This window comes from Streptomyces sp. CB02959, assembly GCF_002803155.1.
Lineage (GTDB): Bacteria > Actinomycetota > Actinomycetes > Streptomycetales > Streptomycetaceae > Streptomyces.
On the sequence record NZ_NNBP01000017.1, the window covers coordinates 113,737 to 225,774 of the forward strand.

Below are 112,038 nucleotides of genomic sequence, written 5' to 3' on the forward strand. Positions count from 1 at the left end.
GAACGTGCGGAACCGGGACAGCGCGTCCTGCCGCTCCTGTTCGGTGATCCGCGTGCGCTGCACGGCGCGGGCGGTGGAGGCTTCGAGGGCGGCGCGGGCCCGCCGCGCCGCCGCCTCGTCGGTGTCGATGCCGATGACCTCGCGGCCGGCCCGGGTCAGCACCTCGGCGATACCGGTGCCCATGGTGCCCAGGCCGACGACGGCGATGGTGGAGAGGGCCCCGGAGGCGGGTGCGGGGGAGGAGGGAGTGGAGAGATCAGGGGTGGACTGACGGCCCATCGCGAGACTCCTGAAGGTGTTCCCCTGGAGCAGGGGAGGACGTGACGACTGAGGGGTTGAGCGCACGGGCGGGGCTGCGGCAGCGTGCGGCCGACCGGCGGCAGAAGAGCCGCGGGAAGCCACGGCACTGCGAGCAGCGCCTGTGGTGGAGGGGCGCGGCGGGCCCTGTCCCGGGGCCGTACCGCTTCCCCTCGTGAGGGGCGTGCTGTGAGGGTGTGCGTGGCGCGGGGCTGCTGTGCCCGCGTACGCGTGGTGCTGTGTGGTGTGCCGAACCGACGTCACACTCCGGCGGCTGCGTCACCAGGCCGCCCGAGCAGGGGTACTGCTCGTTCCAGCAGGTTAACCGGTGGGTAACCGAAGCGCCAGGGGTAATGCGGGTCATTAGGTTGTGGTGCCGGCCACGCCCTGCGAACCAGAGCGGCCGGCAGGGAGGGGAGCGACAAATGGAAGACGAATTCCACGAGTTGACGGACCGGGTGCGGGCCGAACTCCGTTCCCCGGAGGATCTGGTCGCCTACGAGCGGCTGCTCGGACTGGCCCGCAAGAACACCCCGGCCGGCCGCGAGGAACTGGCCCGGATGCTGATCGCCGTGGAACGCCCCCTGTGGGCCCGGGAGATCGCCGCCTTCATCCTCGGCTGCGCCGGCGACAAACGCGCCTTCGAGACCCTGGTCCTGCTGCTGAACTACCGCGAACCGGTCCGCTGCGCCACGGCCGCGCACGCCCTCGGCAGGCTGGGCGACCCGCGCACCGCCCGCGCCGCGGCCGCCCTCGCCACCAACCCGCTGCGCACCGCCTACGCCCTGCACCCCGTCCGGCTGCTCGCCGAACTCCGCGCCCCGCAGTCCGTCCCCGCCCTGGTCGCGACCCTGGAACGGCTGCTGACCCCGCACAACCCCTACTGGCGGGTGGCGCTGGCCTGTGTGGAGGGGCTGGGCGCACTCGGCGACAAGCGGGCGGTGCCGGCACTGCGGGCGGCGGCCGGCCACCCCCGGCTCGCCGCGGCCGCCGCCGCGTCGCTGGCCCGGCTGGGTGTCCACGAGGACCCGCCCGGGGTGGGCACCGCGGGTCCGTCCGCCGGAGGCGCGCAGGGGCAGGGGAACGGTGCCGGCCCGCCGCCCTGACGTGCCGGTCGCCGGCCTACGGGAGCGTCCGCCGGTAGCGCAGCTCCGGGACGCGCCACCCGCCCACGTCGTACGCCTCCTGTGCTCCGTCCGGTGCGAAACCGGCCCGTTCGTAGAACCGCCGGGCACGGGCGTTGCCGTGGACCACCCACAGGTACAGCGCGCCGTATCCACGGGCCCGCGCCCGGGCCGTGCCGGTGTCGAGCAGGGCCCGGCCGATGCCCGTCCCCAGGAGGGCGGGCTCCACGTAGAGGGCCATCAGTTCGGCCGCCGGCCGCCGGTCGGCCGTCGACTCGCGCTCCTCCGCAGGGAGTTCGGCGTCCCCGGTGGGAACGGCCTCCCGTGTGAGGTCGGCGTCCCGGGCGGGGCCGGCGGCCAACCAGCCGATGACCTCGCCGGCCCGCTCCGCCACCAGCTCCCACGCCTCGGGCCGGCGGCGCGCGAACCACTCCCGTCGCTTCCGGGCGTCCTCCGCCACACTCATCGCGTCCAGATACGCCTGCGGCATCAGCCCCCGGTACGCCGCCTGCCAGCCGCGCACCCGCACCGCCGAGACCGCGTCGACATCGGCCTCCGCCATCTCGCGTATCCGCACTCCGCGCGGCGGCTGCCCCGCCGTCCCCTCGCAAGCCCCGCCCGCGCCCCGTACGTCGGCCCGTGCCATGTCCGCCTCCCCGGTCCGGTCCCTGCCGCAGAGCGTCGGATCCGCGGTGGACGCAGGTCAATCGGATTTCGGGCCGGACGGCCGTCCCCCGCATACCGCGTTTGACCTTGTCCCTGGGGGCAGGGTCCGAGACTCCCGACATGGCGCACACACCCCTTACACCCCTTGAGAACACACCCGCACCGCACGCCCCGCACATCGCGGCGGAACAGCCCGACACCCCGCACCGGGTCGTCGTCATCACCGGGGCCGGCACCGGTATCGGCCGGGCCGCGGCCCGCGCGTTCGCGGCGGAGGGGGCGCAGGTGGTGGCCGTGGGGCGCCGCCCCGGACCCCTGGCCGAGACCGCCGCCCCGGCGGCCGGCATCGACGGCGCGATCGCCCCGTACCCCGCCGACATCACCGAGGACGGCGCGCCCGAGGCCGTCGTCCGGCACGCCGTCGAGACCTACGGCCGGCTGGACGTCCTGGTCAACAACGCCGCGGTGGTCGGCAGCGGTGCGCTCGGCACCCACACCAAGGAGTCCATGGCACCCCAGCTGGCCACCAACCTGGTCGCGCCGGTACTGCTCACCCAGGAAGCGGTGCCCCACCTGGAGCGCGCCCGCGGAGTGGTGGTGAACATCAGCACCTCGGTCGGCCAGCGCGGCTGGCCGGGCAACTCCGTCTACGCCGCCACCAAGACCGGCCTGGAACTCCTCACCCGCAGCTGGGCGGTGGAGCTGGCGCCGCGCGGCGTCCGGGTGGTGGGCGTGGCGCCCGGCGCGATCGACACCCCGATCGCGGACCACCAGGGCTGGTCCCCGGAACACCGGGCGGCCCTGCGCGCCTGGCAGATCGAGCACACCCCGATGGGCCGCATCGGCCGCCCGGAGGAGGTGGCCTGGGCCATCACCCGGCTCGCCGCCCCGGACGCGGCCTTCGTCACCGGGGTGATCCTGCCGGTGGACGGGGGCGCGGTGGTCGGCTGACCGGGGCCGGTAGCGTATGCGCGGGCCGGACCGCGCCGCCGGACCGGCCCGTACGAGGGGAGGCGGTCCGGTGCGGATCGGGGAACTGGCGGACCTCACCGGGGTGTCGCCGCGGGCGCTGCGCAAGTACGAGAGCGAGGGCCTGATCGACTCGGAGCGGGCGGCCAACGCCTACCGGGTCTACGACGACCGCGCCGTCGTCCGGGTCCGCAACATCCGGCACCTCCTGGACGCCGGCCTCACCCTCGCCGACGTCGCCTGCTTCCGGTCCTGCCTGGACGGCGACCTGAGCACCGCGCCGCCCTCACCGGAGGGCCTGCGGATCGCCCGCGACCGGCTGGCCGTCATCGACCGGCGGATCGCCGCCCAGTCGGCCGCCCGGGACCGCCTGGCGCGCGCCCTGGAATCCGTCCCGCCCGGCGCCCGGCCCTGAGCCGCGGACGGGCCCGTTCGGTACCCCGCCGCACCCTCAGAGCAGCGTCAACTGCGTGGCCGCCGGGCCGCGTTCGGGAGCCGCGGCGGGCTCCGGCGGGATCCTGCGCGCCCGGCCCGGCCCGAGGCCGTACTCGGCCGCCAGCTCGTGGACCTGCCGGGTGATCCGGCGCTGGTACCAGGTGGGTGCGTACGAGCCGCCGGCGTACAGCGCCTCGTAGCGGCGCACCAGGTGCGGGTGGTGGCGGCCCAGCCAGGCCAGGAACCACTCGCGGGCGCCGGGCCGCAGATGGAGCACCAGCGGGGTGACCGAGCCGGCGCCCGCCTCGGCGACGGCCCGGACCGTGTCCCGCAGCTGGTCCGGGGTGTCGGACAGGAACGGGACCACCGGGGCCATCAGCACCCCGCAGGCGAGGCCGTGGGCGGTGAGGGTCCGCACCACGTCGAGCCGCCGCGCGGGCGCGGGCGTGCCGGGTTCGAGGGTCCGCCACAGCGTGCCGTCCAGGAACCCGACGGAGACCGAGACGCCGACGTCGGTGACCTCGGCAGCCTGCCGCAGCAGCTCCAGGTCGCGCAGGATCAGGGTGCCCTTGGTGAGGATCGAGAACGGGTTGGCGTGGTCGCGCAGGGCCGCGAGGATCCCGGGCATCAACGCGTACCTCCCCTCGGCCCTCTGGTAGCAGTCGACGTTGGTGCCCATCGCGATGTGGTCGCCGCGCCAGCGGGGCGCGGCCAGCTCCCGGCGCAGCAGCTCCGGGGCGTTGACCTTGACCACGATCTGGGAGTCGAAGCCGAGGCCGGTGTCCAGGTCGAGGTAGGCGTGCGTCTTGCGTGCGAAGCAGTAGACGCAGGCGTGGCTGCACCCGCGGTACGGGTTCACGGTCCATTCGAACGGCATCCGGGAGGCGCCCGGCACGCGGTTGACGATCGAGCGGGCGCGCACCTCGTGGAAGGTGATGCCGCGGAATTCGGGGGTGTCCACCGTTCGAGTGACGACGTCCGCGTCGAACAGCGCCGTCGGGCTTTCTCCCAGATTGTCCCAGCGCATCGGGCCTCCTGTCGCGATCCTGCCGAGCCCCCACCTCGATAATAGAACACCTGTTCGCTTCATGGCTGTCAACCCGGATTTGGGTGCGCTGCCCAGTGGTGGTTGGCTTGGCCGCGCACCGCAGGTTGGCGGCGCACCCGGTCCGGCAGCCGACTACTGGAGGAAGACACACATGGGGCAGGTAGAGGCCACCACGCAGGGCGAGATCGCGGCGGACCCGGAGGACGTGTTCGACGCGCTCGCCGACTACAGCGGCACGCGCCGGCAGCTGCTGCCCGAGCAGTTCAGCGAGTACGAGGTCCGCGAGGGCGGCGACGGCAAGGGCACCCTCGTCCACTGGAAGCTCCAGGCCACCAGCAAGCGGGTGCGCGACTGCCTGCTGGAGGTCGACGAGCCGACCGACGGCCAGTTGGTGGAGAAGGACCGCAACTCCTCGATGGTGACCACCTGGGTCGTGACCCCGGCCGGGGAGAGCCGCGCCAAGGTCGTCGTCACCACCACCTGGCAGGGCGCCGGCGGCATCGGCGGCTTCTTCGAGCGGACCTTCGCCCCCAAGGGACTCGGCCGTATCTACGACGCGGTCCTCGCCAACCTCGCGGCCCATATGGAGAAGTGAGGGAGCGTCGCCCCGTAACCCGTTCGGGGTGCCGGCACACTCACCGGTTCGGGTGGTTTCCCCCGCGCGGTGCCGTCCGGCCTCCCGGGCGGCGCGTCGGCGGAAACCCCTGATCGGAGCCCAAGAGGCGCCCCCGACATGGCACTTGACGTCCGTTCCCGCCCGCCCTGTACCGAATCTCCTCGCTTGATCGCCGTTGTCGCCCGGTGCGAGAAATGGGCGCCCGCAGCAGCGTGACGAGGGGAGCAGGACGTGGGCGGGAGCACCCTGGGCGAACGGGACCGGCCGGCCGGACCGCCCGCCGCCGAAGCCACCGCGGACCCGGCACCGCGGCCGACCGCACCGGCCCTCCGCGACCACCCGCCGGCCCCGCCCGGCCCCCGGCCGGTGCGGACCGCCACCCCCGTACTCCTCGCGGCGCTGCTGCCCGCGGCCCTCGGCCAGACGGCCGTCGTCCCCGCCCTCCCGGCGATCGCCGCGGAACTGCCCGGCCGCCCCGCGGCCTCCTGGGTCGTGACCGCCTACCTCCTGGCGTCGGCCCTCGGGCTCCCGCTCAACGGCAAGCTGGGCGACCGCTTCGGCCGCAAGACCGGCCTCCTCCTCGCGCTCCTGCTCTTCACCGCCGGCGCGGCACTGGCAGGCACGGCGCACACGCGGTCCGCACTGGTCGCGTTCCGCGCCGTCCAGGGCTTCGGCGCCGGCGGTCTGATCGCCGGCGTCCACGCGCTCCTCGCCGAGTCCGCGCCACCGGGGGCGCGCGGCCGCCGCACGGCCGCGGCCGGCGTCGCCTACGCCGGGGCCCTCCTGGCCGGCCCGCCGCTGGGCGGCTACTGCGCCGATCACGGCGCCTGGCGCTGGTGCCTCACCCTCACCGTCCCGTACGGCGTCCTGGTCCTCTTCGCCGCCGCCGTCACCCTCCGGCCGCCCCGGCCCGCCGCCCGCCCCCGACCGGACCTCTTCGGGGCGCTGCTGCTCACCGCGTTCGCCGGCTGCCTCGTGCTGCTGGCCGGTTGGGGCGGCACCCGCTACTCCTGGGGCGCGCCGGAGATCCTCGGGCCGGCCGCCGCAGCCCTGGCCGCCGCGGCGCTCTTCCCGTTCGCCGAACACCGCGCCGCCGCACCGCTGATCCCGCCGCGGCTGCTCCGCGACACCTTCTTCGGGCGCACCGGCCTCGTAGGCGCCGGCCTCGGCCTCGCCCTCTACGGGGCGGTGCGCCACCTCCCGGCCTTCCTCCACGCGGTCGGCGGCACCACGGCCACCGCGGCCGGACTGCTGATGCTGCCCCTGCCGGGCGCGCTGGTCCTGGCCGCGCTCGCCACCGGCCGGCTGATCCGCCGCACCGGCCACCGCACGGTCTTCCCGATCCTGGGCTGCGTGCTGGCTGCGGGGGGCATGTGGCTCCTGCACCACCTGCGGCCGGACGCCTCCCGCCCGGTCCTCGGCCTCGGGGCCGGCGCCCTCGGACTGGGCGTCGGGCTGGTGCTGCCGGCGCTGGTGGCGGCCGTCCGCGACGCCGTGCCGGACCCGGGCCCGGCCGGTGCCACCGCCTGCCTCCGACGGCTCGCCGGCAGCGTCGGCGCGGCCCTCGCCGGCGCGCTGCTCGCCGACCGCCTCGCCGCCCGGCTACCGGACCCCGGTCCGCTCGCCCCGCAGCTGGCCCGGGCCCTGCCCGGCGCGCTGCGGGACGGCTACGCCGCCTACGCACCGGCCGTGCCGGGGAGCCTCCCCTACCTCGCGCCGGTCCTCGTCCTGGGCTTCCTGCTCGCCATCTCCTGGAAAGAGAACCCCCTGGTGTCCCACGCTCCACAAGCCCCGCAGACCCCGCTCCCGCCGTACGGTGCCCCCGCGGACCCCGCCGCCGTACCGGCGGCCCGCCCCGCGGCCGACGCCACACCCAACTCCACCGCACACGAAGGGAGCTACCCCACGGGCCGCACGTTCCACGCGGGGGCGCCCGCGCCCGCGCCGGCCGGCGTCCCGGTGTGCGGCACCGTCCAGCACCACGACGGCAGCGTCGTGCCGCGCGCCGCGCTCACCCTCATCGACGTCTCCGGGCGGCAGATCGGCCGCGGCGCCACCGGAGCGGACGGCCGGTACGCGCTGAGCACCCCGGGGCCCGGGGCGTACGTCCTGATCGCCGCGGCCGGCGGGCATCAGCCCCAGGCCGTCACGGTGACCGTCGGGGAGCGCCCGGTGGAGCTGGACGTGGTGCTCGGCGGTGCCGGGCGCCTCGCCGGCACGGTCACCACCGCCGACGGCACGCCGGTCCGCGATGCCATGGTCACCCTCACCGACGTGCGCGGCGAGGTGGTCGCGACGGCCCGCAGCGGACGCGAAGGCGGCTATGCCATCGGGGAGTTGGTGGCGGGGGAGTACACCCTCGCCTCCAGCGCCCCGGCGTTCCGGCCGGCCGCTCTCCCGGTGACCGTCCAGGCGTCCCGCGAAACCCGCCAGGACGTCGAACTCGCCGGCGGCGCGGTGCTGCGCGGCACCGTACGGGCCGGCGGCGGGCGCCCCGTCGAGGACGCCCGGGTCACCCTCCTGGACGCGGCGGGCAACGTCGTCGACACCGCGACCACCGGCTCCGACGGGCTGTTCCGCTTCGTGGACCTCTCGGCCGGCGAGTACACCGTGGTCGCCGCCGGATACCCACCGGTCGCCACCGTCCTGAGGGTTGCGGGCGGCGGGCGCACCGAACGGGACCTGCAACTGGGGCACGAGGACTGACCCGTGGCGATGCCCTCTCCTGCACGGGTGCCCCAGGTGCCCGCGCCGCGGGCCGCGCGCCGCGCCGAGCGGAACGGCGCGGCCGCTCGGCGGTCCGGCCCCCGGCACTCCGTCGGATGAAGAGGGCCCGGCCCCTCTTGCCGGTGATCGCCGGGAGGCGTAGCAAGGGGCCATGAACGCTACGAGCCGCAATCTTCAGGCATGGGAAGGCTTCTGGCGCGATGCGCCGGCCGGCGCGGGACAGGTCATCTGGGATGCCGACCCGTCGGTGACCGCCGCGCTCCACCTCCCGCTGCTCGCCGGGCACGCCGACGCCGCCCTGCCGCTGGTCGACCTGGGCTGCGGCAACGGCACCCAGACCCGCTATCTGGCCGGCCACTTCGGGCGCGCCGTCGGCATCGACGCCTCCGCCGCGGCCGTTGCGCGGGCCCGGGCCGAGGACGCCGACGGGGTGGCGGAATTCCGTCAGGTGGACGCCGTCGACGGGGCGGCCATCGGGGCGCTCCACGCCGAACTGGGCGACAGCAACGTCTATGTGCGCGGCGTACTGCACCAGTGCGCCCCCGACGAACGGGCCCGGATCGTGGCGAACATCGTCCCGCTGCTGGGCACCCGCGGCTGGCTCTTCGTCTTCGAACCGGCCGCGGCCGCCAAGGAACTCCTGCGGGCCCTGGCGCAGGGCCCGGCCGGACCGCCCGCCAAGCTGCGCCCGGTCTTCTCCCACGGGCTCACCCCCGGGGAGATGCCCGACGTCGAGGTGCCCGGACTGCTGCGCGGCCACGGGCTGCGGATCGCCGCCTCCGGTCAACTTCCGCTGGTGACAACGGAATACGGGCCGGACGGGGCGCGCATCGAACTGCCCTCGCGCTGGGTGCTGGCGGGCCCGGAAGCGGGGGACGGCTGAGGGGCGGGGCCGGTCGGGGGCCGCTGCGCCCGGCCCCCGACCGGCCCCGCCCGTAGGGCCGTCCTGTTACTCCTGCTCCTGCTCCTGCCGGGCGGCGAGGATCGCGGCCACCGCCTCGCCGATGAACGCCTCGGCGGCCGCCTTCTCGATGCCGAGGCCGGTGAGCGGACCGGAACCGTTCTCCTGCTCCAGCAGGGCCAGCAGGAGGTGTTCGGTGCCGATGTAGTTGTGACCCAGCCGCAGGGCCTCGCGGTAGGTGAGCTCCAGCGCCTTGCGGGACTGGGCGTCGAACGGGGTGAGGGCGGGCAGTGCATCGACCGCGGGCGGCAGCGCCGCGGTCAGGGCCTCGCGGAGGGCCTCCGGCGTCACGCCCTGGGCGGCGATGGCCCGGACGGCGAGCGCCTCCGGTTCGCACAGCAGGCCGAGGGCGAGGTGCTCGGGGCGGATCTCGTCGTTCCGGGCCGCGTGGGCCTCGTTCTGCGCCCCTACCACCACGTTCCGGGCGCGCTCGGTGAAGCGGCTGAAGCCCTGGGAGGGGTTGAGGTCCGAGCCCGCGCCCGGTGCCTTGGGTACGAAGCGCTTCTGCGCGGCCTGCTTGGTGACCCCCATGCTCTTGCCGATGTCGGTCCAGGACGCGCCGGAGCGCCGGGCCTGGTCCACGAAGTGCCCGATGAGGTGGTCGGCCACCTCGCCGAGGTGGTCTGCGGCGATCACGGCGTCGGAGAGCTGCTCCAGCACGTCCGAGCGGTTGTTCTTGATGACCTCGATCAGATCGTCGAGGCGGACGGGATGCGTCATGCGGACGGAATCTGTCATGCGTCAACTATAGGTTGACGATCTTCTCGTCGTCAACCCTTAGTTGACGCTGCGGATGCGCCCTTGTCCGCGCGGTGGTGAGGTGTCATCCCGCCCCGTGCAGTGCGGCGCAACTGCCGCCGAGATGCCGGCGTCTAAGGTGGCATAGATCGTCTACAAGGCTGTAGACGGTCGCTGTCGCGAACGGAGGACGACGCCCCGGTGACGACCGCAGCACCACACCCCGACAGGGGACGACACCTGCTCGCCCGCGCCCAACGCCACCTCACCTGGGCCATGCCGCTCGCCTACGTCGCCGCGGCGGTGGTGCCCGGCGCCGGCCAGTGGGTCCGCAACCTCCCCTGCGGCACCCTGCCGCTGCCGGTCGGCCCGACGACCCTGACGCCACAGACCCTGCTGCTGGGCTACGTGCTCTTCACCGCGGCCCTCCAAGTGCGCACCCGGGAACTGACGGTCCTGCTGCGCCGCCCCGGCCTGCTGGCCGCCGGAACCGCCGCCAACACCGCCCTTCCGCTGCTCGTCCTGACCCTGCTCGCCGGGACCTTCCTGCTCCTCCCCGACGCCGACGGCGGCAGCGGCCTGCTCACCGGGCTCGCGCTGATCGCCGCGATGCCGGTCGCCGGCGGCGCCACCGTCTGGGGAACCCGGGCCGGCGGCAACCACACCCTGGTCGTCGGGCTGGTGATGTCCTCCACCCTGCTCAGCCCGCTCACCATCCCGCTCACCCTGGCCGGCGCCTCCGCCGTGACCAGCGGCGACTACTCCGCGGCGCTCGCCAGGATGGCCCAGGTCTCGGGCGGCGCACTGGCCGCCACCGGGGTGGTGGCGCCCTGCCTCGCCGGGCTGGCCGTCCGTGCCGCACTGCCCGAACGCCGGGCCGCCGCGGCCCTGCCCTGGCTGAAACTCCTCGCCCTGGCCGCCGCCCTCACGCTCACCTACCTCAACGCCTGCGGCGCCTTCGCCGACCTCATCGCCCGCCCCCGGCCCGCGCTGCTCACCCTCGCCACACTCGCCGCGGCGGTCATGTGCGTGGCGTCCTTCCTCCTCGGCTGGTGCCTGGCCCGCGCCCTGAAGGCCGCTCACGCCGACGCCGTCGCCCTGACGTTCACCTCGGGCATGAACAACAGCAGCGCCGGCGCGGTCCTGGCCACCACCCGCTTCCCCGACCACCCGCACGTCCTGCTGCCGATCCTGGCGTACAGCCTGTTGCAGAAGGTGCTCGCCGGCTACGCGGACTCCACCCTGGCCCGGCGCGGGCGGCGCACCGGCCCGCCGACGCGGCCGACCGGCCCGGAAGCCGCCGCTCCGTGCCCCGGAACCGGTCAGGAAGCGTTCAGGTGACCCCTGGCACCGTGCCCGACCGTGACCACCGAAGCGCGCACCTCCAGGACCGGACCGGGCACCCGGAGGCCCACGTCTCCTGCTGAACAAAGTCCCCCAGATCACCGTCCACTTCTGGGTGATCAAGGTCCTGTGCACCACCGTGGGCGAGACCGCGGCCGACCTGCTCAACGGCAACCTCGGCATGGGCCTGACCCGCACCTCCTACGTGATGGGCGCACTGCTGATCGCCGCCCTGGCCCTCCAGTTCCGGGCCCGCTCCTACAGCCCGGCCCGGTACTGGCTCGCCGTCGTCCTGATCAGCGTCGTCGGCACGCTGATCAGCGACAACCTCACCGACAACCTCGGCGTCCCGCTGGAGGTCAGCACCGCGGTCTTCGCCGTGGCGCTGGCACTGACCTTCGGCACCTGGTACCTGAGCGAACGCACCCTGTCGATCCACTCCATCCGCACCACCCGCCGCGAAGCCTTCTACTGGCTGGCGATCCTGTTCACCTTCGCGCTGGGCACCTCGGCCGGCGACCTGACCGCCGAGCGGCTGAGCCTGGGCTACTGGTTCTCCACGGTCGTCTTCGCCGTCCTCATCGGCGTGGTGGCACTGGCCCGCTTCGCCCTGGACCTCAACGCCGTCTGGGCGTTCTGGACCGCCTACGTCCTGACCCGACCGCTCGGCGCCTCGCTCGGCGACTACCTCTCCCAGCCGCCCGGCGACGGCGGGCTGGGCCTGGGCACCGTCGGCACCAGCGCCCTCTTCCTGGCCGTCATCCTCGCCCTGGTGGTGTACCTGACCCGGTCGAAGCGGGACGTCCTGCCGACCGGCCCGGAAACCGAGGTCAGCCCGTCGGCAGCGTGACCGCGAACCGCGCGCCCGGGCCGGCGCCGTCCAGCGCGATGTCGCCACCGGCCGCGCGGGCCAGCCGCCGGGCGAGCGCCAGCCCCAGGCCCGCGCCGTCGTGCCCGTCCTCCGGGCAGGCCCGCCGCCCGGGCTCGAAGAGCGCACCGGTGAACTCCGGCGGCACCCCCGGCCCGTCGTCGGTGACATGGAGGACGACGCCACCGGGCCGCACGGTGCACGTGAGGCCGATGGTGTGCCCCGAGTACCGGCGGGCGTTGTCCAGCAGCGGCATCAGGGTCCGCTCCACGACCGCCGCCGGAACACCCACGGCCGCCGCGTCGCCCGCCACCGCCACCGCGGGCGCACCGGGATGGTCCGCCGCGATCCGCCCCGCCAACTGGTGCGCGAAATCCGGGAAGTGACACCTGCCCGGCACCCCCGCGCCACGGGTCCGGACCTCGGACAGCAGCGACGCGCAGATCTGCCGCATGGTCGCCGCGGCACTCGCGATCGCCTCGTGCGAGGCGGCCCGCTCCGCGGCGCTCCGCGGCCGGCTGGTCAGCCATTCGGTCTCCGCGGTGATCCGCGCCAGGGGGGTGCGCAGCTCGTGGGAGAGCTCCGCGGCCTGCTGCTGCTCATGGCGCAGCACCGCGGCGAGCCGGTCCAGCAGACCGTCGAGGCTGGTGGCGAACGAGGCGAGTTCGGTGGGCCGCCCGGCCGCCCCGAACCGCTCCGCCGCCCCGGCCTCGCTCCACCGGGTGGCCTGGGCGCTCATCGAGGCCACCGGCCGGCCAGTTGGGCCGCGCGCTTCCCCAGGGCGCTGGGCGCCTCGGCCGGCCGCTCCCCGCACCCGGCCGCCCTCGAAGATCCACACACTGCTGTCCAGCGCCCCGTCCCGGGCCGGCTCGTGGACCGCCAGCCGCCCGTCCGGCCGGGCCTCCACGGTGGCGGCCACCGCCTCCGCCCGGGTCCGCAGGGTGTCGTCCGCCTCCTCGTGCAGCCGCTTCTCCAGGGCCAGGTTGAACGCCACCGTCAGCACCGCGACCCACAGCGCACTGGTGGCGAGCGCCACGAGGGCGAGCCGCCCCCGCAGCGTCCGCACCGCGAAGGGACGCGCCGCGCCCCGCAGCCACCGCACCACCCGCGCCCGCAGCCCCGGACGCCCCGGCCACCTCATGCGAAGCGGTACCCGACGCCGCGGACCGTGCCGATCCGGTGCGGGGTGCCGGCCTCGCGCAGCTTGCGGCGGAGCCGGGCCAGGTACTGGTCCAGGGTGTTGTCGCTGACCTGCGCGCCCTCCGGCCAGCCGGCCCGCAGCAGCGCCCGCCGGCGGACCACCGCCCCCGGCTCCGCCATCAGGCACGCCAGCAGCCGGAACTCGGTCGGCGTCAACGGGACCGTCCGGCCGGGCGCGGTCAGCGCGTGCCGTACCGGGTCCAACCGCAGCCCGTCGGCACGGTCGGCGGGCCCGGCGGTGTCGCCCCGGCGGCGCAGTACTGCCCGGATCCGGGCCGCCAGTTCGCTCAGTGGAACGGCTTGGCCAGGTAGTCGTCCCCGCCGGACGCGAAGCCGGACAGCCGGTCGGTGAGGTTGCCGCGGGCGGTCAGGAAGATCACCGGGGCGGTGATCCCCGCTCCGCGCAGGGCCTGGCACGCGTCCCGGCCGTCCGCGTCGGGCAGCCCGATGTCCAGCACCACCGCGTCCACCGCCGCATCGGCGGTGCGCAGCGCCGTGGCGCCGTCGGCGGCGGTGACGACGTCGAACTCCTCGTCGCGCAGTCCGCGGACGAGCACATCGCGCAGGCGGTGATCGTCCTCGACGACCAGAATGCGGGCAGCGGTCACCCGGCCAGTATTACCGGCGCCCACCCCGGTATCCGGGGCGGAGCCCGCAGACCGGACGGGACGTACAGGTTCCGTTCAGGTTCCGGACGCCGCCGCGGGCGCCGGCCCGGGGACCTGCCCGGTGTCCTGGCCACCCGCAGCACCCGCCAGGTCCCGGTGGATGACCTTGGCGGCCGCCTCCACGGTGGCCACCCCGTAGCCCATGGTGTCGCTGCCGGTGGAGAGGAGGGCCATCGCGTAGTCGTTGCCGCTGCCGCTGAACGAACCGACGCTGTTCACCCGCCAGCCCTGGTGGGCGCGCGGCAGCCAGCCGTTCTTGAGGTGGGCGGTCGTCGACAACGGTGCCCCCGCCGGCACGCCCCACCGCTGTTCGGGGACGACCTTCCGCATCAGGTCGAGGGCGTAGTCCCGGGACGCCGCGCCGAGCACCGTGTTGTCGGTGGTCAGCAGCCGCATCAGGGTGAGCTGGTCGGCGGCGGTGATCTGGGTGAGGCCCCAGGAGACGCCGGGGCCGGGCACGGTGTGCCGCATACCGGCCAGGTCCAGGAAGTGCTGGATGCCGGTCCGGCCGACCTGGCGCCACAGGGCATCGGTCGAGGCGTTGTCCGACTTGGTGATCATGGCGGTGGTCAGCGTGACCTCGTGCGGTGTCAGCACGCGGTGCGCCTCCTCGGCCTGCCGCAGCAGCGCCCCCAGGACCGTGACCTTGACCACGCTCGCGGAGTCGAACGACGTGCCCGCCTGGAACTCGCAGCTGGTCCCGGAGGGGCGGTCGTAGAGGGCGACCGCGGAAGTGCCCTGGCGCCCCTGGAGGGCGCCGGCGATGTCGTGGGACAGAGTGGAGGCCAGACCCGGCCGGTCGGAGGTGCAGACGACCTCGGCGTCGCCCACGCTGTCGCTGCCGGAGCTCGCCGAAGCGGGGGCCGCCGCGCTCCATACCGTGAGCGCGGCTCCGGCGGCCACCAGGGCGGCCAGTCCGCGACGGGTGCGGCGTGCAGTACTCCGGGGTGCCTTGCGTGATCCGTACATGAGGGTGGTGTGTCCTGTCCCACTGTGCGCGCCGCCCGCCTGGCATCCCCTGGGGAGCCCACCCGGTATCCCACCGGCTACGGCGATCAAGCGACGACCCGTGCCCTGGTAGCGGGCACCCCGTAAGAATGCGGGCCGATCGGCCGATGGGAAAAGAGCGAACGGGTGTGATATATGCCAAAGGGGCATTCGGGTCGACTAACGGGACATCGTGGTCATCGGGCGCGGCGCCCCCCCCGTATGGCGCCCGCTCCCGCCTGTCCCTGTCCGCCCCCGTGGTGGCCCGGTCGTCCCCCCCCAGCGACCCGCCATCGGGGCGCCGACCGACGCCACCGCCCCGACATCCACCGTTCCGACGTCCGGCGCCCGGATTCGACGCGACGCCCCGACGTCCGACGCCCCAGCACCGCGCCGAGCTGCCGTCCGCCGTCCGCCTACGGCAGCAGCGGCTGGGCCGGGTCCATCCACCACGCGGCGGTGGCCCCCGGAAGCGTCCCGGCCGGACAGGCGCCGCTGGCCAGCAGCGGCACACCGGCCACCGGCGCCGGTACCGGCTCGGTGCCGAAGTTCACCGCACAGACCAGCCCGTCGCCGCGGACGAACGCCAGCACCTGTGGCGGCGACTCCAGCCAGCGCAGCGGGCCGTCGCCGAGCTGCGGAAGGCCCCGGCGCAACTGGAGTGCCTCGCGGTAGAGGTGCCAGAACGACCCGGTGTCGGCCATCGCCCGGTCCGCGGTGTGCCCCGCGAACGACGCGGGCTGCGGGAGCCAGGTCGGCGCCGACCCGGCCGCGCTGAAGCCGTACGGGGCGGCCTCCCCCGACCAGGGCAGCGGCACCCGGCAGCCGTCCCGGATGTGCTGCCGGCTGCCCGTGCGGTGGAAGATCGGGTCGGTGAGCACCTCGTCCGGCAGGTCGTCGACCTCGGGCAGGCCCAACTCCTCGCCCTGGTAGACGTATGCGGCACCGGGCAGGGCCAGCATCAGCAGCGCCGCGGCGCGCGCCCGGGCCGGTCCCGACGCGCCCTCCGGGGTGTCCGGTTCGCCCGCGTAACGGGTCACGGTCCGGACCTGGTCGTGGTTGTTGAGCACCCAGGTGACGGTGGACCCGGTGTCCGCGATGTCGGTCAGCGCCTCGGAGATCACCTTGCGGAAGAGGTCGACGTCCCAGCGCGCGGTCAACAGGTGGAAGAAGAACGCCTGGTGCAGCTCGTCGGGTCGCACATACGCGGCCTGCTCGCCCGGGGTGCGCACCGACACCTCGCCCACCAGCAGCCGGTCGTGGCCGTCCCGGGCGGTGTACTCCTCGCACAGCGCCCGCCAGTCGCGCCACACCTGGTGCACCTCGGGCTGGTTCCAGGCCAGCGGGTTGACCGAGTCGCGGGTGCGCTCGTCGGCCGCCGGGTCGGGGGAGTCGGGGAGCTCGGGGTGCTTGAAGAGCCCCGCGGCCACGTCGATGCGGAAGCCGTCCACCCCGCGGTCCAGCCAGAACCGGAGCACCTTGTCGAAGTCGGCCGCCACGTCCGGGTTGCGCCAGTTCAGGTCGGGCTGCTCGGGCGTGAACATGTGGAGGTACCACTGCCCAGGGGTCCCGTCCTCTTCGGTGACGCGGGACCAGGCGGGCCCCCCGAACATCGCCCGCCAGTTGTTGGGCGGCAGCTCACCGTGCTCCCCGCGCCCCTCCGCGAAGTGGAAGAGCCTCCGCGCCGGACCGCCCGGACCCTCCTCCAACGCCGCCCGGAACCACGGGTGTTCGCTGGAGCAGTGGTTGGGAACGATGTCCAGCACCACCTTGAGGCCGAGCCGGTGGGCGTCGGCCATCAGCCGGTCGAACTCGTTGAGGTCGCCGTAGGCGGGATCCACGTCGCGGTAGTCCGCCACGTCGTAGCCGTGGTCGTGCTGCGGGGACGGGAAGAACGGACTGAGCCAAATCCCGTCCACACCAAGCTTCTTGAGGTACGGAAGTCCGCCGCGGACCCCGGCCAGGTCTCCCGTACCGTCTCCGGTGGAGTCGCGGAAGCTCCGGACGTAGACCTGGTAGATGACCGCGTCGCGCCACCAGCGCTGGGCCGTGTCCTGGGCGGGGGTCGGATGGCCGCGATCTGCGGTGGCTGTGAACATCTGCCGGATCCACTTCTTACGGTGCAAGTCGGCGTGGCGGCTTGCGAGTTGCTGTTATGCATGCATGTTAGGTAGCCCCGTCTTTTCGGTGTCAACTGAAAGACGGAAGTCGAACGGTACGTGCCCGGATTTGTGGGGTATGGCGTCCGGATCCTGTACGGAATGTCGCCCTCGGGTGTTCGACTGTATTTCAACTCCCCTATGAGATAAGGGAGTAGTGGAGCGGTGCATTGGTGGGGGATCGGCCGGTCGGGGAGGCGGGGAGGCGGGCAGCCGGGTGGTCGCGAGGTCGGGTGACCGATTGGCGGGTCCGGCCGTCGAGATGATGCGGGTGGTGCGGCATCCCTCCTGCGGAACGCGAGACGGGTCTGCCCCGACGTCCGCCCCGTTGCCGCGCTCCTGTATACCTGTTAGTCATTCCGGAGAGGGCTCGTCGGCAAGCCGCAGGAAGAGCTTCCGGACGAGGTCTTGAAGGCAAGGCTTCCCGGCGAAATCCTCCATCACGGGACAGTGACCGGCCGAACCCGCTCCGGGCCGGACGGCCACCGCGATGACCGCCACCGTGGAAACCGGACATCGAACAACAGGCATCGAGCAACACGCATCGAGCAACAGACAACGGCAACACGCATCGAGCACCGGGCGTCGCACCACGGGCGTCGAAGGCTCGGGGAGAGGGAGAGCGTGCGGCTGCCACTCCTGGCACTGCTGGTCAGCGGACCCGCGCACGGCTATGAACTCAAACAGGCCCTGGAGGCACTCCTGGGCGCGGCCTACCCCCGACCGAACGTCGGTCAGATATACGTGACCCTCGGCCGGCTGGAGAAGACGGGACTCATCGAGGGTGAGGAGGTCGAACAGCCGGACCGCCCGAACAAGCGGATCTACCGGATCACCACGGCCGGTCGCGAGGCGGTGGACGCGTGGTTCGAAGACGCCACCGTCGAACCGCGGGTCCGCGACGAGTTCTTCGTGAAACTGGCGCTCGTCTCGCGGTCCGGGACCGCCGACCAGGGCACCTTGATCAACAAGCAGCGCCGGCACTACCTCAAGCGCCTGCGGGAACTGTCCCGTCTGGCCGCCTCCGAAGACCGCGACAACCGGGTCGCGCACCTGCTGATAGAGGGCGCGATGCTGCACATCCAGGCGGACCTGGAGTGGCTGGAACGCTGCCAGGAGGAACTCGACTGAGGGCCTGGGCACGCGTGAGGGCATGAGGGCATGAGGGCGTGAGGGCGTGAGGGCGTGAGGGCGTGAGGGCGTGAGGGCGTGCAGTCGTGTGTAGGTGATGGGGCCCGCTTTCCCTCTCTGCCTTGCCCTCAACCTCCCTTGCCCTTACCCCCTCCTGCCCTTAACTCCCCCTGCCCTCCAGCCTTCTTGCCCTCAACCCCTTCTGGTTTTTCCCCGCCGCCCACCCCCTTCGGGGGGGTGGGCGGGTCTGGAGGGGAGGGTGGGCGGACTGGCCTAGGCATGTGAACGCGCACGGCGGGTGGCGTGTGTCGGCGGCGTAGATGATCTTCAGTGGTCTGGACCTCCGGAGTTATCCACAGCCCTGGTCGGTGTGTTCACGTCCGCGTAACGTGATCGGTCAAGGGCTGCGCATGTGCCCTCTCACCTGCGATGGGACTGATAGATGTGAAGATCCTGATCTCCGCGGACATGGAGGGTGCCACGGGCGTGACATGGCCCGCCGATGTGCTGCCGGGTACCCCGCAGTGGGAGCGCTGCCGCCATATGTTCACGTCCGATGTGAACGCGGCCATCGCCGGGTTCTTCGACGGCGGGGCGGACGAGGTGCTCGTCAACGAGGCCCATTGGACGATGCGCAACCTGCTGTTGGAGCAGCTCGACGAGCGCGCCGAGATGCTGACGGGCCGACACAAGGCCCTGAGCATGGTCGAGGGCGTGCAGCGCGGTGACGTCGACGGCATCGCGTTCATCGGCTACCACACCGGTGCCGGGACGGAGGGTGTGCTGGCGCACACATATCTCGCCAATACGCTCACCGGCGTCTGGGTCAACGGCACACGCGCCAGCGAGGGGTATCTCAACTCCCTCGTCGTGGCGGAGTACGGGGTGCCCGTGGTGCTGGTGACGGGCGACGACCGGACCTGCGAGGACGCGCAGGGATATGCCCCGCAGGCGCCCGGCGTGGCGGTGAAGGACTATGTCTCGCGCTATGCGGCGGTGTGCCGGCCGCCGACCCGCACGGCGGCCGAGATCCAGGCCGCGGCGCGCAAGGGCGCGGCGCTCGCGGTGCGTCACGAGCCGGTCCGTGGCGGCCCGTTCCGGTTCGAGTTGGAGTTCGATGCCGAGCATCTGGTGGGAGCGGCGACATGCGTGCCCGGCGTGGAGCGCTGCGGTGAGCGCCGCGTCGCGTATACCAGTCAGGACATGTACGAAGCCATCCGGTGTTTCAAGGCGGTCACCACGGTCGTCTCGTCCGCCGTGGAGGAACAATATGGCTGAGATCAAGCTGGCGGAACACACGTCCGACCTGAATGTCGAGACGGTCGATCAGCAGGCGCTCGACGAGGTGGTGCGGTTCACCTCGGAGCTGATCCGCATCGACACGAGCAATGCCGGAGACGGCAGTTGCCGGGAGCGCCCGGCCGCGGAGTACGTCGCGGAGCGGCTGGCAGAGGTGGGCATCGAGCCCGTCCTGCTGGAGCGCAGCCCGGGGCGCACCAATGTCGTCGCCCGCATCGAAGGCAGCGACCCGTCCGCCGACGCACTCCTGGTGCACGGGCACCTGGACGTGGTCCCGGCCGAGCCCGCCGACTGGCAGGTCCACCCCTTTTCGGGGGAGGTCCGCGACGGCGTGGTCTGGGGCCGGGGCGCCATCGACATGAAGAACATGGACGCGATGATGCTCGCCGTCGTCCGCCAGTGGGCGCGCAGCGGAGTGCGGCCCAGGCGCGACGTCGTGCTGGCGTTCACCGCCGATGAGGAGGCGAGCGCCGAGGACGGCTCGGGATTCCTCGCCGACCATCACGCCGAGCTCTTCGAGGGGTGCACCGAGGGCATCAGCGAATCGGGGGCCTTCACGTTCCACGCCGCTGGCGGGATGCGGATCTACCCGATCGCGGCGGGGGAGCGCGGCACCGCCTGGTTGAAGCTGACGGCCCGGGGCCGGGCCGGGCACGGCTCGAAGGTGAACCGCGACAACGCGGTCAGCCGGCTGGCCGACGCGGTGTCCCGGATCGGTGCGCACGAGTGGCCGGTGCGGCTCACCCCGACCGTCCGGGCGGCGCTGCGCGAGCTCGCCGCGCTGCACGCCATCGACGTCGATCCCGAGCGGCCCGACTTCGACGTCGACGCCCTGCTGGACCAGCTCGGTCCGGCCGCCAAGCTGGTCGAGCCGACGGTCCGCAACAGCGCCAACCCGACGATGCTGACGGCCGGTTACAAGGTCAACGTGATCCCTGGATCCGCCGTCGCCTATGTGGACGGCAGAGTCGTCCCGGGCGGCGAGGCGGAGTTCCGCGCGACGTTGGACGAGCTCACCGGACCCGATGTCACCTGGGACTACCACCACGGTGAGGTCGCGCTGCAGGCCCCCGTCGACTCCCCGTCGTTCGCCGCGATGCGGGCCGCGATCGAGCGGTTCGACCCGGACGGCCACGCCGTGCCGTACTGCATGTCCGGGGGCACGGACGCCAAGCAGTTCTCCCGACTGGGCATCGTCGGCTACGGCTTCTCCCCGCTGAAGCTGCCCGAGGGGTTCGACTACCAGGCGCTCTTCCACGGCGTGGACGAACGGGTCCCCGTGGAGGGCCTGCACTTCGGCGTCCGGGTCCTCGACCACTTCCTGCGCGGCGTGCCGGGGCATCGACGACCGGCCGTCCGACGAAGCGGTGCCGTACCCGGCCGACGGGGCACGGCCGGGTAGGGCCGGATACGGCAGGAACGAGCTCCGTGGAGGGGGAGGCGACAGCGTGGTGCGGCTGTGGACCGGAGGTATATGAGGCCGGTGGGTCGCCGAGTCGTGCCGGCGGTGGCGGTGGCGGTGGCGGTGGCGGTGGCGGTGTGCGGCGGTTCGCGGCGCGGCCGTCCACCCGGTCGGCGGTCCACGGCCCGCCGATCCGGTGATGTTGCACCGGGAAAGCGCTCGCGTCGGATGCCGCGTCCGTGCCCGTCGCCGTGGCCGTAACGGCGTTCTTCTCGCCGCTTGCGTGGCAGGTCATCGCTCCATTTCCCGGTCGGTTGCGATGAACTGACGTCCTATCACCGACTCGTGTCACGGGCGTTGACATGTCCGTTACCCGTGTCACAACATGAGCGCGCCGTTACCGACTGGTTGGTACGACGTGTCCTGTGGAGGTCCTGCGTGCCCAGCGTGTCCCGAGTCGTGTCCCGCCCCGTGCTCCGCATGTCCCTGGCCCTGCTGACCGGCACCGTCCTCACCGCACCCCTCGTCCTGAGCGCCCCCGCCACCGCCGCGGGATCCGCTGCCACGCAGTACACGGTCACCCCGTTGAAGGTGACCGTGCGGGCCGGCGGTCACCGCTGCGCGGTGGACGCGGACCTCTACCGCCCGTGGGGCGTCAACGCCGCGCATCCGGCGCCGGCCGTGCTGACCACCAACGGCTTCGGCGGCAGCAAGACGGACGGCTCGACCGACGCCACCGCCCAGTCGTTCGCCTCCCGCGGCTATGTGGCGCTCGCCTACTCCGGCCTCGGTTTCGGTAAGACCGGCTGTGCGATCTCCCTCGACGACCCCGAGATCGACGGCAGGGCGGCGAGCCGGCTGATCGACCTGCTGGCCGGGGTGCGCACCGCCGACGACGGCACCCGCGTCGACTTCGTCACCAAGGACCGCCCGGGCGATCCCCGGGTCGGCATGATCGGCGGATCGTACGGCGGGGCGATCCAGATGGCCACCGCCGCGGTCGACCACCGCGTCGACGCGCTGGTTCCGCTGATCACCTGGAACGACCTCTCCTACTCCCTCGACCCGAACAACACCGGTCGCACGGACGGCGTCAGCGGTCCGGTCCCCGGGGTGTACAAGTACCAGTGGACGAACGGGTTCTTCCTGATCGGTGAGGCGCAGGGCCTGCTCCACCCGGGGCTGGACTCGTCGCGGGCCGGCGGCGCGGGCTGCCTGCACTTCGTGGCAGCGGCCTGCCGCACCAAGCGACTGCTGGATTTCCGCGCGTACCCGGCCGACGAGACCCGGACGATGCTTCGGTACGCACGCAGCGTCTCCCCGGTCTCGTACCTGAAGTCCGTGAAGGCGCCCACTCTGCTCGTCCAGGGGCAGGCCGACACGCTCTTCAACCTCAACGAGGCCGCGGCCACCTACCGCACCCTCGCCGCCCAGGGCACGCCGGTCAAGATGATCTGGCAGTCCTGGGGCCACAGCGGAGGGATGAAGGACCCGGCGGAAGGCGAACTCGACCTGGGTAAGGGCAACTTGGATACGAGCTATGTGGGGAAGCGGATCCTCGCCTGGTTCGACCGCTATCTACGGCACCGGACGGGCACCGGTACCGGACCGGCCTTCGCGTACTACCGGGACTGGGTGACCAGCGGTCCCACCTACGCCACCGCGCCCTCCTTCCCGGCGGGCGGCAGTCGCCGGCTGTACCTGTCCGGGGACGGCAAGCTCGTCGACAACCGTGCCGAGGTGGCCCGCGGCAGCCGCGAATACCGCAATCTGCGGGTGCCCACCAGTCACTCCGAGAGTTCGCTGGCCGGCATGCTGGGGCTCCCCGATCCGCAGCCGTACGACATCAAGGGCACCTACCTGGACTGGACCTCGGCACCGGTGGCGGGCGGGCCGCTGGACGTGGTGGGCGCGCCCAAGGTGACGCTGCAGGTCGTCTCGCCGCGGGCCGAGCGGGTGCAGGACTCCTCGGACGCGGCCGACAAGCTGGTGCTCTTCGCCAAGCTCTACGACGTCGGCCCGGACGGCCGGAAGACGTTGGTGCACCGGTTGGTGGCCCCGGCCAGGGTGCCCGATGTGACGGGGAAGTTCACCGTGGAACTTCCGGGCATCGTGCATCGCTACCAGCCGGGGCACCGGCTGCGGCTGGTGATCGCCGCGAGCGACTCCGCCTATGTGGGCAATCGCGGCGTGAAGCGGGTGACGGTCACCAGCGCGCCCGAGGACACCGGGGTTCTCGAACTCCCGGTCACCCAGGGGGTCGTGCCGTAGCGGACGGGGTGGATGCCGTAGGGGGGAGAGCCCGGGGCGGTACGTGTCGTGCGTGCCGCGGTCGCCCGGTGCCGGTGGCCGGCCGGGGGCGGGCGTCGTCCGAGCCGTCCGCGGTGGGCCCGGCCGCCGTCAGTCCTCCGAGGCCTCGATGGCCTGTACGGGGCAGGCGCGGACGGCTTCCCGCACCAGCGGGTCGCCTCCGCCGTCCTCGCGGCCCGGCAGCAGCGCGCTGAACCCGTCGTCGTCCTGGGTGAAGACGGACGGCGCCGTCAGTGCGCACTGCCCGGAGCCGATACAGCGATTCGCGTCAATGGTGATCCGCATGTCCGGACCCCTTTCGTTGGCGTGCCGCCTCCGGTGGTGCCGATCGGCGCTACCAGGCCAGCGGCAGTTCGATCATTCCTTGGAGAGTGTCCCCCGGCTTGAACGGAATCGTGGCAGCCGGCACGGCGAGTCGTAGATCGGGGATGCGGCGGAACAGCGAGCGCAGCGCGATCTCCAACTCGGCGCGGGCCAGATTCTGGCCCAGGCACTGGTGGATGCCGAAGCCGAACGCGACGTGGTGGCGGGCCGAGCGGTCGAGGTCGAGTTCGTCCGGTGCCGGATAGGCCGTCTCGTCCCGATTGATCAGGGAGGTCGAGAACACCACGCCGTCGCCGGCGCGGATGGTGTGGCCGGCGATCTCGATGGTGTCGGTCGCCACCCGCAGCATCCCGTCGGCTATGGACAGGAACCGCAGCAACTCCTCGACGGCGGCGGGCATCAGATCCTCGTCGGACCTCAACTGGGCCAGCTGGTCGGGGTGTTCGAGCAGGGCGAAGGTGCCGAGCGAGATCATGTTGGCGGTGGTCTCGTGGCCCGCCACCAGCAGGATCATGGCCAGCCGGGCCAGTTCCTCGTGCTGCACCGTGCCGGCCCGGAGCCGCTCGGCGATCAGCTCGTCCAGCAGGCCGTCGCCGGGATCCTTCTGCTTTCGGGCTATCAACTCCGCCAGGTATCCCTCCAGTTCGCCCCGGGACTCCTCGCTCTCCTCGGCGGAACGCCCGCGGAGGAGGCGGCGGGACCGTTCCTCGAAGAACTCGTGGTCCGCGTACGGAACGCCGAGCAGTGAGCAGATCACCATCGAGGGGACCGGCAGGGCGAACGCGGAGACCAGGTCGGCGGGTGGGCCCTGCGCCAGCATCCGGTCCAGGAGGCCGTCCACGGTCTGCTGGATCTGCGGTCGGAGCGCGGCGATCCGCTTGACGCTGAAGCTGGGGATCAGCATGCGGCGCTGGGTGTTGTGCTCGGGGTCGTCCACGCCGATCAGTGGGGTCCGCACCCGCCGGATGTTTTCCAGCCGCCTCATCGGTATGGGGAACGCCGGATTCTGCCGGTTGGACGACAGTCGCCGGTCGACCAGCAGCGCCCGCGCCTCGGCGTGCCCGGTCACCACCCAGACCTTGCGGCCGTCGTAGAAGGTGACGTGCGAGAGCGGGCCGGACTCGCGCAGCGGCCGGTAGTTCGTCGGGGGGTGGTAGGGGCAGGTGCGGTCCCGGGGGAAGGAGATGGTCTCGGTCACGGTTCCTCCCGTGCGGGTGGGGTGAGTCGCTCGCCGGGAGGACGCCACCGCCGATCGCCGTGTGACGTGCCTGCCGCGAGGCGAGCCGTGCGCGCCGCGCTGATCTCCGTGGGTGTGGTGTACCGGGCACTGCTGCCGCCGGCCACCATGGCGCGGTGGCGGTCCTGTCGGGTGCCGCGCCGGGTGCCGTCACCCCCTCTCGGTGGTGGGTTCCGCTGCTCGGTGCCGCGGGTCCGATTGTCGAACGTCCGGAGTGGTCCCGGAGGTTCCCGCCGGATGTAGCAGAGTCTCCAGCACCGCGTCCAGGTGGCGTTCGCGGGCGGGGCCGGCCGGCAGGGACCGGGGGACCGAGTGGCTGAGCTGGGTGTGCCCCAGATAGGCGGTGTACGCGAGCAGGCCGCGGCGGTGCGCCTCGTCCTCCGGGAAGCCCAACTCGGCGAAGAGCGCGGCGATATGGCCGATCCGGCGGTCGGTCACCCGGGCGAGCGCGGCCGACACCCGGGGGTCGGCCGCGGAGGCCAGCAGCGAGACCTCCAGCGGATCCTCGGCGGCCCGGCGGGTGGCCCGCAGGAACAGTCGGCGGAGCCGCTCGCCGGGGTCGGGCTCGTCGGCCAGCTCGGTGATCACGGATTCGGTGCGGCTCTCCGCCCAGCGGTCCAGGGCGGCCTCGATCAGCGCGTCGCGGTTGGCGAAGTGCCAGTAGAAGCTGCCCTTCGTGGTGCCCAGCCGGGCCGCCAGCGGCTCCACGGCGACCGCCGCGAGGCCGCCCTCGCCCATGGCCGCCAGGGCCGCGTCGGCCCAGTCCTGCACGGTCAGCCGCTGCCGTGCGGCGGCGCCACCGGCACCTTTCACTCGCTCTCGCACCATGACCATACGCTACCGTACGGTAAAAACATACGCCACCGTATGGAGGTGCTCCGTGCACACGGTCCGCGACACCCATGCCCGCACCGTCCAGGCCCGCGCAGATGCCGTGGGCGCCCTGCTCGACCAAGTGGGCGGTGAGTCCGATCCGTTGTTCCCGGCGCCCGCCTGGCCGCCCCTCCGCCTCGACCGCCCCCTGGGAGTCGGCGCCGACGGCGGCCACGGACGGATCCGCTACCACGTCGCCGCCTACGAACCGGGCCGCCGCATCCGCTTCGCCTTCGCACCCGGCCCCTCCGGGCGGAGCGCCGGCTACCACGAACTCACCGTCCGCCCCCTGGGACCGGACCGCTGCCGGGTCGACCACGTGCTGGAGTCCCGGCTGCCCTTCGCCTGCCGGCTCGCCTGGCACCTGGCGATTCGCGCCGCCCACGCCACCGTCACCGAGGAACTCCTCGACAACCTCGAACGCGCGGCCACCGGACACCTCCGCGCCCCCACCCGCCGCTCGCCCCGGGTGCGGCTGCTCAACCGCCTCCAGTGGGACCGGCCGATAGCCGTCGCCCTCCCGGAGGAAGCCCACCTGGCACGCAGTGCCTTTCCTCGGGCGGACTTCGAGGACGCCTGGCGGATGCCGCTGCGCCCAGGTATGCCACGCGAACCCGAAGCGTGGGAGCGGGCGTTGCGGAAGGCGCAGTTCCCCGTCCTGGCCCGGCAGGGCGGGGAGACGCTGCTCGGCAAGAACGCCGGGCACCTGGACTTCCGCGCCTCACTCCTGGTCGCCGGCGACCAGGTCACGCTGGGGACCGTGGTCCGCACCCACCACCGCGGCGGGCGCCTCTACTTGGCCGCGATCCGCCGGATACACCCCTTCGTGGTCCGCGGGGTGCTGCGCCGCGCCCATCGCAAGCTGGCACTGGCCGCGCCCGGCGCCGGGGAGCGCTGGTCGGCGCGGCACCCCGAAGAGCGCTGACGATGACCAGAACCACTAGCCACAAATGGCACTCAGTGCCACACTCGCTTGATGATGCGACGAGATGACACGGAGCGGCGGCAGACCGCCGGTACGGACCAGGCATGGGCGGCCCTCGGCGGCGACCCCGCACTCGCGGAGCAGATCTCCTACGGCGGGCCGCCCGGCCTGCTGGCGGCCCGCCTCCCGGTCATGGCCCTGGCCCGCTCCACGGTGGCCGTCTGCGCCCTTGCCGCGGCCGAACTGGCCGCCCAGCGCGACGGTGGCCCACTGCCCGCCGTGCGCGTCGACGACGCCGCCGTGGCCACCGCCTTCGTCAGCGAACGGCACCTGCGGATCGACGGCCGCGCCCCCTCGTCCTTCGCACCGCTCTCCGGCTTCTGGCGCACCGCCGACGGCTGGCTGCGCACCCACGCCAACTACCCGCACCACCGCGCCCGTTTGCTCGGCGCACTGGGCCTCCCGGACACCGCCGGTCCCGCGGACGCCGAGGCCGCGATCGCCGGGCGGGGGTCCGAAGAGCTCCAGGAGGCCGTCTATGCGGCGGGCGGACTGGCCGTCGCCGCCCGCGCCCCCGAGCAGTGGTCCGCCCACGCGCAGGGCGCCACCGTCGCCCGCCACCCGCTGCTGACGAGGGAGGACCTCGGCGCCGGCACCGCACCGCGCCCGCTGCCGGCCCGCGCCGGCGACCCCGTGCTGCCCGCCGCCGGGCTGCGCGTCCTGGACCTGACCCGGGTGATCGCCGGCCCCGTCGCCACCCGGACGCTCGCCCTCCTGGGCGCTGACGTCCTGCGCGTCGACGCCCCGCAACTCCCCGAGAGCCAGGACGCCCACAGCGACACCGGGTTCGGCAAGCGCTCCACCACGCTGGACCTGGGGTCGCGCAGCGGCCGCGCGTCCTTCGAGGCGCTGCTGGCCGAGGCGGACGTCGTGGTGACCGGATACCGCCCCGGCGCCCTCGACCGCCTCGGGCTCGCCCCCGAGGCCCTCGTCGAACGCCGCCCCGGCCTGATCGTGGCCCGACTCTCCGCCTGGGGCGACGACGGCCCCTGGGGCGCCCGACGCGGATTCGACAGCCTCGTACAGGTCGCGACCGGTATTGCCGCCATCGAAGCGAACGAGGACGGCACCCCGGGCGCGCTGCCCGCACAGGCACTGGACCACGGCACCGGGTACCTGCTGGCCGCGTCGGTGCTGCGAGCGCTGACGGAGCAGTCCCGGACCGGCGGTTCGCGCCTGGCGACACTGGCACTCGCCCGTACAGCGCGCTGGCTGACGCACGACCTGAGGGACGAGCCCGCACCGACCACCCCCGAGGACACCGCAGATCCCACCCTCCCGACGGAGTACGACCCCGCCCGCCACCTCCGCGAAACCGACAGCCCCGTAGGGCGGCTGAGGCACGCGCTTCCCCCGGTGTCCTTCGCGGGCGGCCCGGTGAACTGGACGACACCGCCCGGCCGTTGCGGTACCGACGCACCCGTATGGCGCTGACCGCGCCCCCACCCTCCCGTCCGGAACCGGACGGAACCCGCTGCCTCCGGACCGGTCGACGGCCGCCCGGAGGCAGCGGGGCGGCACGCCGCCCGCAAGATCGGGACGGTTGGTCCGGTACCGCCAGCCCTCGTACGATCTGCTGATGACGAGCACCGACCGCTACCTTGCGCGTGGCCCCCGGGTGGGTATCCGGCACTTCACCGCCGACGACCGGGAGGAGTTCACCGCGCTCAGCCGGCAGAGCGCCGATCTGCACCGTCCCTGGCTCTTCCCCCCGGACAGCGACGCCGCGTTCGACGGCTACCTGGCGCGACTCCAGGAACCCCTCCGCGAGGGCTTCCTGATCTGCGAGCACGACAGCGGCCGCATCGCGGGCTACCTCACCATCAACAACATCGTGCACGGCGCCTTCTGCAGCGGCGCCGTCGGCTACGGCGCCTTCGCACCCGCCGCCGGACGCGGCCTCATGAGCGAGGGCCTGCGCCTGGTGCTCCGCCACGCCTTCGGCCCCCTGGGCCTGCACCGCCTGGAGGCCAACATCCAGCCGTCCAACAAGCAGTCCATCTCCCTGGTCGAGCGCGCGGGCTTCCGCCTGGAGGGCTTCTCCCCGGACTTCCTCTTCGTCGACGGCGCCTGGCGCGATCACGAACGCTGGGCCATCACCCGTGAGATGCTCCGGGCCGACGAGGAACACCGGACGGGCCGGGCGGACCAGGAGGGCAACTCGGCCGACCAGGACGTCCAGAGGGGCGGCGGGGCGGAATGAACGGTTCCCAGGACGCGGGGGACGTCGTCGTCCGACGCGCCGTACCGATCTTCCGGATCTTCGACGTGGCCAAGGCCCACGAGTTCTACGTCGACTACCTCGGCTGCACCATGGACTGGGAACACCGCTTCGCACCCGGTACGCCGCTCTACACCCAGGTCTCCCGGAGCGGCCTGGCCCTCCACCTCTCGGAACACCACGGCGACGCGACCCCCGGCTCCACGGTCTACGTCGAGTTGACGGGGGTGCGGGCACTGCACGCCGAACTGGCCGCCAAGGACTACCCGTACCTGCGGCCCGGCCTGGAGGAGGACGAGTTCGGCACCTGCCTCACCGTGACCGACCCCTTCGGCAACCGGATCCGCTTCAACGAGCCGCTCCCGGAGGAACCGGGGAACTGACCCCGCCAACAGGAGACGCACCCGCACGCCCCGCAGCAACAGGCGACGCGCCGACGGGAGGGCCGCTACCGGCCCTTCCGGTTGATCTTCATCGTGTCCATGTCGGTCGCGGTGGACCGCAGCTCCCGATAGCCCAGCCCCGCCGCCCGCAGCGCGCCCTCCGCCTTCTCCTCACCGAGCGCGGCGGCCATCTCCTCGCCGTACTCCGCGTCCGCGACGACGACGTAGCGGTAGCTGAACGCGTGCAGCGCGGCGTCGTAGGCCAGCGAGCCCTCGGCGGTGAACCGCATCTGCGCGAGCCCGTGGTCCTCCACCTCGGCGAGGAGCTTCGCCCGGGCCTCCTCCGTGAGGTGGTCCCACTTGCCGCGGACGATCACTCGGTAGGTGTGCTGCGTCGCCATCTCCAGCGCTTCCGTTCTGCTCGGCCGTACCCCGTGTGCAGCAGTAGAGGCTATGCGCTCACCACCCGCACCACCCGCGAATTTCGGTGCAACCCCCTGCAACGACAGGCCGTTTGCATGCCGCCCGTTACGATCGCCGCATGCGCCGGAACGTGCTGATCGATGCCCCTTCCAACCTCGGACTGCGACCGCCCGCACCCGGTGCGGTGCCCGGCTGCTACAAGCTCGCCGGAGCGCTGCGGGAACAGGGACTGCTGCGGCGGCTCGGGGCACTGGAGGGCGGGGTGGTGGTGCCGCCCCGCTACGGCCTGGGGGAGTGGCGCGAGGGGGACGGGGACTTCCACGCCCCGGCCATCGCCTCGTACAGTGCGCGGCTCGCCCGGCGCGTCCAGGGCCACGTGCGCAGCGGCGACTTCCCGGTCGTTCTCGGCGGCGACTGCAGCATCCTGCTCGGGGCGGTGCTCGCACTGCGGCGGTTGGGAAGGTACGGCGTCGCCTATCTGGACGGACACGGCGACTTCCGGCATCCGGGGAACACCGAAGTGTCCGGCCCCGTCGGCGCCGCCGCAGGCGAGGGCGTCGCACAGATCACCGGCCGCGGCCAGACCGACCTGACCGACATCGAGGGGCTGCGCCCGTACGTCCGCGACGAGGACGTGTGCCTCCTGGGGGTCCGCGATGCGGACGAGGACCAAGCGGAGCTGGCCCGGCTCGGCATCAGCTGCACCAACGTCGCCGAGATCCGGCGGCACGGCCCGGAAACGGTCGCGCGGAACGCGCTCCGGCACCTCCAGAACTCCCCACTGGACGGCTTCTGGATCCATCTCGACGCGGACGTGCTGGACCCCGCCGTCATGCCGGCGGTGGACAGCCCCGACCCCGACGGCCTGCTCACCGAGGAACTGCGGTCCCTGCTGGCCCCGTTGGCCGCCTCCCCGCGCTGCGTGGGCGTCACCGTGGCGATCTACGACCCGGACCGCGACCCCGACAGCTCCGGGGCGGTACTGCTGGCCGACCTCCTTGAGGGCGTCTTTGCGCAACCCTGACCCCACCTGGCCGGCAGGTGCCCTGTTCAGACGGGCCATCACGTTGTTCCATGGTCAACAGGGGGCCGCCGCAGCCGAGGCGGTCCGGTCCGACCTTGCGAGGCAGCCGTGGCCACGAGTGTGCGACGCACCACCCTGACCCTTCCCCTGGCCGCCCTCGGCCCGGACAACCCGCTGCCCGCACTGCACGACGCCGGCGACGTGCACCGCATCGAGATCCCCCAGGACACCGCCCTGCCCGCCGACATGGCGCGGCAGATCGGCTGCCAACCACTGCGTTCGATCCAGCCCACCCGGATGCGGGACGGCTACGGCCGCGACCGCCGGCCCGCCGACCTCGACGCGCTGGTGATCGAGAACGACCGGCTGCGCGCCACCGTCCTGCCCGGGCTCGGCGGCCGCGTGTACTCCCTCCACCACAAGCCCACCGGCCGCGAACTCCTCTACCGCAACCCGGTGTTGCAACCCGCCGCCTTCGCCCTCAACGGGGCGTGGTTCTCCGGCGGCATCGAGTGGAACATCGGCGCCACCGGGCACACCACCCTCGCGTGCGCCCCGCTGCACGCCGCCCGGGTGCCGGCCCCCGACGGCGGCGTGATGCTGCGGCTGTGGGAGTGGGAGCGGCTGCGCGATCTGCCGTTCCAGGTGGACCTGTGGCTGCCCGACGGCGCGGAGTTCCTCTACGTGGGCGTGCGGATCCGCAATCCGCACCACCACACCGTCCCGGTGTACTGGTGGTCCAACACCGCCGTCCCCGAGGACGCCCACACCCGCGTCCTGGCCCCGGCCGAGGCGGCCTGGCACTTCGGATACGAACGCACCCTGCGCCGCGTTCCGGTACCGGAGTCCGACGGGGACGACCGCACCTACCCGCTGCGCAGCGGGTACCCCGCGGACTACTTCTACGACCTGCCCGAAGGCGCACGCCCCTGGATCGCCTCCCTGGACCGCGACGGTCATGGCCTGGTGCAGACCTCCACCGACGCCCTGCGCGGCCGCAAGCTCTTCCTGTGGGGGGCCGGGCGCGCCGGCCGCCGCTGGCAGCGGTGGCTCACCGAACCCGGCACGCCCGGCTACGCGGAGATCCAGGCGGGCCTGGCCCGCACCCAGCTGGAGCACGTCCCGCTTGACGCCGGCGGCGAGTTCACCTGGCTGGAGGCGTACGGGCCGCTGGCCGCCGACTCCGCCGCGGTGCACGGCGCGGACTGGGCCGCGGCGCGCGACGCCGTCGAAACCCGGCTGTCGACGGTGCTGCCGCGGGCCGACATCGATGCCGCGTACGCCGCCTGGCTCCCGTACGCCGACCGGGACCCCAAGGAGCAACTGGCCACCGGCTCCGGCTGGGGCGCCCTCGAAGTGGCCCGCGCGGGCCTTGACCTCCCCGGCACGCCGTTCGACCCGGCCACCCTGGGCGCCGCGCAGCAGCCCTGGCTGACGCTGCTCCGGACGGGGGAACTGCCGGCCGCGGGCCCGGTCCCCGGACCGGCGCCGGTCTCCCCGGCCTGGCGCGACATCCTGGAATCCGCCCAGCCGGGACCGGCCGCCGAGTACCACCTCGGACTCGCCCAGTGGCACGCCGGGGACCGCGCCCAGGCCGTCCGCAGCTGGGAGCGCGCGCTGGCACACGGCGCCGGCTGCCTGCCGCTCTACTGCCTGGCCGTCGCCGAGTGCGCGGAGGGTGAGACGGCTCGCGCCGCCGACCGGTTCTCGGAAGCGTTCGCCTGCGCCTCCAGGTCGGCCGCGTCCGACGATCCGGCGACCGGCCGGGCTTGGCGGGAGATCCTGCCCGCCCTCGCCCGCACGGCGATTCCCCCGCTGCTCGCGGCGGGCCGGGCCGACGGTGCCGCCGCGATGCTGGCGGAACTTCCCCCGGGCAACCGCGCGGACGGCCGCTTCCGCCTGCTGGCGGCACAGGTCCTGCTCGCCCAGGGACAGCCGCGGGCGGCCCGCGAGATCTTCGATGCGGGCTTCGAGATCGCCGACCTACGGGAGGGCGCCGAGGAGCTGAGCGACACCTGGTACGCCATCGCCGAGCGGCTGGTGGCGGGGGACGGCCCGGTCACCGCGGAGAGCGCCGCGCGAGCCCGCACGGAGCATCCGCTGCCGGAGCGGTACGAGTTCCGGATGCGGCCGGTGGAGCCGGCGTAGCGGGCGCGGCGCGGGCCGCCCGGCCCGCGCCGACACTGCTCGCTGCGTGCCGCGCACAACTGGCATATGCCAGTTGGAAAAGATCGCAGAGACGCGGAATCCCCGCGGATCGTCACGCGTTGTGACGGTCATGAAAGCAATCACCACGAACAGTTACGGCGGCCCCGAAGTTCTCACGTACTCCGAGCAGCCCGACCCCAAAGTCGGACCCGACTCGGTGCTGATCCGGGTGAAGGCCGCCGGCGTCAATCCGGTCGACTGGAAAATCGTCGCGGGCTATCTGGACGGCATCATGCACGTCCACTTCCCCCTCATCCCCGGCTGGGATGTCGCGGGGGTGGTCGAAGCGGTGGGCGCCGACGCCACCGAGTACGCGGTCGGCGACGAGGTCATCGGCTACGTCCGCAAGGACGAGGTGCAACACGGCACCTACGCCGAACTCGTCGCCGCACCCGTGCGCACCCTGGCCCGCAAACCCGACTCGCTCAGCTGGCAGCAGGCCACCGAGCCTGCCCCTGGCCGGACTGACGGCCTATCAGTCGCTCAAGCGGGCCCGGACCAGGGCGGGCGACCTGGTGCTGGTGCACGCCGCCGCCGGCGGAGTCGGCTCCCTGGCCGTCCAGATCGCGGTCGCCGAAGGGGCCCGCGTGATCGGCACGGCCAGCGAGCGCAACCACGACTTCCTGAGATCCCTGGGCGCCGAACCGGTGACCTACGGCGACGGGCTCGCGGACCGGATCCGGACCCTGGCGCCCGAAGGCGTCGACGTCGCCCTGGACTTCGTCGGCGGCGGCGCCGTGGACGTCTCGCAGGAGGTGCTCAAGGACCGCAGTCGTGTGGTGTCGATCGCCGACGGCGAGGTCCGGGCCAAGGGCGGCCACATGGTGTGGGTCAGACCGGACAGCGCCGACCTGACCGCACTGGCCATCCTCGCGGACGCGGGAAAGCTGACCGTGCCGGTCGTCGCGGCGCTCCCCCTGCGAGAAGCCGCCGAGGCGTTCCGCCTCAGCATGGCCGGCCGCACCCGAGGCAAGATCATCCTGGAGGTGTGACCACCGTGGAGGTGACGGGAAGCACCGCGCCGTGCGCGACGACACTCGGGTGTGGTGCCAGCGGCGTAGCGGCAGTCGAGTCCGCCGGCGGGCAACATCCCCGCAGCCCGGACTTTCGAACTTGCCTCTATGTAGCTGGTGTTGGACCTAGGAGGCCGCGTTGCGGTCGACGTACTCGAAGACCGAACCGTCGGGGTGGCGGGCGATCAGATTGCGGCCGATGGGGGTGGCCAGTGGCCCGGCGATGATGTCCGCGCCGACCGCGGTGAGGTCGGCCACCGCCTCGTCGACGTCCTTCACGGCGATGGTCGCGGCGATCTTCCGCAGCACCGACAGCTCCGCCTCGGGGCCGCTCATCAGGAAGAAGCATCCGACCGCCGCGACCGCCACCCCGCCGCGCTGGAAGCGGATCGCCTCGGCACCGGTCAGCCGTTCGTAGACCTTGACCGCGGCATCGAGGTCGCCGACACATACCCGAAGTGAGGTCCCCAGAATGTCCATGAGAAACAGCCTAGTTGGGCTCCCCGCGGCTGCGCGAACCCTGGATGACGGTGTGACCGTGGTGTGCCCGCGCGATGGAGGCGGGGTGACAGAAATGCCGAACTGACGCGACGTCACACCCGGCACAGGATCTCGCCGTGCAGCATGGCGAACCAGCCGTCCTCCTGGGCTCCCCACTCCCGCCACGCCGCGGCGATGCGGTTCAGGTCGTCCGTGGTGGCATGTCCGCCGTCGACCGCGATCTTGGCGTAGGAGGAGCCGGTAGTGCGGTCCGCCCACAGCTCGGACCACCAGGCCCGCTCCTCCGGGGTCTGGTAACACCAGGCGCCGGCGGTCGCGGTGATGTTCTCCGGCGGGAAGCCGGCCTGGCGCGCCCAGGCGTGCAGCTTGCGTCCGGCGTCCGGTTCGCCGCCGTTGGCGCGGGCCACTCGGTGGTACAGGTCCAGCCAGTCGGCCATCCCCTCGACCTCCGGGTACCAGGTCATGGTTGCGTAGTCCGAATCGCGGACGGCGACGATGCCGCCAGGCTTGGTGACGCGACGCATCTCGCGCAGAGCCTGGACGGGATCGCCTACGTGCTGCAGGACTTGGTGGGCGTGGGTCACGCAGAAGGTGTCATCGGGGAAGTCCAGTGCGTGGACATCGCCGACCGTGAAGTGGACGTTCTCCACTCCGCGGGCGGCGGCCGTGGCGCGGGCCTGGTCCAGTACGGCGGGTGCGTGCTCCAGGCCGGTGACCTGGCCGTCCGGCACCAGGGTGGCCAGGTCGGCGGTGATGGTGCCGGGGCCGCAGCCGATGTCCAGGATCTGCATGTGGGGCAGCAGTGAATCCAGCAGGTATCCGGCCGAGTTGGCTGCGGTGCGCCAGGTGTGAGAGCGCAGTACGGACTCGTGGTGGCCGTGGGTGTATACGGCGGATTCCTGTGGCATGAGTCGGCTCCTTCGTGGACATCGGGGGCTGTCGCGCGAGGTCATGACGGGCCGTGGCCGGGTGCGGATGCCCTGCGGTGTGCTGCCCTCACACCGTACGCGGCTGTCTCGTATTGCGAGAGATGCGTCTTGCGATGTGGACGGAGAGGGGGGTGGGTGGATGAGTGTGGCTGGTTGGGCTGGCTGGGGTGGGAGGGTGGGAGGGGGGCGGGGGCGGGGGGGCTTGGACGATGAGGCGGGATTCGTGTTGGAGATGGGGTGGTCAGGTGGGGAGGAGGCGGTAGACGGTCAGGGCTTCGTTCTTCTTTTCCAAAGTCAACTTGCCTGTGGCTGTGGTGACTTCGCCGTCGTAGGCGAGTGGGGTGCCGTTCGGGAGGCCGCTGATGCGCAGTCGGGGCAGGCGGGCCTCGCCCAGGACCGGGGAGCTGCGCGGGGTGCCCAGGAGGGCGGCGGCGAGGAGTCGGGTGCGGGCCAGTCGGCCGCCGTGCACCACCCGAACGTCGAGTACGCCGTCGGCGAGGTCGTGCCGGCGTACGGGAGCCGTGCCCAGGCCGCGGTACTGGCAGTTGCCGACGAACAGCAGCCAGACGGTGCGCCGTTCACCGTTGATCTCCATGCTCAGTGGTGCGGCGGAGCGCAGTACTTCCCAGGCGGCGAGGATCCCGGCGGGCCAGGCACCGATCCGGTGCGCCCACCGCTCCCGGATCCGTACCAGCTCGGGATAGGCGCCGATGGAGAAGGTGTTGAGGAAGTACTGGCCCTCCTGGTGCGGTTCGGCCCGGAAGCGTGCCAGGTCCACGGCGACGGCCTCACCGCTTTCCACGGCGTGTGCCGCGTCTGCGTAGGTCTCGATGCCCAGGTCGTAGGCGAAGTGGTTGAGGGTGCCGCCCGGCAGGACCGCGAGCGGCAGGCCGTGCCGGGCGGCGACCGAGGCCGCCGCGTTCACGGTGCCGTCACCGCCGAGTACGCCCAGCGCACCGCCCTGCGACCTGGCCTGCTCCGCCGCTTCCTCCAGCGCCTTGTCCAGGGGCGGGCTGTCCGGATCGCCGCAGACCACCACCTCGGCGTGCGGGAGTACCCCGTGCACCTCCGCGGCCCGGTCGGGGCGTGGGCCCGAGCGTTGTCCGGAGCCGGCGTTCGCCACCACGAACAGCCCCTGTCCGCCGGGCAGTGCGGGGGCCTCGGCGCGCGGCCGGGCCGGCGGGGCCAGTTGGGCGCGGGTCGGCGCGAGACCGCGGACCGCGAACGCCGCGCCCACGCCGAGCGCGGCGCCCGCCAACACATCGCCCGGATAGTGGACGCCCGTATAGACCCGGGAGAACGCCACGGAGGCGGCGAGCGGGGCGAGAGCCAGACCCCACCACTTGTTCTCGAAGGCGACACCGGTGACGAAGGCGGCCGCCGAGGCCGCGTGCCCGGACGGGAAGGAGGAGGTGAAGGGTTGGCGGCCGAGCCGCCGCATCACCGGGACAGCGTCCAGCAGCGGCCTGGAGCGGCGCACGGAGCGCTTGCCGAGGGTGTTCACCGTCGCGGAGGCCACGGCCAACGAGGCCACGCCGCGCAGCGCGGCCCGGCGCGCGGGTCGCCCGCCGAGGGCTGCCGCTCCGGCCGCGACGCCGAACCACAGGAGCCCGTGATCGGCGCCTCGGGTCAGCCGGGGCAGTACGCGCTGGGCGCCGGGCCACTCGCGTGCGGCGATCCGGCCGAAGGCCCACCGGTCGAGGTTGGTGAGGAGCGTTCGCGTTCGCATGGGTCACCTGTACCCGCGGATGGGCGGGGCAGGCCCGGGCACCTGATGGGGCGTGGCGGGGCGGGCTGTTGGTCCGGGTTCCGGTTTGGGTTTCGGGGGTGTGTTCATCTGCGCGGATATGCGCGTGCGTGAATGTGCGCATGAGTGGGGTGCGGTGGGGGCGGGGTGGATGACCCTTGCCTGGACCGTGTTGCCGATGCGGGAGAAGGGATGAGGGATATGAGGGATGAAGGATGAGGGATGAGGGATGAGGGATCTGAGAGATGAGGGGCGGGGCGGCGATGGATGAGCGGGGGGCGGCTGTGAATGGGGCGTGGGGCGGCGCGGGAGGGGCGGATGCGCGGATGCCGTCGGTGGTCCGGAGGCGGGTCGATGCTGATCTCGGTGCCTGTGCGGCGGTCCTCGCCGAGGTGCATGCGCACAGCGGCTACCCCCACCACTGGCCCGAGGAACCGGTGCGGTGGCTCACTCCTGACGGATTGACCGCTGCCTGGGTGGCGGAGGCGGGCGGGGTGGTGCTCGGCCATGCCGCGCTGTGCGGGCGTGAGGTCAGCCGCCTCTACGTCTCGCCCGGCGCACGCGGCCTCGGCCTCGGCGCGCGGTTGCTGGCCGCTGTCGAGGCGGAGGCGGCGGCCCGCGGGGTGCGGCTCGTCCTGGAGGTGAAGACCTCCGACGTCTCGGCCGTCGCGTTGTACGAGCGCCGGGGCTGGGCGCGGCGCGGCACCGAGCGGCAGGAGTGGGGCGTGTCCGGTGCGACGGAAGAGGTGATGGTGCACCGGTACGAGGCGCCGGTGGGCGGCCGCGAGGCGGGCGCGTAGGCGGAGGAGGAAGGACGGGGGACGGGGGGCCTACCGGCGGCACGTACCGCCGTACCGCCGTACCGCCGTACCGCCGTGCCCCGTGCCCCGTGCCGCGACATGCGCTGCCGCGCGTGGCGCGATGGGTGACGCGGCGCCTGCTGGGCGCGTACTGGCGGGCGAGGCGATGCTCCATCTGGCGGTGGTCGGCCTCGTTTGGCCGTAGCCGTCCGTCCGCCCCAGTGGTCGTCCTCCGCTGACGTGTCGTCCCCGGTCGCCACCTTGTGATCTGCGAAGGTGGTCGGGGCCGTTCATCATGTGATGGGCCCACGATCGACCGGCCGCCGTGGAGTGGAGGTACGGATGCAGCGGACCGCACCGGATCCGCAGCGGGAGCCGGACCCGGCCCCGCCGGCGGGCCTGCCGGTCCTCCCGGAACTCGCCGCGCACCTCTCCGCCGCCGCCGGTCGCACCGCCCTCGAACCCCCCGGCGGCTCCGAGCCGCTGCGCACCGCCGCCTGCGGCTACTGGGAGCGGCGCGGCCTGTTCACCCCCGCCGACCGGGTGCTCGCCGCCCCCGGGGCGGCGGTCCTGCTCCTCGCCCTGTACGCCGCGGCCGATGGTGCGGTGCTGCTGCCGCGGCCGTGTGCCGAGTGGTACGCGCCGCCCGCCCGGCTGCTCGGCCGGTCGGTCCACCTGATGCCGGTGCCGGCCGAATCGGGCGGGCTGCCGGACCCGTTCGCGCTGCTGGAGACCGTACGACGGGCGCGGATGCACGGCGAAACCCCGCGCGTCCTGGTGCTCTCCGTCGCCGACGACCCGACCGGCACCTGCCCGCCGCCGGAGCAACTGCACGAGGTGTGCGAGGCGGCGGCCGAGGAGGGGCTGTGGGTCATCAGTGACGAGTCGCGGCGGGATCTGCTGCATGACCCGCACGACACCGTGGTGCTCAGCCCCGCCGAGATGCTGCCCGGTGAGGTCGTGGTGCTGACCGATCTGCGGGCCGCGCTGCTGCCCGTCTCCTGGACCGTTGCGCTGGCCCGTTTTCCGGGCACCCGCCGGGGCGCCGTCCTACGGGACGCGGTGTTGCAGACGCTCGCCCGGTTGGACACCCCGCTCCCCGGGCCGCTGGCCTGTGCGGTCACCCATGCGCTCGGGGAACCCGACGCCGTACGGGAGCGGACCGCAGCCGTCGCCCGGGTGTACGGGGCGCTCGCGGGGGCGCTGTACCGCACGCTCACCGGGGCCGGTGCGCTCTGCCGCCCGCCGCATGCGGGCAGCCACGTCTACGCCGACCTCGAACCGTTGCGGCGGCCGCTCGGTGCTCAGGGGATCGCCGGATCGGCCGCGCTGGAAAGGGAGTTGGCGCAGTGGGCGGCCCGCGGTGGGCATCGTTTCGAGGACGACCCGGACGCCCTGCGGGTGCGGCTGGGGGCGGCCGCCCTGCTCGGCGCCGACATGGAATTGCGGCAGCGGGTGCTGGACGCGGCGGACCCCCTGGTACTGCCGCATGTGCGGATGGGGTTGCGGAATCTGGAGCGGACGCTGGTCGAACTGGGCGGGCCGCTTCCGGACGGGCGGCGGTTCGCCGAGGGGCGGGGGCCGAGCGCGGAGGGGGGCGAGGACAGCTGATCTGCCGGGCGCGGCGGTGTCCGGGGCGGCGGCGCGGCGCCGTTGCGGCCCCGGTGCGGCTCCGGTTCCCCGGCGGCCTGTTGCCCGCCCGTGCCGCAGCCGCCTTGTCCGCCCGAGCCCCCGTCTTCATTTCTGTTTCCACCTCCGCATCTACCTCTACTTCCACCTCCGCCTCTGCTTCCGTCTCTGCCGCCGTCCCGGTCGTCGTGTTCCCGCCGCAGCTCACCCGCCCGCCTCGTGACTCCGGTTCCGCCCGGCCATCGAATGGAGCCCCTGGATGACCGAACAGACCGAGCGCTCTCCCGCCGGGCGCTCCCTGGACGAGCCCGCCCGTGCCGAGCAGCGTGCGGGCGCCGACGACCTTCACGACGACCTTCACGACGGCACCCGCCCGGCCGTCGACCGGCACGGAGTTGAGCGCCACGCCGACGTCCCGCATGCCGACGTCCCGCATGTCGATGTTCCACATGCCGACGTCCCCCACGCCGATGTCCCGCAGGCTGCCGACCGGCCCGCCGCTGATCTCAGCGGTGGCGACCGCGGACTCAACGCCCCGCCCGCCGACGACCGTAGCGTCGTCGCCGGTGACCGTAACGCTGTTACAGAAGGCATCGGCGCCGGAGAGGCCGCCGGTGCGGCCGGGCACACCGTCACCGCGGCGCTTCCGGACACCGCGCCGCCGCTCGCCGAGCCGCGCCCCCTGGGGGAGCCCCGCACCTGGCCCCGGGACTTCACCGACCGGCTGACCGCGCCGCTGCCCGGTGTCCGTGCACTGGCCCGGATTGCGCGCGAGGGCAAGCTCCGCCCGTCACCCGAGTCGCTCCGGCAGATCCAGCAACTCCCCTTCGAGCCCGGCCCGATGCCGGACGTCGGGTCCGCGACCATCGCGCTGACCTGGGCCGGGCACGCCAGTTGGGTCATCCGGATCGGTGGGCTGACCGTCCTCACCGATCCGGTCTGGTCCCGGAAGATCCTCGGTACGCCCGCCCGGGTCACCCCTGTAGGGGTCCGCTGGGAGGACCTGCCGCCGATCGACGCCGTCGTCATCAGCCACAACCACTACGACCACCTGGACGCGCCGACGCTGAAGCGTCTGCCGCGCGACGTCCCGTTGCTGCTCCCCGCGGGGCTGGCGGACTGGGCCCGACGGCGTGGCTTCACCCGCATCACCGACCTGGACTGGTGGGAGGCGGTGGAACTGCCCGGCCCCGAGGGCCCGCTGCGGATCGACTTCGTGCCCGCGCACCACTGGAGCAAGCGGACGCTGACCGACACCTGCCGCTCCCTCTGGGGCGGCTGGGTGCTCACCGCCCCCGACGGACGGCGGATCCACTTCGCGGGGGACACCGGTTACGGCCACTGGTTCGAGGAGATCGGCCGCCGCTACCGGGGCATCGATCTGGCGCTGCTGCCCATCGGGGCGTACGACCCGCGGTGGATGCTGCGGCCGGTGCACACCGACCCGGAGGAGGCCGTACGGGCCTGCCAGGACCTGGGCGCGCGGTTCCTGGCGCCGATGCACTGGTCGACGTTCCTGCTCTCCGCCGAACCGCCGCTGGAGCCGCTGCACCGCATCCGGGCCGCCTGGGCGGCGACCGGCCGCCCGCGGTCGGACCTGTGGGACCTCCCGGTGGGGGCGTCGCGGGTATTGGAGGAGCGCTGAGGGCCGGCGCGTTCAGCTCGCGGCGGCCCCGGCGAGGCGGCGGCTCGGCTGCCACCCCCGCCCCGCCCGGCGCCACCCCACCCCACCCCGCCTCGCGCCACCCCACCCCGCCTCGCGTCAGCCGTCCCCTTCCGCCGTCCGGCCCTCGCCGTCCGCCGGGGTCGGGCGGAGGCGGCGCCAGGCGGCCGGTGCGGCGCCGAACAGCACCGTGAGGCCGATCGCGGCGGCCACCCCCTGCCAGGGTTCGCGAAAGAGGGAGCCGCCCAGCAGGCCGATCAGCTGGTACGTCGCCGCCCAGGCCAGGCAGGCCGGGAGGTCGCCGCGGGCGAAGCGCCGGGGCGGCATCGCGGCGAGCAGACAGGCCAGCATGATCGGGATCCGGCCGGCCGGGACCAGGCGGGAGAGCACCAGTACCAGCACCCCGTGCTCCCGCAACCGGTGCTGTGCCTGCGCCAGGCGTTCCGGTGCGGCGCGGGCGCGCAGCCGGGCCAGCCAGCGCGAACCGTTGCGGGAGCGGACGCCGCGCCGCCCGAGCCAGTACAGGCCCAGGTCCCCGAGGAACGCGGCGCACGACGCGACCACGAAGACGTACAGCAGGGCCAACGGCGAGCTGTGGTGGAAGGCGACCGCCGCGGCCGAGCTGACCACCGCGCCGGTGGGGACGACGGGCACCAGCGAACCCAGCACCACCAGGAGGAACAGCGACGGGTAGCCCACCGCCTGCTGGGTCGCTTCCGGCGGGACGTGGGTGAGCACCTGGTGGAGGTCGTCAGCGAGCGTCCTGCCGGTCGGTGTCGTGCGGGTCAGTACGGTCCCGGTCAGTGTCGTCCCGGTCAGTGTCGTGCCGGTCAGCGCCGCGGCGGCCAGTGCGCTTCCGGTGGGCGTCATCGGGTGGTCCTCGGACGCACCGACTCGCCGTGCCCGAGCCGGTGCACCGTGACCTCCGGCGCGACCAGCCCGGCCTGCCGCTCGAACTCCTGGCCCGGCGCGTGGAACTCGTGCGGCCGTACGGCGTCCAGCCCGATCGGCCAGTACGTGCCGTAGTGCACCGGCACCGCGCTGCACGGTGCCAGCCGGGCGGCGGCCACCGCGGCCCGCCGGGCGTCCAGATGGCCGTGGCCGAGGAAGGGGCCCCAGCCGCCCACCGGCAGCAGCGCCACCTCGCACGGCCCGACCTCGTCCGGGAGTTCCGGGAACAGCCCGGTGTCGCCGGCGAAGTAGGTGCGGGCCGTGCCGTGGATGACGTAGCCGAGGGCGGGGACGCGGTGCGGCCCGTAGGGGAGCCGTCGGCCGTCGTGCTCGGCGCGCACCGCGCGGATGGTCAGGGCGCGGGGGGCGGTCGTGCCCTCGGGGCCCGTGGCGGTGGTGCTCGGACTCGCGACGCCGGTCGTCGGCCCCGCGGTCGGGGACTTCGGGGCCGGGCCGACGGCGCATTCCTCGCCCGGCCGCAGTTCGATGACCGGCAGGCCCCTGGCCGCCGCCACCCGACGCAGTCCCGGTACGACGGCCGGCGCACCGCACGGCACGATCAGCCGGGTGCCGGGGGCGAGCCGGGCCAGGGAGGCCGGGTGCAGATGGTCGGCGTGCAGGTGGGAGATGAGGACGGCGTCGGCGCGGGCCGCCTCGGGCGGCGGTAGTGCGCCCCGCCGGCGCCGCAGATGGGCGAGCCGGGCCACGAACAGCGGGTCGGTCAGCACCCGTACGCCGGAGTCCTCGACCGTCGCCGTGGCATGTCCCCACCAGGTGACCTCCACCGACACGCTCCGTCCACCTCCCGGTCGACTCCACCGGCCCTCGCCGACCCCACCGATCCTCCCTCATCGCCCGGGAAACGGGTGCGGTGCCACCACCGGCTCGCCGTCCCCGGCCGGTACCGCCCTCCGGACTCCCCTCGGGAACGCCCGCACCCCGCCGTCGGCTTCATGACGCCCGCCCCTTTTGATTCACTCATCACGTTTGTGACACCCAGTCGCTTTATGACACCCGGCAGCTTTGATGACACCCTTGGCCGGAATGCCCGCCCGGCCGGTGCGGTGGGCCCGAGCGTGGAGGACGGGACGGCGTGCGGACCGCGCGGTGGAAGGCCCTCGGCGGCGCCCTCCTGAGGGTGCTGGCCGTCTGGGCGGTCTCCAGCCTGACCCTGCTGGCCCTGACCGCGGTGCTGCCCGACTTCCGGCTCCAGGCCGCCGGCGGCGAGAGCCTCACCCGCACCGCGCTCACCGCGGCGCTGGCCGCCGGCGCGTTCGGCCTGCTCAGTGCCCTGGTGTGGCCGCTGCTGGTGCGTGCGCTGCTGCTGGTGCCGGCGTTGGTGCTCGGGTTGCTGGTGTTCTTCCTCAACGGTTCGCTGCTGCTGGTCGCGCTGGATCTGGTCCCGGCGGGGCGCGGGCAGACCACTCCGGAGACCGCGGTGATCGTCGCGGCCGTGATGTCCGCGGCGTCCTCGGCGACCTCCACCTTCCTGGCGGTGCGCAACGACGAGGCGTACCGGCGCCGGCTGGTCCGACTGGCCGGCCGGCGGGGGAGGCGGGCCGGTGCGGGCCGCGGGCCGGCCACGCCCGGGACGGTCTTCCTCCAGCTCGACGGCGTCGGCCATGACGTGCTGCGGGAGGCGACCCGCGGCGAGCGGCCGCTGATGCCGACCCTCGCCCGCTGGATCGACGCCGGGCACCGGCTCACCCCGTGGCACACCGACTGGTCCAGCCAGACCGGCGCCAGCCAACTCGCCATCCTGCACGGCAGCAACGAGGACCTGCCCGCCTTCCGCTGGTACGAGAAGGAGACCGGCGACCTCATCGTCAGCAACCGGCCCAGCAGCGCCGCCGAACTCCAGCGCCGGGCCGTCGCCCGCACCGGCGACGAGGGACTGCTCGCCGACGACGGCGCCAGCCGCGGCAACCTCTTCAGCGGCGGCGCCGACCAGGTCGCCCTGGTGATGTCGGTGGCCGCCCGGCGCGGCCGGTCCAACCGCTCCCGGGCCGGCTACTTCGCGTACTTCTCCGACCCGGCCAACGCCACCCGGACCGCGGTCTCGTTCGTCGCCGAGGTCCTCCGGGAGATCGGCCAGGCGCTGCGCAGCCGCTGCCGCCGGGAGCGCCCGCGGGTCAAGCGCGGCGGCCTCTACCCCGTGATCCGGGCCTTCGCGACCGTCGTCGAGCGCGACGTGGTGGTGGCGGCCGTCGTCGGCGACATGCTGGCCGGCCGCATGGCGGTCTACGCCGACCTGGTCGCCTACGACGAGGTGGCCCACCACTCGGGGCCCACGCACCGCGACACCCACCAGGTGCTGCGCCGACTCGACCGGTGCATCGCGCTGATCGCCGAGGCGGCCCGGTACGCGCCCCGGCCGTACCGCATCGTGCTGCTCTCCGACCACGGCCAGAGCCCCGGCGCGACCTTCCGGGACCGCTACGGGCTGAGCCTGGGGGACCTGGTCCGGGCCGGCTGCGGGCTGCCGGTCCGCCGGCGGGCCGGGCGTACTCCCAGCGGCGCCGAGGCCCGGGAGGCCGCGCGGGCGGCGCTGGGTCGGCCCGAGGGCGCGGCGGACGGGGACGGGCGCGGCGCGCACCCGGTCGTCCTGGCCTCCGGCAACCTCGGCCTGGTGTCCTTCCCGGACGTCCCCGGCCGGATCACCCGCGAGGAGCTGGACCGCCGCCACCCGGCGCTGCTCGGCACGCTCGCCGGCCACCCGGGCGTCGGCTTCGTCCTCGTCCGGTCGGCCGTGCACGGCGCGGTGGCGCTGGGCCCGGACGGCGGTGAGCACCACCTCGACACCGGGCGGGTCGTCGGCGCCGATCCGATGGCGCCCTTCGGGCCCGGTGCGGTCGACGCGGTCCGCCGCACCGACCGGTTCCCGCACGTCGCCGACCTCATGGTCAACTCCGCCTGCGATCCGGCGACCGGCGCGGTGCACGCCTTCGAGGAGCAGATCGGCTCGCACGGCGGACTGGGCGGTCCGCAGAGCCGGCCGTTCCTCCTCTGGCCGGCGGAGCTGACCGAGCCGGTCCCCGACGGGGCGCCGCTGACCGGCGCCGAGCAGGTCCACCAGGTGCTGCGGCGCTGGCTGCGGGAGGCCGACGGCCCGCAACTCCCCGTCGGCGCCGCGGCGGGGGAGCCGCACCGGCTGTCCGACCCGGAGCCGAACGGCGCGCGGCGCGACGCCGGACCGCCCGAAGGCGCCTGCGCGCCGTAGCGACGTCCCACGGACCGCGTCGCGCACGCTGCGCACCTCGTCCCCGCGCGGCTGAAAGTGAGCAGTGGGGAGACGGCGGACCTGCGGATACGGCACGATGGCCGGGCGTTCTGTAGGTCGTTGCGGTGGGGGTGCAAGTGGCGCGGCGGGGTCTTTCGCGGCAGGAGTTGATCCGGCGCCGGCGCCGGAGCGGACTGGTGGGACGCCAGGGGGAGCAGGCCGCGTTCAGCGAGGCGCTGCAGCAGTCGCCGGAGGACGCCACCCAGTTCCTCTTCCACATCCGCGGTCCGGCCGGCGTGGGCAAGTCCACCCTGATGCGGCAGCTGGAATCCGTCGCCCGCGAGGCGCAGGCGCTCACCGCCTACGTGGACGAGTCGGCGGCGGACGTGGTCGAGACGATGGAGGCCGTCAGCGCGCAGTTCGCCCAACAGGGCGTCGATCTCAAGGGGTTCGGCAGGCTGCTGACCACGTACCGGCAGCGCCGGCACGAGGCCGCCGCCGGTGGCGCCGCGGCCGAGGGGGCCGGCGAGGCGGCGGGCGCCGGCCGCGGAGCGGAGCCGCAGGGGCCGTCGCCGCTCAGCGTGATCGTGTCCCAACTCGGCCTGGCGGGGCTGGGAATGGTCCCCGGCGCCGGGGTGTTCACCGGCGCGGTCGACCCCAACCAGCTCGCGGCCGGGGCCGACCGGGTCAAGGCACTGCTCAGTGCGCGGTTGCGCAGTCACGAAGACGTCCAGCTCGTCATGTCCCCGTTGCAGGCCCTGGTGCCGGCGTTCCTCCAGGGCCTGGGGGAGGCCGCGGCCGGCCGGCCCTGGGTGGTGCTGTTCTTCGACACCTACGAGCGCACCGGGCCGCTGCTCGACGGGTGGCTGCGCGACATCCTGGTCACCGAGCGGTACGGGCAGCTGCCGGCCAACGTCCTGGTGGTCCTGGCGGGACAGCCCAGGCTCGACGCCCGGTGCTGGGGGGACTGGCTCGACCTGGTCACCGACCTGCCGCTGGACGTGTTCACCGATGCCGAGGCACGCCAACTCCTCGCGGCCAAGGGCATCATCGACGAGAAGGTCACCGAGGTGGTGATCGAGCTGTCGGGGCGGCTCCCGGTGCTGGTCTCCACGCTCGCCGAAGCCCGTCCCGCCAGCGTGGCGGAGGTGGGCGATCCCAGCGGCACCGCCGTCGAGCGGTTCCTCAAGTGGGAGGCCAACCCCGCCCGCCGCGCCGCCGCCCTGGCGTGTGCGCTGCCCCTGGAACTCGACGAGGACGTCTACCGCACCGTGGTGGACGACGAGGAAGCCGGCGAACAGTTCAGCTGGCTCCGGTCCATGCCCTTCGTCATCGACCGCGCCGGCCGCAGCCGCTACCACGACGTCGTACGCTCCGCGATGCTCCGCCTGCAACGCCAGCAGTCCCCCCTGCGCTGGCAGGAGCAGCACACCCGTCTGGCGGACGCCTTCCGGCAACGGCTCGACCGGCTCGAAGAGGGCACCGCGCCGGACGACGGCTGGTGGGCGGACGACCGATGGCGCACCTACCGGCTCCAGGAGACCTACCACCGGCTGTGCGCGGATCACCGCGCTGCGCTCCCGTCCGCCCTCAGGGACCTCCTGGACGCCCACGATCACGACATCACCACCCTGCGACGTTGGGTCCGGACCCTGATCCAGGCCGGCCACGACGTCGACGCGGGTGCGGTGCGCAAGTGGGGACAGGAGCTCCTGACCGCCTTGGACGGCCCCCGTCCCGGTATCTCCGCGCTCACCCTGCTCCTGTCCCGCGGCGGACTCGACAGCTCCGGACAGTGCCTGGGCCGCCTGCTCCGCGGCTGGGAGCACCGCCGGCTCGACGAGCACGAGCAAGCCCTGGCCGACTGCACCACGGCACTCGGACTCGACCGGACGGGCCGGGCCCTTCGCGGCCGGGGCGAGTCGTATCGCCGCCTCGGCCGGCACGCGGAGGCGCTGGCCGACTTCGACCAGGCCATCGAGAGGGAGCCCGGCATCGTGTGGGCCTTCGAAAGCCGCGGCGTGACCTACCACTCGATGGGCCGGTACGAGGAGGCGCTGGCCGATTACACCCGCGCCGTCGATCTCGACCCCGGGTCGGTGTGGGTCCTCGGCAGTCGCGGTCTGACCTACCACTCGATGGGCCGGTACGAGGAGGCGCTGGCCGACTACACCCGCGCCGTCGACCTCGACCCCGGCTCCGCGTGGACGCTGGGCAGCCGCGGTGTCAACTACCACTCGATGGGGCGCTACGACGAAGCCCTGGCCGACTTCGACCGCGCCCTCGCACTCGACCCCGACTCCGCGTGGATCCTCGCCAACCGCGGCGCGACCCATCGCCTCACCGGCCGGTACGCGGACGCCCTGGCCGACCTGACCCGCGCCGTCGACCTCGACCCCGACTCCGCCTGGCCCCTCGCCAACCGCGGCGAGACCCATCGCCTCACCGGCCGGTACGAGGAGGCGCTGGTCGACTTCACCCGTGCCGTCGACCTCGACCCCGGCTCCGCGTGGGTCCTGGGCAGCCGCGGCCAGACCTACCGCGCGACGGGTTGCTACGAGGAGGCGCTGGCCGACTTCGACCGGGCCCTCGCACTCAATCCGGAGGCCGCCTGGATCATCGCCGACCGCGGCGTGACCCGTCGCCTGGCGGGCCGGTACGACGACGCGCTGGCCGACTTCGACCGGGCCGTCGAGCTGACCCCCGATTCCTTGGGCCCCCTGGTCAACCGCGGCGTGACGCATCGCGTGGCGGGCCGCTACGAGGAGGCCCGCGCCGACCTCGACCGGGCCCTCGCGATCGACGGGAGCTCCGGTTGGGCGCACTACGAGAAGGCCGTGGTGCTCTATGCCGTGGACGACCCCGAGTACGAGGCGTACTGCGCCCGCGCCATCGAGAGGTGCACTCCCGCCCCGGGACATTCGACCGCCGATACCGCCTCGGACGTGGGCAACCTCGTTCTCGTCCACTGCCTGATGTCCGACTGGGCGACGGCGGAAGGCCATCTGGCCGCCTTCGTCGGCTGCGGTCCGGAGCGCGGGCAGCTCCGCGAACTGCTGGTGGTCCTGGAGACGCTGCGGAGCGTCGTACCGTCGGCGGAGGGACATCTGCCGTCGTTCCGCCGACGGCTGCAGACCGCGCTCGACGCGTCCCGGTGAAGGACCCGGCCCGCACCGTCCACCAGGGACGACGCTCGTGGGGACGGTGGGCCCGCGGGCCGCTCGCCGGCTCGCCCACCGTCCGTCCGGCGGCCACGCGCCGCCGCCGAAGATATTCGCCCGGCGAGCGGGCCCGACAGGATGATTCGCGGCGATTTTGAGCGGTGCGCGCCGCCGGTGACCATAGGCTCAGCCGGCACCCCGGCGAGCCAGCACGATGAGAGACGCGTCACACACCATGCACCGCGATCCCACCGCAGAGGCCACCCCCACCGCCTCTGACCTGCACGATTCATCAAAGCGTCCGTTCCGGATGAACTTGATGACCGCTACCGCCCTGGTGATGGGCAACATCATCGGCGGCGGGATCTTCCTGCTGCCGGCCTCGGTCGCCCCGTTCGGCACCATCAGCCTGGTCGCCTTCGGCGTCCTCACCCTCGGGGCGATCGCGCTCGCCCTGGTCTTCGGGCGGCTCGCCCAGCGCCATCCGGACACCGGCGGGCCCTACGTCTACGCCCGCGAGGCGTTCGGCGACTTCGCCGGGTTCCTCTCCGCCTGGTCGTACTGGACGATGACCTGGGTCAGCAACGCCGCGCTGGCGGTGGCCGCCGTCGGCTACGTCCATGTGCTCATCCCCGGCCACGCGTCCCGCGGCGTCGACCTGCTGGTGGCGCTGGCCGCACTGTGGCTGCCGGCCCTCGCCAACCTCGCGGGCACCCGGTACGTCGGCGCGGTCCAGCTGGTCTCCACGGTCCTGAAGTTCGTGCCGCTGCTGTTCATCGCGATCGTCGGACTGTTCTTCTTCGACCCGCACAAGCTCGGGGCCTTCCACGAGGGCGGCGGCAGCACCCTCGGCGGGCTGTCCGCGGCGGCCGCGATCCTCCTCTACAGCTACGTCGGCGTGGAGTCGGCCGCGATGAGCGCCGGCGAGGTCCGCAACCCCGAGCGCAACGTCGGCCGGGCCACCGTCCTGGGCACCATCGGCGCCGCCGTCGTCTACCTCCTGGGCACCGTGTCGGTCTTCGGCACCGTCCCCCACGACAAGCTGGTCAACTCCAAGGCGCCGTTCTCCGACGCCGTGGACGCGATGTTCGGCGGCCACTGGGGCGGTACGGTCATCGCGGCCGCCGCCGTGATCTCCATCGTCGGCGCGCTCAACGGCTGGACGCTGATGAGCGCCCAGTCCCCGTACGCCGCCGCCAAGGACGGTCTCTTCCCGGCCGCCTTCCTCAACAAGCGGCGCGGGGTGCCGACCTTCGGCGTGCTGGCCGCCGCCGTGCTGGCCAGCGCCCTCACGGTGATCAACTACTTCCTCGGTACCGGCGGCGTCTTCGAGATCCTGGTGCTGATCACCACCTTCTCGGCCACCGTCCCCTACCTCCTCGCCGCCGGCGCCCAGATCTACTTCCTGCTCACCGGCCGCCGCGACCGGGTCCGCCCCGGCCGCTTCGTCCGTGACCTGGCCCTCGCGCTGATCGCCTTCGGCTTCACCTTCTGGCTGGTGGCCGGCGCCGGCTACGCGGCGATCTACCAGGGCGTGCTGTTCCTCTTCGCCGGGATCCTGGTGTACGCGCTGATGGCGGCCCGCCGCTCGGCGGACCGCGCACGCCGGTCGGACGCGTCCGAGGACGCTGAGGCGACGGCGGAGGAGTCGCCCGAGGGCGCCCCGGCGGCCCCGGCCGTGCCCACCGGCGCCGCGGCGAACTAACCGCCCCGACCGGCCCGCCCGGACCGTACTGCCCCTGGCCGCACCGCTGCGACCAGGGGCATTACCTTGCACGTAATTCGAACCTGCGATGGAGCGAGTTCGTGGGTTGAGGGCACGTGCCGTCCCGACCACTGGCGTCCATAGAAGTCCATCTCGATTTACCCCCGGTGGCTCCCCCTCCGGCTCCCCAGGGTGCCGATCTGGCTCCTGGGGCTCCCGGAGCGTTCCTGAGCACCTGCCGTGAACTCCTTGATCGAGAGGAAGGCGAAACCATGCTCAAAAGCGTCCGTGCGAACCTTGTCCAGTACGACAGAAGCAGCGATTCAAGGAGACCGGATGCCCGGAGCCAGCGCGCGAGGTACGTATCTGCGGATCGCAGACGACCTGCGCCAGGACATCAGGGAAGGACGTATCACGAAGCGGCTGTCGTCCGAAGCTCAACTCATGCGTGACCACGGGGTATCTCGCACCACGATCCGGCGCGCCCTCATGACTCTCCAAGACGAAGGCTTGATCCACTCTGAACCGGGTGCAGGGTGGGCGGTGAGCGGCGCCGATGACAGGCGACCGCTCACGGAAAGGCTGATTGAGATCATCACGGCTACCCCCCTGGCTATCGGGGACGCCTTTCCCTCCGAGGCGAGCTTGTGCGAGAGCTTCGGGCTATCCCGCACGGCAGTCCGTTCTGCACTCGCCCAACTGGAAGGGCAAGGGCTGTTGGAGGCAGTACACGGTAAGGGGCGCACAGTACGTGCTCTCCCGTCGTCCACCACTACGACCTGAGGCGGCCATGGGATTGACCGAGCGTTCCTACACGCTTTCCGAATCGCTTCTCGCCAGCCCCCTGCCGCGCAGGTGGGCCCACTCACAGGGCGTTGCTCGCTGCGCTGCATCACTGAGTCCGATCCTGGGGGAGGACGCGGAACTCCTGGAGGCCGCTGCGATCCTTCATGACGTTGGCTATTCGCCGTCGATTGCCGCTACGGGATTTCACCCTCTGGACGGCGCTCGGTTCCTCCGGGATCAGGAAGGTGTGGACGAGCGGGTCGTCCGGCTGGTGGCTCACCACTCGTGCGCCCTGCTGGAGGCCGAAGAGAGGGGCTACCGCACCGAGTTGGAATCCGAATTCGAACTGGAGCGTCCGGAGTTGGTGGACGCCCTGATCTTCTGCGACATGACGACCACGCCGGATGGCCACCCGACCACGCCGGCGGAACGGCTCAACGAGATCGTGCGGCGATACGGGCCCGACACCATCGTCGGCCGCTTCATCCAGCGGGCCGCGCCGGAGATCTACGCCGCCGCGGCCCGCGTGGAGGCTCGGATGGACGGGCCCGCCGCCCATCATCCGATGTAGGGCGTGGTCCGGGATACGTCCAGACCGTGGGTGATGCGCAGCCTCATCGACGGGTGGATGTCGAGGTCGTCGAGGTCCGCTGGGGAGACCCAGCGGACCTCCTTCGATTCGCTGCTGGTCCGCAGGGAGCCACCGGTGGGGTGGGCGTGGAAACACACCGAGAACTGCTGCCGCACCTCTCCGTCGTCGTACGCCATGACGTGTTGTGGGTCGGTGTAGAGGCCGATGATGCCGTCTACCTCCACCTCGATGCCCGTCTCCTCCCGTACTTCGCGCATCACGGTGTCGGCGATGGCCTCCCCGATGTCGTGGCCACCGCCGGGGAGCGCCCACAGATTGTTGTCGGTCTTGTGGATGAGCAGTAGGTGACCATCCCGATTCCGGACCACCGCGGTGACGGACGGCACGACGGAATTGGCGCGGGGGGCGTTGGGGTCGCGGTAGTAATCGGTGCGGCTCATGCCTGGATACCTGTGCAATCAGTTGGTGCTGAGATCGGTCGGGCGCTCTGCCAGACGCGCTCGATGCTGTCGGCGTACGTATCGACCAGTTCGCCACCGGGCACGCGCTGCAGATGCAGGACGGGGGCCAAGTAGGCGCCGACGCCGAAGACGTGGCCGTTGACGAGAAGTTCGTCGTCCGCCCGGTAGAGCGAGTTGTAGAGCGTGGTGTGGTGAAGCCGGAACTCGACATTGGGTAGGCCGAAGATGCCCGCCCGGCCATAGTTGGACAGTGCGTTTCGGATCTTCGCGGCCATGGCGGTGCCGATGCCTTCGTCGTCACCGCGGACTGCGACGGCTGGACTGTCCGGGTCGCCGAGCATGAGCCGTACGGGAACGCCGGCGGACGCCTTCTCTTTGACGACGCGCAGGAACGCCGGATCCTCGCTTAGCCAGAAGCCCGAGTAGACGAGTACGTCGAAGTGCTGGCTGGCCTTCGAATAAAGGGCAGGCCAGAGGTCGTTCGGCACCACGTTCCGGTGCGGGTAGAGCTTCACCAACTCGGCACCGCCGGTAGCTACGACTTCCGCAGCCGTGCGTTCGTCGGGCCACAGGTAGGAGATCTCGTACCTGAGCAGCGAGGCGAGTGCGTGCTGGAACCGGCGGTAGGGCTTACGTCCCGGGCTGATCCAGCGCTCCACGGTCTTGGCAGCGACCCCCAGCTGTTCTGCGGATTCTTCGACGGTGAGTCCGCGCTCGACGAGAGCCGCGCGGAGACGCTCATTTGCCATGCGCCTTCCCCCCATAGACGTCTTGGGACGTTGTCGACATTAGTGAGACGACCTCAAGCCGTCCATGGGAGCGGTGGGGCGTCTGCTGATCTGGCGTCAATCTTTAGGCACACCGCGAGAGACCAGGTCCGACCAGGTCGCTTGACAGGTGGAGCGATAAAGGTATTACATGTATCGCATCCGCAGGGCGTAACGCAGTCTCGCGGACCGCACCACAGAACGACTGCAGTTGTCGCTGCTTACATGCAGCGGTCGGGGTCGATAGCACCATCAAATCCCCCGGCCGGCGACGGCTGTTGCACGTGGACATCGCTGATGCGCTGCCCGCTCGCCAGGACGCCGGGACATCCCGGTGCGCCTGCCAGGCGGAGAGCACACCCGCATCCCGCTCATCGCCAGCCGAGGAGTCCTCATGCCTGCTGCTGCCACCCGCCAGGGTCCGACCCGCACCCGCGCCGAGGGGGAGCGCCTGCGCCGCACCCGCACCAAGAACGTGTCCCACCTCCCCGCCCTTGAGGCCAGCGCCCTTCCCGCTCAGGAACTCGACCTGGAGCCGGGCCAGGAGCGCTTGCGCTGCCCCGACTGCCGGACCTGGTGCCCGATCACCGGCCTTCAGCTCCCGAAGCTCGTCCCTCACGGCCGTTGCCCAGGCCCCAACGCTCCGCGCTGCACGAGCACCAACCGACGTGTGGTGCTCGACGTGACCGTGGAGGACTGGCGCCTGGCGATGGACGGCATGGTCCGGGACGCCGCGTCCCGGCGCTCTGCCCGCCAGTTCCACAAGCCACTGCCGGCCCCGGCCACGCCGATCCACCGGATCAACCAGCCCCACCGGCCCACCGCCGACGAGGCGCTCGCCACCTACGGCGCCCACCGCAAGCACTGCTCGGCCTGCACCGTCAGCCGCACGAGCTGCGCGACCGGCACCCGCCTTGCCACCGCCTACGCCCGGCTGAAGCGCCAGGAGGAGGCCAAGCGGCTCCAGACCAAGTCGAAGGCGCAGCAGTGGGCGGCGGTCACTCCGGCTACGCAGGCCGCCGCGATCCGGCGGATCCGTGACGAACTCACCGCCACGCTCAAGCAGATCAGCGGCAAGCTTGACCGGTTCGAGCGGGCACAGCTGGACCTCCGCATCACCGAACTTGCCGAGACGCTGTGGTGGCGGATGTAGCACGCGCAGCACGAACGACCACGGCCCCGGCCACCCTCAGCTGAGTGTGGCCGGGGCCGTGGCGGCTCGTACCGAGCGCCAAGTAGGCGCGGGCCCCAGGGCTGCAACCCCTGAGGCCCGCCACAGGCACACCTAGTGAGAGGCACACCTGTGTTGACGCACATCTTCGCACCCCCGCCTGCCACTTCGCCGGACGGCCAGGAACAGCCGAGTCAGCCGGACGAGTTCCTGCGCCGTGCCCGGCAGGCCGACACGCAGCAGGCCGGGGGCGATTCCTGATGAAGGGTGAGATCGCAGAGCAGCAGGCCGCTGACGCGCTCGCCCAGCAGCGCATCGAGTCGGCCCGGCAGGCTGCCGAGGCAGCAGAAGACGCCCGGCAGCAAGCCGCGGCGCTGCGGGGCGAGGCCCAGTGAAGGAGCCCGAGCCGCAGTAGCCCCGGTCGTGCTCAGCCCGATAGCCAGGGCCCGCATCACGCACTTCGCGGCGATGCGGGCCTTGGCCCGTCACGGCGTCCACCACCCGGTGGCCCGCGCTCTGCTCTCCGCGGCGGCCGGTGCCGCCGCCGGCGCCTACGTCGCCGGTCACCGGGTCTTCGACATCCACACCGCACCCCGCCGAAAGGGGAACCACACGTGACCCTCACGATCGCCCCCCGCACGATCGAGGACCTGATCACAGCCCACTCCGTCGCTCTCTCCTGCCTGATCGACGCACCGATCGCCGAGCAGGACTGCGACTTCGTTGACCGTGTCCGCGTCGCCCGCGACATCTTCCACGCTTGCCACCTCCTCCACCTGACCCAAGGCGCTGCCGTTGTACGCGACCAGTTCGCCTACGCCGAGAACTACCTGCGGTACGCGCTCTGGGGCGGGGACCACGATGCGACCAGCCTCTTCTCCTGCTGCGATATCGACGTGAGCCGCCAGTTGGCCCTGGCACTCGCCGACGGGCACCTGCGGCGGGCCATCACGCTTTGCAGCTCTGACGCTGACGTGAGTCGTGAGGTAGCCCAGCAAGCCGCAGACGGCCGCCTGCAGCGTGCCCTCGAACGCATCTTCTGACGAGCACTGCACGTTTCGCCCTGATGGTCGCAAGGCCGGGTTCGACTCCCAGCCGGGGCACTCACCACCTCACCCGCGCCCATCCGGCGCGGGCCCATCTGACGGCGTGCGGCCCCGGGGCGCAATCCCGAGGCCGCTGAAGGGCCGTCTACCTGGAAGGAACCACGACCCATGAGCACCATCATCGCACTCGCCCCCGATCCGGACCGTGACCCGACGGCCGCGGAGTTGGAGGCCATCGCCGCCGAGACGCCGCTCATCGAGGCGAAGGTCGAGCTGCTGGACGCGCAGATCCAGGCCCTTGACGGTCCGGTGACGGAGCTGACCCAGCAGCGGATTCGGCGGGCCCGCCGCAAGATGCTTGCGGCCCGCCGTGACCTGACCAACCGCGCCGCCGGCCTGGCGCAGACGGGCGGTGCGGCATGACGCACCGCGCCCGCCTGACCAACACGTACTCCGGCACGTGGGAGATCTACGTCGTCACCGACAGCCCCTACCCCCGGGACTGGCCGACGCACCGGTTCGGCGCATCGGCGGCGATCCCGACGCTCGCCCAGCGAGACACGGCGCTCGCGGCCCTCGGCTACGAGGCGGACACGAGCGCCGAGTGGGACTGGCAGGAACTGCCCAGCGGCTACATGGACTACGTCGAACTGCTGGCCTCGCTCGATGTACGGCCCGCCGGAACGGAGGCGGCGGCATGACCTACACCACCGATTCCGCCCTGGCCGCCGCGCACGCGGACGTCAAAGCGGAGATCGCCCGTACCGACACCAAAGCTTCTCTGCTGCTGGCCTTTGACGGTGCGTTGCTCGCCGGTGTCTGGTCGGTCGCCAGCGGCGTCCACTTGCCGACCGCGGCCCGGATCGTCGGCGCGGCCGGCGTGGCGGTGCTGCTCGGCGCGGTCACCCTGCTGCTGCGCACCGTCCGCCCGAACCTGGGCGGCAGCAGGCCGGTGGGGTTCCCGCTGTGGGCGACGCTCACCGCCGGGGAAGTCCTGGACGTCCTGGCGGTCGATGACCGTGCCAAGCACATCGCGGCCCTGTCCCGTATCGCGGTCGCCAAGTACGGCCGCCTGCGGCGCTCGATCAACTGGACACTGACCGGCGGCGCGCTGCTGGTCGCCGCCGGGGTGCTGGCGTGGGGCGGTGCGGCATGAGCGAGCCCCTGAGCCCCGCCGAGCACCTGCAGGCCGCCTCCGAGGCAGTGCGCCAACACAACCACGCCGCCATGGCCGACGGGTACGACAGCACGCCCGAAGCCAGCCGCGCCGCGGTCGCCCTGGTGGAGATGTGCGCACGGTTGCAGCAGACGATCGACCACATCGACGGCCGCGTGCTGCGTGACCTGGCCGACGGAAGGCTCGCCCCGGACGACGGGACCGCGCCCGGGATCCACGCCTACGGCGCCCAGTTGGCGTTCACGGACGCACGCGTCGCCCTGGAGGACTTGCGCGGCTATCTCCAGGAGGCCAGCAGCCACTTGTGGCACCTGGGAATGGTCTACGAGCCCGAGGAGGACGACGCATGATCCGCATCGTGACCCGCTCCCGCCTTGCCGCCCTTGAGTGGGCAGTCGAGAGCGCGCAGAACCGCGTCGACGAAGTCCAGGGCGCCGCTGACGCCGCCGCTTCGTGCCACACGCGGTCGGTGCAGCGGCTGAGCACGGCGCTGGCCACGGCCCGCGCCGCCGCCGACGGCCACCAGGCCGACGCGGAGATCGTCCGAGACCTCCTGAAGCGCGCGGAGGCTGAGCTCGTCGACACTCAGGCGACGGTGGCCGAGCAGGCGGAGCAGACCAAGGCCCTGCAAGGCGAACTCGACCGCATCACCGGAGCCGTGGTCCTGCTGAACTACGGCCGCCTGGTGAGCATCCACCCCACCAACGAGGCGGCCCGGCGGCACGCCGAGTCCCTCGGTTGCCCCGGCGACGGTTGGAGGCCCGGTAGCGGCGGCCCCGCGTCCGAGGTCGCGTGGCGCATCTCCGCACTGTCCACCTTCGCGGTCCAGGACGGCGGTGGTGCCGGATGATCCCCCAGCTCACCGCGCTGCTCCCCACTGCTCCCGGGTGGGTGTCCTGGGCTATCCCGCTGGTCGCTGTGCTGCTCGCCCTGGCCCTGGTCGCCTGGGGTGTTGGGCGGTTGCGAAAGTCGGTGTGGCTGTCCGGCATCGGACCGCAGGCGATCGTGGCGCTGGGCGGCGTCGCCGTCTCAGTGTTCGGCCTGTGGGGTTTCGCCACCGAGACCGTCCACCTGCCGAAGATCCTGGCGGTGGCGTTCATCGGGGTGTTCGACGCGGCGGAGATGACGCTGCTGGTGATGCTCTACCGCACCGCCGACCCCGAGGTCGGCTGGACGCGTGAGCTGCACCTGATGCACCGCACCGCCTGGACCCTGGTCGCCTTCTCCGGCGCCATGAACGCCATCCACGCCCCGAACTGGTGGGCCCGGCCGGTCCTGGCCGCGGTCCCCGCACTCGCCGCATGGCTGATCGAACTCCAGCTACGCAGCAAGCTCCACACCCCCGATGTCGACGACACCGACGCACGGCCGGGGCCGGCACGGCTGGTGGCGCTGCTGTGGCAGCACGCCTGGTCCGCCCTGTTCGCCCTGTGGGGGCTCGACGCGAACACCTCGTCGTCCGCGATCGCGCGCTCCGCCATGGCGCAGCGCGCGGCCCGGCGCCTGTATCGCTTCCGCCTGGTCCTGGACGCCGAGGTCCCCGACCGGGAGCGCGCGAAGCGGCGGGCCGACCGCAAGCGGGAAGGGCTGCAGGGCCGGGCGCAGAAGGCCCTGGACCGCGCGGACATCGCCACCGACCGTCGCCAAGCGCTGGCGATGGCGCGCCGGATGGTCACCCTCACCGGCGTGGAAGACCTCGCGCGGCTCGACTACGCCGATCCGCGCGCCGTGCAGAAGAAGATCGAAGACCTGTCGGTCACCGCGTCCGTGGAACGGATCGACGCTTCGGAGCTGGCCGAGGAGGCGGAGGCTGCGCGGCAGCGCGCGGAAAGCGCGCGGCTCGAAGCCGAGGACGCGCGGCAGCGCGCGGAAGCCGCGCGGGACCGCGCGGCAGACGAACTGGCTGCCGCGCGGCAGGCGCTGGGGGAGGTCGAGGAGGCGCGCGACGCGATCCTTCAGGATCACGATGGGGTGGCCGGTGCGGTGGAGGCTGCGCGGCAGCGCGCGGCAGACGCGCGGCAGGCCGAGCAGGACGCGCGGCAGCGCGCGGAAGACATCATCACCGCCGCCACCACCGAAGCCGACCGTCTCACAACCGACGCCCAAAGCGCCTGGGAGCAGACCCAGGACGCTCTCTCCGAGCAGCGGGACCGGCTGGAGACCCTGACCGGGCAGTGCCGCACGGCTGAGGACCTGGCCGCAGGGCGCCAGAGCGCGTTGGAGGAGGTCAACCGGCAGATCGAGGAAGCCCGGCTCCTGCACGACCGGCTACGCGGCGACCTCGCCACCTTCGGCACCCAGGCCCCCGAAGCCGCCCTCACCGGCGACGGGACCGTCTTCCGCTCGGAGGCCAAACAGCAGGGCTGGGAGCACTACCTGCACACCGTGACCTCCACCGACGGCCGCGATGAGCCGACCGCCGCTGAACTGGCTACCCGCTTCAGCGTCGACGTTGGCAACGCCCGCAACTGGCTGCGGGACTTCCGTGCCGCGCGCGCCGCGCAGCTCGCCGCGCGCCAACCGCGCGCCGCCGCGCACCACGCACTCAACGGCCACCCCGCCACCGCCTAGGAGACCCGCATGAAGCGCTCCTCACACACCAACCCGCCGAAGCCCACCCACCTCCACCGCGCCTGAACGGCGCCCCCGGCCCGCTTCCTACGGCCCGGCCGGGGGCGCCTTGCACTCCCTGAGAGGAGCCCCACCATCATGTCGGAAACCACGGTTCACACCGTGACGGAAGTCCCCGTTCAAGTCGCCGCACCACCGGCCCCACCCGCTGCTTCGCCGCCAGCGCCGTTGCCGGGTCGGCCGTTGGCCGCTGCCGGAGCGAACGCCATAGGAGCCGTTGCCGCTGGTGCGATGGCGATCGGCGGGCCGGTTGGCCTGGCCGCCACCGGCGCCGCGGCCGGAGCCATCGGTGTCGGCGCTCTCGTTGCCCGTCGGCGCGCTGCGGGCCCGCGGCGCCGCACGCAGTCCACCCTGCGCACCCCCGCCGCCGCGGGCAGCCGCGGCGCGGCCGGTCAGCGGTCGCCCTTGGCGGCCGGCGTCGGTCGCATGGGGCGGTCGAGCGCGGGGGCGGTGCGTTCTGGAGGGCGCGGTGCTGCCGGTCGGGCCTCCTCGAATGTCGCCTCCGCCCCGCAGTCAGGAACCCGCCGTGCACCGGCAGGCTCCTCGATGGCCGGGGCCAGCGGTCCGCGCACCGGCCGCCGCGTTGGTCCCGTCCCGTCGTCGCGCTCGTCGTCCGGCAGGTCCGGCCGTGACGGTGGCGCGGGGGTGCAGTTGTCGAAGGCGCCCCGTGGGCCGCGGTCGGCCTCTGGTGGGCTGTCGCGTGCTGGACGGGCCGCCGCGGGCCGTGTCGCCGGTGGGGTGGCTCGCTGGCAGGCCGGTTCCCCGAAGCGGTCCGCGCGCGCCGAGCAGCGCTCGAACCGCCGCACCGACCGGGGCACTGCGAAGGCGTACAGGGACGCCGGGATGGTGCCCGGCGCCCAGCGTGGGCCGGGGAAGTCGCGTCGGGCTGAGACCGCTTCTGCTGGGCGGGGGCAGGTCAGTGCGGCGCAGGCAAAGGCGTTGCGTCGGTCCGCTGTCCGGCATGGGGCCCGGATGGGGGCGAGCGCGGTACTGGCCGGCGGTGTGGGGCTGGCGTCGGGCATCTGGAACTGGCGCCGCCCCGGCGTGGCGTCCCGGCACGTGAAGGCGGCGTGGCTGCGGTTGGCCAACCGCGCCCGCCGGATCCGGGAGATCCGCGATGCGGCGATCCTCGGCAAGGGCAAGCCCGGCCAGCCCCCGGTGCCCGGCGAGACCGTCAACGACCCCAAGCGCCCGAAGGACAAGCCGCGTTCGGCTCCGGGCAAGGGCCGCTCGGCCCGTCCCGTCACCCTCGATGCTCCCAAGGGAGGAACCGTGTCCGAGACCACTACCCCGGGCCTGACGCGTCTGTCGGACGCTGCTGAAGTCATGCTGCAGGCCGCCTCCACCTTCGACCCCGAGCAGATGCCCGAGTTCGAGGCGCTCATCGACGACCTGCCCGAAGCGATGGCGATGGTGCAGGAGACGCTGCGCGTCCTGGCGGAGCTGGCCGACGAGAAGCTGCCGGTCGAGCCCGTGGTCACCGAGGAGATCGGGGAGGGCTACCGGGCCATGACCCGCGTCATCGACGCCCTGACCGAGGTCGGCACCGTCTACCGCAAGGCCCACGCCGCCGACATCGAGCGGCACGAGAACCCCCGCAAGGGCTTCGAGGGCGAACGCAAGTGGAACGTCTGACCAACCCCTGACCCGCTCTGGACCGACGGCCCCCGCAACTGCGGGGGCCGTCCGCTTGGAAGGACACCATGACCAGCAAGAACACCAAGACGACTCAGGTGGATTGGAGCGCTGGGCACGGCATCATCTCCGGCACCCTGAACGCCACCGCCGGCACCCTGGTCACCACCGCCCTCGCCCACACCGCCCACCTCCCCGCCGGATGGATGCTCGCCGCCGGAGCGGCCGGGGCCGTGGGCACCACGATCTCCGGCATCCGCAAGCGCCTGACCCACGCCACCACCGGCTTTCGCTCCGCCTGCTGGCTGGCGGCCGGCACCTGGTCCTCCTGGGCCCTGACCTCCGCAGGCCCGACCACCTTGTCCGCACTCGGCTCCCTCGCGGTGGGCGGGATCACCGCCGGGACGCTGGCGGCCGGGTTCGCCGCGCACGAGGAGACCGAGCAGGCCCGCCGCATCACCCTCCTGGGCCTCGGTGTGCGCCGCGCGCTGGCCGAGGAGTGGATCGACCGCATCGCGCGGGTGTGCCGGGTCGAGAACATCGAGATCGTGGCGATCGAGCACTGGCCCACCGGCATGGGCTACACCGTCGAAGCCAAACTCCCCGAAGGCGGCGTCACCCGCAAAGCGATCGCGGATCGCACCGCCGCGCTCGCCTCCGACCTGGACCTGCCCACCGGCTGCGGCCTGGAGGTCCACGAAGGACTCTCCCGGCGCCTGGTGCTGCTGCGGGTGACCACCAAATCCATGGCCGGCACCGAAATGCCCTACCCGGCACAGGAGATGGCGCAGGTCACCACGGTGAACAACCCGGTGCCGCTCGCGCTGCTGTCGGACGGCGGGAAGGCGGAGCTGGACCTGCGGCAAGCGTCCACGATCGTGGCCGGCCCCACCGGCACCGGCAAGTCCAACTGGCTCCACACCCTCATCGCCCGGCTCAACCAGACCAACGACGTGCTGGTGTGGGTCATCGACCTCAACGGCGGCTCCCTCGGCCTGCCGTGGCTCCACGCCTGGCGCGAAGCCCAGCAGCACACCGAAGGCTCCCGCTGGGCAGGGGCCGACATCCCCGCCCCGGGCGTGGACTGGGTGGCCAGCACCCCCGCCGAAGCCACCCGCATGCTCAAGGCCGCGGTCCGCATCGCCAAGCAGCGCAAGGTCGCCTACCAGGACCACATGCGCGCCGAGGACGACGACAAACTCCCCGTCAGCCCCGACCTGCCCGAGATCATCATCCTCACCGACGAAGGCGCCGAAGTCGCCGCCACCCGCGAGGCACGCGAAGTCCTCAAGGGCATCTCCGAGGTGATCCGCATCGCCCGCGCGATGGCCATCCGCGCCGTCGTCTCCGCCCTGCGCGTCACCCAGGACGTCCTACCGGACCCGATGGTCCGCAAGATGGCCTCCAACCGCGTGTGCACCGGCGCCACCGAAGACAGCGAACTGGGCCACTTCTTCGGCTGGCGGGCGATGACGGTGGAGGACTCCTTCGACGGCCCCGGTTCCGTCCAGGTCGGCACCGACGGCAAGGCCCCGCAGAAGGGCCGGCAGTGGCGCATCACCCCCTCGGTCATCGAGGAGATCTGCGCCGCCACCGCCCACCGCCGTCCCGCCCTCGACGGCCCGTCTCTGCAGGCCGCCGGGGAGGACTACGAGCAGCGGTGGTCCCAGGAACGCTGCGGGCACCTCTTCGGCCTCCAGCCCGCCACCAGCACCACGGCCGCGGGCAGCGGGGGCGAGACGACCCAGCGCACCTGGCGGGCCACCGCCAACTGGGACACCCCCGCGCCCAAGGACGGGCCGCCGCAGGCCGAGGGCGCACCGCGGGACAAGGCGTTGGAGGCTCAGTTCCTCGACATCGTGGGCGCCGGCATCACTGACGAACCCGCCTCCGGGGCCGGCACCACCTGGTCCGACCCCTCCACCTGGGCCCCGGCCCACAAAAGCACCGACGCCAAGCCCGATGCCCGGCAGGCCGCCCTGAACCTCCTGATCGCCGCCGGCCCCGAGGGCACCGGCGCCTCCGCCATGGAACGGGAGCTGAAGGACACCTACGGCACCCGCCGCCCGGTCATTCAGCGCTGGCTCGGCGAATGGGCCGAGTCCGGCGAAGCCATCCGCGTCGGCGAGGGCAGCAAGGCCCGCTACGTCCACCACACCCACGCCCCCACGCCCCCCACAGAGGGCTAAGCACCCTCCTGTCTGTCACCTGTCACCCACCCCGCAAGAGGGGACTCCGGCGTGTCATCCGCGGCCTGTCCCCCACTCTGACCTGCGCGTTACAGGTGACAGACAGGTGACAGGTGACAGACAGATGACAGGCCGGATGACAGGCCCACACAGCACTTCCGGCCGCCCGCGAACGGGCGGCCGGAGTCTTCCTCCACACCCTTCAGGGAGTCGCCTCATGGCCGTCACGGTCTCCGCTGCCGTCCTCTTCGGACTCGTCAGCCTGGTCCTGATACGCACCCGCTACGTCCAGCTCGGCTCCGCGCTCGTGCTGTTCCTCTTCGGGTTCTTCATCGCCAGCACCGGCGCCAGCAAGCCCATCACCTCCGCCTGCCAAGCCATCGCCCAAGCCCTCACGCACCTCACCGCCTAACCCCGCCCGGACGCCGGGCGGAAGGAGGACCTGTGCACCCCCACCCGCACCCCACGCTGCCCCCGCAGGACATCCCGCCCGGCGTCCAGGAGGTCATCCTCCCGTCGGGGGAGCGGGCCCTGGCCTACAGCACCGGGCCCACCCAGCCCCCGCCCACGGCCCCGGTGCCGCCGGTCGCCCAGCCGATCCCGGCCTGGGCCAAGGCCACGGCGCTGCTCGTGCCGACCGTCGGCGGCGGCATCGCCATCGCCGCGGTGGGCCTGTCCGCCGCAGCTCCCGGGCTCGTCGCCGTCAGCCACGTCCTGTGGTCCACCGTGGCCGCCCTCGCCGCCGGCGGCGCCGCAGCCGCCGCCGTCATCAGCCGCGTCCGCGCCCGCATCACCGCCGCACAGCGCGAAATGCAGCGCCCGCACATCACCCAGCACATCACCGCCACCGGCCTCTTCAGCCGGGCTAACGGAACCATCAACCACCGCTAGGAGCACTGCATGAGTGAGCCCGACGCGTACGTCTCGCACGCCCCGTACATCGAGGCGGTCGCCGAGGCACTCGACGCGGCCGGCCTGACCGTCGCCGACTGCAACGCCGACGACAACGACCCCCGCGACGCCTACATCGAGTTCGATCGCGCCATCACCACCCCCGCCTACGGCGACGACACCGAGGTCAACCTCCTGTGGAGGGAGGACAGGGGCTGGATGGTCGGTTGGGGCGACGCCGACTCGGTATCGCAAAGCGGCCTGGACTGGATCGTCGACCTCTTCTGCGGCGTGCTGCCCACCCCCGACGAGATGGTCGCCGAGGCCCGCACGGTCGTCGCCAAGATCCCTGGACCCCAGGGCGGCCCGTACGGCCGGTACCGCGACAGCGGGGACGACGACGGCCTCGACGCCCAGCTCGCCACCTACCACCGCAACCACTGAACCGAGGAGACACCATGGCCATGGGCGAAACCCCGATCACCATCATCGGCAACCTCACCGCCGACCCCGAGCTGAAGTTCACCAACTCCGGCGCCGCGCTGGTGAAGTTCACCGTCGCCTCCACCCCGCGCACCTACGACAAGAACAGCGGCCAGTGGACGGACGGCACGGCCGCCTTCTTCCGCTGCGCGGCATGGCGCCAGCTGGCCGAGCACATCGCCGACAGCCTCACCAAGGGATCCCGCGTCGTTCTCTCCGGCCGCATCCGCCAGCACAACTGGAAGACCGACCAGGGCGAGAACCGCTCGATGCTGGCCGTCGAAGTCGATGACATCGGCCCCAGCCTCCAGTTCGCCACCGTCACCGTCCAGCCCACCCAGCGCCCCGCCCCGGCCTCAGCCGACAGCGACCCCTGGGCCGGAGGACTCGGCAAGCCCTCCGCCAACAGCCCGGCGCCCGCAGCGCCGTCCGGGCCCGACGACAAGCCGCCGTTCTGACGCCAGGACGCAGCGGGGCGGCCCGCGTCTCGCCAAAGCCTCGGGCCGCCCTTTCTCCTCATCTCCGCAAGAGACTCAGGAGGTCTCCAGCATGACGCATGACCCCCGGTCGACGCTGCTCTCCGCAGCACTGACCGCCGCTGAGCGCGGTTGGGCCGTGTTCCCTCTCCGCCCCGGTAACAAGCGCCCCGCCCTCCACGGCCAGTCCCGCTGCCCCCTCACCGGCCCATGCGCCGCCGGTCACCTGAAGTGGGAGCAGCGCGCCACCACGAGCCTGGCCCGGATCCGGGCTGCATGGTCCGCTGGTCCGTACAACATCGGCATCGCCACCGGCCCTTCCGGGCTGCTCGTCGTCGACCTCGACGTGCCGAAGGACAACAAGAAGGACGCGCCTTGCGGCGCGACGACCTTCACGGCGCTCTGCGAGCGCGCCGGCCAACCGGTGCCCGCCACCTACAGGGTGCGGACGGCAAGCGGCGGCCAACACCTGTACTTCACCGCCCCGGCCGGTGTCCGGCTGCCCAACACTGCCGGGACCCTGGGCCCGCTGGTGGACACTCGGGCCTGCGGCGGCTACGTCGTCGCGGCGGGCAGCACCACCGCGACCGGACAGTACGAAGCGACCAGCGATGTCCCGGCGGCCTCGCTGCCCGCGTGGCTGCTGCAGCTGCTCCAGCCTGCGCCCGCCCGTCCCGTGGCACCCCTGCATCTGCCTGCCGTGAGCGGGAGTCGGGCGGCGCTGGCCGCACTGGACGCGGAGTGCGCGGTGGTTGCCGCGGCGCCGGACAAGCAGCGCAACAACGTGCTCAACCGGTGCGCCTTCAAGGTGGGGCGGTTCGTCGCATGGGGCGACCTCCCCCGGCGCGTGGCCGAGGACGCCTTCCAAGCGGTTGGAGAGGCGCGGGGACTCACCGCTGCGGAGTGCCGCGCCACGATCCGCAGCGCCCTGGACAGCTCCATCCGCACAGCTCGGCCCCGGGATGCGGCATGAGCGCCTCGCCCCATCCCCCCTTGGAAGGCCACCTGGCCACGGCCCGGCCGCACCTCGCCGAACCGGCCCGCACCACGACCGGCCGTAGCGCGCCGAAGGACGTCGCCCGAAGGGCGTCCTTTCAAGGTTCTGACCCGCACCCGACCGGCGACGGACGCTACCCCGTCGCCTGGCTGCACATCACCGCACCCCGTGGTGCCGTGCCCACCGCCACCTCCAAGTGTTGCTGCGGCCGGGACAGAAGCGCGGTCGGCCGCACCAAGGTGCTCGCCCTGATCACCGAGCACCAGGCCCACCGTGACACCTGCACCTGGCGCCACCCCGCCGCTCACGAGACAAGGAAAGCCTCATGACCGACCACATCGATGGCGCCGCCCTCCTCGACGAAGTCGACGCCTTCCACCGCCGGTTCACCATCTTCCCGACCAACGCCGCCTACGTCGCCGTCGCATTGTGGGCCGCCCACACGCACCTGCTCGACGGCTTCACCTCCACCCCGCGCCTGGCCCTGCTCTCCGACGAGCCGTCCAGCGGAAAGAGCCGCGCCCTGCAGATCACGGCAACGCTCGTCCCGCGCCCAACCGCGGCCGTCAATCCCACCCCCAAGGCCCTCGTGCGCGCGGTATCGGCCAGGGACGGTCACCCGACGATCCTGCTTGACGAGGCCGACACCGTCTTCAGCTCCAGGACCAAAGGCAGCGAGGAACTGCGGGGGTTGCTCACCGCCGGCCACCGGCGATCCAGCACCATGCTGCGCTGCGCGGGAGAGGCCCCCAGCACCCGCAGGGTCCGGAAGTTCTCGCCCTACTGCGCCGTCGCCCTGGCTGGACTCGGCTCTCTGCCCGAGACGATCCTCGCCCGTTCCGTCGCCATCCGCATGCGCCGCCGGGCCACCAACGAGCGCGTCGAGCCCTACCGCCGGCGCATCCACGAGGCGGAAGGCCACGCGCTGCGCGACCGGCTCGCCGTCTGGGCCGACCAGGTCGGCAACCAGGTCACCGACGCATCACCCGAGCTGCCGGACAGCATCTTCGGCCGCCCCGCCGACGTGTGGGAGCCCCTCCTCGCCGTCGCCGAGGCGGCCGGCGGCACCTGGCCCCAGCGGGCCCGTGCCGCCTGCGCCGAACTTGCCGCAGTCGCCATGCAGGACGACGCCAACGAGACAAGGAAGAACGCATGACCGACCACATCGACGGCGCCACCCTCCTCGACGAGGTCGAAGCCTTCCACCGCCGCTTCAACCGCTTCCCACGCGAAGCTGCCTACACCGCAGTAGTCCTCTGGGACGCCCACGCCCACCTCTTCGACTGCTTCGACAGCACGCCGAGGCTGGCAGTCCTCTCCCCGGAACCTGGCAGCGGCAAGAGCCGGGTCCTGGAAATCACCGAGACCCTTACGCCCCGGCCCTTGATGACCGTCAACCCCTCTGCCAACGCGTTGTTCAGGGTCGTCTCCGCCGACGAGGGCCGACCGACCATCCTCTTCGACGAGATCGACACCATCTATGGCGCCAAGGCCAGCGGCAACGAGGAACTCCGCGCCTTCCTCAACTCCGGCTACCGCCGCGGCGCCAGCAGCCTGCGCTGCGTCGGCGACGGCTCCAACCAGACCGCCACCCCGTTCCCGAGCTTCTGCGCGGTCGCCCTGGCCGGCCTGGGCTCCCTGCCCGACACGATCCTGACCCGCTCGATCATCATCCGCATGCGCAAGCGGGCCCCCAACGAGAAGGTCGAGCCCTACCGCCAGCGCATCCATGAGAAGGAGGGCCACGCCCTGCGCGACCGGCTCGCCGTCTGGGCCGACCAGGTCCGCGACCAGGTCACCGACGCATGGCCCGAGCTGCCCGAAGGGATCTCCGACCGGCCCGCCGACGTGTGGGAGCCCCTCCTCGCCGTCGCCGAGGCGGCCGGCGGCACCTGGCCGGAGCGGGCCCGCGCCGCCTGCGTCGAGCTGGTCGCAGCTGCCAAGGACGACGACGCTGCTTCCATCGGCGTCCGGCTGCTCACCGACCTCCGCGACCACGTCCTCCGCGGAACCGACCGCATGCCCACCGCCGCCATCCTCGCGATCCTCCACGCCCTGGAGGACGCACCCTGGGGCGACATGAACGGCCGCCCCCTGACAAGCCGCGGCCTGGCGAAGATGCTCGGCGACTACGTCACCTCCGACAACAAGCCCATCAAACCCCGCTCCATCCGCACCTCCAGCGGCGTCCCCAAGGGCTACTACGCGGAAGACCTCGCCGACGCGTGGCTGCGCTACTGCCCGCCCCCTTCCCCCACGTCCGCTACATCCGCTACATCCGCTACACCCCAGGTCACAGACGGTTTCGATGTAGCGGATACGAGCCGTGTAGCGGATAGCTCCGCCACACCCCACTTGACCGTCGCCCGCACCGCGTAGCGGAACCTATCCGCTACATCCCACGAATCCGCTACACAAAACAGGCCCCTGACCTGCGGTGTAGCGGATGTAGCGGATGTAGCGGACTTCCCAGAAGGGGGCGGAGAGCCCCGCGGTCAAACAGAAGGGTCGCGTCCATGGCTACCGCTGCTGAGCTTGTGCAGCCGCGCCTCTACGAGATCAAGGAAGCCGCCAGGCTGTGCGGAATCGGACGCTCAACGGCGTGCGAGGAGATCCGGCTTGGCCGACTCCGCACCGTCCGCATCGGCCGGCGCCGACTCGTGCCGCTCCAGTACATCGACGACTACGTCGCCCTGCTGATGCGTGAATCCGAAGCTTCCGACTGAAAGCACGATGAGCCAAACGAGGCCACGCCCCGCCGGGGCGTGGCCTCGTTGAGTTCCTGAAGGAGACAGCTGCATGACCGAAGAGAAGCGTGGCCGGGCAGGAAACGGCGACGACTCCATCTACTGGGACAAGTCCAAGAACCGCTACATCGGGGCGATTTCACTCGGCTATACACCTGCCGGTAAAAGGAATCGATCGAAGGTGTCAGGGAAGACCAAAACCGAAGTGCGAGCAAAGCTGCGCGAGAAGCGTCGCGAGCTTGAAAATGGGGTAAAGACTTCCGCCGCGTATACGGTAGAGCAGGCAGTGACCGACTGGCTCTCTCGTGGATTGAAAGGACGGGAAGCTTCCAGCGTTAAGGCGTATACCAGCCTTGCCAAGAACCATGTGATTGCCGCTTTGGGGAAGGCGAAGTTGCATGAGCTTGAGGCGGATGACGTGGACGACTGGCTGGACGTCAGGGCTGAGACTCTCTCGCGCGAGAGCCTCCGTCGAGTTCTGTGGATTCTGCGACGCTCAATCGCTCACGCTCAGCGGCGCGGGCGGGTCGGGGTGAACGTAGCTGAGTTCGTCGACTTGCCTGATGGGCAGGATGGGCGGCCCAGTAAGTCGCTCAGTCTGCTGCAGGCGCAAGCCTTGCTTTCGACGCGTCAGGGAAGCTGGATCCACGCCTATGTGGTACTGGCCTTGCTAGTTGGAATTAGGACGGAGGAAGAAAGGGCTCTGGCTTGGAATCACGTTCACACGAAGGTCGGTGAAGATGGGCGGTCGCATGTCGACGTATGGCGTTCAGTGCGAAGGGATGGCGAGACTAAGACGCGGTTGAGCCGACGCTCGCTTGCGATGCCGCTGCAGGCGGCCAAGGTCTTGGAGGACTACCGGGCGCGCCAACAGGCGGAATTTCAGGAAGCGGGCGCCGAATGGAGCATGCAAGGTTTGGTTTTTCCGGGTCCCGGTGGAGGGCAGAGGAGCTCGACGAATGTCCGGAAGAACCTGCGTTCCCTGCTGAAGGAAGCTGGACTTAAGCATCCGGAAGCTGAATTTCATGAACCTCAGGAATGGACGACGCGCGAGCTTCGTACGAGCTTCGTCTCACTGCTGTCGGATACCGGCGTACCGATCGAGGTCATCGCCAAGCTGGTTGGCCACAGCACCACCGCGACGACCGAGCGCTTCTACCGCAAGCAACTCCGCCCCGTCATCGCGGAGGGAGCCGAAGCCATGGACGCTGTCTTCGAGTCGGACCGCAACGACGATCAGGGGGCGTCCACCGGCACGTAATTCCCATGGATGGCTCCCTCCTTGGCTCCCAAATGGCGGTCCCGTCAAGGCGCAGGCCGTTTGACCTGCAAGGGAGCGGGCCGAGTCGGCGCATCCCCATTACCTTGCACGTAATCGACCCGCGCCCGCCGCTCCGGCAGAGTCGAGGCATCGGTTCACGGACCGGCGCACTCCGGCCCGTGAACCGGTGCTGACACCTCGTCAGCCATGTGCCGGCCGGATCGGCACCGGACGTGATCCGGAGTCGGACCGGACACCCGACGGATACCACCAGGAGTTCGAGATGTCGCAGAACGTGCAGCAGGGCGCCACCGGGCAGGCCATCGACCACGCGGCCGCCGCCGAGCGGTACCTGGCGGCATGGAACGCCACCGAGGACGGCGCGCGGGACAAGGCCGTCGCCGCGGCCTTCGCCGAGGGGGCCACCTACACCGACCCGCTCGCCGACGTCGCCGGGCACGACGGGCTCGCGGCGTTGATCGCCGGGGCGCAGCAGCAGTTCCCGGGCTTCGTGTTCCGGCCGCTGGGCGCGGTGGACGGGCACCACGACATCGCGCGGTTCGGCTGGGAGCTGGTCGCGCCGGACGGGTCGGCGCCGGTCGCCGGGTTCGATGTGGTGCGACTGGCCGAGGATGGCCGGATCGTGTCGGTGCTGGGCTTCCTGGACCGCGTACCGGCGGCCTGAAACGCCCCTACCCGGCCACTTTCCGCAGATACGCGGCCGTTTCGGGGTCGGCGGGCAGGAACGCCTCCAGCGCCAGCTCCGAGACGGTCACGTCCATCGGTGTGTTGAAGGTGGCGATGGTGGAGAGGAAGGACAACACCGTGCCGCGGTGCTCGATCACCAGCGGCAGGGCGAACGGCGGGTGTTCGCCCGCGGCCGGGGCCTCCCGCTCGCGGTCCGGCAGCGGGTAGGAGCGGAGCTCGTCGTGCAGCGCGCGCAGCGGGGCCGACCGCATCAGCGCCAACTGCCGGTCCAGCTGGGCGAAGAGGTGCTCCCGCCACTCCGGGAAGTTGCGGATGCGGGGGGCCATACCGCGCGGGTGGAGGGTGAGCCGCAGGGCGTTGACCGGCGGGTGGAGGAGTTCCGGGTCGACGCCGTCCAGCAGCACGCCGAGGCCCTGGTTGGTCGCCTGTACGTGGTACATCCCGTCGACCACCAGGGCGGGGTACGGGTCGTAGCCGGCCAGCAGCCTCTCCATGCCGGCCCGGAGCGCGGACATCGACGGGTCGTCCAACGGGGTCTCCGGGAAGGCGGGGGCGTAACCGGCCGCGATCAGCAGGGCGTTGCGTTCACGGACCGGTACGTCGAGGTGTTCGGCCAGCCGCAGCACCATCTCCTGGCTCGGGCGGGAGCGGCCGGTCTCGACGAAGCTGATGTGGCGGGCCGAGGAGTCGGCGCGCAGTGCCAGCTCCAGCTGGCTGATCCGGCGCCGGTCGCGCCATTCCCGCAACAGGGTGCCCACACCCGTGGTTTCCGGCGCGGACGCCGTGGCAGTCGTCATGGGGGCGACGGTAGCCGACCTGCCAGGCATTACCGGTGGTAACTTCTCGGTTCGACGGCGGCCGGCGGCGCACCGGCCGCCCCGTCCGTTCCCGCCGGCCGGACGCGGAACCGCCCCCGGCGTGCCAGGCTGGAACTGCCGCAACCCCAGCGGCGGTGACCGGCACACGGCGGGAGGCGTTATGAACGCGCAGGTGGAACCACTCGGCGACGCGGAGATCGAGGACCGCCTCCTCGACCTCCCCGGCTGGACGGTCGAGAGCGAGCTGCTGAACCGCAGCTACCGCTTCGACCGGCACTTCCAGGCCGCCGCGATGGTCATCCACATCGCCCAGATCCAGGAGGAGTTGGGCCACCACGCCGATCTGACGCTCGGCTACAACCGGCTCGCCGTCGCGGTCAACACCCACAGCATCGGCGGCCGGATCACCCACCTCGACTTTGGCCTGGCCCGCCGCATCGAGGAGATCGCCGCGGGCCACGGCGCCCGCTGAACGGCCGCGGTCAGCTCGGGCGGCGCGGCCGGACGACCCGCCCGGCCCGCGCCAGCTCCACGTTGAACTGCGCACCGGACAGCAGCGACAGGTTGGAGAACCACAGCCAGATCAGGAACACCACCGGCCCGGCCAGCGACCCGTACAGCCGGTTGAAGGTGCCGACGTACGACGCGTAGAACGCGAAGCCCGCCGACGACACCAGCCACAGCAGCACCGCCAGCACCCCGCCCGGCCCGGCCCGCCGCACCCCGCGGAAATGCGGCGGCCCGGACCGGAACAGCACCATCGCCAGCACGGTCGCCAGCACCAGCAGCAGCGGCCACTGGAGCACGTTCCACAGCGTCTCGCCCGCCTCGCCGAGCCCCAGCGCCCGGCCCAGCGCGGTCGCCACCGGACCGCTCACCAGCAGCGCCACCGCACTGCAGATCAGCAGCGCCATCAGCAGCAGCGCGGTCACGATGATCCGCGGCGCCTTCCGCCACGGCGGCCGGTCGTCCTTCGTCCGGTGCATCGCGTGCAGCGCCCTCCGGAACACCGCCAGATAACTGCACGACGACCACAGCGCACTGACCGCCGCACCGCCCACCACCACCCAGGCGGCAGTGCGCTGGTGCGCCATCACCACCAGCGCGTGCCGGACCGTCACCCCCGACTCGGCCGGGGCGATCGAGCTGAGCCGGTTGATCAACTGCTCGGTACCGGCCGGATCGGCCAGCCCGATCAGCGAGATGGTGAGGATCGCCGACGGCAGCAGCGCCAGCACCGAGTAGTACGTCAGGCTCGCCGCGTAGTCCGTGACGTCGTCGTGCCAGACGGACAGCGGCGTCCGGCGCAGCGCCGTGCGGTACCGCCGCCAGCGCGACCGGCCGGCCGGGCGCTCCGGCCCGGTCCGCACCGGGGCCGTCGACGGTGCGGTCTCAGCCCCCATGCCGGACCCCCGCCGCCCCGGTCCGCAGCCGCGCGACGCACCCCATACCGCTCCCGCCCATGTCGCTTCCGTCCTCTGTGTCGTACTGGTCCGGCATCGTCCCGGTCCCCGGTCCTGCATCATGCCCCGGCGCGGCGACCGCAGGCGAGGCGCGGGCCGCCCGGGCACCCGGCGGGCGCCGCCGTGGCCCGTCAGCCGAACGGCAGGACCCGCCACGGGGACGCCGGATCCTGCGTCAGCGCCCGGTGGAGGTGCACCGCCTCGGCGTACGCCGGCCCGAACCAGCCGCCGTCGAACGCCAGCGCCCGCCCGAGCGCATAGCCGGCGGCGAACTCCTCCCACGAGCCGTAGACCTCCGCGGCCCGGCCCGCCACCCGCGTCACCGCCTGCTCGGCCTGCGGCGGCGCGCACAGCCGCGCGCCCAGGCCCCAGCGGACCAGGCCCACCGCGTGCACCAGGTCCAGCGCGGCCAGCGACCCCACCCGGCCCCCGGCCGGCAGCAGCCCGTCCGTCCGGAACCGCTCCTCGTACCGGTCCACCAGCTCCGGGACCGCGGGCGCCGCGGCACCGTCGGCCGGTGCGTCCCCGGTGGCCCCCGGACCGGGCGCCCCGGCGCGGGCGCGCAGCGCCGCCTCGGTCTCGGCCGGTACGAACCGCCCGCCGAGCAACTGGTCGAACCGCTGCTGCCAGCTCGTCGGATCGGCCACCGACCACTGCGCGCGCAGCGTCTCCGCGTCCGTCGAGTAGTCCAGGAACGCCGTCCCCAACTCGTTCCAGGGCACGCTGTGGTGCACCGCGAGCGGTGCCCCGCAGGCCAGCCCCTGCGCCACCGGACCGTGCAGCGGCCCGCCGTAGTGGGTGACCAGCAGCCCGCCCGGCCGCACCCCCAGCTGCGCCCGCATCCGCAGCCAGCCGGCGCGGTGGGCGGGCGTCGCGAACAGGTACGAGGCGAACGGAGTGCCCGGGTTGACCGCCAGCCGCCACTTGTCGTTCGGCCAGTCCTGGGCCAGCTCCTCGACCGAGACCCGGTCGAAAAACCGCTGCGGCTCCCAGGGCGGCAGCATGCCGCGCGTCAGCACGGGAATGCACTTACCGCCCGCCACCGGATCGTCGTAGACCGGCAGTGGCTCCTGCCCCTGCTGCGGCACCGCCAGATACAGATCCTCACCGGCGATCGCCGCGACCTGTCCGTCCCCGTCCCCACGTGCCGTTGCCTCGTACAGCCGCCGCTCGGTCTCCGTCGGCGGCATCCATCCCGGAGTACCCACAGGCCAAGACCCTACGGTGGCCCCGGCCCCGGCCGGTACCAGGGGCCGCGGCCGGACCGCCGGAGCGGCCGCGGCCGTTTGCCGGAGCCCACCCCGTAACGGAGGCTCGATGCCATGAGCAGTCACGACCACCCCGTACCCGGGCACCAGCACCGTGCCGCCGGCCAGGACGGCGCGGCCATCGACTGGGAAGTGCTCGGCCCGCACCTCGAACGGGGCGCCGACATCCAGACACCGCTCTACGAGCAGGCCGCCGCCTGGCTCCGCGCACTGCTCGCCCCCGACGGCGACCCGGCCGGCACGGTGGCCGTCCGCCGCATCCTGGACGTCGGCAGCGGCCCCGGCGTCGTCAGCTGCCTGCTGGCACGGGCCTTCCCGGACGCCGAGGTGTGCGCGGTGGACGCCACCGAGGCCCTGCTGGCCCGGGCCCGCGCCCGAGCCGGGCGGCTCGGGCTGGCCGACCGGATCCACACCCACTGTGCCGAGGTCCCGCACGGCCTCGATCCGCTCGGCGGCGCCGACCTCATCTGGTCGAGCAAGGCACTGCACCACGTCGGGGACCAGCGCGGTGCGGTGGCCGCGCTCGCCGGCCACCTGCGGCCCGGCGGACTGCTCGCGGTCTGCGAAGGCGGCCTCGCCCCGCGGTTCCTGCCGCGCGACATCGGCATCGGCCGCCCCGGACTCCAGGCCCGGCTGGACGCGGCCGCCGAGAAGTGGTTCACCGACATGCGGGCCGCCCTGCCCGACGTCACCGACACACTGGAGGACTGGCCCGCCTTCCTGGCCAACGCCGGTCTGCGCACGCCGCGCACCCGCAGCTTCCTGCTGGACCTGCCGGCGCCGCTCGCCGACGATGTCCGGCACTACATCCAGGCCAATCTCAGCCGCGCCACCGAGCACTACGCCGACCAACTGGACCCCGGCGACGTCAGCACCCTCACCCGACTCACCGACCCCCACGACCCCGCCGGCATCACCCGCCGCCCGGACGTCTTCCTGCTCTCCGCGCAGACCGTGCACACCGCCCGCGCGCAGGAGCCGTAGCCGGCGACTGGCGCCGCGCGGCCGTCACGCGGCCGGTGGCGGAGCGGCGATCGCCGGGCGGACCTTGGTGAGCATCAGGTCGAGGAACTGGTCCGGGTGCCGGAACCCGGCGAAGTGGCTGGCGTCGCGGATCAGTGCGAACTCCTTGTGGGGGGCGCTGACGTCGTCGAACAACCGGCGGGCGGGCCCCGGCGGGGTCAGCACGTCGCCGTCGCCCTGGAAGAGGAAGAACGGGATCGCGAACGCGGTCCCCTCGGCGCGTTCGTCGACGGTCGCGGCCTGCAGCTGGAGCCGCTCGGAGAAGTTCATGGCCGCCAGGTACGTCCGCAGACCGCGCAGGGTGTGCAGGGGCGAGAACCACAGCGAGCGGATCACGACGGTCTTCATGGTGTCGTAGGACAGCGGGTCGCTGGTGAGGACCAGCTTGTTGAACTCGGCGACCTGCCGGACCGTCCAGGCCGTCCGGTCGGCGCCCATCGCCAGCGCGGCGGCCAGCTCCTTCCGCTTCCCCGCCGTCCGCAGCCGGTCCACCACGGCGTCGTACGCGGAGCGCTCGCGACCGCCGTCGATGACGTTCTGGTCGGTGCCGACGTAGCCGGAGTACAGCTCGGGGTGGCTGCGCGCCAGGCGCAGGCCGAGCACGGTGCCGAAGGAGTTGGCGACCAGCAGCACCTTCGGCACGCCGAGCCGGGTCCGGACGTACTCGGTGACCTCCAGCGCATCGCGGTGGAGCCGTTCGAGGCTGAGTTCGCCCTGCCCGTCGGGGCCGCCGGCGGCGAAGGTGAAGCCGGCGCCGCGCATGTCCCAGCGCACGAGCGTGAAGTGCTTCTCCCAGACGTGGGTGCGCGGCAGGAACACCAGGTTGGACGCGCCCGGACCGCCCAGGATCTCCAGGACCACCGGATTGGCGAGGTCCTCGCCGCGGATCGAGACCCACTGGTCGATGCCGCCGATCCGCACGAACCCCGCCTCGTCGATGCCGTTCGGGCCGGTGATGCGGATCTTCCCGGCGTTCGCGGTGCGCTTGAGCTGCCGGTGGCCCAGCAGGCCGGCGAGGGGGGCGGCAAGGGCGGCGACGGTGGCGGCGACGGCGACAAGCATGGTTGATCCCCTAAACTGTTTAGCGCGTCAGCAGATGCGTTTAAGGTATATACAGTTCTTGGGCGCGTCAACAGGCCCGCCGACCGGGACGAGGAGGACAGTCGAGATGGCCAAGGACAAGGCCCGCGACCTGCGCGCGGGCGTCGCGCTGCTGTGGGGCGAGCAGGGCCGGCCGACCCGCGGGCCGAAGCCGAGCCTGACGCCCCCGCGGATCGCCGAGGCCGCGGTGGCCCTCGCGGACGCCGAGGGCCTGGCCGCGGTCTCCATGAGCAAGGTCGCCGCCACCTTCGACCTCTCCGCGATGGCGCTCTACCGCTACGTGCCCGGCAAGACCGAACTCGTCGAGCTCATGATCGAGTCCGTCCTCGCCCAGGTTCCGGACCTCTCCACGGTCGCGGGCGGCTGGCGGCCCCGCATCACCCGGTGGGCCCGCCTGTCCCAGCAGGTGCACCGCGCGCACCCCTGGCTGCTGGCCGCCACCGCACTGCGCCGACAGGCCATGGGGCCGAACCAACTCGGCTGGCTGGACGCCGCGTTCGCCGCCCTCGAACCCACCGGACTGCCCGCCGCCCAACAGCACCGGATCTTCGTCCTGGTCGCCGGCCTGGTCCGCACCGTGGCCCAGGAACAGGTCGACTTCGACCAGCAGCACGACCAGGAGTGGAACCGCCTCACCGGCGAGCTGATCACCCGCCATGCGGAACGGTTCCCGCACCTCACCCGTGCCATCGACGCCGGCGCCTTCGCCCCCGACCCCGCCGACCCTCTGGACTTCGCCCTGGCACGCGTCCTCGACGGCGTGGAGGCACTCGTCGAGCCCGCCTGACCGAGCGCCGGAGCGGGCCCGTGAACGGCCTCCTGCGGCCGTCACCCAGCACGCGCAAGGCGGCGACGGCGGCGGCCGAGGCGTCGGGGTCGGCGGTGTCGGCATCCGTGACCACGGCGTCGGTGTCGGCGGCGTGGACGCCAGAGGCACCGTCGGGGTCGGCGGCGTCGGCCCCAACGGCAACGAAGGCGTCGGCGTCGGCGGCGTGTGAGGTTCGCGCCGCCGTTCCGTCCCGGCCCCCGCCGCGTGCGAGGGCCGGGACGGCGCGACGGCATCCGGTGGCCCCGCCTCCATCGGCGAGGTGCCGGTGGAGGCGGGGCCACCGGTTCCGCTCACTCCATCGGCTTCGGGCGGATCAGCGCGAAGACCGCGCCCTGCGGGTCGGTGAGTACGGCCATCCGGCCGGCGACCATGTCGAACGGCTCCATGATCGCGTTGCCGCCGGCCGCGGCGACCTTGGCGACCGCCGCGTCCGGGTCCGCCACCGCGAAGTACGTCAGCCAGTGCGAGGGCGTATCGGCCGGCAGGTGTTCCGGCATCGGCTGCATGCCGCCCACGGCGCCCCCGCCCACCTGGAGCGCGTAGTAGTGCGCCATGCCCTCCAACGTGGCGGATTCGATGCCGAAGGCCGCGCGGTAGAAGGCGGAGGCGGCAGACCGGTCGGAGGTGTTGAGCTCGTTCCAGATCAGCGCGCCGGTCTCGTTGACGACACCGGCACCGGGGAAGTCGACCGCCTGCCAGACGCCGAAGACCGCTCCGGTGGGGTCGGCGGCGATGAACATCCGGCCCAACGACATCACGTCCATGGCGGGCATCAGCACGGTGCCGCCGGCGGACTCCACCGACCGCTGGCTGGCCTCCGCGTCGGCGCTGGCCAGGTAGGTGGTCCAGACGGTCGGCGGGGCGGGCTGGTCGCCCATCGCGACCGCGGCCATGATGCCGGCCACCGGCTTGCCGTTCAGTTGGCAGACCGCGTAACCGCCGGTCTCCGGAGGGCCGACCTCCCCCCGCCAGCCGAGGAGCTCGGAGTAGAAGTCGATGGCGGCCTTCTGGTCGGGGGCCGCCAGGTCGACCCAGCAGGGTGTCCCGGGTGCGTAGGGAGTGGTGACGTCGGGCATCGGTGCCTCCTCGGCGCGGAGTTTCAGCTGCCCAGCGGCAGCCCCCGGCGGCCGGTCGTGCTGCGGCCGCCCCCTCTCCACATTTGCCGCCACCCGCCGCACCCGCCACTCGGGGCGGCGTCCGGGCAGCTCACGCCGCCGCTTCCTCCCGCCGACCACCACCCGGGACCGCGGACGCGCGACGGCGCCGCCTGCCCCGGACGGGACGGACGGCGCCGCCGTACCTCGTGCGCTCCGCGGTGCGCGAGCGGGGCCTGGGCTTCAGGCCACGTCGAACTCGGCCGGGTCGGGGCCGAGGCGGTTGCCGGAGTCCAGGCCGGCCAGCGCCGCCAGGTCGGCGCCGTCCAGCTCGAAGCCGAAGACGTCGAAGTTCTCCCGGATCCGCGACGGGGTGGCGGACTTGGGGATGACCACGTTGCCGAGCTGGAGGTGCCAGCGCAGGACCACCTGGGCCGGGGTCTTGCCGTGCTTCTCGGCGATCTTGGCGATCGTGGCGTCCTCCAGCAGGCCCCGGCCCTGGCCCAGCGGCGACCAGGCTTCGGTCGCGATGCCGTGCCGGGCGTGGAAGGCGCGGGACTCGGCCTGCTGGAACTGCGGGTGCAGCTCGATCTGGTTGACCGCCGGGACGACGGAGGTCTCGCCGAGCAGCCGCTCCAGGTGGGCGGGGAGGAAGTTGGAGACGCCGATGGCCTTGGCGCGGCCCTCCGCGGAGATCTTCTCCAGCGCCTTGTACGTGTCGACGTAGGTGTCGCGGGACGGCAGCGGCCAGTGGATGAGGTACAGGTCGACGTAGTCCAGCCCGAGCTTGGCGAGCGAGGCGTCGAACGCGCGGAGGGTGGAGTCGTAGCCCTGCTCGGAGTTCCAGAGCTTGGTGGTGACGAAGAGTTCCTCGCGTGCGATGCCGGAGGAGGCCAGGGCCTTGCCGGTGCCTTCTTCGTTGCCGTAGATCGCCGCGGTGTCGATGCTGCGGTACCCGGCCTCAAGGGCGTGGCCGACGGAGGCGAACGCCTCGTCGTCGGGGATCTGCCAGACACCGAAACCGAGCTGGGGCATCGTGACGTCGTTGTTGAGCGTGATGGACGGAACCGTGCTCACGGGGGATTCGATCCTTACGTCGGTTTTCGTGTTCGGTAGGGAGAACGATCATCCGCCCCCGGACATTCCCGCGCACGCCGACGAAATCGCCCGCTCAACCGCCCGGTCGACGGTGCCGGAGGCGCCCGCTCACCCCCGGTACAGCGCGTCCACCTCCGCCGCGTATGCCGTCTCGATCGCCTTGCGCTTGAGCTTCAGCGAGGGCGTCAGCAGGCCCTGCTCCTCGGTGAACTGGTTGGCCAGTATCCGGAACGTGCGGATCGACTCGGCCTGCGAGACCAGGGTGTTCGCGGCGACCACGGCACGCCGGATCTCGGTCTCCAGATCGGGGTCGCGCACCAGGTCGCGCGGCGGCATCTCCGGCTTGCCGCGCATCGCCAGCCAGTGGGCTATCGCCTCCGGGTCCAGGGTGACCAGCGCCGAGATGAACGGCCGGTCGTTGCCCACGACGATGCACTGGGCGACCAGCGGATGCGCCCGCACCCGCTCCTCCAGCGGCACCGGCGAGACCGACTTGCCACCCGAGGTGACCAGGATTTCCTTCTTCCGGCCGGTGATCGTCAGATAGCCGTCCTCGTCCACCGAGCCGAGGTCCCCGGTGGCGAACCAGCCGTCGTGCAGCACCGCGTCGGTGGCCTTGGTGTCGTTGTGGTAGCCCTGGAAGATCTGGCCCCCGTAGAGCCAGATCTCGCCGTCCTCGGCGATGTGGACGGTGGTGCCGGGGACCGGGGTGCCGACGGTGCCGAAGCGGGTCCGCTCCGGGGGGTTCGCGGCGGCGGCCGCGGTGCTCTCCGTCAGGCCGTAGCCCTCGAAGATCCGCACGCCGGCGCCGGCGAAGAACAGGCCCAGCCGGCGTTCCATGGCCGAGCCGCCGGACATGGCGTGCCGCACCCGGCCGCCCATCGCCTCGCGGACCTTGCTGTAGACCAGCTTGTCGAACAGCTGGTGCTGCATGCGCAGCGCGGCGCCGGGGCCGGAGGCGGTGCCGAACGCCTTGTGTTCCTGTGCCTCCGCGTAGCGGACCGCGACCTCGACCGCCTTGTCGAACGGGCCGGCCTTGCCGTCGGCCTCCGCCCGCCGCCGGGCCCCCGCGAACACCTTCTCGAAGATGTACGGCACCGCCAGGATGAAGGTGGGGCGGAACGCCTGGAGGTCCGGGAGGAGCGCACGGGCCGAGAGCTCCGGCTGGTGGCCGAGCTTGACCCGGCCGCGGACCGCCGCGACCTGCACCATCCGGCCGAAGACGTGCGCCAGCGGCAGGAAGAGCAGGGTCGACGCCTCGTCGCCGGGCTTGGAGCGGAAGACCTTGTTGTACCGGAGCACGATGTTGTCGGCCTCGGCCATGAAGTTGGCGTGGGTGATCACGCAGCCCTTGGGGCGGCCGGTGGTGCCCGAGGTGTAGATGATCGTCGCGACGGCTTCCGGGGTGACCGCCATCCGGTGCCGGTGCACCACCTCGTCGTCGATGTGCGCGCCGGCCGCGGTCAGTTCGGCCACCGGGTCGGCGTCCAGCTGCCACAGTTTCCGCAGCTGGGGGAGCCTGCCGATGACCGAGCCGACGGTCATCGCGTGGTCCTCGTGCTCCACCAGGCAGGCCGACACCTCGGCGTTGTGCAGCATCCAGAAGACCTGCTCCGCCGACGAAGTGGGGTACAGCGGGACGGACTGGGCTCCGATCGACCACAGTGCGTAGTCGAAGAGCGTCCACTCGTAGCGGGTGCGGGACATGATGCCGACCCGGTCGCCGAACCGGACGCCCTGTGCGAGGAGGCCCTTGGCGAGCCCGAGGACCTCGTCGCGGAACTGCCCGGCGGTGACGTTCCGCCACTGCCCGGCGGCGTCCTTACGTGCCAGCGAGGTCCGTCCGGGGTCGGATTCCGCGTGGTCGTACACCGAGTCGGCCAGCCCGCCGACCCGGGGCGCGGTCGCCAATGGGGGGACGGTGAACTCGCGCAATGACCCAGCTCCTCGTGGTGCTCCTCACAAGGCCGCGACCGTACCCCACGGGGAAGACGGGCGGGAGTGCGGTACCACGCCGCGGCGCCGGGGCATCCGGAACCGGCCAGGCCGGGAAATCGGGTTACTTGGGGTAACCGCGGACATTATCCAGTCGATACGTGCTCGGACGAACACCGTGCCGGGACCGGATCTGCACCGAATCTCTGCATCCGTCACCACGTCAGAGCACGTCGGAGGGATATTCCGAGGTGCTGCGACGATCCGCTGGAGGTTCCCGGGAGATCCCGGTCAGGCGCCGTACGCCCCGCCGGTGCCGTCCGGGGAGGGGTGACGAGACCGGATAAGACGGCGGATTCCACCCCCGGTCCCGGCCGGGATCCGCCGGACCGGCCCTGGAACCGGGGCGCCTACGGGAGGTGCAGCCGGTCGCCGCCCGCCAGGATCGCCTCGGCCAGCGCCTCCGCCGGGCCGCGCGCCGCCCCCGTCCGCTCCCCGTGCAGCAGCGCGAAGTCCACCCCGCCCAGCTCCGGCAGCCCGGCCCGGGACGGTATCCGCACCAGGCCCGGCGGGATCATCCCGAGCGTGTGCGCCATCACGCCCAGCCCCGCCCGGGTCGCCGCGATCAGCCCGTTCAGGCTTCCGCTGGTGCAGGCGATCCGCCATTCCCGGCCCTGCCGCTCCAGTGCCTCCAGGGCCCGCGCCCGGGTCACCGCGGGTGGCGGGAAAACGACCAGCGGAACCGGCCGCTGCGGATCCAACCGCAGCCGCTCGCCCCCCACCCACACCAGCCGGTCCCGCCACACCAGCCGCCCCTGCCGTCCCTCCGGCCGCCGTTTGGCGAGGACGAGATCGAGCCGGCCGGCCGCCAGCAACTCGTGCAGGGTGCCGGACAGTTCCACGGTCAGCTCCAGGTCCACCTCCGGGTGGTCCCGCCGGAACCCCTCCAGCACCTCCGGCATCCGCGTCAGCACGAAGTCCTCGGACGCGCCGAAGCGCAGCCGCCCGCGCAGCCGGGTCCCGGCGAAGAAGCTCGCCGCCCGTTCGTTGGCCTCCAGGATGGTGCGCGCGAAACCGAGCATCGCCTCGCCGTCCTCGGTGAGCTCCACGGCATGGGTGTCCCGCGCGAACAGCCGCCGCCCGGCGGCCTCCTCCAGCTTCCGCACGTGCTGGCTCACCGTGGACTGGCGCAGCCCCAGCCGGTGCGCGGCCTGGGTGAAACTCAGCGTCTGCGCCACGGCCAGGAAGGTGCGCAGCTGCGCCGGCTCGAACACGGACGACCCCTCCTCATCTGCGGGTTATCGCTCTTCATGATGACAGTCACCACAGTAAGAGGGGTTCCCGATCGCCGTTCCGCCCGGCAGTCTGGAGAGGGCACCGTCCATGCCACCGTCCGTGAGCCGTCGAACCCGAAGAGAGACCATGCGCCGCCCTGTGTTCCGCCTGCCCTCCTGGCTCCCCGTGGACGGTTACATCCTCGCGTTGCTCGGCACGGTCGGGCTCGCCGCCCTGCTGCCGGCCCGCGGCGCCGCCGCCACCGTCGCGGACGGCGCCTCCACCGGGGCCGTCGCCCTGCTGTTCTTCCTCTACGGGGCCCGGCTCTCCACCCGGGAGGCGATGGACGGGCTGCGCCACTGGCGCCTCCACCTGACCACCCTGGCCTGCACGTTCCTGGTCTTCCCGGTGCTCGGCCTGGCCGCCCGCGGCCTGGTTCCCCTCGTGCTCCCGCCCGCCCTGTACACCGGCCTGCTGTTCCTGTGCCTGGTGCCGTCGACGGTCCAGTCCTCCATCGCCTTCACCTCCATCGCCCGCGGCAACGTGGCGGCGGCGATCTGCGCCGGCTCGTTCTCCAGCATCGTGGGCATCGTCCTCACCCCGCTGCTGGCGGGACTGGTGCTGCCCGGCAACGGCGGCGGCGGCTTCTCCGCGCACTCCCTGGTGTCGATCGTCTGCCAACTGCTGCTCCCGTTCCTCGCCGGGCAGCTGCTGCGGCGCTGGGTCGGCGGGTTCCTCACCCGGCACAAGAAGGTCCTCGGCTACGTCGACCGCGGCTCGATCCTGCTGGTCGTCTACGCCGCGTTCAGCGCCGGCATGGTGCAGGGCATCTGGCACCAGGTCTCCCCGCTGCGGCTGCTGTGCCTGCTGGGTGTGGAGGCGGTGCTGCTGGCGGTCATGCTGACGGCCACCTCGTACGGCTCGAAGAAGCTGGGCTTCCCGCGTGCCGACCGGATCGCGATCACCTTCGCCGGCTCCAAGAAGAGCCTGGCCGCCGGGCTCCCGATGGCAAGCGTCCTCTTCGGCGCCCAGGCGGGGCTGGCGGTGCTGCCGCTGATGGTGTTCCACCAGATGCAGCTGATGGTGTGTGCGGTGCTGGCCAAGCGGTATGCGGCGCAGCCGGACGCCGACGGGCAGCCGGTGGTCGGGCCCGGTGGCTCCGGACCCGACCGGTCCGGTCAGCGGCCGCCGTCCACCCGGTCCAGCGGGAGCCCGAGCACCAGCGGGCCGGCCACCGAGTTGCCGCCGACGCGCACCCGGGAGAGTTCGGCGTCGGTCAGGGCCCGGCGGTAGACGCGGACCTGGGCCAGCGCACCGGTGAACTGCGCCCGGCCGTCCGGCCGCTGGCCCAGGTGCACGCCGAACGTGGTGGTCCGGCTGACCGAGCCGGGGACGTCGGCGGCGCGCGTGGTCGCGGTGCCGTCCACGGTCAGCAGCAGCCGGCCGCCGACGCGGCGGAACGCGACGTGGTGCCAGTTCCCGTCGTTGTAGGCGCCGGCGCCGGTCACCTGGGCGGTGGCCGGCGGCCGGGCGCCGTCCACGGCCGTGAGGTGCGCGGTGATCCGGCCGTGCGCGGGGTCGCCCTCGATCGCGACCTGCGGGGAGCGGCTGCCCACCCCGCCCATCCACAGCAGCGGCTGTTCGCCGGTGGTGGCGCGGTAGCGGAACCACAGGGTGCAGGTGAAGTCCCCGCCGCCCAGCGGGAGGGAGTCCCGGTAGGGGAGGCGCACGGCGTCGTCGGTGCCGTCGAAGGCGAGCGCGTGGCCGAAGGGGCCGTCGGTGAGCTCGGCGCCGCCGAGGACCAGGGCGGGCCGGGCGCCGCGGGCCAGGTCGGGGGTGGTCGGATCCGGGCCGCGGCGCGGGCCGAGCCACCGCTCGGTGAAGCGCGCGAAGCGGATCTCGTCCCGGGCGTCGGCGGCACCGCCCTCGTAGAGCAGGCCGGTGACGGTGGGGGAGACGGCGACCAGGTCGGAGTAGCCGGACCAGTCGGCGGTGACCCGGGCGCCGCGGTCCACGCCCTCCCAGGTGCGGCCCTCGTCGTAGGAGGAGCGGATGGTCATGGAGCGGCGGCGGTCGGGGTCGGCGGGGGCGGCGAGCAGGGTGCGGCTGCGGCCGCCGGCGGCCGACGAGCGCGGCAGGCGCAGCGCCGACGCCTGCACCATCGGGGCGTAGAGGTCGGGGATCGCGCGGAACGGGGCGGCGAAGGAGTCCCCGCCGTCCCGGCTGACCGCGGCGGTGCGGTTGCCGAGGTCGGTGCCGTCCTGTTCGCGGCCGTTGACGTAGATCGAGCCGTCGCCGCGTTCCAGGAGCGTCATCTCGGACGGCTTCTGGCGGAAGGTGCCGTCCGGTGCGAGCGGCCAGCTGTCCAGCGCGCCCACCTTCCAGGTGGTGCCGCCGTCGTCGCTGTGCACGAGGGCGGCGTGGTTGGCGGTGATCCGGTTGCCCGCGTAGCTCTCGGCGTTGACGCCGAAGACCAGGCGCCCGGCGTGCCGCCCGCGGGTGAGCTGGATGCCGTGCACCGGGCCGGTGGCGTACCAGGAGTTCCACTGCCGGGGGCGGATGCTGCGGGTCAGGTCGCGGGGCGCGGACCAGGTGGCGCCGTCGTCGTCGCTGTACTGGAGGTGCGGGGTGCGGTCGCAGGGGACGTCGCAACTGAGGCCGTCGGCGCGGCCCTTGTTGTAGGTCTCGGCGAGGACGATCCGGCCGGTGCGGCGGTCCACGAGGGGCGCCGGGTTGCCGTGGGTGTCCCCGTCGCCGTGGTTGACGACCTGGAGGGGGCCCCAGGTCCGGCCGCCGTCGGTGGAGCGCTTGACGACGAGGTCGATGTCGCCGGCGTCCCCGCAGTCGTGCACCCGACCCTCGGCGAAGGCGAGGAGGGTGCCCCGGACGGTCCGCACGATGGCGGGTATACGGAAGCAGGAGTAGCCCTTCTCGTGGGCCGCCTTGAAGAGGACCTGCTGTTCGAAGCCGCTTGAGGGGGCGTCGGTGGCGGCCCGGGCGGGGGCGGTGGCCAGGGCGGCGAGCGCGGTGGCGGTCAGCGCGGCGGCGGCTGCCGGGGCGCGGCGGTGCCGGGGTCTGCGGCGGGGGAGGGGGTGCGCGCGGAGATCTGACGTCATGGTCCGGCCTGCCCTTCGAGGCATCGGGTCGGGTCATCAGGACATCCAACGTCCTATGTGCAGATGCGACGGAAGCTACTGCCGTGCGGGGGGTGCGACAAGGAGCCTGCGTCGGTTCTCCGCGCCCGGCCCCGAATTCACTCTCCCGGGCCGGGGGCGCTGCGCCGTGTGCGCCGCCCGGGGCCGGTGGGGCGACCGGGTGTGCCCGGCCGGAACGCCCTCCCGGCGCGTCACGGCCGCAGCACCACCTTCCCGAGGTTGGCCCGAGCCTCGATGATCTCGTGGGCCCGCGCGGCATCCGCCAACGGCAGTTCGGCGTGGACCACGGCCCGCAGCCGGCCGGCGCCGGCCAGCTCCCACAGCTCCGCCCGGTGCCGCTCGTACCGCTCGCGGTGGACGGTGGCGAAGCGCCGCATGGTCAGCCCGGTGATGGTTTTCGCGCCGGCCAGCAACTCGTACGCGGGGACCGTGCCGCCACCGGAGTTGAAGAAGATCAGCCGTCCGCCGGGCGCGAGGGCGGCCAGTGCGCGCGGCAGCAGCTCCCCGCCCACCCCGTCCAGCACGATGTCGACCGGCTCGCCCCAGGACTCCTGGTCGTAGGTGACCACCTCGTCCGCGCCCAGTCGGTACAGGAACTCCGCCTTGGCCGGCGAGCCGACCGCGGCCACCACCCGCGGTACGCCCCGGAGCTTGGCCAGTTGGACGGCGAGGTGCCCGGTGCCGCTGGCCGCGCCGGTGATCAGCACGGACTCGGTGCCGGACGGCGCGGCGGTGCTGAGCGCGGCCAGTGCGACGTGCCCGCTGCGCACCAGTGCCACCGCCTGTACCGCGCTCGCGCCGTCGGGGATGCGGCTGGCCAGGGAGGCGGGGGCGAGGGCGAGTTCGCCGTAGGAGCCGGTGAGGGTGAGCGAGGTGACCCGGTCGCCGACCGCGAAGCCGGTGACGTCCGGTCCCAGGGCGATGACCTCGCCCGCGATCTCGCCGCCGATGACGCCGGGCAGCGGATCGCCGCCGCCCTTGCCGTCGCCGCGCACCCGGCGCACCGACGGCAGGGTGACGCCGATCGCCTCGGTGCGGACGAGGAGTTCGCCGGGGCCGGCGGTCGGGTCCTCGGCCTCCTCCAGGCGCAGGACCTCGGGGCCGCCGTAGGCATGGAATCGGACACGGCGCACGGGCCGTCACCTCCGGGGGAACGGGCCGCGCTGCGGCCGGTTTCATTGGGTGCCCCAACGATAAGCAGAAGCCATTGGGGTTGCCAATGGTTTTTCGTGGGGAATCCCTACGTTGGTGGAACCCATGGATTTCTGGGTACGGTGCCCCCATGGCCGACAGCCCCGCCCCCTACGCCCCCAGCCGTATCCGCACCCTCCCCAGCTGGCTGCTGGGCCGCGCCGCCGCCCGCGGCCACCGGCTCGTCGCCGAGGCGCTCGCCGCCGAGGGCATGCGGATGACGCACCACGCCGTGCTCGCCGCGGTCGCCGAACTCGGCCCCGTCTCCCAGGCGGAACTCGGTCGGACCGTCGGCATCGACCCCAAGGACATCGTCGCGATCGTCAACGACCTCCAGAAGGACGGGCTGGTCACCCGCACCCCCGACCCCGAGGACCGGCGGAAGAACGCCATCGGGATCTCACCGGAGGGCGAGCGGCGACTGCGCCGCACCCAACGGCTCGGCGACGAGGCCAACGCCGAGCTGACCGCCGCACTCAGCGACGAGGAACGCGCGCAGCTGGTCGCGCTGCTGACCCGGATCGTGGCGCCGGGGGAGTGAGCGGGGGCGTGTGCCGGGCCGCCTCAGCCCGCGGCGCCCGCCTCGTCCAGCGCCAGCCGGTGCGCGCCCGCGTAGACGTTCATCGACCTCCCGCGCAGGAAGCCGACCAGCGTCAGCCCCGTTTCGGTGGCGAGGTCGACGGCCAGCGAGGACGGTGCGGAGACCGCGGCCAGCACCGGTATGCCGGCCATCACGGCCTTCTGCGCCAGCTCGAACGAGGCCCGTCCGGAGACCATCAGCACGCACGACGACAGCGGCAGTCGCCCGTCTTGGAGCGCCCGCCCGACGATCTTGTCCACCGCGTTGTGCCGCCCCACGTCCTCGCGGGCGTCGAGCAGCTCGCCGTCCGCCGTGAACAGCGCCGCCGCGTGCAGACCGCCGGTCCGGTCGAAGACCTGCTGGGCGCTCCGGAGTCGGTCGGGCAGGGCCGCCAGGGTCTCCGGGTCTATCCGGAGCGCCGGCTCCGGGGCGGTGTCCAGCGCCCAGCGGGCGGTCGTCCGCACCGCGTCCAGGCTGGCCTTGCCGCACAGCCCGCAGGACGACGTCGTGTAGAAGTTCCGCTCCAGCGTGAGGTCCGGGACGGCGACGCCCTCGGCCAGCCGGACGTCGACGACGTTGTAGGTGTTGGCGCCGTCCGCCGTCGCCCCCGCGCAGTACACGATGGTCGCCAGCTCGTCGGCGCGCGCCAGGACGCCCTCGCTGACCAGGAAGCCGGCGGCCAGCGCGAAGTCGTCACCGGGGGTGCGCATGGTGATCGCCAGCGGCTTGCCGTTCAGCCGGATCTCCAGCGGCTCCTCGGCGACCAGGGTGTCCGGCCGGCTGCTCACCGCACCGTCGCGGATCCGGATGACGCGGCGTCGCTCGGTGACCCGTCCCATGTCTGATCAGCCCCGGTTCTGTCTGCGGTGGTGGCCGCGCTCGCCGATGTCCATTGTCCGGTACGGGCGTTCACCGGCGCCGCCGGTGCGGACCGCCGCGGCGGTCTGTGGAGAAGCGGGCGCGCTCAGTAGACTGTAGACGATAGCCAATCAGGGAGGGGACCCGATGCTGTCCAGAGGACTGCCGCAGGGCGCCGTACCGAAGCTCGAACGCCCCGGCCCGCTGCGCGAGCGCGTCTACGAGACGCTGCTCGAACTCATCACCACCCGTGCGCTCCGCCCCGGCCAGCACCTGGTCGAGAGCGAACTGGCGGGCCACCTCGGGGTCTCCCGCCAGCCGGTCCGCGAGGCGCTCCAGCGGCTCGCCACCGACGGCTGGGTCGATCTGCGCCCCGCCCAGGGCGCCTTCGTCCATGAGCCCACCGAGGACGAGGCCGACCAGCTGCTGACGGTCCGTACGCTGCTGGAGGCCGAGGCCGCCCGGCTCGCCGCGGTCCACGCCGACCCGTCCGGCATCGCCGAGCTGGAGCGGCTCTGTACGCAGGGCGAGCGCGCCGTCCAGGACGACGACGTGGAGACCGCGGTGGCGCTCAACGCCGCGTTTCACGCCAAGGTGACCGAGCTGGCCGGCAACGCCGTGCTCGCCGAACTGGCCGCGCAGGTCGGGCGGCGGGTGCGCTGGTACTACACCCCGGTCGCCCGCAGGCGCGGCAGCCGGTCCTGGGCCGAGCACCGGGACCTGATCGCCGCGATCGCCGACGGCGACGAGGCCCGCGCCACCGCCGTGATGCGCGCACACACCGAGCACACCCGCCGGACATACCACGAACGCGACGGCGAGGACGCCTGATCCGGGCCGCGACCGCGGATGGCCGATCCTCGCCCCTGCCGTCCCGGGCCCGTCCGATCCGCGAGACCAGGGGAGATGACCGGCCCCCGGTTGGGTAGGGTGCAGGCGATCACGCACCAGCTGATCACGGACGAATCCCCTTGAACCCGACCAGAAACGGCGAGACGCACATGAGCGAAGGGACAGCACCGGCGGCCGGCGAAGCGGCCTCCGTCGCGGACGAGGCGGCCCGCGAGCGGCTGCTCTACCTGCGCAGCAGCATCGACAACCTCGATGCCGCGCTGGTGCATCTGCTCGCCGAGCGGTTCAAGTGCACCCAGCAGGTCGGCGAACTGAAGGCCCGGCACAGCCTGCCGCCCGCCGATCCGGCCCGCGAGGCCGCCCAGATCGCCCGCCTGCGCCGCCTGGCCGAAGACGCCCGCCTGGACCCGGCGTTCGCCGAGAAGTTCCTCAACTTCATCATCGGCGAGGTGGTCCAGCACCACCGCGCCATCGCCGACCGGGCCGTGACCGGCGGCGGACTGGAGCCGGAGGGGCGCCGGACGGCCGCCGAGTGAGCATTCGGTAGGTGCCCGGGAGGCGTTTGGGAGGGGCGTCGGGTGCTGGTAAGTGCTTTTGATACCACGGCACTTGTGCCCCATCTGCTCGCAAGCCGGCACCGGACGCACGCCGATCGAGGCGGGTTCAGGGTTTGTGGAACGACAGGTCGTGCTGCTCGCCGAGGACGGCTCGGCCGATGGTGGCCAGAACGTGGTCGTCGTTGTCATGCAGCTCGTAGAAGGTCAGATCGCGCAGGATGCGTTCCACCGGGCTCGGGCGGATCAGGCTGCGGGCACCGCACGCGCGGATGACGTGGTGCACCGTCTCTTCCGCGAGGTGCTCGATCACGTGCCAGGCCCGGTTGCCGGCGATCCGGGCCTCGTCCAGTCTGCCCTCGTCCCACAGCGCGGCGACGTGACGCAGCCAGAGGCGGGCGGTGTCGATGTTGACCGCCATGGCGCCCACCCGCTGCTGGACATGCGGGTCGCCGCCCTTGTCCTGCCGTTTCAGATACGCGAGTCCGTATGCGTACGCGGCCAGAGCGCCGCCGAGGAAGCTCGCCGCGTAGTGCGGGATGAACGCGGTCTGCCAGTGCCCTTCGAAGTAGCCGCCGGGACGGCCGATGAGGTGTTCACGCGGGACGAAGGTGTCCTCGAACCGCACCACGTGGCTGACCGTCGCGCGCATGCCGATCGGGTCCCACCACGAACTGTCCACCGTCACGCTCGGGTCGGACAGGTCGCATGCGAGCAGCAGGAGCTTCCGGTCGGCCCCCTGGGTGTGCCGGGCGCCACCGGGACCGGCCGGATCGACGAGCAGGATCGCCCACCGGGCCCCGGTGGCGCTGGTGGCGAACGCCTTGCTGCCGCGGAGGATCCAGCCGCCGGACACCGGGGTCGACGTGGTGCCGAAGCGATGGCTCTCGCCCGGCTTCGGTGCCTGGGGTTCGCCGCTCCAGGCACCCCAGATCTCGCCCTCTTCGACCACGCCGGCGAACCAGCGTCGTTTCTGCTCCGGAGGTGCCAGCGCGTCGATGAGGACGAGTGAGTTGGCGTGCCCTTCCCAGCAGCGGGCCAGGGACAGATCGGCCTTGGCCAGCGCGGTGGTCATCTCCCACAGCGGCAGGGTGTTGCGCTGCTGCGGGCCGTAGCCCAGGCCGCCGTATTCGCGGGGCACGGCGGCACCCAGGAAGCCCCCGGAGAACAGATCGTCGAAGTCCTCGGCGGGAAATACGGCCCTCCGGTCGTACTCCTCGGCACGGGGAGCGAAGCTGTCCTCGGCCAGCTTCGCCACGGCGTCGAGTACCGCCCCGTCGCCTTCGGACGCCGGAGCGCAGGCCGGACCGGTCGGGTGGTCCCGGTCGCCGGTCATCGCGGCTCGGCCCCTTCGGAGCGGTGGAAATGGGCGCGGTACATCACATTCGGCATCCGCGCGCCACCGGTGTGGACGGTGTGGACGTCGATGGTGAGCAGGCCGCGGTTGAGGTAGCCACAGAGGATGGCCTGGCGGGAACCGAGCGGGCCCTCGGCGAGGAAGGCCACGGCCTCGGTGGCGTCGATGTCGTCGGCCAGCGGGACGGCGGGCAGGGCGGCGCCGGTGACGGGCCCGTCGGCCAGTGCCTCCTGCGCGGCCTGAGGGGCGCCGCGCTCGGTGATCCGCAGCATGAGCCGGTTGCCGTCGACCCCGGCATCGACCAGGTGGATGCCGGTGGCCGCGGTGTCGAAGTTGATCCAGCTGCCGGCCAGCGGCGCCGGATCGACCGTCCGCGCAGTCATGGCCGCCCCTCCGCCCGGTGGTAGAACGAGCGGCCCCAATGGTCGGCGTGCCCGCCGCCGCTGAAGACGCTGGACGTGGTGGCCACCAGGATGCCCGTCTTGTGGTACGCGCACACGACGGTCCGCAGCGGGCCGAAGTCGTAGCTCGCCGAGAACGACCAGGAGACCGATGGTGCACCCGGCGCGCTGTATGCGACCGCCGGCACCTGGCCCCAGTCGCGTGGCTGCGGGCTGCCGGTGCCGAAGGCCCTCACCGCCAGGCCCTTGCCGTGCCGGGTCACGCTCAGTCGGAGGGGGCCCTGCGGACTGCGCTGTTCCGTGTTGACCCAGTCGCCCAGCAGCGGCGAGACATCGGGGGTGTCCGGCGGTCGCGGTGCGGCCGGACCTTCGTGGGACGCCGGACGGCTCGTCATGTCGCCTCCCTGCTCGCCGGTCGCAACGGGGACCGCGTCGGGGCCCGTCCCGCCGGTTCGGTGAGGTCGTGGACTTCGGCCGGCTCGGCGGAGTCGAAGCAGAGGGGGCGCAGGGGCAGCGCCGCGGGCAGCGGACGGCCGGTCAGCAGCCGGAACTGCTCGCTCACCTCGACGAACAGGACGTCCCAGCCGTCGATGCCGAGCAGCCCGCGGGCGCGGGTGGCGCTCATGAGCGCTGTCGGAGGATCGCGGTAGACCAGCTCCAGCACCACCGCGTCCCGATCGGCGGCGGTGATCGGAAACGGCGGCCGTTCCACCACGGGCGTGGCGTGGACGAGCACGGTGTGCCCGGCCGGGGAGAACCGGGACAGCGGCACGTAGGGGAGTCCGAGACGCGAGGAGGCGTCCCGGCCGCGCACATCCCCCCGGTTGACCAGGGTCACCCGGGCTCCGGCCTGGTCCAGGGCCAGCGCGACGGCCTGCCCGGCGCCGCCGCAACCGATGACGGCGGCCGTTCGGCCGCCCGGATCTACCCCGGCCCGAGCGAGGGTGCGCAGGGCGGCGACGGTGTCGGTGGTGGCCGCCCGCCAGCGCCCGGCGTCCAGCCACAGCACGTTGGCCGCGCCGCAGCGCAGCGCGTGCGGGTCGGCGATGTCGGCGACTTCCACCGCACTGCGCTTGTGGGGCGCGGTGACCGTGAGCCCGCGCAGCGGCAGCCGGGCCAGCGCACCGAAGCCGCAGGCCCAGCGCCAGAAGCGGGGGAACACGTCCACGGGGAAGGGCAGGTAGAGCGCGGGCAGCCCCAGGTGCCGCAGCGCCGCGTTGTGCAGCCTGGGCGCCAGCGAGCGTCCGGTGGCCTGGCCGGTGATGCCGAACAGGGCGTCGAGCGGGGGGAGCGCGGGCAGGCCGTAGTCGGTCCGCAGCTGTGCCACGCTGGGCATTCCGTCCGCCCCCGGGGCACCGGCCCGACCGAAGACGACTGGTGCGCCCAGCCACGGTGCCAGCACCCGGGTCCAGGTCCCGGCCGGACCGGAGGCGAACGCCGTCACGTCGGTGCGTCCGAGCCCGGTGAGCAGCAGCGGTGAGGCCGATCCGTACTGCGTGCCGGGCTGCGGCACGAGGAGGTACGCCGCCGCCGGTACGGACCGCATCGCGGCGAAACGGTGCCGCAGTGCCTCCGATGCCTCCCGCATGCCCGCCCCGAACCAGCGGTCGGCGCGGTTCTCCGGGCGGGTGGCCTCGGGCTGCTGCCAGGAGACCCGCCGCTGCCGGCTCGGGATGCCCGCCAGCAGCTCCGGCACCAGGTCGTCCATCGCCTCCAGATCGACGAGATCGTACTGTTCCGCCGCGCGCAGCAGCCTGGTGCGCCGTTCGACCGGGCCGAGCGCCGAGCGGCCGCCGTGGCGCCGGGAGCGCAGGCTGTAGGTCAGCGGCCCCCCGAAGTGCCTGCGCAGCCGGTGCGGATCGGGATCGCCGACCAGGTCGGCCCGGACCTCCAACGCGTCGGCCACTCCCGCCAGGCCGCGCAGGCGCGCGGCGCTGAGGTCCTCCGGTTCGGCGAGCACGGCGACCAGCTGGGCCCGCCGTCCGACGACGGACGCGCCGTAACCGCTCCTCAACAGCTCCACCGGACGTACTCCTCCAGACGGGACCGTTGCCGGACGAACGGATCGACCATGGCCACCACGTCCGCGTACCCGATGCCGCCGGCATCGACGTCGGGCAGCCACTCGGGCAACCGGCCACCAGTGCGAGCATCACCTTCCGCGGGACGACGCGCATCTCCGGAGCATCGCCCGACGCCGTCGGGGAGCGAGGGGGCCATCCGTGGCTCAGCCTCCCTCGAAGGGGGCCGCGAGCGGGCCGGCGCCGAGCAGCTCGCGCAGGCGGAGCCGGACGGACCGCTGGATGTGCCGGGCGCACCGGACGTAGACCTCCGGGGACTGCCCCTCGGGATCGGGGATGTCACCGCGCGGGTCCAGGCACAGGGTCCGTTCCTTCGCCTCGGGCGCCATCGCGATGACCTTGTCGCGATGGGCCCCGGTCATGCAGTAGATGATGAAGCTGACCCGGCACAGTTCCGGAGTGACCGGGCGCGCCCGGTGACGGCGGGGATCTCCGCGGCCCCGCACCCGGGGCAGCCCGAGCTCGACGAGCGCGGCGCGGGCTTCGGGGGCCATCGGATCCCCTGGACGCTTCGTCGCGACGCCCGCGCTGGAGAACCGGAAGGCATGTGCGACTCCCGCCTCCGCGACCTGGGCCCATGCGATGACCTCGGCCGTGGGCGAACGAGAGGTGTTCCCGCCGCAGACGAACAGCACCCGGTGCACCGGTCCGGTGGTGTGTGCCCGCCACCAGGAGGTGACCGACGGGTAGGCCAGCACCCCCGCCGCGCCGACGCCGAAGACGAGCGCGGCCAGCTGACCGGTCCCCGGCGCCTGGAGTCCGCTCAGCCAGGCAAGCGAGAAGGAGGCCACCAGACCGGACATCAGACTGGCGAACGCCCACGCCGGCACGCCCCAGGTGTACTCGCGCCGGTCGAGGTACATCAGCGAAGCGAAGACGAACAGCACCTCGTACGTCACGCCGATCCCCGCGGCCGCCAACGCGAGCGGGGTGCCGAGGAACGTGGTGAAGCCCGCGCGCAACTGCGGTTGCCCCGCCAGCGCCCCCGCCGCCAGCAGCAGTGTCAGCCAGACCGGTGCGGCGACATGCTCCTCCACGAAGAACCGACGGTCTGTCGCGGCCACCCCGGTCTTGGCGACCCGGCTCATGATGTCGAAGCGGCCGAGATAGCCGACGAGGTAGGTCAGCACGCTCAGCACGGCGGCCGATGTGAGGTAGTAGCTGTTCACATCACCGAGGGCCACCGAGACCGCGGTCAGACTGAGGCACAGTGCCGCCCACGAATATGGCGTCACCTGCCGTTTACGAGCCTTGTCCACCAAGGGGGAGAAACTCAGAACTCCCCCGCGCATCAACAGCAGCATAAAGAGGATGGAGACGCCGGAAAACGTGTAGTTCATCGTGGTGGTGCCGATGATGAGCGAGGTGAAGAATCCGGACGCCAGCGTTTCCCGACCGATGGTCGGAATGCGGATTCCGCCGACGGAACCGCGCCGCATCTGCCGCCACCAACCCGTCATCACCAGGAAGATCGGCATCACGACGAGCTGGCCGAGGACGCTTGCGGGAAGCAGCTCAAAGCCGCTGACCGGCCCGTGCGACAGCGGAGTCACACCACTGGCCAGTGCTTTCACGAGCATCGCATAGGGAATGTACGATATGAAATACCCGAAGGTGAGCCAACCCATACGCAGGCCCGTTGCTGATCGAACGTCAAGGTCTTCTTGCTGCCGGTGAAATAGTGCGGTCGGCGGTGACTGATTATTCGGCCGCTCGCATCCGGAGTGAAATCCGAGCCTTCGGTGACTCCAGTATCACCGCTTTGCGTGACCGGATATTGTAAAACCGCGCGCTCGGCGACCTTGGGGATCTGTTCCGGCGACGCGGCGGAAACCCGGAACCGCTTGCGGGAAGACAACGCGGCTCTACCGAAAAGGCTACGCCGCAGGCGGGCGCACGGCCACCGTATGCAGCACAGGCCGATCGGCCGCGGACCGCACGCGCAAGACGCCCGGACGCCCCGCCCCTGCCGTGGCAGGTGCGGGGCGTCCGTCGGTCGTTCGCCGATGGGCGTACGGCCGTCAGCGGTGCGTACGGGCGGTCCGGCCGACCGGGTGCTTGGCCGCGGTGCCCTGGGGCCCCTTCAGCTTGTCCGCGGTCTTGGCGACGGCGTTGACCACGGAGCCGATGTTGACGTGGGGCTTCTTGACGACGCCCTTGGAGACCGCGTCGCCGTTGAGCAGGTTGTCGGCCGCTGCCGCGACCCCCCGGTGGCCGTCGGCGAACGCGGGGGCGGCGACGCCCAGTGCCATCACCGCGCCGGCAACAACCGCAGCGGCCTTGGAGTACGTCATGGTGGACAGTCCCTTTCTGGTGCAGAGAACGAGCGGTGTCTTCCGCCGGCGCGACGGACGTACCGGCCGTGTGCTGTCGCGCACGGCACGCTCCCCGTCGGCACTCACCCAAACGGCCTTGCCGCCCCCAGGACACGGCACCGTTCCCAACTCCTTCGGAAAGCACCCGAACGTGTCGCCGTCCCGCTCAGGTGATCTCCCGGCTGAACGGACGGGGGTTGGGCGCCACATCGCGTAACCGGGTCCGCCCCGGCTGATGCAGCAGCAGGGTGAACGCCGCCGCCACCAGGGAGACGCCGCCGGCCAGCAGATACGCGCCGTCGTACCCCCAGGCACTGACCACCAGCGCGCCCAGCCCGCCGCCGAACAGGCCGCTGATCAGCTTCCCGCTGTACACCAGGCCGTAGTTGGTGGCGTTGTAGTTCTCGCCGAAGTAGTCGGGGGTCAGGGCCGCGAAGAGCGGGTAGAAGGCGCCGCCGCCGAAACCGGAGAGGAAGGCGAAGAACAGGAACAGCCACTGACTGTGCAGGTCCCCGGCCCACAGCACCCCGAACTGGGCCAGTCCCAGGACGACGATCACGAAGACCAGGGTCGTCTTCCGGCCCCACAGGTCCGACAGCCAGCCGACCACGGCCCGTCCGACGCCGTTGACGACGGACATCACCCCCATGGACGAGGCCGCGACCAGCGGACCGAACCCCGCCTCCTTCGCGAAGTCCACCTGGAACGAGATCCCGAAGATCGAGACGCCGGCGGTCAGCACCACGCTCACCCACATCAGCGGGAGCATGCCGCTGCGGACCGCTTCCATGGGCGTGAACTGCCGGACCGCCGGCGGGTTCTTCGCCAGGAATGCCGTGTGCCGCCCCGTCCCTCCGGAGTGCGAAGGATCGACCTCGGCGGGCCACCAGTTCTTCGGCGGGTCCTTGAAGAACCAGGCACAGCCCGCCACCACGAGCAGGACGTAGATCCCGATGCCGTCCAGCACCTCACGGAAATCCGAGGTGTCGAAGGCGTAGTTGAAGACGAAGATGAACGGCAGCGCGCCGTAGGCGAATCCGCCGTTGACGAATCCGGTCTTCGCGCCGCGCCGCTCCGGGAACCATTTGCCCACCATGTTGATGCAGGTGGCGTAGACGAGCCCGGAGCCGATGCCGCCGACGACCCCGAAACCGCAGATCGCCGCCGGCACATGGCGCAGATGTCCCAGGGACACGAAGCCCAGCAGGCTCAGCGCCGCCCCGACGAACATGGCCCGGCGCGCGGTCAGGATGCCGCGCTCCCGTAACCAGCCCGCCGGAAAGGCGATTCCGGCCTGGAAGAACACCCATACGCTCAGAATCCAGAAGGTGTCGCTCTGGGACCAGCCGTGTGCGTGCGACAGCGTGTCCTCGGCCGATCCGTAGGCGTATTCGGAGACGCTGATGGCCATCATCGCCAGCCACGGCAGATACACCATCAGTTTCCGCGAGTGGCCGCCGAGCAGTTCCCGGTCGGTCTCGCCGATCCGGTAGACCCGGCCCTTTGCGTCGGTGATTTCCCGATACGCGATCCTTGTTGTTCCCGTGCTGTCCCGTCCGCCGTGCTCCATACCGTTCACCTCGGAATCGAAAGAACCCGGTCAGCGCGCCCTCTGCTCCTTCTGCTCGATCTCTTCGTGCTCCGGGGAACGGCCTCAGGTGCCCAGCAGCCCCGCGGCCCGCGCCCAGCGGTACTTCGCGCCGAGCGCCGCCACCGGCTTCTCGGTCGTGTAGGGGTAGGCGACGACCCCGTGCGCGAAGAGCCGCGCGGCCGCCTCCTCGACCTCGGTGTCCCCGGCCAACGACGCCACCACCGGCTTCTCGACGCCGCGCGCCCGGAACTCCTCGACGACCCGCACGGTCAGCTCCGCGAAGACCGCGGGCGGGGTGACGAGGGTGTGCCAGTACCCCAGCACCAGCGCATGGATCCGCGGATCCGACAGCCCCAGCCGGAGCGCCGCCTCGTAGGTGGCCGGCGGTTCGCCGCCCGTGATGTCGATCGGGTTGCCGGCCGAGCCGAACGGCGGGATCAGCCGGCGGAACGCCGCGTCGAGATCGGCCGGGATGTCCATCAGGCGCAGCCCGTTGTCGACGAGCGCGTCCGACAGCAGCACCCCGGAGCCGCCGGCGCCGGTGATGACCACCACGTCGTCGCCCCGGGGGACGGGCAGCACGGGCAGCGCGCGGGCGTACTCCAGCAGGTCGGAAAGGCCCGGCGCCCGGATCACCCCGGCCTGCCGCAGGATGTCGTCGTAGACCGCGTCGTCGCCGGCCAGCGCGCCGGTGTGCGAGCCGGCGGCGCGCGCCCCGGCGCCGGTCCGGCCCGCCTTCAGCACCACCACCGGCTTCTTCGGCACGGTCTCGCGGGCCGCCGCGACGAACGCCCGACCGTCCTTGAGGTCCTCCAGGTGCATCGCGATGCAGTCGGTGTGCGGATCCTCGCCGAAGTACGTGAGCAGGTCGTCCTCGTCGACGTCCGCCTTGTTGCCGAGCCCGACGATCGCCGAGACACCGGTCCGGGTCGTCCGGGCGAAGCCCAGGATCGCCATCCCGATGCCGCCGGACTGCGAGGTCAGCGCCACCCCGCCCTTGACGTCGTACGGCGTGCAGAACGTGGCGCACAGGTCCTGCCAGGTGGAGTAGTAGCCGTAGATGTTCGGCCCGAGCAGCCGGACGCCCCACTCCGCGCCGATCGCCACGATCCTTTCCTGCAGGGCGTGTTCACCGGTCTCGGCGAAGCCGGACGGGATCAGCACGGCGTTCGGGACGCCCTTGCGGCCGGCCTCCTCCAGTGCCGCGGGGACGCGGGGCGCGGGAATGGCGAACACCGCCACGTCCACCTCGCCCGGCACGTCCAGCACCGACCGGTACGCCTTGCGGCCCAGGATGTCGTCGGCGGTGGGGTGCACCGGATGGATCTCGCCGGGGAACCCGCTGTCGAGCAGATTGCGCAGCACCGAGTGGCCGATCTTGCCGGGGGTGCCGGAGGCCCCGACGACCGCCACCGAACGGGGCCGCATCAGCCGCCGCATCGCGGCGAGGATCTCCTCCCGGGTGTGGCGCGGTCGCCGCGGCGGCGTTTCCGTGCTCAGCAGGATCCGCACGTCCGCGGCCGTCGCCCCGTCCGCCGCGGCGAACACCGGGTTGAGGTCGACCTCCGCTATCTCCGGGAAGTCCGCGGCCAGTCGGGAGGTGCGGACGATCAGGTCGGCGAGCGCCGCACGGTCCACCGCCGGGCCGCCGCGCACCCCCCGCAGCGCCTCGGCCGCCCGGATGCCGTCCAGCATCGACGCGGCGTCCTCGGCCGACGCCGGCGCGAGCCGGAAGGTGACGTCCTTCAGCACCTCGACCAGCACCCCGCCCAGCCCGAACGCCACGACCTTCCCGAACGTCGGATCGGTGACCGCCCCGACGATCACCTCCTGCCCCTCCGGCACCATCTGCTGCACCTGCACACCGACGATCCGCGCCTGCGGGGCGTACGCCCGTGCGTTCGCCACGATCGCGGTGAACGCGCCGCGCACCTCGGCCGCCGAGCCGAGACCGGTCCGCACCCCGCCCGCCTCGGTCTTGTGCGGAAGGTCCGGCGAAACGATCTTGAGTGCCACCGGGAGGCCGATCCGGTCGGCGAGCGCCACCGCGTCGTCGGCGGTCCGGGCCAGTCCCTCGGCCGGCACCGGGATCCCGTACGCCTCGGCGACCAGCCTGCCCTCGGGCGCGGTGAGCACGGTCCGCCCCTCGGCCCGCGCCGCCGCCAACACGCCGCGTACTGCGTCCTCTTGATACTCCATCAGATCACTCCCGCAGTCTTCAGCCGCTGCAGCTCCGCGTCGTCCAGTCCCAGTTCCGCGCCGTACACCTCCGCGTTGTGCTCACCCAGCAGCGGCGAACGGCGCACTTCGACGGGGGAGTCGGAGAGCTTCAGCGGCGAACCGACCGTGGTGAAGGTGCCGCGCTGCGGATGCGCGACCTCGACCACCATCCCGTCGGCGGCCAGCGAGGGGTCCTCGATGATCTCCTTGGTCGACAGGATCGGCCCGCAGGGGATGTCGTGGGCGGTCAGCCTCGCCAGCACCTCCCACTTGGGGAGCGTGCCGCTCCACTCCTCGATCAGCTGGAACATCTTCGACAGCTTGGGCAGCCGGGCCTCCGGCGTCGCCCATTCGGGGTCCCGCGCCAGCTCCGGCCGGCCGATCAGCTCGGTGAGCGGCTGCCAGCCGACCGGCTGCACGATCACGTAGACGTAGTCGTTGGGCCCGCCGGGCGCGCACTTCACCGCCCACCCCGGCTGGCCGCCGCCGCTGGCATTGCCGCTGCGCGGCACCTCGTCGCCGAAGTCCTCGTTCGGGTACTCCGCCAACGGTCCGTGCGCCAGCCGCTGTTGGTCCCGTAGCTTCACCCGGCACAGGTTGAGCACCGCGTGCTGCATGGCGACGTTGACCCGCTGGCCGCGGCCGGTCCGGGTGCGTTGGAAGAGCGCGGCGAGGATGCCCGCGACGCAGTGCACCCCCGTGCCGGAGTCGCCGATCTGCGCACCGGTCGCCAGCGGCGGCCCGTTCTCGAAGCCGGTGGTCGCCATCGCGCCGCCCATCGCCTGCGCCACCACTTCGTACGCCTTGAAGGCGGTGTACGGGCCGTCGCCGAAGCCCTTGATGCTGGCGTAGACGATCCGCGGGTTGATCTCCTGGATGCGCTCCCAGGTGAAGCCCATCCGGTCGACCGCGCCGGGGCCGAAGTTCTCCACCAGGACGTCGCTGCGGGCGATCAGCCCGGTCAGCAGCTCCTTGCCGCGCGGGGTCTTGGTGTTCAGGGTGATGCTGCGCTTGTTGCAGTTGAGCATCGTGAAGTAGAGCGAGTCGGCATCCGGGAGGTCCCGCAGCTGACGCCGCGTGATGTCCCCGCCCACCGCCTCCAGCTTGATCACATCAGCGCCGAGCCAGCCGAGCAACTGCGTTGCGGAGGGCCCGGACTGAACATGCGTCATATCGAGGACGCGAATGCCGTCGAGTGCCTTGGACACGGCGGACTCCCTCCTACTTGTACATGGTCTGGTTCATCGTTCCGGGGGCGTAGGCGTCCGGATCGATCCACACGTTGATCAGCGACGGCTTCCCCGACTCGCGGGCGCGCCGCAGGGCCGGGCCGATGTCGGCGGGGTCGCGGACCTCCTCGCCGTGACCGCCCAGCATCCGCGCGAACGCGTCGTAGGGGACGTCGCCGAGGGTGTTGCCGACCCGCTCCCGCTCCACGCCGTACTTGGCCCGCTGGCCGTAACGGATCTGGTTCATCGAGGAGTTGTTGCCGACGATGCCGACGAACGGCAGGTCGTAGCGGACCAGCGTCTCGAAGTCCCAACCGGTGAGGCTGAACGCGCCGTCCCCGAAGAGCGCCACCACCTCCTTCTCCGGCCGGGCCTGCTTGGCCGCGAGCACGAAGGGGACGCCGACGCCGAGCGTGCCGAGCGGCCCGGGATCCATCCAGTGGCCGGGGGACCTGGGCTGGACGACCTGACCGGAGAAGGTCACCACGTCGCCGCCGTCCCCGATGAAGATCGAGTCCTCGGTCAGGAAGTCGTTGATCTCGCTGACCAGCCGGTAGGGGTGGATGGGCGAGGCGTCCGACCGCAGCTGCGGCAACCGCTTCGCCAGCGCGGCCTGTTCGGCGGCCCGCAGCTCGTCCAGCCACTCCTTGCGCTTGGCGGCGCCCGCGTCGATCCGCCCGGACGCGGCCTCGGCGACCGCCTTCAGCACGAGGCCCGCGTCGCCCACGATCCCCAGATCGACGTCCCGGTTCCGCCCCACCGTCCGATAGTCCAGGTCGATCTGCACCACCGTCGCGTCCGCCGACAGGCGCTTGCCGTAGCCCATCCGGAAGTCGAACGGCGTCCCGACGATCACGATGACATCGGCGTTGGCGAACGCGTACCGCCGCGACAGCTGGAAGTGGTGCGGATCGCCGGGCGGCAGCGTCCCCCGCCCGGCCCCGTTCATGTACGCCGGCACGTTCAGCGCCCGGACGAGTTCCACCGCGGCCTCGGTCCCGCGCGTCGTCCACACCTGGCCGCCCAGCAGGATCGCCGGTTTCTCCGCCCGCACCAGCAGGTCGGCCAGCCGCTGGACGTCCTCGGGGTCGCCGGCCGAACGGGTCGAGGCCCGGTAGTGCCCGGCCCGCGGCACGCGGGCCGTCGCCGTCGGCACCTCGGCGTCCAGCACATCGCGCGGGATCTCCAGGAACGACGGGCCGGGCGCCCCGTGGAAGCACTCACGGAACGCCATCGAGACCATGTCGGCGGCGCGTGCGGTGTCCGGCACGGTGGCCGCGAACTTGGTGATCGGCGTCATCATCTCGACGTGCGGCAGGTCCTGGAGCGACCCCATCTTGTGCTGGGCGCGCGCCCCTTGGCCGCCGATCAGCAGCATCGGCGACTCGGCCCGGAAGGCGTTGGCGACACCGGTGACCGCGTCGGTGGTGCCCGGCCCGGCGGTGACCACCGCACAGCCGGGCCGGCCGGTGAGCCGGGCGTAGCCGTCCGCGGCATGGGCGGCGACCTGCTCGTGGCGTACGTCCACCACCTGGATGCCCTCGTCGACGCAGCCGTCGTAGATGTCGATGATGTGGCCGCCGCAGAGGGTGTAGACGACCTCGACCCCCTCCGCCTTGAGCGCCTTGGCGACCAAGTGCCCGCCGGAGATGAGGTTGTGGGCGTCCCGGGCGTCTTCGGGCATGTGCATCGCTTCCCTTCGGGCGGCGGTCGCTGTTCCGCCGCCTCGACCTAGTAGACGAATCGCAGATTGAAGACTGTATACAGTCGTCGGTCGACGAATACTGTATGGATCCCGTTATCCCGCATCCCCCAGCCGTTGTCCAGGGGAAGCGCGGGGGACCGCAGCGATCACGCCACCCACCCACCGGCCCGCGCTCGCCGTCTCCCGCCCCTCTCCCCGAGCGCCGCCGGCCGCCCCGAGTGACACTCGCCCTATCCGGCGCCGCGGCACCCCGCGCCCCACCACGCCCCACCGCCGACGAGCAACGCGGCTCCTACGGGAGCCGCGCCCCACCACCCCGTCCCCCGGCCCAGCCCCTCCGGCCGTGCACCGAGAGCGGAGTCACCCGATGGCACCCACCCCCGTTCCCGATCCCACCCCCGACCCCGCCGCCGACGAGGTCCCGCCCCTCGTCCGCAAGCCCGGTACCGCCTGGTCGGACGCCTGGCAGCGCAGCCGGGCCGTGGCCCCCGAGGCGTTCCACGGCGACCAGGTCGGCAACCTCTGGGCCGGCGCCTGGCACCCGGACGGCCACCCGCAGCCCGCGGCCAGCCCCGTCGACGGCACCCCGATCGCCGGCCCGCCCCGCCTCGACGCGGACGCCGCCCTCCGGGCCGTACGCGCCTCCCTCGACCAGCACCGCACCTGGCGCGAGGTCCCCCTGGCCGAGCGGAAGGCGCGGATCGCCGCCACCCTCGACGCCCTCACCGAACACCGCGAACTGCTCGCCCTGCTCCTGGTCTGGGAGATCGGCAAACCCTGGAAGCTCGCCCAGGCCGACGTCGACCGCGCCATCGACGGCGTCCGCTGGTACGTCGCCGAGATCGACCGGATGCTGGTCGGCCGGTCCCCGCTGCCCGGCCCGGTCAGCAACATCGCCAGCTGGAACTACCCGATGTCGGTCCTCGTCCACGCCATGCTCGTCCAGGCCCTGGCCGGAAACGCGGTGATCGCCAAGACCCCCACCGACGGCGGCCTGGTCTGCCTCACCCTCGCCGGCGCCCTGGCCGCCCGCGAAGGCGTCCCGATCACCCTGGTCAGCGGCAACGGAAGCACGCTCTCCCCGTCCCTCGTCCGTTCACCGGAGATCGGCTGCGTCTCCTTCGTCGGCGGCCGCGACACCGGTGCCCGGGTCGCCACCGCCGTCGCCGACCTCGGCAAACGCCACATCCTCGAACAGGAGGGCCTCAACACCTGGGCCGTCTGGAACTACACCGACTGGCCGTCCCTGACCCCGCAACTCCGCAAGACCTTCGACTACGCCAAGCAGCGCTGCACCGCCTACCCCCGCTTCGTCGTCCAGCGCGACGCCTTCGCCGACTTCCTCGCCGCCTACCTCCCCGCCGTACGCAGCGTCCGCTTCGGCCACCCGCTGGCCGTCCCCGACCCCGCCGCGCCCCTCCCCGACCTCGACTTCGGCCCCCTGATCAACGCCACCAAGGCCAAGGAACTCGCCGACCTCACCACCGAGGCGATCTCCCGCGGCGCCGTCCCGCTGCACCGCGGCACCCTCGCCGACGGCCATTTCCTCCCCGCCCAGGACACCTCCGCGTACCTCCCCCCGACCACCCTCCTGGCCCCGCCCCCGTCCTCCCCGCTCCACCACGCCGAACCCTTCGGCCCCGTCGACACCATCGTCCTCGTCGACACCGAGGCGGAACTCCTCGCCGCCATGAACGCCAGCAACGGCGCCCTGGTGGCCACCCTCTCCTGCGACAGCGAGGAGACCTTCGAACGCCTCGCCCCGCAGATCCGCGCCTTCAAGGTCGGCCACAACGCCCCCCGCTCACGCGGCGACCGCGCGGAACTCTTCGGCGGCTTCGGCAACTCCTGGCGCGGCGCCTTCGTCGGCGGCAACCTCCTCGCCCACGCCGTAACCCAGGGCCCCACCGACGAACGCCTCCCGGGGAACTTTCCGGAGTATCAGTTGATGCCGTGAGGGTGGGGGGATGGCTTGGGGGCGTGGCGGTGGGGTGCCGTGAGGGTGCCGGGCTTGGGGCGGGATGGCGTTGCGGCGTGATCGCCGATCGTCGTCGTGATCGCCTGTCCTCACCCGGCGGCACCTGCCGGCACTCGCGCCCACCCTCCCCTCGACCGCACCGGGCGACCTCGTACGCCGTGTCGCCGGATCCGCCCTCACTTCCGCTCTCCAACCCCATAAGTGCCGCTTATGCCCGGCGTGGATACGCAGGTGAAAGCCACTCCGAAACCTTGGTATTGTTGTCCATGTCGCCGCGGGGAACGCCCCGCGAAGATCACCTAAGTCCGGGTGGCGGAATGGCAGACGCGCTAGCTTGAGGTGCTAGTGCCCTTTATCGGGCGTGGGGGTTCAAGTCCCCCCTCGGACACTCCTGATATGCACATGCTTCAGAGGGTTGTGACTCTACGGTCACGACCCTCTTTTGCATGTCGAGGATCAGCTTCAGCCCGAAACCCTCATACAGGGGTCGTTTGCGTTCGGGGGAGGCGGCGAGGAGCCGGTCGGTGATGGCGCCGAGCACGGTGACCATGTGCTGAATGTGCTCTGTGGTGAGGATCTCGGGGTGGGTCGTCGTCGTGGCGAGGAGATCTTGCTGGGCTGAGGCTTTCTCGGTCTGGGCTTGGTTGATCCATGTGGTGACGAGTTGCGGGTTGGCTCCGGCGTCGAGCGCGGTCCTGTACTGGGTGATGCGCCGGTCGCATTCGGCGATCATGCGCCGCGCTGCCGCGGTGGCTGTCGTGTCGGGGGACTGTGTGGCCTGTTCTTGCAGTGCGCGCAGCGTGGTGGTCAGCCGCCCGGGGGCGAAGGTCGTGGCGATCCACTTGTCGAGTGCGGGGAGGATGAGTTCCTCGCGCACGTAGACGGTCAGGGGGTGGTCCAGGGCGGTGGTTTTGGCGTACTCGGCGGTGTAGCGGCAGCGGTAGTGCGGTTTTCCGTTGTTGAAGGTGCCTTGCATCTTGCGGTGGCACAGGGCGCAGTGGATCAGACCGCGTAGGGCGTAGCTGCGGTCGGTGGGGCGGGGCTTTCGCGCAAGGTGGGGCTGTGTGCGGCGGGCTTGGCGCTTGGCCTGAGCGCGAGTGAAAGCGGCCATGGAGATCAGTGGCTCATGGACCGGCTGTGCGGACCAGATCCACTGCTCGGGGGCGTTCCGGGCGAGTTTGGTGCGGTGGCCGAGGGTGACGTCGTCGATGTCGAGGAGGACTTCGTCCTTGCGCTTTGACCCGTCAGACCGAGAAGGTGATCACCTGCAAGGAAGGGCCGTTGAACGACCTGCGGGAACTGGCCCGGCCCACAGCTTCGGACACCGTCCGCAGGCCGACCGGCCTCACCACGGCACCCAAACCTGTCCCAGTGGTTGACCAGCAAGGTTGCCGCATCGGACTGTTCGATGCCAACCTGATCCACGTCACCCATTTCGGCCTGCCGGTACGCAGTAAAACGAGGTCATCATCGCCGACTTGCTGCAGCGCCACGTGCAAGGGCGCTTCACATACGAGCAGCCTCTGATCGGGCGTGATGGCAAGAGGAAGTTTCCCGACTTCACCGTCACCACCGACAACCCGGACAGACCCGTCTAATGGGAGCACTTGGGCATGCTCAAGAACCCGAAGTACGCGCGGGAGTGGAAAGAGAAGAAAGCCTGGTACGCCGAGCAGGGGCTAATCCCCGGCGGTGGGCCGCATGAGGTGCTACTGGGCACCGACGACCTGCACGGCGTGAAGGAGGACGAATGGGAGGCTGAGTTCAACCAGTATCCGACCGCGGCGGATCACCCGGAGGCCACGCCCGTAGCAGCGGGTCCGCGCTCGGAAGGAGCGATCCGCTCAGGGGTACAAGGCCCGGTGCGAGGGCCGTGTTTTGAACCACGGCCATGAGCTTGATTCTGGCTCGGCCGCCGCGGCGACACCGTTCTGGGTGCAGGAGCCCGCGGGTGGCTCTACCTCGCGCTCTGGTCGGCATCAGCGCGTGTGCGATGGCATGGCGCACCAGGACTCAAACGGGGCGGCTACGGCAGCCGCAACTCACCCCGCAACACCGGCATGTGCCTATGGTTCAAGTCCCGGACACACATCCTGTACATGTAGCTCGCTTCGCGGGCAGGCGTAACCGGCACCCGCCTCGGCCTCCGGCTGGGAGCGGGCGCTTGGTGGCGTCGATGACGCTATACATAGCATCTCATTGACTGCTCATTGCTATCTCTTGGTGTAAGTCTGATGCCCTGTAGTCGGCACGTTCCACCAAGGGGGATGTAAATGGAAGGGGGGATTCCGTATGGCGATCGAGCTGCCGGACGAGGTGGTGACGTTCCTTCAGTTCATCGGGGTGAACTGGCCGAGCGTCAACGAGGACAAGGTCCGTGAGTTCGCGTCCCATGTGCGGGACTTCGCGCAGAAGCTGGACGAGACCCACAAGGGCTCGACGTCGACGATCCACCAGTTGGCCGAGGTGTATCAGGGGGCGTCGTACGAGGCGTTGCTGACCAAGTGGGGGCAGCTGTCGGACGGGCATATGTCGGAGCTGGTCAATGCCTGTCACACGGTGGCCACCGCGCTGGATGTCGCGGCGGACACGATTGTGGCGATGAAGGTCGAGGCGATCGGTGAGCTGATCGTGCTGGCCATCACGTTCGTGGCCGACCAGGCCGCTGCCGTGGCCACGTTGGGGATCGCGGAGGCGGCCGAGGCGCTGGTGATAGCGGCGGGCAAGAAGCTCGTGAACTTCCTTGAGCAGCAGTTGGAGCAGTACATCATCGGCCAGGTCGTCGAGGCGGCGATCAACCCCTTGGTGGAGGTGGTCGGCAAGGCGGTGAGTGGCATGGCCTTCCAGGCTGCCGAGTCCGCGCTCGGCGTCTCCGGCGGTGGGGGCGGGGGCGGTGTGGGGGAGAGTTTCTCGATCCATCCGGAGGAGTTACACAAGCGCGCCGAGGCGTTGCGTGGGCATGCGCGGACGGTGGCGTCGCACGCCGCCGATTTCGAGTCGAAGGCTGCGGGGGTGAGCTTCGAATGAGCAATCGGATCGTCAAGGCGTTGGAGCACGGTGCGGAGAAGCTGGGCAAGACCCTGGCCAAGGACGCGAGCAAGGCCGTCCAGGACCTGTACCACGGGGCGGGCGACCGGCTGAAGAAGGTCGCCACCAACCACGCCGAGAACGACGCGAAGCACGCCGCCGAACTCGACAAGCTCCTCAAGGGCCGCAAGGACGATATGCCGCACGCCCCCCATGCCACGGGCAGCGGCAGGAAGGGGGCCGGCAGTCCCAAGAGCCCGGCTCGTGAGGCGACTGACGGGGATGTGCACGGCAATAGCCGGACGCAGGACAGCGTGTGTTCAAACGGTACCGACCCCATCGACCTGGCCACTGGGAAGATGTATCTGCCGCAGACCGATGTGGACCTGCCCGGTGCGCTCCCGCTGGTCTTCCGTCGGCGCGTCGAATCCGGATACCGCGCAGGGAAATGGTTCGGCCCTTCGTGGTCGAGTACCGCTGACCAGCGGCTGGAGATCGACTCCGAGGGTCTCATCTTCGTTCACGAGGACGGTCTGCTGCTGACCTACGCTCACCCCGAGTCCGGCGCGCCGGAACTCCCGTCGGCGGGACCACGTTGGCCCCTGGCACACGCCGGCGACGGTGGTTACACCATCACCGATCCTGTCAGCGGCATCACGTGGTATTTCAGCGTGCACAGTGACTCTGTTGCGCTATTGGACGAGATCTCCGACCGCAACGGAAACTGGATCACTTTCGAGCACGATGCTGACGGTGTCCCAACGGGTATCCAGCATGGGGGCGGCTATCACCTGAAGATCGCCACGGAGGAAGACCGTATCTGCGGTCTCCACCTTGTGGGAGCTGGCCCAGAGGGCGGTGACCAGCTGCTCGTCAGTTACAGCTACACCGACGGCAATCTCACCGCCGTGACCAATTCCTCCGGTCTGCCCCTTCGCTTCAGCTATGACCATGCCGGCAGGATCGAATCCTGGATCGATACCAACAACAGCAGCTACCACTACGTCTACGACGAACAGCACCGCTGCATCGCAGAGAGCGGCGAAGCCGGGCACATGAGCCTGCGCATCGACTACCGCGGATACGACGAGGCCGCCGGGACGCGGGTGACCACGACCACCAGCGGATCCGGCCACATCCAACGCTTCCACATCAACCGCGTGAACCAGGTAGTCGCAGAGGTCGACGCGCTCGGGGCTGTCACCCGCACCGAACGCGACCGCTACAACCGCCTGCTGAGCACGACCGATCCTCTTGGGCGCGTCACCAGCTTTACCTACGACGAGTCAGGCAACACCACGGCGGTGACACGCCCCGACGGACGGACCGCCACTGTTGCCTACAACGAACTCAACCTACCTGTACAGGTCGTTGGTCCCGATGGGGGTGTCTGGCGCTACACGTACGACGAACGCGGCAACCGCACCTCGGTGACCGATCCGAGTGGGGCTCGCACGAGTTATGTTCACGACGGCCGTGGCAACCTCGCGACGGTCACCGACCCCCTGGGCAATACCACCCGCATCGAATGCAATCAGGCTGGCTTGCCTGTCGTCGAGGTCAACCCGCAGGGTGCAACCACTCGCTACCAGCGCGATGCCTTCGGTCGCATCACGGCAGTCACCGATCCGCTCGGAGCCACCACGCAACTGGTCTGGACGGTGGAGAGCAAGCTTGCCGCCCGCATCAAGCCTGATGGCGCCTGCGAAACATGGACCTATGACGGCGAAGGAAATTGCGTTTCCCACACCGACGCCATCGGTGGGGTCACGCAGTACACGTACACACACTTCGACAAGCTGGCGTCAAGGACTGGTCCTGACGGAGCACGGTCCACGTACTCCTACGACCCTGAACTCCAGCTCGTCAAGGTCACCAATGCCCAAGGTCTGGAATGGTCCTACGCCTATGATCCGGCTGGCAGGCTCATATCGGAGACCGACTTCGACGGCAGCCCCCTTGGTTACACCTATGACGCCGCAGGACAGCTGACCAGCCGTACCAACGCGCTCGGTCAGAGCATCGTCTACGAGCACAACGGGCTCGGTCAGGTCACTGAGAAGGTCCTCGAAGGCTCTCGCACCACCTACTCCTATGATCCAGCCGGTCATCTCGTACATGCAGCCGGCACGGATGCCACGATGTCGTTGGAGCGCGACGCGATGGGACGCGTCCTCTCAGAGACCGTCAACGGCCGTACTCTCACTCATGCTTATGACCTCGTTGGGCGGCGTACCTATCGCCGCACCCCTATTGGGGCAGAGTCGCACTGGCGGTACGACACAGTCGGCAACCCCGCCGCGCTGACTGCCTCCGGCCACGGCATCGCCTTCCAGCACGACGCATCCGGCCGCGAAATCGGCCGCCGGCTTGGAGACGATCTCGCATTTTCCTACGCCTGGGGCCCCGCCGGCCGCCTTGTGAGCCAGATGGTGACCGCTGCGTCCTCGACGCTGCAGAGCCGCAGCTACACCTATCGGCCTGACGGCCATCTGACCGGGGTGGATGACCATCTGGCCGGCCCACGTCGCTTCGATGTCGACACGGTGGGGCGCGTCACTGGCGTCCGTGGCAACGACTGGACTGAGACTTACGCTTACGACGAGGCAGGCAATCAAACCAACGCCGACTGGCCGGCCAAACACCCCGGCGCGGAAGCACGCGGACCTCGCGTTGTCACCGGTACGCGGATCGGTCAAGCGGGCAATGTCCGCTATGAGCACGATGCCCAAGGCCGCGTCACCCTCAGGCAGAAGGTGCGTCTGTCGCGCCGCCCGGACACCTGGCGTTACGAATGGGACGGTGAAGACCGCCTTGTGGCCGTCACGACACCCGACGGCACACGGTGGCGCTACCTCTATGACCCCCTCGGCAGACGTGTCGCGAAGCAACGCCTGACCACCACCGGCGAAACCGCCGAAGAGACGCATTTCACCTGGGACGGTGCCAACCTCGCCGAACAGACCAGCACCTCGCCAGCGCATAAACACCCCGTCACCCTCACGTGGGACCACGACGGCCTGCGCCCCGTAGCGCAAACCGAGCGCATTACGGCTGCTCACGCGCCCCAGCACGAAATCGACCGGCGGTTCTTTGCGATCGTCACCGATTTGGTCGGTACACCGACCGAGCTCATCGGCACGCAAGGCGAGATCGCCTGGCGCACCCGCACCACGTTGTGGGGGGCCACGACGTGGACAAGCAGCAGCACTGCTTATACACCTCTGCGGTTCCCGGGGCAGTACTTCGACTCCGAGACAGGGCTTCACTACAACTTTCACCGCTACTACGACCCAGAGACAGCCCGCTACACGACGTCTGACCCGCTGGGCCTCAAACCTGCGCCTAACCCCTCCGCCTATGTCATCAATCCCCATACATGGGCTGACCCGCTGGGGCTAGCGCCCGAAGAAGGGTGTCCCTCCAGGCTCAAGCATGGCGAAATGTACATCTACCGTGCGGTCCAGCCTGGAGAACTCGAAGACATCATGGGGCCCGCGAACCGCCACTACCGTAATGGGCGCGGCCAGGAGATCAAGTATTTCTCGGAAACCCCGGAGGGAGCTGCGGCTTATGCGCGGGCCGCGTATCACGACTTCGGGGAGAAAGACGGCTATCAGCCTTACACTCTGACTCGGGCCGTGATCCGTCGTGACGCCATCCCGCCAGAAAACTATCTTCACCATCTGGCGGACGAAGGGGTCGAGAGCCCCTTCGTCCTCGACTCCGAACAGCTCAAGCGCGCAGGGCGCGTGAGAATCATCCCATCCATGCCGCACATATGATCCGGACGAACATGAACATCATCATCACCTCGGACAATGAATCGACGCTCGCACTGTGGCGGGCGCGACTCTCCCCGTTCCCACAGGTGCAGTTCACAAAAGAGCGGTCTGCTGATATCGAGGCCGATGCCGTGGCCATCTCCGGTATCTACGCATTCGAGCGATATGGCGGGCGTCCCAACTCCGCGATCGCGCAAGTCATCACCAATACGACGGGGGACGGGCTGCCCGGCTTGATTATTATTCCGCCAAGCCTACCCATGGTCTTGGGTCGGGAGAAGAAGCCTGTAGTTCACCCCGACTACAAGCAGACGAGCCCTGCTTATTATGCGATTTCGCATACGTTGCAGGCAATCGATGCCCTTAATTCACAGGGCGGGCGTACGGTCACGACCGTGATTTTTTCCCTTCCGCTGCTCGGAATGAACAGTCCACACGATGAGTCCACGCCAACTTCGGTAGGGCGGGCCATCGAAGAATACGGTCACAGTCGTTGATATCTGAGATCTTTGATCTCCGACACCTGATGCGTTTCAACCGATCATGAGCGCTCACTCGTACGAGTGACGTATCGGGTGTCTGCAGAGTAGTAACTTGTGGAGAGAGGGGGGTTTCCTGCGCGGGGGCGCGATAGGCGCGTGACGGTAGTGCGGAGCTACGGCAATCGCAGCTCGCCCCACATCACCGGCATGTGTGTAAGGTGCAAGTCCCCCCGGGCACGGAACTACGCACATGTTGGCGAGGCGTGTGACTCAACGGTTACGGCCCTCTTTTGCGTGTCCGCATGGAGGGTGAGTGCGAAACTCTGGCAACAGGAACGTTTGTGCTCGGGGAGCGGCGAGGAGTCATCGAGCCGAGCTCGGCGACCATGTGCTTGCACTTGCGGTCTTCTGAGCCTCGGGGGCTGCTGACGGTGGCCGGTACCGTAAAGGCGCTCTCGCCAGCATCGTGGCGCCGTGTGAACGCGACGTGATCACAATCGATCCAGGCGAGCTCGCCGTCCAGGACCGCCATGGATCTCCCCCATAACGGCTTCAATCGTGAGGAACTTGGCAACGACGTGCGGGGTGGGGCGCTATGAGGGTCGACGTACCACTTCGCGTGAGGTGACCTGGTGGATCATTGAGCGTTTTCCAACCTCACGCTGATGCGTGGTGAAGGACCAGGACGGCTTTCACGACGTCGGTGATGCGGTTCGTGCTGCAGCGAAGCTTCCGAAGGAGACGCCAGCCCTTGAGGGTGGCCATGGCCTGCTCACCGACGCAGTGGATCTTGGCGTGGGTGGTGTTGT

At 71.9% G+C, this 112,038-nt stretch carries 102 protein-coding genes, 1 tRNA gene and 4 pseudogenes (1 of these 107 only partly in view); 64 read left to right on the forward strand and 43 right to left on the reverse strand.

Going from position 1 to position 112,038, the window contains the following annotated elements; genetic code table 11:
* Window positions 1–279: the beginning of a 3-hydroxyacyl-CoA dehydrogenase family protein gene (locus CG747_RS26070; protein WP_180985713.1), read on the reverse strand. Its footprint begins 1,560 nt before the window's first position; the window shows 279 of its 1,839 coding nt (coding positions 1–279); its start codon is at window positions 277–279; its stop codon lies off the left edge, out of view.
* A 443-nt stretch (window positions 280–722) separates the two neighbouring features.
* Between CG747_RS26070 and CG747_RS26075 the strand changes: the two genes are divergently transcribed.
* Window positions 723–1,403 carry a HEAT repeat domain-containing protein gene (locus CG747_RS26075; RefSeq protein WP_100604270.1) on the forward strand — a complete coding sequence of 227 codons (681 nt, stop codon included), beginning with the start codon at window positions 723–725 and terminating at the stop codon, window positions 1,401–1,403.
* Window positions 1,404–1,419: 16 nt separating this feature from the next.
* Here the strand turns inward: CG747_RS26075 and CG747_RS26080 are convergent, their stop codons facing one another.
* The gene (locus CG747_RS26080) at window positions 1,420–1,983 is read right to left on the reverse strand and encodes a GNAT family N-acetyltransferase (RefSeq protein WP_100604271.1); all 564 of its coding nucleotides are present in this window, start codon (window positions 1,981–1,983) and stop codon (window positions 1,420–1,422) included.
* A gap of 224 nt (window positions 1,984–2,207) precedes the next feature.
* Here CG747_RS26080 and CG747_RS26085 point away from each other — a divergent pair, with 224 nt between their 5' ends.
* Complete coding sequence (locus CG747_RS26085; RefSeq protein WP_257980719.1) at window positions 2,208–3,038, forward strand: SDR family NAD(P)-dependent oxidoreductase; 831 nt, start codon at window positions 2,208–2,210, stop codon at window positions 3,036–3,038.
* A 70-nt stretch (window positions 3,039–3,108) separates the two neighbouring features.
* The gene (locus CG747_RS26090) at window positions 3,109–3,471 is read left to right on the forward strand and encodes a MerR family transcriptional regulator (RefSeq protein ID WP_180985714.1); all 363 of its coding nucleotides are present in this window, start codon (window positions 3,109–3,111) and stop codon (window positions 3,469–3,471) included.
* Window positions 3,472–3,507: 36 nt separating this feature from the next.
* Here the strand turns inward: CG747_RS26090 and CG747_RS26095 are convergent, their stop codons facing one another.
* A complete protein-coding gene (locus tag CG747_RS26095; RefSeq protein ID WP_100604273.1) occupies window positions 3,508–4,518 on the reverse strand; it encodes an Rv2578c family radical SAM protein in 1,011 nt (336 codons plus the stop codon).
* A 172-nt stretch (window positions 4,519–4,690) separates the two neighbouring features.
* On the opposite strand from CG747_RS26095, the gene CG747_RS26100 reads away from it, so the two are divergent.
* The 3 genes from CG747_RS26100 (at window position 4,691) to CG747_RS26110 (ending at window position 8,765) form a co-directional block, all read left to right on the forward strand.
* Window positions 4,691–5,134, forward strand: coding sequence for an SRPBCC family protein (locus CG747_RS26100; protein ID WP_100604274.1), 444 nt, complete (start codon window positions 4,691–4,693; stop codon window positions 5,132–5,134).
* Window positions 5,135–5,386: 252 nt separating this feature from the next.
* Window positions 5,387–7,861 carry an MFS transporter gene (locus CG747_RS26105; RefSeq protein WP_100604275.1) on the forward strand — a complete coding sequence of 825 codons (2,475 nt, stop codon included), beginning with the start codon at window positions 5,387–5,389 and terminating at the stop codon, window positions 7,859–7,861.
* Window positions 7,862–8,033: 172 nt separating this feature from the next.
* Window positions 8,034–8,765 (forward strand): methyltransferase domain-containing protein, encoded by a 732-nt coding sequence (locus tag CG747_RS26110; protein ID WP_100604276.1) that lies wholly within the window; start codon window positions 8,034–8,036, stop codon window positions 8,763–8,765.
* A gap of 66 nt (window positions 8,766–8,831) precedes the next feature.
* Here the strand turns inward: CG747_RS26110 and CG747_RS26115 are convergent, their stop codons facing one another.
* Window positions 8,832–9,581 (reverse strand): Clp protease N-terminal domain-containing protein, encoded by a 750-nt coding sequence (locus CG747_RS26115; RefSeq protein WP_100604277.1) that lies wholly within the window; start codon window positions 9,579–9,581, stop codon window positions 8,832–8,834.
* 201 nt (window positions 9,582–9,782) lie between these two features.
* Between CG747_RS26115 and CG747_RS26120 the strand changes: the two genes are divergently transcribed.
* Both CG747_RS26120 and CG747_RS26125 read left to right on the forward strand, forming a co-directional pair.
* Window positions 9,783–10,922: a bile acid:sodium symporter family protein gene (locus CG747_RS26120; RefSeq protein WP_100604278.1), complete on the forward strand. Its 1,140-nt coding sequence runs from the start codon at window positions 9,783–9,785 to the stop codon at window positions 10,920–10,922.
* A gap of 79 nt (window positions 10,923–11,001) precedes the next feature.
* Entirely contained in the window at window positions 11,002–11,775 is a 774-nt protein-coding gene (locus tag CG747_RS26125) for a hypothetical protein (protein WP_100604279.1), read from the forward strand.
* Here CG747_RS26125 and CG747_RS26130 read toward each other — a convergent pair.
* From CG747_RS26130 to CG747_RS26145, 4 genes and pseudogenes are all read right to left on the reverse strand, one after another.
* The gene (locus CG747_RS26130; RefSeq protein ID WP_100604280.1) at window positions 11,756–12,934 is read right to left on the reverse strand and encodes a sensor histidine kinase KdpD; all 1,179 of its coding nucleotides are present in this window, start codon (window positions 12,932–12,934) and stop codon (window positions 11,756–11,758) included. The two genes, CG747_RS26125 and CG747_RS26130, sit on opposite strands and share 20 nt — an antisense overlap.
* Window positions 12,931–13,601, reverse strand: a pseudogene (locus CG747_RS26135) (response regulator transcription factor). Before CG747_RS26135 ends, CG747_RS26130 begins: the two are co-directional and overlap by 4 nt.
* A 75-nt stretch (window positions 13,602–13,676) precedes the next feature.
* Window positions 13,677–14,630: a serine hydrolase gene (locus CG747_RS26140; RefSeq protein WP_100604281.1), complete on the reverse strand. Its 954-nt coding sequence runs from the start codon at window positions 14,628–14,630 to the stop codon at window positions 13,677–13,679.
* Between the two features lie 434 nt (window positions 14,631–15,064).
* Window positions 15,065–16,747 (reverse strand): glycoside hydrolase family 13 protein, encoded by a 1,683-nt coding sequence (locus CG747_RS26145; protein ID WP_100604282.1) that lies wholly within the window; start codon window positions 16,745–16,747, stop codon window positions 15,065–15,067.
* A gap of 684 nt (window positions 16,748–17,431) precedes the next feature.
* Between CG747_RS26145 and CG747_RS26150 the strand changes: the two genes are divergently transcribed.
* From CG747_RS26150 to CG747_RS26165, 4 genes are all read left to right on the forward strand, one after another.
* Window positions 17,432–17,938, forward strand: coding sequence for a PadR family transcriptional regulator (locus CG747_RS26150; RefSeq protein WP_100604283.1), 507 nt, complete (start codon window positions 17,432–17,434; stop codon window positions 17,936–17,938).
* A gap of 444 nt (window positions 17,939–18,382) precedes the next feature.
* A complete protein-coding gene (locus tag CG747_RS26155; RefSeq protein WP_100604284.1) occupies window positions 18,383–19,216 on the forward strand; it encodes a M55 family metallopeptidase in 834 nt (277 codons plus the stop codon).
* Window positions 19,209–20,639: a M20/M25/M40 family metallo-hydrolase gene (locus CG747_RS26160; protein WP_100604285.1), complete on the forward strand. Its 1,431-nt coding sequence runs from the start codon at window positions 19,209–19,211 to the stop codon at window positions 20,637–20,639. The genes CG747_RS26155 and CG747_RS26160 overlap by 8 nt, the downstream gene beginning before the upstream one ends.
* A 480-nt stretch (window positions 20,640–21,119) precedes the next feature.
* Complete coding sequence (locus tag CG747_RS26165; protein WP_100604372.1) at window positions 21,120–22,910, forward strand: CocE/NonD family hydrolase; 1,791 nt, start codon at window positions 21,120–21,122, stop codon at window positions 22,908–22,910.
* A gap of 129 nt (window positions 22,911–23,039) precedes the next feature.
* Here the strand turns inward: CG747_RS26165 and CG747_RS26170 are convergent, their stop codons facing one another.
* The 3 genes from CG747_RS26170 to CG747_RS26180 form a co-directional block, all read right to left on the reverse strand.
* Window positions 23,040–23,234: a ferredoxin gene (locus tag CG747_RS26170; RefSeq protein WP_100604286.1), complete on the reverse strand. Its 195-nt coding sequence runs from the start codon at window positions 23,232–23,234 to the stop codon at window positions 23,040–23,042.
* 49 nt (window positions 23,235–23,283) lie between these two features.
* Window positions 23,284–24,471, reverse strand: coding sequence for a cytochrome P450 (locus tag CG747_RS26175; protein ID WP_100604287.1), 1,188 nt, complete (start codon window positions 24,469–24,471; stop codon window positions 23,284–23,286).
* A gap of 189 nt (window positions 24,472–24,660) precedes the next feature.
* Window positions 24,661–25,344, reverse strand: a complete 684-nt coding sequence (locus CG747_RS26180) for a TetR/AcrR family transcriptional regulator (RefSeq protein WP_180985715.1) — start codon at window positions 25,342–25,344, stop codon at window positions 24,661–24,663.
* A gap of 46 nt (window positions 25,345–25,390) precedes the next feature.
* Here CG747_RS26180 and CG747_RS26185 point away from each other — a divergent pair, with 46 nt between their 5' ends.
* The 4 genes from CG747_RS26185 (at window position 25,391) to CG747_RS26200 (ending at window position 28,972) form a co-directional block, all read left to right on the forward strand.
* On the forward strand, window positions 25,391–26,308 hold the full coding sequence (locus CG747_RS26185) for a DUF2867 domain-containing protein (protein WP_100604288.1): 918 nt from the start codon (window positions 25,391–25,393) through the stop codon (window positions 26,306–26,308).
* 51 nt (window positions 26,309–26,359) lie between these two features.
* Window positions 26,360–27,802, forward strand: a complete 1,443-nt coding sequence (locus tag CG747_RS26190; protein WP_100604289.1) for a CoA transferase — start codon at window positions 26,360–26,362, stop codon at window positions 27,800–27,802.
* Window positions 27,803–27,947: 145 nt separating this feature from the next.
* Window positions 27,948–28,571: a GNAT family N-acetyltransferase gene (locus CG747_RS26195; RefSeq protein ID WP_100604374.1), complete on the forward strand. Its 624-nt coding sequence runs from the start codon at window positions 27,948–27,950 to the stop codon at window positions 28,569–28,571.
* Window positions 28,568–28,972: a glyoxalase superfamily protein gene (locus CG747_RS26200; protein WP_100604290.1), complete on the forward strand. Its 405-nt coding sequence runs from the start codon at window positions 28,568–28,570 to the stop codon at window positions 28,970–28,972. Before CG747_RS26195 ends, CG747_RS26200 begins: the two co-directional genes overlap by 4 nt.
* A gap of 65 nt (window positions 28,973–29,037) precedes the next feature.
* Here the strand turns inward: CG747_RS26200 and CG747_RS26205 are convergent, their stop codons facing one another.
* Window positions 29,038–29,373, reverse strand: coding sequence for a DUF6204 family protein (locus CG747_RS26205; RefSeq protein ID WP_100604291.1), 336 nt, complete (start codon window positions 29,371–29,373; stop codon window positions 29,038–29,040).
* 140 nt (window positions 29,374–29,513) lie between these two features.
* On the opposite strand from CG747_RS26205, the gene CG747_RS26210 reads away from it, so the two are divergent.
* The 3 genes and pseudogenes from CG747_RS26210 to CG747_RS26220 all read left to right on the forward strand — a co-directional run bounded on the left by CG747_RS26210 (window position 29,514) and on the right by CG747_RS26220 (window position 33,619).
* Window positions 29,514–30,419 carry an arginase family protein gene (locus tag CG747_RS26210; RefSeq protein ID WP_100604292.1) on the forward strand — a complete coding sequence of 302 codons (906 nt, stop codon included), beginning with the start codon at window positions 29,514–29,516 and terminating at the stop codon, window positions 30,417–30,419.
* A gap of 108 nt (window positions 30,420–30,527) precedes the next feature.
* Complete coding sequence (locus CG747_RS26215) at window positions 30,528–32,567, forward strand: DUF5107 domain-containing protein (RefSeq protein ID WP_100604293.1); 2,040 nt, start codon at window positions 30,528–30,530, stop codon at window positions 32,565–32,567.
* Between the two features lie 130 nt (window positions 32,568–32,697).
* A pseudogene (locus CG747_RS26220) lies at window positions 32,698–33,619 on the forward strand (NADP-dependent oxidoreductase).
* A 147-nt stretch (window positions 33,620–33,766) separates the two neighbouring features.
* On the opposite strand, the gene CG747_RS26225 reads toward CG747_RS26220, so the two are convergent.
* The 3 genes from CG747_RS26225 to CG747_RS26235 form a co-directional block, all read right to left on the reverse strand.
* Complete coding sequence (locus tag CG747_RS26225; protein ID WP_100604294.1) at window positions 33,767–34,120, reverse strand: VOC family protein; 354 nt, start codon at window positions 34,118–34,120, stop codon at window positions 33,767–33,769.
* Window positions 34,121–34,233: 113 nt separating this feature from the next.
* Window positions 34,234–35,049 (reverse strand): class I SAM-dependent methyltransferase, encoded by an 816-nt coding sequence (locus CG747_RS26230; protein ID WP_100604295.1) that lies wholly within the window; start codon window positions 35,047–35,049, stop codon window positions 34,234–34,236.
* A gap of 262 nt (window positions 35,050–35,311) precedes the next feature.
* Complete coding sequence (locus tag CG747_RS26235; RefSeq protein ID WP_100604296.1) at window positions 35,312–36,799, reverse strand: bifunctional phosphatase PAP2/diacylglycerol kinase family protein; 1,488 nt, start codon at window positions 36,797–36,799, stop codon at window positions 35,312–35,314.
* Window positions 36,800–37,143: 344 nt separating this feature from the next.
* Between CG747_RS26235 and CG747_RS26240 the strand changes: the two genes are divergently transcribed.
* The 3 genes from CG747_RS26240 (at window position 37,144) to CG747_RS26250 (ending at window position 40,891) form a co-directional block, all read left to right on the forward strand.
* A complete protein-coding gene (locus CG747_RS26240; RefSeq protein WP_100604375.1) occupies window positions 37,144–37,617 on the forward strand; it encodes a GNAT family N-acetyltransferase in 474 nt (157 codons plus the stop codon).
* 342 nt (window positions 37,618–37,959) lie between these two features.
* The gene (locus CG747_RS26245) at window positions 37,960–39,228 is read left to right on the forward strand and encodes an aminotransferase class I/II-fold pyridoxal phosphate-dependent enzyme (RefSeq protein WP_100604297.1); all 1,269 of its coding nucleotides are present in this window, start codon (window positions 37,960–37,962) and stop codon (window positions 39,226–39,228) included.
* A 610-nt stretch (window positions 39,229–39,838) separates the two neighbouring features.
* A complete protein-coding gene (locus tag CG747_RS26250) occupies window positions 39,839–40,891 on the forward strand; it encodes an MBL fold metallo-hydrolase (protein ID WP_100604376.1) in 1,053 nt (350 codons plus the stop codon).
* Window positions 40,892–41,008: 117 nt separating this feature from the next.
* On the opposite strand, the gene CG747_RS26255 is transcribed toward CG747_RS26250, so the two are convergent.
* Window positions 41,009–41,779, reverse strand: a complete 771-nt coding sequence (locus tag CG747_RS26255; RefSeq protein ID WP_257980721.1) for a DedA family protein — start codon at window positions 41,777–41,779, stop codon at window positions 41,009–41,011.
* Complete coding sequence (locus CG747_RS26260; RefSeq protein WP_100604298.1) at window positions 41,776–42,651, reverse strand: MBL fold metallo-hydrolase; 876 nt, start codon at window positions 42,649–42,651, stop codon at window positions 41,776–41,778. Before CG747_RS26260 ends, CG747_RS26255 begins: the two co-directional genes overlap by 4 nt.
* 302 nt (window positions 42,652–42,953) lie before the next feature.
* Between CG747_RS26260 and CG747_RS26265 the strand changes: the two genes are divergently transcribed.
* The 5 genes from CG747_RS26265 (at window position 42,954) to CG747_RS26285 (ending at window position 51,303) form a co-directional block, all read left to right on the forward strand.
* Entirely contained in the window at window positions 42,954–45,080 is a 2,127-nt protein-coding gene (locus CG747_RS26265; RefSeq protein ID WP_100604299.1) for an alkaline phosphatase family protein, read from the forward strand.
* 197 nt (window positions 45,081–45,277) lie between these two features.
* On the forward strand, window positions 45,278–48,238 hold the full coding sequence (locus CG747_RS26270; RefSeq protein ID WP_100604300.1) for a tetratricopeptide repeat protein: 2,961 nt from the start codon (window positions 45,278–45,280) through the stop codon (window positions 48,236–48,238).
* 313 nt (window positions 48,239–48,551) lie between these two features.
* Window positions 48,552–49,946, forward strand: coding sequence for an amino acid permease (locus CG747_RS26275; RefSeq protein WP_100604301.1), 1,395 nt, complete (start codon window positions 48,552–48,554; stop codon window positions 49,944–49,946).
* Between the two features lie 336 nt (window positions 49,947–50,282).
* Entirely contained in the window at window positions 50,283–50,729 is a 447-nt protein-coding gene (locus tag CG747_RS26280; protein WP_100604302.1) for a winged helix-turn-helix domain-containing protein, read from the forward strand.
* A gap of 7 nt (window positions 50,730–50,736) precedes the next feature.
* The gene (locus CG747_RS26285) at window positions 50,737–51,303 is read left to right on the forward strand and encodes an HD domain-containing protein (RefSeq protein ID WP_100604303.1); all 567 of its coding nucleotides are present in this window, start codon (window positions 50,737–50,739) and stop codon (window positions 51,301–51,303) included.
* On the opposite strand, the gene CG747_RS26290 is transcribed toward CG747_RS26285, so the two are convergent.
* Together CG747_RS26290 and CG747_RS26295 are read right to left on the reverse strand one after the other, a co-directional pair.
* Window positions 51,291–51,764: an NUDIX hydrolase gene (locus tag CG747_RS26290; RefSeq protein WP_100604304.1), complete on the reverse strand. Its 474-nt coding sequence runs from the start codon at window positions 51,762–51,764 to the stop codon at window positions 51,291–51,293. The genes CG747_RS26285 and CG747_RS26290 overlap by 13 nt on opposite strands.
* Window positions 51,761–52,534 (reverse strand): helix-turn-helix domain-containing protein, encoded by a 774-nt coding sequence (locus tag CG747_RS26295; protein WP_100604305.1) that lies wholly within the window; start codon window positions 52,532–52,534, stop codon window positions 51,761–51,763. The genes CG747_RS26290 and CG747_RS26295 overlap by 4 nt, the downstream gene beginning before the upstream one ends.
* A 412-nt stretch (window positions 52,535–52,946) precedes the next feature.
* Here CG747_RS26295 and CG747_RS26300 point away from each other — a divergent pair, with 412 nt between their 5' ends.
* The 23 genes and pseudogenes from CG747_RS26300 (at window position 52,947) to CG747_RS26405 (ending at window position 69,941) form a co-directional block, all read left to right on the forward strand.
* Window positions 52,947–53,705, forward strand: a complete 759-nt coding sequence (locus CG747_RS26300; protein WP_100604306.1) for a hypothetical protein — start codon at window positions 52,947–52,949, stop codon at window positions 53,703–53,705.
* 278 nt (window positions 53,706–53,983) lie between these two features.
* Window positions 53,984–54,118, forward strand: a complete 135-nt coding sequence (locus CG747_RS49825) for a hypothetical protein (RefSeq protein WP_257980722.1) — start codon at window positions 53,984–53,986, stop codon at window positions 54,116–54,118.
* 28 nt (window positions 54,119–54,146) lie between these two features.
* Window positions 54,147–54,341, forward strand: a complete 195-nt coding sequence (locus CG747_RS26305) for a hypothetical protein (RefSeq protein ID WP_100604307.1) — start codon at window positions 54,147–54,149, stop codon at window positions 54,339–54,341.
* Window positions 54,338–54,766, forward strand: a complete 429-nt coding sequence (locus CG747_RS26310; RefSeq protein WP_100604308.1) for a hypothetical protein — start codon at window positions 54,338–54,340, stop codon at window positions 54,764–54,766. Before CG747_RS26305 ends, CG747_RS26310 begins: the two co-directional genes overlap by 4 nt.
* 171 nt (window positions 54,767–54,937) lie before the next feature.
* The gene (locus CG747_RS26315) at window positions 54,938–55,192 is read left to right on the forward strand and encodes a DUF6284 family protein (RefSeq protein ID WP_100604309.1); all 255 of its coding nucleotides are present in this window, start codon (window positions 54,938–54,940) and stop codon (window positions 55,190–55,192) included.
* The gene (locus CG747_RS26320; RefSeq protein WP_100604310.1) at window positions 55,189–55,470 is read left to right on the forward strand and encodes a DUF6303 family protein; all 282 of its coding nucleotides are present in this window, start codon (window positions 55,189–55,191) and stop codon (window positions 55,468–55,470) included. Before CG747_RS26315 ends, CG747_RS26320 begins: the two co-directional genes overlap by 4 nt.
* On the forward strand, window positions 55,467–55,925 hold the full coding sequence (locus CG747_RS26325) for a Pycsar system effector family protein (RefSeq protein ID WP_100604311.1): 459 nt from the start codon (window positions 55,467–55,469) through the stop codon (window positions 55,923–55,925). The genes CG747_RS26320 and CG747_RS26325 overlap by 4 nt, the downstream gene beginning before the upstream one ends.
* Complete coding sequence (locus tag CG747_RS26330) at window positions 55,922–56,296, forward strand: hypothetical protein (protein ID WP_146022161.1); 375 nt, start codon at window positions 55,922–55,924, stop codon at window positions 56,294–56,296. The genes CG747_RS26325 and CG747_RS26330 overlap by 4 nt, the downstream gene beginning before the upstream one ends.
* Complete coding sequence (locus CG747_RS26335) at window positions 56,293–56,796, forward strand: hypothetical protein (RefSeq protein WP_100604313.1); 504 nt, start codon at window positions 56,293–56,295, stop codon at window positions 56,794–56,796. The genes CG747_RS26330 and CG747_RS26335 overlap by 4 nt, the downstream gene beginning before the upstream one ends.
* Window positions 56,793–58,517 carry a hypothetical protein gene (locus tag CG747_RS26340; protein ID WP_100604314.1) on the forward strand — a complete coding sequence of 575 codons (1,725 nt, stop codon included), beginning with the start codon at window positions 56,793–56,795 and terminating at the stop codon, window positions 58,515–58,517. The genes CG747_RS26335 and CG747_RS26340 overlap by 4 nt, the downstream gene beginning before the upstream one ends.
* A gap of 1,032 nt (window positions 58,518–59,549) precedes the next feature.
* Window positions 59,550–60,212 (forward strand): hypothetical protein, encoded by a 663-nt coding sequence (locus CG747_RS26345; RefSeq protein ID WP_100604315.1) that lies wholly within the window; start codon window positions 59,550–59,552, stop codon window positions 60,210–60,212.
* Window positions 60,213–60,280: 68 nt separating this feature from the next.
* Window positions 60,281–62,401, forward strand: coding sequence for a hypothetical protein (locus CG747_RS26350; protein WP_100604316.1), 2,121 nt, complete (start codon window positions 60,281–60,283; stop codon window positions 62,399–62,401).
* 217 nt (window positions 62,402–62,618) lie between these two features.
* Window positions 62,619–62,813 (forward strand): hypothetical protein, encoded by a 195-nt coding sequence (locus CG747_RS26355; protein WP_100604317.1) that lies wholly within the window; start codon window positions 62,619–62,621, stop codon window positions 62,811–62,813.
* Between the two features lie 32 nt (window positions 62,814–62,845).
* Complete coding sequence (locus tag CG747_RS26360; protein ID WP_100604318.1) at window positions 62,846–63,292, forward strand: hypothetical protein; 447 nt, start codon at window positions 62,846–62,848, stop codon at window positions 63,290–63,292.
* Window positions 63,293–63,301: 9 nt separating this feature from the next.
* Complete coding sequence (locus tag CG747_RS26365; RefSeq protein WP_100604319.1) at window positions 63,302–63,736, forward strand: DUF6292 family protein; 435 nt, start codon at window positions 63,302–63,304, stop codon at window positions 63,734–63,736.
* Window positions 63,737–63,750: 14 nt separating this feature from the next.
* Window positions 63,751–64,233, forward strand: coding sequence for a single-stranded DNA-binding protein (gene ssb, locus CG747_RS26370; protein WP_100604320.1), 483 nt, complete (start codon window positions 63,751–63,753; stop codon window positions 64,231–64,233).
* 91 nt (window positions 64,234–64,324) lie between these two features.
* The gene (locus CG747_RS26375; protein WP_100604321.1) at window positions 64,325–65,224 is read left to right on the forward strand and encodes a bifunctional DNA primase/polymerase; all 900 of its coding nucleotides are present in this window, start codon (window positions 64,325–64,327) and stop codon (window positions 65,222–65,224) included.
* On the forward strand, window positions 65,221–65,577 hold the full coding sequence (locus CG747_RS49830; protein ID WP_257980723.1) for a hypothetical protein: 357 nt from the start codon (window positions 65,221–65,223) through the stop codon (window positions 65,575–65,577). The genes CG747_RS26375 and CG747_RS49830 overlap by 4 nt, the downstream gene beginning before the upstream one ends.
* Window positions 65,574–66,377, forward strand: a pseudogene (locus CG747_RS26385) (DUF3631 domain-containing protein); the annotation flags it as partial. The gene CG747_RS49830 and the pseudogene CG747_RS26385, both read left to right, overlap by 4 nt.
* 23 nt (window positions 66,378–66,400) lie before the next feature.
* On the forward strand, window positions 66,401–67,627 hold the full coding sequence (locus CG747_RS26390; RefSeq protein WP_100604323.1) for a DUF3631 domain-containing protein: 1,227 nt from the start codon (window positions 66,401–66,403) through the stop codon (window positions 67,625–67,627).
* A 137-nt stretch (window positions 67,628–67,764) separates the two neighbouring features.
* Window positions 67,765–67,974 carry an excisionase family DNA-binding protein gene (locus CG747_RS26395; protein ID WP_100604324.1) on the forward strand — a complete coding sequence of 70 codons (210 nt, stop codon included), beginning with the start codon at window positions 67,765–67,767 and terminating at the stop codon, window positions 67,972–67,974.
* A gap of 73 nt (window positions 67,975–68,047) precedes the next feature.
* Window positions 68,048–69,256, forward strand: a complete 1,209-nt coding sequence (locus tag CG747_RS26400) for a tyrosine-type recombinase/integrase (RefSeq protein WP_100604325.1) — start codon at window positions 68,048–68,050, stop codon at window positions 69,254–69,256.
* A gap of 283 nt (window positions 69,257–69,539) precedes the next feature.
* Window positions 69,540–69,941, forward strand: a complete 402-nt coding sequence (locus CG747_RS26405; protein WP_100604326.1) for a nuclear transport factor 2 family protein — start codon at window positions 69,540–69,542, stop codon at window positions 69,939–69,941.
* Between the two features lie 7 nt (window positions 69,942–69,948).
* Here CG747_RS26405 and CG747_RS26410 read toward each other — a convergent pair whose 3' ends face one another.
* On the reverse strand, window positions 69,949–70,761 hold the full coding sequence (locus tag CG747_RS26410; protein ID WP_100604327.1) for a helix-turn-helix domain-containing protein: 813 nt from the start codon (window positions 70,759–70,761) through the stop codon (window positions 69,949–69,951).
* Window positions 70,762–70,942: 181 nt separating this feature from the next.
* Here CG747_RS26410 and CG747_RS26415 point away from each other — a divergent pair, with 181 nt between their 5' ends.
* A complete protein-coding gene (locus tag CG747_RS26415) occupies window positions 70,943–71,254 on the forward strand; it encodes a 4a-hydroxytetrahydrobiopterin dehydratase (RefSeq protein WP_100604328.1) in 312 nt (103 codons plus the stop codon).
* 10 nt (window positions 71,255–71,264) lie between these two features.
* On the opposite strand, the gene CG747_RS26420 is transcribed toward CG747_RS26415, so the two are convergent.
* Both CG747_RS26420 and CG747_RS26425 read right to left on the reverse strand, forming a co-directional pair.
* Window positions 71,265–72,185: a YihY/virulence factor BrkB family protein gene (locus tag CG747_RS26420; RefSeq protein WP_100604329.1), complete on the reverse strand. Its 921-nt coding sequence runs from the start codon at window positions 72,183–72,185 to the stop codon at window positions 71,265–71,267.
* 191 nt (window positions 72,186–72,376) lie between these two features.
* Window positions 72,377–73,435, reverse strand: coding sequence for a DUF1266 domain-containing protein (locus CG747_RS26425; protein WP_100604330.1), 1,059 nt, complete (start codon window positions 73,433–73,435; stop codon window positions 72,377–72,379).
* 132 nt (window positions 73,436–73,567) lie between these two features.
* On the opposite strand from CG747_RS26425, the gene CG747_RS26430 reads away from it, so the two are divergent.
* Window positions 73,568–74,497 carry a trans-aconitate 2-methyltransferase gene (locus tag CG747_RS26430; RefSeq protein ID WP_100604331.1) on the forward strand — a complete coding sequence of 310 codons (930 nt, stop codon included), beginning with the start codon at window positions 73,568–73,570 and terminating at the stop codon, window positions 74,495–74,497.
* A gap of 24 nt (window positions 74,498–74,521) precedes the next feature.
* Here the strand turns inward: CG747_RS26430 and CG747_RS26435 are convergent, their stop codons facing one another.
* The gene (locus CG747_RS26435) at window positions 74,522–75,598 is read right to left on the reverse strand and encodes an alpha/beta fold hydrolase (protein ID WP_100604332.1); all 1,077 of its coding nucleotides are present in this window, start codon (window positions 75,596–75,598) and stop codon (window positions 74,522–74,524) included.
* 106 nt (window positions 75,599–75,704) lie between these two features.
* Between CG747_RS26435 and CG747_RS26440 the strand changes: the two genes are divergently transcribed.
* Window positions 75,705–76,424, forward strand: a complete 720-nt coding sequence (locus CG747_RS26440) for a TetR/AcrR family transcriptional regulator (protein WP_100604333.1) — start codon at window positions 75,705–75,707, stop codon at window positions 76,422–76,424.
* Between the two features lie 332 nt (window positions 76,425–76,756).
* On the opposite strand, the gene CG747_RS26445 is transcribed toward CG747_RS26440, so the two are convergent.
* The 4 genes from CG747_RS26445 to CG747_RS26460 form a co-directional block, all read right to left on the reverse strand.
* Window positions 76,757–77,542 carry a VOC family protein gene (locus tag CG747_RS26445; RefSeq protein ID WP_100604334.1) on the reverse strand — a complete coding sequence of 262 codons (786 nt, stop codon included), beginning with the start codon at window positions 77,540–77,542 and terminating at the stop codon, window positions 76,757–76,759.
* Between the two features lie 261 nt (window positions 77,543–77,803).
* Window positions 77,804–78,637: an aldo/keto reductase gene (locus CG747_RS26450; RefSeq protein ID WP_100604335.1), complete on the reverse strand. Its 834-nt coding sequence runs from the start codon at window positions 78,635–78,637 to the stop codon at window positions 77,804–77,806.
* Window positions 78,638–78,766: 129 nt separating this feature from the next.
* On the reverse strand, window positions 78,767–80,593 hold the full coding sequence (locus CG747_RS26455) for a long-chain fatty acid--CoA ligase (protein ID WP_100604336.1): 1,827 nt from the start codon (window positions 80,591–80,593) through the stop codon (window positions 78,767–78,769).
* A gap of 410 nt (window positions 80,594–81,003) precedes the next feature.
* A complete protein-coding gene (locus tag CG747_RS26460; protein WP_100604337.1) occupies window positions 81,004–81,867 on the reverse strand; it encodes a LysR substrate-binding domain-containing protein in 864 nt (287 codons plus the stop codon).
* 148 nt (window positions 81,868–82,015) lie between these two features.
* Between CG747_RS26460 and CG747_RS26465 the strand changes: the two genes are divergently transcribed.
* The gene (locus CG747_RS26465; RefSeq protein WP_146022162.1) at window positions 82,016–83,161 is read left to right on the forward strand and encodes a bile acid:sodium symporter family protein; all 1,146 of its coding nucleotides are present in this window, start codon (window positions 82,016–82,018) and stop codon (window positions 83,159–83,161) included.
* Here CG747_RS26465 and CG747_RS26470 read toward each other — a convergent pair.
* Both CG747_RS26470 and CG747_RS26475 read right to left on the reverse strand, forming a co-directional pair.
* Complete coding sequence (locus CG747_RS26470; RefSeq protein WP_100604338.1) at window positions 83,047–84,984, reverse strand: sialidase family protein; 1,938 nt, start codon at window positions 84,982–84,984, stop codon at window positions 83,047–83,049. The two genes, CG747_RS26465 and CG747_RS26470, sit on opposite strands and share 115 nt — an antisense overlap.
* A gap of 230 nt (window positions 84,985–85,214) precedes the next feature.
* A complete protein-coding gene (locus tag CG747_RS26475) occupies window positions 85,215–86,156 on the reverse strand; it encodes a zinc-binding dehydrogenase (RefSeq protein ID WP_100604339.1) in 942 nt (313 codons plus the stop codon).
* Between the two features lie 149 nt (window positions 86,157–86,305).
* On the opposite strand from CG747_RS26475, the gene CG747_RS26480 reads away from it, so the two are divergent.
* Window positions 86,306–86,755 carry a MarR family winged helix-turn-helix transcriptional regulator gene (locus CG747_RS26480; protein WP_100604340.1) on the forward strand — a complete coding sequence of 150 codons (450 nt, stop codon included), beginning with the start codon at window positions 86,306–86,308 and terminating at the stop codon, window positions 86,753–86,755.
* 23 nt (window positions 86,756–86,778) lie between these two features.
* On the opposite strand, the gene fdhD is transcribed toward CG747_RS26480, so the two are convergent.
* On the reverse strand, window positions 86,779–87,633 hold the full coding sequence (gene fdhD / locus CG747_RS26485; RefSeq protein ID WP_100604341.1) for a formate dehydrogenase accessory sulfurtransferase FdhD: 855 nt from the start codon (window positions 87,631–87,633) through the stop codon (window positions 86,779–86,781).
* A 166-nt stretch (window positions 87,634–87,799) separates the two neighbouring features.
* Here fdhD and CG747_RS26490 point away from each other — a divergent pair, with 166 nt between their 5' ends.
* Together CG747_RS26490 and CG747_RS26495 are read left to right on the forward strand one after the other, a co-directional pair.
* Entirely contained in the window at window positions 87,800–88,483 is a 684-nt protein-coding gene (locus tag CG747_RS26490) for a GntR family transcriptional regulator (RefSeq protein ID WP_100604342.1), read from the forward strand.
* A 170-nt stretch (window positions 88,484–88,653) separates the two neighbouring features.
* Window positions 88,654–89,040 carry a chorismate mutase gene (locus tag CG747_RS26495; protein WP_100604343.1) on the forward strand — a complete coding sequence of 129 codons (387 nt, stop codon included), beginning with the start codon at window positions 88,654–88,656 and terminating at the stop codon, window positions 89,038–89,040.
* A gap of 127 nt (window positions 89,041–89,167) precedes the next feature.
* Here the strand turns inward: CG747_RS26495 and CG747_RS26500 are convergent, their stop codons facing one another.
* From CG747_RS26500 to CG747_RS26545, 11 genes are all read right to left on the reverse strand, one after another.
* The gene (locus CG747_RS26500; protein ID WP_100604344.1) at window positions 89,168–90,394 is read right to left on the reverse strand and encodes an acyl-CoA dehydrogenase family protein; all 1,227 of its coding nucleotides are present in this window, start codon (window positions 90,392–90,394) and stop codon (window positions 89,168–89,170) included.
* Window positions 90,391–90,798, reverse strand: coding sequence for a hypothetical protein (locus CG747_RS26505; protein WP_100604345.1), 408 nt, complete (start codon window positions 90,796–90,798; stop codon window positions 90,391–90,393). The genes CG747_RS26500 and CG747_RS26505 overlap by 4 nt, the downstream gene beginning before the upstream one ends.
* On the reverse strand, window positions 90,795–91,211 hold the full coding sequence (locus CG747_RS26510) for a hypothetical protein (RefSeq protein ID WP_100604346.1): 417 nt from the start codon (window positions 91,209–91,211) through the stop codon (window positions 90,795–90,797). Before CG747_RS26510 ends, CG747_RS26505 begins: the two co-directional genes overlap by 4 nt.
* Window positions 91,208–92,839 carry a type I 3-dehydroquinate dehydratase gene (locus CG747_RS26515; protein WP_100604347.1) on the reverse strand — a complete coding sequence of 544 codons (1,632 nt, stop codon included), beginning with the start codon at window positions 92,837–92,839 and terminating at the stop codon, window positions 91,208–91,210. Before CG747_RS26515 ends, CG747_RS26510 begins: the two co-directional genes overlap by 4 nt.
* Complete coding sequence (locus tag CG747_RS49835) at window positions 92,827–92,949, reverse strand: hypothetical protein (protein WP_257980724.1); 123 nt, start codon at window positions 92,947–92,949, stop codon at window positions 92,827–92,829. Before CG747_RS49835 ends, CG747_RS26515 begins: the two co-directional genes overlap by 13 nt.
* A 94-nt stretch (window positions 92,950–93,043) precedes the next feature.
* Entirely contained in the window at window positions 93,044–94,477 is a 1,434-nt protein-coding gene (locus CG747_RS26520; RefSeq protein ID WP_180985716.1) for a hypothetical protein, read from the reverse strand.
* A 441-nt stretch (window positions 94,478–94,918) separates the two neighbouring features.
* On the reverse strand, window positions 94,919–95,191 hold the full coding sequence (locus CG747_RS26525) for a hypothetical protein (protein WP_100604349.1): 273 nt from the start codon (window positions 95,189–95,191) through the stop codon (window positions 94,919–94,921).
* Window positions 95,192–95,378: 187 nt separating this feature from the next.
* Window positions 95,379–96,782: an OFA family MFS transporter gene (locus tag CG747_RS26530; RefSeq protein WP_100604350.1), complete on the reverse strand. Its 1,404-nt coding sequence runs from the start codon at window positions 96,780–96,782 to the stop codon at window positions 95,379–95,381.
* Between the two features lie 84 nt (window positions 96,783–96,866).
* On the reverse strand, window positions 96,867–99,002 hold the full coding sequence (locus tag CG747_RS26535; RefSeq protein WP_100604351.1) for an acetate--CoA ligase family protein: 2,136 nt from the start codon (window positions 99,000–99,002) through the stop codon (window positions 96,867–96,869).
* Window positions 99,002–100,231 (reverse strand): formyl-CoA transferase, encoded by a 1,230-nt coding sequence (gene frc, locus CG747_RS26540; RefSeq protein ID WP_100604352.1) that lies wholly within the window; start codon window positions 100,229–100,231, stop codon window positions 99,002–99,004. Before frc ends, CG747_RS26535 begins: the two co-directional genes overlap by 1 nt.
* Window positions 100,232–100,244: 13 nt before the next feature.
* The gene (locus CG747_RS26545) at window positions 100,245–101,936 is read right to left on the reverse strand and encodes a thiamine pyrophosphate-binding protein (RefSeq protein WP_100604353.1); all 1,692 of its coding nucleotides are present in this window, start codon (window positions 101,934–101,936) and stop codon (window positions 100,245–100,247) included.
* Between the two features lie 388 nt (window positions 101,937–102,324).
* On the opposite strand from CG747_RS26545, the gene CG747_RS26550 reads away from it, so the two are divergent.
* Complete coding sequence (locus tag CG747_RS26550; RefSeq protein WP_100604354.1) at window positions 102,325–103,914, forward strand: aldehyde dehydrogenase family protein; 1,590 nt, start codon at window positions 102,325–102,327, stop codon at window positions 103,912–103,914.
* Between the two features lie 324 nt (window positions 103,915–104,238).
* Window positions 104,239–104,323: transfer RNA gene (locus CG747_RS26555), tRNA-Leu, on the forward strand.
* Here CG747_RS26555 and CG747_RS26560 read toward each other — a convergent pair.
* Window positions 104,288–105,046, reverse strand: a complete 759-nt coding sequence (locus CG747_RS26560; protein ID WP_374701818.1) for a zinc ribbon domain-containing protein — start codon at window positions 105,044–105,046, stop codon at window positions 104,288–104,290. The genes CG747_RS26555 and CG747_RS26560 overlap by 36 nt on opposite strands.
* Window positions 105,047–105,171: 125 nt before the next feature.
* Between CG747_RS26560 and CG747_RS48230 the strand changes: the two genes are divergently transcribed.
* The 5 genes from CG747_RS48230 (at window position 105,172) to CG747_RS47455 (ending at window position 111,244) form a co-directional block, all read left to right on the forward strand.
* A complete protein-coding gene (locus CG747_RS48230; RefSeq protein ID WP_180985717.1) occupies window positions 105,172–105,462 on the forward strand; it encodes a hypothetical protein in 291 nt (96 codons plus the stop codon).
* Between the two features lie 86 nt (window positions 105,463–105,548).
* Window positions 105,549–105,830, forward strand: coding sequence for a hypothetical protein (locus CG747_RS48235; protein ID WP_180985718.1), 282 nt, complete (start codon window positions 105,549–105,551; stop codon window positions 105,828–105,830).
* A gap of 397 nt (window positions 105,831–106,227) precedes the next feature.
* Entirely contained in the window at window positions 106,228–106,962 is a 735-nt protein-coding gene (locus tag CG747_RS26570) for a WXG100 family type VII secretion target (protein ID WP_100604356.1), read from the forward strand.
* The gene (locus tag CG747_RS26575) at window positions 106,959–110,747 is read left to right on the forward strand and encodes a DUF6531 domain-containing protein (RefSeq protein ID WP_100604357.1); all 3,789 of its coding nucleotides are present in this window, start codon (window positions 106,959–106,961) and stop codon (window positions 110,745–110,747) included. The genes CG747_RS26570 and CG747_RS26575 overlap by 4 nt, the downstream gene beginning before the upstream one ends.
* 11 nt (window positions 110,748–110,758) lie before the next feature.
* Complete coding sequence (locus tag CG747_RS47455) at window positions 110,759–111,244, forward strand: hypothetical protein (protein ID WP_146022163.1); 486 nt, start codon at window positions 110,759–110,761, stop codon at window positions 111,242–111,244.
* Between the two features lie 642 nt (window positions 111,245–111,886).
* On the opposite strand, the pseudogene CG747_RS26580 reads toward CG747_RS47455, so the two are convergent.
* A pseudogene (locus CG747_RS26580) lies at window positions 111,887–112,038 on the reverse strand (IS5/IS1182 family transposase); the annotation flags it as partial.

What these genes read in the sequence shown, in the direction of transcription:
- CG747_RS26075 (WP_100604270.1), top strand. Translation starts at nt 723, where the DNA reads ATGGAAGACGAATTCCACGAGTTGACGGACCGGGTGCGGGCCGAACTC.
- CG747_RS26080 (WP_100604271.1), bottom strand. Translation starts at nt 1,983, where the DNA reads ATGGCGGAGGCCGATGTCGACGCGGTCTCGGCGGTGCGGGTGCGCGGC.
- CG747_RS26085 (WP_257980719.1), top strand. Translation starts at nt 2,208, where the DNA reads ATGGCGCACACACCCCTTACACCCCTTGAGAACACACCCGCACCGCAC.
- CG747_RS26095 (WP_100604273.1), bottom strand. Translation starts at nt 4,518, where the DNA reads ATGCGCTGGGACAATCTGGGAGAAAGCCCGACGGCGCTGTTCGACGCG.
- CG747_RS26100 (WP_100604274.1), top strand. Translation starts at nt 4,691, where the DNA reads ATGGGGCAGGTAGAGGCCACCACGCAGGGCGAGATCGCGGCGGACCCG.
- CG747_RS26110 (WP_100604276.1), top strand. Translation starts at nt 8,034, where the DNA reads ATGAACGCTACGAGCCGCAATCTTCAGGCATGGGAAGGCTTCTGGCGC.
- CG747_RS26115 (WP_100604277.1), bottom strand. Translation starts at nt 9,581, where the DNA reads ATGACAGATTCCGTCCGCATGACGCATCCCGTCCGCCTCGACGATCTG.
- CG747_RS26130 (WP_100604280.1), bottom strand. Translation starts at nt 12,934, where the DNA reads ATGAGGTGGCCGGGGCGTCCGGGGCTGCGGGCGCGGGTGGTGCGGTGG.
- CG747_RS26140 (WP_100604281.1), bottom strand. Translation starts at nt 14,630, where the DNA reads ATGTACGGATCACGCAAGGCACCCCGGAGTACTGCACGCCGCACCCGT.
- CG747_RS26145 (WP_100604282.1), bottom strand. Translation starts at nt 16,747, where the DNA reads ATGTTCACAGCCACCGCAGATCGCGGCCATCCGACCCCCGCCCAGGAC.
- CG747_RS26160 (WP_100604285.1), top strand. Translation starts at nt 19,209, where the DNA reads ATGGCTGAGATCAAGCTGGCGGAACACACGTCCGACCTGAATGTCGAG.
- CG747_RS26165 (WP_100604372.1), top strand. Translation starts at nt 21,120, where the DNA reads ATGTCCCTGGCCCTGCTGACCGGCACCGTCCTCACCGCACCCCTCGTC.
- CG747_RS26170 (WP_100604286.1), bottom strand. Translation starts at nt 23,234, where the DNA reads ATGCGGATCACCATTGACGCGAATCGCTGTATCGGCTCCGGGCAGTGC.
- CG747_RS26180 (WP_180985715.1), bottom strand. Translation starts at nt 25,344, where the DNA reads ATGGTCATGGTGCGAGAGCGAGTGAAAGGTGCCGGTGGCGCCGCCGCA.
- CG747_RS26190 (WP_100604289.1), top strand. Translation starts at nt 26,360, where the DNA reads ATGATGCGACGAGATGACACGGAGCGGCGGCAGACCGCCGGTACGGAC.
- CG747_RS26195 (WP_100604374.1), top strand. Translation starts at nt 27,948, where the DNA reads ATGACGAGCACCGACCGCTACCTTGCGCGTGGCCCCCGGGTGGGTATC.
- CG747_RS26200 (WP_100604290.1), top strand. Translation starts at nt 28,568, where the DNA reads ATGAACGGTTCCCAGGACGCGGGGGACGTCGTCGTCCGACGCGCCGTA.
- CG747_RS26205 (WP_100604291.1), bottom strand. Translation starts at nt 29,373, where the DNA reads ATGGCGACGCAGCACACCTACCGAGTGATCGTCCGCGGCAAGTGGGAC.
- CG747_RS26210 (WP_100604292.1), top strand. Translation starts at nt 29,514, where the DNA reads ATGCGCCGGAACGTGCTGATCGATGCCCCTTCCAACCTCGGACTGCGA.
- CG747_RS26225 (WP_100604294.1), bottom strand. Translation starts at nt 34,120, where the DNA reads ATGGACATTCTGGGGACCTCACTTCGGGTATGTGTCGGCGACCTCGAT.
- CG747_RS26230 (WP_100604295.1), bottom strand. Translation starts at nt 35,049, where the DNA reads ATGCCACAGGAATCCGCCGTATACACCCACGGCCACCACGAGTCCGTA.
- CG747_RS26235 (WP_100604296.1), bottom strand. Translation starts at nt 36,799, where the DNA reads ATGCGAACGCGAACGCTCCTCACCAACCTCGACCGGTGGGCCTTCGGC.
- CG747_RS26240 (WP_100604375.1), top strand. Translation starts at nt 37,144, where the DNA reads ATGCCGTCGGTGGTCCGGAGGCGGGTCGATGCTGATCTCGGTGCCTGT.
- CG747_RS26245 (WP_100604297.1), top strand. Translation starts at nt 37,960, where the DNA reads ATGCAGCGGACCGCACCGGATCCGCAGCGGGAGCCGGACCCGGCCCCG.
- CG747_RS26255 (WP_257980721.1), bottom strand. Translation starts at nt 41,779, where the DNA reads ATGACGCCCACCGGAAGCGCACTGGCCGCCGCGGCGCTGACCGGCACG.
- CG747_RS26275 (WP_100604301.1), top strand. Translation starts at nt 48,552, where the DNA reads ATGAACTTGATGACCGCTACCGCCCTGGTGATGGGCAACATCATCGGC.
- CG747_RS26280 (WP_100604302.1), top strand. Translation starts at nt 50,283, where the DNA reads ATGCCCGGAGCCAGCGCGCGAGGTACGTATCTGCGGATCGCAGACGAC.
- CG747_RS26285 (WP_100604303.1), top strand. Translation starts at nt 50,737, where the DNA reads ATGGGATTGACCGAGCGTTCCTACACGCTTTCCGAATCGCTTCTCGCC.
- CG747_RS26290 (WP_100604304.1), bottom strand. Translation starts at nt 51,764, where the DNA reads ATGAGCCGCACCGATTACTACCGCGACCCCAACGCCCCCCGCGCCAAT.
- CG747_RS26295 (WP_100604305.1), bottom strand. Translation starts at nt 52,534, where the DNA reads ATGGCAAATGAGCGTCTCCGCGCGGCTCTCGTCGAGCGCGGACTCACC.
- CG747_RS26300 (WP_100604306.1), top strand. Translation starts at nt 52,947, where the DNA reads ATGCCTGCTGCTGCCACCCGCCAGGGTCCGACCCGCACCCGCGCCGAG.
- CG747_RS49825 (WP_257980722.1), top strand. Translation starts at nt 53,984, where the DNA reads ATGAAGGGTGAGATCGCAGAGCAGCAGGCCGCTGACGCGCTCGCCCAG.
- CG747_RS26315 (WP_100604309.1), top strand. Translation starts at nt 54,938, where the DNA reads ATGAGCACCATCATCGCACTCGCCCCCGATCCGGACCGTGACCCGACG.
- CG747_RS26320 (WP_100604310.1), top strand. Translation starts at nt 55,189, where the DNA reads ATGACGCACCGCGCCCGCCTGACCAACACGTACTCCGGCACGTGGGAG.
- CG747_RS26325 (WP_100604311.1), top strand. Translation starts at nt 55,467, where the DNA reads ATGACCTACACCACCGATTCCGCCCTGGCCGCCGCGCACGCGGACGTC.
- CG747_RS26330 (WP_146022161.1), top strand. Translation starts at nt 55,922, where the DNA reads ATGAGCGAGCCCCTGAGCCCCGCCGAGCACCTGCAGGCCGCCTCCGAG.
- CG747_RS26335 (WP_100604313.1), top strand. Translation starts at nt 56,293, where the DNA reads ATGATCCGCATCGTGACCCGCTCCCGCCTTGCCGCCCTTGAGTGGGCA.
- CG747_RS26340 (WP_100604314.1), top strand. Translation starts at nt 56,793, where the DNA reads ATGATCCCCCAGCTCACCGCGCTGCTCCCCACTGCTCCCGGGTGGGTG.
- CG747_RS26345 (WP_100604315.1), top strand. Translation starts at nt 59,550, where the DNA reads ATGGGGGCGAGCGCGGTACTGGCCGGCGGTGTGGGGCTGGCGTCGGGC.
- CG747_RS26350 (WP_100604316.1), top strand. Translation starts at nt 60,281, where the DNA reads ATGACCAGCAAGAACACCAAGACGACTCAGGTGGATTGGAGCGCTGGG.
- CG747_RS26355 (WP_100604317.1), top strand. Translation starts at nt 62,619, where the DNA reads ATGGCCGTCACGGTCTCCGCTGCCGTCCTCTTCGGACTCGTCAGCCTG.
- CG747_RS26365 (WP_100604319.1), top strand. Translation starts at nt 63,302, where the DNA reads ATGAGTGAGCCCGACGCGTACGTCTCGCACGCCCCGTACATCGAGGCG.
- ssb (WP_100604320.1), top strand. Translation starts at nt 63,751, where the DNA reads ATGGCCATGGGCGAAACCCCGATCACCATCATCGGCAACCTCACCGCC.
- CG747_RS26375 (WP_100604321.1), top strand. Translation starts at nt 64,325, where the DNA reads ATGACGCATGACCCCCGGTCGACGCTGCTCTCCGCAGCACTGACCGCC.
- CG747_RS49830 (WP_257980723.1), top strand. Translation starts at nt 65,221, where the DNA reads ATGAGCGCCTCGCCCCATCCCCCCTTGGAAGGCCACCTGGCCACGGCC.
- CG747_RS26390 (WP_100604323.1), top strand. Translation starts at nt 66,401, where the DNA reads ATGACCGACCACATCGACGGCGCCACCCTCCTCGACGAGGTCGAAGCC.
- CG747_RS26395 (WP_100604324.1), top strand. Translation starts at nt 67,765, where the DNA reads ATGGCTACCGCTGCTGAGCTTGTGCAGCCGCGCCTCTACGAGATCAAG.
- CG747_RS26400 (WP_100604325.1), top strand. Translation starts at nt 68,048, where the DNA reads ATGACCGAAGAGAAGCGTGGCCGGGCAGGAAACGGCGACGACTCCATC.
- CG747_RS26405 (WP_100604326.1), top strand. Translation starts at nt 69,540, where the DNA reads ATGTCGCAGAACGTGCAGCAGGGCGCCACCGGGCAGGCCATCGACCAC.
- CG747_RS26410 (WP_100604327.1), bottom strand. Translation starts at nt 70,761, where the DNA reads ATGACGACTGCCACGGCGTCCGCGCCGGAAACCACGGGTGTGGGCACC.
- CG747_RS26415 (WP_100604328.1), top strand. Translation starts at nt 70,943, where the DNA reads ATGAACGCGCAGGTGGAACCACTCGGCGACGCGGAGATCGAGGACCGC.
- CG747_RS26420 (WP_100604329.1), bottom strand. Translation starts at nt 72,185, where the DNA reads ATGGGGGCTGAGACCGCACCGTCGACGGCCCCGGTGCGGACCGGGCCG.
- CG747_RS26425 (WP_100604330.1), bottom strand. Translation starts at nt 73,435, where the DNA reads ATGCCGCCGACGGAGACCGAGCGGCGGCTGTACGAGGCAACGGCACGT.
- CG747_RS26430 (WP_100604331.1), top strand. Translation starts at nt 73,568, where the DNA reads ATGAGCAGTCACGACCACCCCGTACCCGGGCACCAGCACCGTGCCGCC.
- CG747_RS26435 (WP_100604332.1), bottom strand. Translation starts at nt 75,598, where the DNA reads ATGCTTGTCGCCGTCGCCGCCACCGTCGCCGCCCTTGCCGCCCCCCTC.
- CG747_RS26440 (WP_100604333.1), top strand. Translation starts at nt 75,705, where the DNA reads ATGGCCAAGGACAAGGCCCGCGACCTGCGCGCGGGCGTCGCGCTGCTG.
- CG747_RS26445 (WP_100604334.1), bottom strand. Translation starts at nt 77,542, where the DNA reads ATGCCCGACGTCACCACTCCCTACGCACCCGGGACACCCTGCTGGGTC.
- CG747_RS26465 (WP_146022162.1), top strand. Translation starts at nt 82,016, where the DNA reads ATGCGCCGCCCTGTGTTCCGCCTGCCCTCCTGGCTCCCCGTGGACGGT.
- CG747_RS26470 (WP_100604338.1), bottom strand. Translation starts at nt 84,984, where the DNA reads ATGACGTCAGATCTCCGCGCGCACCCCCTCCCCCGCCGCAGACCCCGG.
- CG747_RS26480 (WP_100604340.1), top strand. Translation starts at nt 86,306, where the DNA reads ATGGCCGACAGCCCCGCCCCCTACGCCCCCAGCCGTATCCGCACCCTC.
- fdhD (WP_100604341.1), bottom strand. Translation starts at nt 87,633, where the DNA reads ATGGGACGGGTCACCGAGCGACGCCGCGTCATCCGGATCCGCGACGGT.
- CG747_RS26490 (WP_100604342.1), top strand. Translation starts at nt 87,800, where the DNA reads ATGCTGTCCAGAGGACTGCCGCAGGGCGCCGTACCGAAGCTCGAACGC.
- CG747_RS26495 (WP_100604343.1), top strand. Translation starts at nt 88,654, where the DNA reads ATGAGCGAAGGGACAGCACCGGCGGCCGGCGAAGCGGCCTCCGTCGCG.
- CG747_RS26500 (WP_100604344.1), bottom strand. Translation starts at nt 90,394, where the DNA reads ATGACCGGCGACCGGGACCACCCGACCGGTCCGGCCTGCGCTCCGGCG.
- CG747_RS26505 (WP_100604345.1), bottom strand. Translation starts at nt 90,798, where the DNA reads ATGACTGCGCGGACGGTCGATCCGGCGCCGCTGGCCGGCAGCTGGATC.
- CG747_RS26510 (WP_100604346.1), bottom strand. Translation starts at nt 91,211, where the DNA reads ATGACGAGCCGTCCGGCGTCCCACGAAGGTCCGGCCGCACCGCGACCG.
- CG747_RS26520 (WP_180985716.1), bottom strand. Translation starts at nt 94,477, where the DNA reads ATGCTCGTGAAAGCACTGGCCAGTGGTGTGACTCCGCTGTCGCACGGG.
- CG747_RS26525 (WP_100604349.1), bottom strand. Translation starts at nt 95,191, where the DNA reads ATGACGTACTCCAAGGCCGCTGCGGTTGTTGCCGGCGCGGTGATGGCA.
- CG747_RS26530 (WP_100604350.1), bottom strand. Translation starts at nt 96,782, where the DNA reads ATGGAGCACGGCGGACGGGACAGCACGGGAACAACAAGGATCGCGTAT.
- CG747_RS26535 (WP_100604351.1), bottom strand. Translation starts at nt 99,002, where the DNA reads ATGGAGTATCAAGAGGACGCAGTACGCGGCGTGTTGGCGGCGGCGCGG.
- CG747_RS26545 (WP_100604353.1), bottom strand. Translation starts at nt 101,936, where the DNA reads ATGCCCGAAGACGCCCGGGACGCCCACAACCTCATCTCCGGCGGGCAC.
- CG747_RS26550 (WP_100604354.1), top strand. Translation starts at nt 102,325, where the DNA reads ATGGCACCCACCCCCGTTCCCGATCCCACCCCCGACCCCGCCGCCGAC.
- CG747_RS26560 (WP_374701818.1), bottom strand. Translation starts at nt 105,046, where the DNA reads ATGGCCGCTTTCACTCGCGCTCAGGCCAAGCGCCAAGCCCGCCGCACA.
- CG747_RS48235 (WP_180985718.1), top strand. Translation starts at nt 105,549, where the DNA reads ATGCTCAAGAACCCGAAGTACGCGCGGGAGTGGAAAGAGAAGAAAGCC.
- CG747_RS26570 (WP_100604356.1), top strand. Translation starts at nt 106,228, where the DNA reads ATGGCGATCGAGCTGCCGGACGAGGTGGTGACGTTCCTTCAGTTCATC.
- CG747_RS26575 (WP_100604357.1), top strand. Translation starts at nt 106,959, where the DNA reads ATGAGCAATCGGATCGTCAAGGCGTTGGAGCACGGTGCGGAGAAGCTG.
- CG747_RS47455 (WP_146022163.1), top strand. Translation starts at nt 110,759, where the DNA reads ATGAACATCATCATCACCTCGGACAATGAATCGACGCTCGCACTGTGG.